The following is a 113914-nucleotide window of genomic DNA, read 5'->3' as shown; positions in this document are numbered from 1 at the left end:
CACTCGACGATGTTCGTGAGATCGCCGAAGTCCCCGATCCCCCAGTTTCTCGAAGAACGGAGTGCATAGAGTTGCAGCGCCACACCCCACATGCGCCGCGCCTCTTCAAAGAAAGGAGGCACATAGCAGTGTCGGGGGGCAAGGATGAGGAGAAACGATCGCTCCAAGCTGGGCTCGATTCCTTGGGCCCTCGCGGTCACGTCGTAATAGCCCATCGCCAGATCGCGCGGCAGCGGCACCTCGACCCGGATATACCGTCGGCCGTTTAGGAAACGAACCTCGCGCGGCACCAACCCGGGTCCTGATTCATCCTCACAGCGCACGCGACCGGTTTCATCGCAGATGCGCCACACAATCCGAAGATGCACTTGCTGCCGCTCTTCGACCGCTAGGCGACACGACCAGCACGCCGACTCGTCACCTTCTTGCACGACCACGACCGAATCGCAGGATTGTCGCCAGGATGCCTCGTCCCACCTGCGTAGTTCCTCCTCCAGATCGTGGACCGATTCGACACGGAACCCCATCGCCGACAGAATGGCGCGCTTGGTGTGTTCCGACGTCACGTGCCGTGCCCCATTGATGTCGTAGTACTCCGGGGCGATCCCAGCGCGTTCCGCCAGACGATCGAGCAACTCCCGATCTGTGGCATCAGACATCGCAGTGAGTCTGAGTGAAGACCCGGTTCAAGTCAAGGTGGGCTGTTTCCAAGACCACGCCTCATTGTAAAATCCGGCGCATGATCGGCCTTCTCCTGCGCGTGGGCCGGCGGCCATCGCCGGCCTCCCGCCGATCCGAGAGGCGGCGGCTCGGAATTCCGTGAGCGACGCTCGCGATCGAGTTCGGTTTGGCACCAGTTCCTGGGCCTATGAAGGCTGGCAAGGCCTGGTGTACACGCGATCTTATCCCAGAACCCGCTTCGCCAAGGATTGTCTGGCCGAATACGCGGCTTATGAATACGATGGCGCGCCGTTGTTCAAGACTGTCGGCCTGGATCACACATTTTATCGCCCGCCTGACATTCACCTCCTTATCCATTACGCCGCCCAGGTCCCGGCGGACTTTCATTTTTGCTCGAAGGTGTGGGAAGATATCACCGTGCCCACCTTCGCCAACCTACCTCGGTACGGCCTGCGCGCCGGCAAGCCGAATCCCCGATTTTTGGATCCTGCGCTGTGCGACGAGTTCGTACTTCGCCCTTGGCACGAAGGGCTCGGCGCCCGCGCCGGCCCGTTGATCTTCGAGTTCCAGCGATCCGGTCTGGACTCCGATGAGTTTCTTGCGGCGCTCGACCGGTTCTTCGCGAAGCTGCCGGTCGGTCCACAGTACGCGGTGGAAGTTCGCAACCCGGCGCATCTCGGCCCTCGTTACCGCGACCTCCTGAAAGCGTACGGGGTCGCCCATGTGTACAACCACTGGACCGCCATGCCGCCCCTGCTCGAACAGCATCGGCGACTCGGCCGTACGTTGACGGCCGGGTTCACGGTCCTCCGCCTTCTGACCCCGCTCGGCCTGGCCTATGCCAAGGCGGTCGAGCGGTACGAGCCGTATACCCGCATCGTCAAAGCCCAACCCCGGATGCGCCAGGACACCCTGGCGCTCATTCGTCAAGCCCTGACGGACGGCGTCACCCCGTACATCCTGGCTAACAACCGGGTGGAAGGGAACGCCCCCTTGACCGTTCAAGCGTTGGCTGACGCCCTCAGGGAAGACAGGGGACCCTCGATTGCCGACCTGTGAAATCACGTGGTAGCATGACATCACTCCCATACGAGAAAGGAGGAAGGCGGCCATGAGGTGTCCGAAACAGACATCCGGTGTTCGTTGGTTGCCCTTGCTCCTGACGGGCGGCATGCTCTTGCCGTTCACGCAACAGGCATGGGCTCAATCCGATCGTATCGAGATCGTAGGCGATTATCGCTATACTTATCACGATCCTGAAACGCCGACCGAGGCGAAAGCGACCGCCTGCCGGGAAGCGCTCAGACTCGCGATCAGCACCTGGCCTTCATTCCGGGAAGAAACGGCGGCGATCGTCGATTCGGCCTTGTTGAAAGACATCGTCCAGACGATCGCCTCAAACTACGTCAAGGACGTGCAGGTGATCGAGCAGGCGGAAAAAGGCCGGACGGTGTACTGCAAGGTGCGGGGTGTCGTGCAGTCGGGAGAAATCCGGAAAGTGATTCAAGCTCCGCTCGGCGGCGTGGAAAACGCGCCGACGGCCGTCGAGCAGAATCGCGCCTTGCGCGTGCTTAGCGTCCGCGAGGATACGGACGGCACGATCTCCGTGGTCTTCAAGGCGTTGAAGCGGCTGGACTGGCTCAACACCGCCTACGACGGCGGCTTGCGGGAACACGCCGACCTGATGGTCGACTTCTATGACGAGCAGGGAACGTTGATCAGGAGCGAGCGCTACCCGGCAAGGAAAACCGAGTCCGGCGACGATGTCATGAATCCGGGCGAGATCGGTGTGCGCAAGATTGCCAAGCCGCTCAACGCGAAGTCCTATCGCGTCTGGGTGGTCAAGTAACGATCGGCGCCCCGAAGCGGGACGCTTCGAGGTCGCCGACCTCGCGCTTGCCAAACCGCCTCATTTCTCCACGCCGAGCGGCGGGATGTTGATGCCCACCCGTTCGAGCCCCATGATGACCGTCAGCGCGGTCGGGGCGTGCTGGACGATCTCTTTCTGCACCTCGATCCGCCGCAGATCTACGAACTCCGGGGCCGTCAGCCCCAGCGACTCCCGATAGGCCCGGTCGGCGATGCCGCGTTGCCGTTCGGCCTTCTCCCGCGCCTCTTCCGCCTTCTGAAACTCCACCATCGTAATTCGACGTTGCTCCTGGATGATGGTCTGAGCCGTTTGTTCCAGCACCCCCTTGGGCGGCATAATGCTCCCGACCACGATACGCACAAGACGAATCGGCAGATTCTGCTTGTCGATGATCTTGGTTTGTACTTCCCGCCCGATCGCATCTTGGAGCTTCGTCCTCGTGGTCGGATCGGTGGTCAACTGAAACAACGGATACTTCTGCACCTCCTCACGCACGAAGGTACGGAAGGCTTCCTTGACGTTATTCTGGTACCAGTTTGGGCCGAACCGGCTGATCAACTCCGGCGAGCGACCTTCGATCACGCTGGCGATCATGAACGCGTCAAACGAGACCGGGGCGTTTTCCGCCGAGATGATGTCGAAATGCTCGGCGTACTGGATCGGCCGCACGTCCACGTCGATCACCTGGGTGGTCAACGCCACCGCGACACGGCCGGTGGTCGCTGGAACGGGATCCACGCCGCCGTGCCCGAAAAAAAACGGCTTCTCGACCAGGACGCCTTCATGTCCCGCATCGATCGCCACCAGCGCGCAACCCGACGTCATCAGGCAGAGACCGGCCGCGCCAAGCCACTTCGTGAACCAATTCCCTTGCCGTGCCATAGCTGCCTCCTTTTGGAACAGGTGGCTCAACACGGACTAGCCGCGAATACGGACTCACGATCGTCCGGAGCCACGATGACCTGTGTTTATGGATGGATGGATGGATGGATGTACCTTACGAATCGCTCGGCGAAAATGTCAAATCGCCGGATGCGGGCACGCGAGAACCCGATGCGCATGGATCCAACGAGGCAGGGACAATACCGAATCTTTAGTTGATGCCCGCCTGGCGCTGGAGCCAGCGGATATAGCGGGTGATCTGATCGACGTCTTCGGGCGTGACCCCATCGATCTTGGGCATATTGCCGAAGTTCCAGTGATGGGCGCGGACGCCGTTCGCGGCCGCTCGTTGAAAAGTGATATCCGGATGGTGATCGGGCTCGTAAATCCTGTGGACCAGCGGTGGACCGTGATCGGTGCCTGCACCCCGCTCGCCATGGCAGCGCGCGCAGTTGGCCTTGAACTTGGCCTCCCCGACCCGCAATTCTGGAGGGATGGCCGCCGCGTCCTGGGTGCCTGATCCGTCGGTGCACGCGGAAGGAAGACCGGCCACCAACAGCCACACGGCCAATCCCGCCCGAGCTGACGCCTTCCAAGCTCCGGAACTGCTCGCCGCGACTTCTCGCCTCGCCCGTTCGCTCATTCGGGTTTTCGCTCCGGCGCTTCAGCGCGGCCGAATTGCCGCCGCAACATCTCGGTCGTCCGCTTCATCGTCGCGCGCCGATAGAGACGCGCGGACACCGGAACCAGCACGATCAGCGCGATCGTCAAATACATGAAGAATTCTTCCGGAGACACGGACATCGGGCTCGACTAACCTATCGCATACTGCACGGGATCGGCAACTCCGGCCTGCCGGAATCCTTCCCGACGGATCTGGCAACTGTCGCAGCGCCCGCAAGCCAGACCGGGCGGCACCGGATCATAGCAACTGTGGGTGAGGTGGAACGGCACCTTCAACGACACGCCGGTTCGGATGATTTCGGCTTTGGACAGATAAAGCAACGGGGCCCGGATCGTGATCATTCGTCCTTCCACTCCGGCTTTGGTGCCGAGTCTCGCCACAGCTTCGAACGCGCGGATGAAGTCCGGCCGGCAATCGGGATAACCTGAGTAGTCCAGCACGTTGGCGCCAAAGTAAATATACGGCGCATCCAGCACTTCCGCATAGGCCAGGGCGAGGGACAGAAAAATGGTATTGCGGGCTGGCACATAAGTCGCCGGGATGCCCTTGGCCCGGTCGGCCTGCTTCCGATCCTTGGGCACCGCATCGGCGCCCGTGAGCGCGGAGCCGCCGAAGCGTCGCAGGTCCAACTCGAGCACGACGTGATCGGCGGCGCCCAAGGCCCTTGCAACCTCGCACGCCCGCTCGACCTCGATTTGATGGCGCTGTCCGTAGGAAACCGTTAAAAAATAGAGCGCGCAGCCGTCCTTCTTCGCGACGGCCGCCGTGACGGCGGAATCCAAGCCGCCGCTCGCGAGCACCACTGCTTTCATCACGAATCGACCCCTCTTGGCCCTTGCCGCGGCTCCGGCCGCAGACGGCATTGTACCCCATGCTCGGACGAGAGTCAGCCGGTGTCGGCGTCGGGGGCGTTCGTGGGGAAAAACGCTCAGGAGGGGACAGTGCGAACCGAGCTGACGCGAGGTGGAAACTTCTCAGCCAAGGAAGCCGATCGAAGCACGGACTATTCCCGCTCCTCCTCCTTTTCGATCTTCTCCAGCAATTCCTGTTTGGACTGGCATTCGACGCAGAGTTTCGCGAAGGGTACCGCGGCCAGTCGCTTTTCGCTGATCTCCACACCGCATTCGGCACACACGCCATAGGTGCCCTCGGCTAGCCGGGTCAACGCTTCGTCGATGAGCTGACGCCTGCGGTTCCGCATCTCCATCAACGAAATGCCTAACTCGCGCTCCAAATCCATAAGTGCCTGGTCGCCGACGTCGCGCGCCGACTCAAGCCGCCGTTGTTGATCCTCCGTCAAGGACTGACCGAGGTTGCCCTCGATCTCTTTCATGATTTCCTGCCGTTTATTCATCAGCATACGGTACAGCACTTCCCGTCGTCGCTCCTGCTCCTCTTTCCTGCGGGTAGGTTCCTTGTCCGACCCAAAAGACGGTTGCGATTCAGGTTCTTTGATCTCGACACTGTCGGTCGAGGTGCGGGGTTTCGCCGCGGACTTGCCGGGCGTCTTACTTTTGGACTGAGCTTTTTTCTTGGCCTGCACTTTATCTGCCATGTCGTTTCACCTTCGCCGGAATCGGCCGGTCGGCCGAAAAAGCTCGGCATTCATAGCACGGCGTCGATGATTGTGCAAGACCTTGCTCAGGCGGAAAAGCCGGACCAACCGAGGCATAAGGAAGTGGGGTTTGGAGCGAGCGCGGGGCGTTTCTCTTCAGGCAAACGCACCGAGCAAGCAGATTCGCTCGCACCCGGAAGAATCGGAAATCAAGGATAAACGATGGTCGAATGGACGTCGTAACCGCTGAGCTTGTCGCGCCCGTTCAAACTCTTCAGTTCCACCAGGAAATCCAGGCCGGCAATCTCGCCTCCCAGTTGGCGGACGAGATGGACGGTGGCGGCCGCCGTTCCACCGGTGGCCAACAGGTCGTCGACGATCAGCACCCGTTCTCCGATGGCAATCGCGTCGCGGTGGATTGCCAGCGAACTCGCGCCGTACTCCAGATTGTATTTGACTTCGAAGCTGTCGGCAGGCAACTTCCCCGGCTTCCTGACCGGCACGAACCCCGCGCCGAGTTGATTGGCGAGGGTCCCGCCCAGGATAAACCCTCGGGACTCGATACCGACCACTTTCGCGATGCGCCTACCGCTATAGCGCGCCGTCAGTTCCTCCACGATGTTCCTGAACGCGCGGGCGTCCTTAAGCAGCGTGGTGATGTCGTAAAACAGAATGCCCGGCTTGGGAAAGTTCGGCACTTCACGAATGAGCGCTTTGTAGTCCATCGATCGCCCAGTCCCTCTACAACAGATCGTCCTGCCTCATCATCCGCTTCTCGATCGAAGTCCGGAGCTTCACCAGAGCCGCGGTTTCGATTTGCCGGACCCGCTCCCTGGTGAGACCGAGATCCTTGCCGATTTCCTCAAGGGTCTGAGCTTCCCCACCGTCCAAACCGAAGCGAGAGATTACCACAGTTCGCTCCTTCTCTGGCAACTCCTTGACCCACGCCATCAACTCTTCACGTCGTATCACACCCTCGGCCGTCTCCTCGGGGGAAGCGCTCAGTGGGTCCTCGATAACGTCGCGGAGAAACGTGTCGCCTCGGTCGTTGATCGGGCTGTCGAGCGAACAGGTCGTACGGATCAGTTGCTTGAGATCGAGCACCTCCGCTTCCGAAATTTTCATCCGCCTGGCGATTTCGTGTGTCTTTGGCTCGCGCCCCAGCTCCTGGCCAAGCTGTTCGACCTTGGTCAAGTAGCGGTTGAGCCGCTCGACCACATGAACGGGGAGCCTGACCAACTTCCCCTGATTGATGATCGCCCGTTCAATATACTGCCGGATCCACCAGGACGCATAGGTGCTGAAGCGAAACCCCCGTTTGTAGTTGAACTTCTCGACCGCCTTGATCAGCCCGAGGTTGCCCTCTTCCACGATGTCGGCGAACGGGAACCCCCGGTTCATGTAGCGCTTGCCGATACTGATCACCAGGCGCAAGTTGGCTTCGATCATCTGTTCGCGGGCGCGCATGTCACCCGCCATGACGCGTTTGCCCAATTCCTGTTCCTGCCGGAAGGTCAGAAGGGAATTATGCCGGATTTCCCGCAGATAGGACTTAAGCGTATCGAGTCCTTCGGATTTCCCTTCTTTCCGCCCACGGACTTTGACACCTCGGCCGTTGAGCAGAGGCGCTTCCTGTAGTTCCCCGTCCTCTGCAATGTCCTCGTCCTGGGCGTCGACCGATTCGTTCTGGTCGTCGTCATCGCTCACGATCATCGTTTCCTTTCACCCGCTGCCGCCGCGTCTTCAGTGCCAAATCCGAAAATCCTGATACCGGCCCGTCGCTGCGCTCCATGTCACTTGAAGATCATCGACGCGCGCCAGTGGAGGGCCCTCCTTGAGCATCTCGAGGAGCGCCGCGATCGACTCTTGTTCGCCCTCGACCTCGACCTCGACGCGCCCATCGTCCAAATTTCTGACGCCTCCTGTGAGGTTCCGTCGAACGGCCTCTTGGTGAGCGAACGCCCGGTAGGCGACTCCCTGCACACGCCCACTCACGAGAATTCTGGCTCTGACGAGTGACTTGCCGCGCGGTTCGGTCATGACTGAACACGTGCGCCGCCAGATCTACCGGGAAAAGACCGTTCAAGAAAGGATATTCTCATACCTCCGCTCACGCGTCACGCTTTTCTTAAGAACATGCGGGGGAATCGGCGTGAAAGCGACAACATCACACCGAGGACGCATCGACGTTGCCGATCGCCGGCGGATGCATTCGCGGAAGAAAGCAGAACGGGTTGGAAGCGGTTATCCCGATCGCCACGATCGATCGCAGAGACTCAGGACGTCTGCTCTCGTGCAAGAACTGTTGGACGGCACTCGACCTTGCGAGCGCGGTCTGGTCGGGGCGAGAGGATTTGAACCTCCGACTCCCGCGTCCCGAACGCGGTGCGCTACCGGGCTGCGCTACGCCCCGATCCCATCATCCAAAGTCTGTCGGCACACTCAAGTCAGGGGCTCAAACTTCACGCCATGGGCATCGGCGACGCCTTTGCAGGTCACCTTGCCATCCATGAGATTGACGCCCTTCGCCAGGCCAGGGTCAGAGCGAATCGCGCGTTCAACCCCCTCCGAAGCCAGGCGGACTATAAAGGGTAGCGTCGCGTTGGTCAAGGCCAAAGTCGCCGTCCGAGGCACGACGCCCGGCATGTTAGGCACACAATAGTGCAGCACACCGTCCGCGACATAGACCGGATCAGAATGGGTCGTCGGTCGCGTCGTCTCGAAGCAGCCACCTTGATCGACTGCTACATCCACGACAACCGATCCCGGTGCCATTCTGGAGACCACCGCGCGCGACACCAGTTTGGGAGCGCGGGCGCCCGGCACCAGGACAGCGCCAATGACTAAATCAGCGGTTTCCACCGCACGGTCAATATCGGCCTGGTTGGCGGCCAACGTCACAACACGTCCCTGGTAGAGATCGTCCAGATAGCGCAAGCGTTCCACGTCTAAATTGATAACGATCACCTGTGCACCCATCCCGACCGCGATCCGAGTCGCGGCACTGCCTACCGTACCGGCTCCCAAGATCACGACCTTTGCCGGGGCAACGCCCGGTACACCCGCCAACAACACCCCGCGCCCGCCAGGCAAGCGTTCAAGGTAGCGGGCGCCGATCTGCACCGCCATGCGCCCGGCAATCTCGCTCATGGGCTTCAGCATCGGCAGGGTTCCATGCCTGTCCTCAGTCGTTTCATAAGCAATAGCGGTGACGCGCGCATCCAGCAGGGCCCTCGTCAGTTCCGGCGAAGATGCCAAATGTAGGTAGGTGAACAACACTTGCCCGGGGCGGAAGAACCGGCACTCGGACAACTGCGGCTCTTTCACTTTGACGATCAGGTCGGCCTTCTGAAAGACTTCCTCTTTCGAGGCCGCGATCTGAGCGCCGGCTCGCTGATATGCTTCATCCGGAAACCCGCTCCCCTCTCCGGCCGAAGCTTCCACCCATACCCCATGTCCGGCCTTGAGCAACGCCCGCACGCCGTCGGGAGTGACACTGACGCGATATTCGTGGTCCTTGATCTCTTTGGGAACGCCGATGATCATCTGCCCCTCCGCCGCCACGGACCGGTGTTCTTCGACATTATACTCCGACCCGCCTTGAACCGTCGCGCACGAGGTAGACACCCCGCGGAAGCCTGGTGTAAGATGGGGCCCGACTGGCGCGGTCGCGATCCGGTCGTTGAAACAGGAGGGTCTGGATTTGTCGTCCGGTGCCTGTCATGCCTGCGGTGCCACCAACAAGCCGTTGATGAAGCTCTCGCTCGGCAAGGACTTCTTCGGGCGGCCTTACGATCGCCTGTCGCCGTCTGCCGATCAAAGCCCGCGGTGGTATTGCGAAGTCTGTTCCTTGCACAAAAATTTGCAGCGGGATTTCCGCGACATTCGTTCAGAGTTCGAAAAGCTCGGCTCGGGACAACCCTCCGAATTGGCGCGCGCAGAAGAGCTGCAGCGGGCACAAACGCGGTTGCGGGAAATCGCAGCGCTTCTCGACGGACGGGAAAGCGGCTCTCCGTTGATCAACGTCGGGGAAGTCACCAGCCTCCTTCACCGTCTTCAGAATCAGCCCTCGGCCTTGACGACGTAATCGAGGACTCTCCATTGTCCACCTTCAAACATCACATTTTCGTCTGTGTAAACCAACGGCCGAAGGAGGACCCGCGCGGCTGTTGCGCTAACCACGGTTCGGAACGGCTGCAGGCGTTCTTTAAAAAGGAAGTGGAGCGGCTGGGGTTGAAAGGCGTCGTCCGGGCCAACAAAGCTGGTTGCCTCGACCATTGCGAATACGGTCCCAGCGTCGTGATTTATCCCGAAGGCGTGTGGTACTGGGTCGGCTCCGAAGCCGATGTCACGGAAATCATGGAACGACACATTGTGAAGGGCGAAATCGTGGAGCGACTGCTCATGCCCGATCATGAACCGCACCCCCAAAAAAGTTAAGGTCAAGCTTCAGGCTAAGGCAGAAGCCGGTTCCGTCAGTTCCCTATTCTCTCCTCGCACCACCTTGACCTCAATCTCAGCTTAGACCAGAGCGGAATGATCATGCCCATCGAGGAAAAATGGAAAGCCAATCAGGAGAAAGTCGCCTTCATGAAACGCTTCCCTGGGCTGACCCTGTCATGGGAACACGCGGCCGGCAAAACGATCGACACCGTGATACCGTTGACCGGTAAACCTGGCGCGGCGGTCCTGATCTTTCAGGACGGGTCGTTCATTGTAACCCCGCCACTCGCTCCGGAACCTTGGGAATTGGGCGAGGCTCTCCGCTGCGCCAGAAGTTATCTGGAGCCCCAGCATCCTGAAGCGTACGCCGAATACGACCGGCTGGTTCGCCGGGATAAAGAGGCGCTTCGATCGGCTCGGCTGGAAAAAATTATCGGCGCGATTGAAAATAATCTCGAACAGATCCCAGAGCTGAAGGAACGCCTCCGGCAACTCGTAGATCGGTGGAAGTGAGAAAAGCCGGTCATGAAGAACATGCTGGAAATCTTTTCCCAGGCTTTGTTTGAGGGAGTGAAACCTATGATGGTTGTCAGAGATCACCTCGTCCGGCACCCCGACCGTTGCACACATAACGCGATCTGCATCCCCGTCTGTCCGACCGGCGCCTGGCTCTCCACTCCACCCTTCAAGTTCGATGCGTCCCGCTGTCTGGAAAGTTGCCGTCTCTGCCTCGACGCCTGCCCGTCCCAGGCGATTTACGCGGTGTTCCGGAAAGGGGACAAGCTGCTGGAGCCGCAAAAGAAGTAGAAGACGGGCTGGATGATCCGGCTCTGCCCAAGCGCTTCGGCTTGACCGCATGAAGCCCTGTTTCACACCATCTGTTTCCGCAGCCACCCCCAATAGGCCGTGCCGATGTAGCCGCAGCCTGCTGTCAGAGTAGTCAAGGCCATGACACGGTAAACCGTGCCGCGGGAGGCTTTGACGGTGACAGCGGGATTCAACAGGTCTTCGGACGCGACAACCAATCGTAGCGTTTCGCCGGCGAGGAGGATCGGCCACATGCAGGCGAGGCGCAAACGCACCTCGTGCCGGGGAATCGCCATCGTGTAAACCCATCCCTGGTCGAGATGCCCGCGCGCAATCGCGACCAGCTTGCGCAAGACAGGCCTGAACGCAGGCAGCGTCTCCGTTCGAAGGAGATCGGACGGAACCAACCCCGCTTCCTTTAAAAGCGCAGCCGGCACATAGCAACGTCCACGCTGGAGGTCGCGAGCGAGGTCCTTGAGGATGTTCGTGATCTGAAGCCCTTTGCCGAACCGTACGCCGAGAGCCGACATCCTGGCCTCATCCCACTCGGCCAGCGATGACAGATGCGCACACATCATGCGGGTCCAGAATTCCCCGACGCAGCCGGCGACGCAATAGGTGTAGTGGTCCAACTCATCCATCGTCTGCAACGCGGTCAGGTTGCGCGCAGCATCGCCGGGAAAGCGCGTCAGATCCATTTCCATGCCGTTGGGCAGGGTTCCCATCAAGCCCCGGATACGGGCGCGGTCCTCGGACGCGAATTCTAGATACAACCGAAAGCAGTCTTCGAGCCTCTTGAGGAGGATGCGCTCGGCCAAATCGGTGTGATGCGGAATCAAGACCGCTTGAATCGCCCGAATTTCTTCCCAGTCGACATGGTCTTCGGCAAACTGAGCCCTGAACTGTTTGAGGAACAACAGACGCTGCCCCCGGTCGATCAAATCCGTGTCCGCGATCGTATCAGCCGCGCGGGCGAAGAGATAGGCCAGGCCCACCTGATTTCGCACCGCGGAAGGGAGGACGGCAAGGGTCAGGTAAAACGAACGGGAGACACCTTTGAGAATGTCGCGCAACAACGGCTGTCGGGAAAGATGTGGGTGCGTGGCTGACCTCTAGCGAACTTCGAGCTTGCCTTCCATCCCCTTTTCGCGATGGCTGGCAAAAAACAGCAGCTTTTTGTCGCAATAAAAAGCGTAGGTTCCCGGTTTCATCGGGGTGAAGCGGACCGTGACGGTCTTGCCGGCGCTCACATCTTGCTCCACCGCCAGTCCGGCCGCTGCGTCTTTCAGCACAAAGTTATGGGGTGTGAGCAGCGTAACGCTGGTGAGGTTCAGCTCGACCGGTTTTCCGGCTTCGACAATAAGATGGCTCGGCTCATACGAATAGCTGTCGAGCGTGAGGGATGCGCGCTGGATCCCGTCGGCGCCGAGCGCGGCGACGACCGGCTCGCTTGGCTTCTCTTGATCGGCGAGCGCGCCGTGGCCGCAGACTAGACCAACGGCCACAATCAGCACCCTCATCATAAGAAGAAGAGTCCGCGTGGTTCGCCGAGCGCATTCCACGGGAGGCGTTGTAGCAGAAGGAGTGTCGCGGGTCAACAAGTCTCGCGACCTCAACAACTTACAAGACACCCGGCACCGGTGCGCCGTGCCTTGACCGCTGCGCAAGGAGCCTTATCATACAATCCGATACGATCCTCTGAGGAGCCGGAGGATGCTATTCCCGTCGGGTCGTTGTATATTTTTAAGGAAACCATCAGCGGTTTCGCACCCGAACCTGCGAACCCGCACGGTCAAACAAGCAAGGACATGACCAAGGAGGAGATGCATGAAGTGGCTTAAGGGAATCACGCTGCTCCTGATCGCGAACGTCTTGATCTTCGTCACACTGTCGTTTTCGTTCAATCTGTTGGTGAACTTTATCCTGCCGGCTTTCGGCATCGATGTGCGAGGCGTCGTCGATCAGCAGGATCTGGTCTGGGCGATGGTCTTCGGATTCGGTGGCGCCTTCATCAGCTTGGCTTTCTCGAAACAATTGGCCCGCTCCATGCTGGATTGTTACCAGATCACGCAACCCCGATCTCATGCGGAGCAAGTCGTGTACGGCGCCGTGCAGGAGATCGCCCAACGCCTTCGGATTCAAATGCCGGAAGTTTGGGTCTACGACTCGCCGGACCCCAATGCCTTCGCAACCGGTCCGAGCAAGAACAACTCCATGGTGGCGGTCTCAACCGGCTTGTTGAACAATCTGAACGAGCAGGAAGTCCGGGCTGTTTTGGCGCACGAAATGGGCCATGTGTTCAACGGCGACATGTTCACGACGACGGTGTTAGCCGGATTGATGAACACCTTCGTCTATCTGATCAGCCGCTGGGTCTATCGGCACTTGGCCGAACGCAACGAAGCCCTGGCTCTGGGAGTCTATTTCTTCCTGCAATTCGTGTTGTCGATCCTCGCCATGATCCCGATCAGTTGGTTCTCTCGTCGTCGCGAGTTTGCGGCTGACGCCTTTTCGGCCAAGGTTTACGGCAAAGAGGCGATGATCTCGGCCCTCCGGGCAATCGATCGATGGATGTCTCGGACTCAATTCGAATATTCTGTTCAAGATCCCTTGGCCACCATGAAAATTTCCGGCAAAACCTCCGGTTTTCTGGGACTGTTTGCCACGCACCCGCCGATTGAGGAACGGATCGCCGCGCTCCAGAGGCTCTAGCAAAGGTGCGTTCTTTATATCATTGCTGAAACGCGGGCTTTCGTGGTTGGTCTTGGGATTCGGGATGGTCGGCGGATGCGGGTCCGGATACGTGTTTCCTCCGGGATCGGCTCAGGCCGCTGAAGAAAGGACGGGGGCGATGGACGCACAATTTTCAAGCGTCTATGATTCCACGCTCGACGACATCGACAGCAAGCCAGTATCGCTGAGCCAGTTTCGCGGCACGGTACTCCTGCTGGTCAACACCGCCAGCTTCTGCGGGAACACACCGTAGTATGCCGACCTGCAGAAGATATACGAAAAATACCGGGACCAAGGGTTGGAGATTCTGGCGTTCCCGACCAACAACTTCGGCCAGTAGGAACCGGGGACCAATAATGAGGAGTTCAAGAGCTTTTGCTCCACCACGTACAGTCTCACATTTCCCCTGTTCAACAAGATCAGCGTTAAGGGCCAGGACAAACACCCGCTCTACCGGTATCTCACAGAGCAAAGTCCGTTTCCCGGCGAGGTGGAGTGGAATTTTCAGAAATACCTGGTAGATCGATCAGGCCGGGTGATCGCGCGCTACCATCCTCGGACGAAACCGCTCTCGGACGACATCGTCAGGGGAATCGAGACGGCGCTGGCCGTGCAAGCGCGCTAACCTTTCTTGATAAAACTGATGTGGGAGCGATATTCCTGGATCGCCGCGGCGAGAGCTGGCCCTCCCAAAGGGATATTCGCTTCGAGCGCGGCTTCGACATCTTTATCATCGATCACCACCTCATAACGATCCTGGACATTCGTGCGCACAGGTCCGTGTTTGACCTCCCGCGGCAGAAACACCTCGGTCCAGATCTCTTTCTCAACTAAACACACATCCTTGAAGCGCTCGTACAAGAGCGCAAGCTTCTCCGGATCCGTCTCTTTCATCTCTCCTCATTCCCTTGTTTTCACCCTTCACAGGCGGTCTCCCGTGAGTGTCGCCACCGGCACCCTCAATGTTCGTGGCCCTTCCCCCCACCACACGGTCCTTCCTCCCCGCCGCCGGGCATTTGCGTCGGCGCCGGAATACCCGTGATGTTGAGCGGAGTTGGGTCAGGTCTGGAGACGCCGACCGGGCCTGACCGAGCGGCAAAGGAGGAGAAGACCCGGCGAATCGGCGCACCGCAATCCCGGCAGGCTGTGAGCGGAGCGGCCGTCACCGGTTGGAGGTACTCTTTTTTCAACGAACAACTGGGTTGTCGGTCGCATCGCTCGGCGAGATACTCATAAATCGGCATCGCCACCCTCGGAATTCAGTGATCTCCGGAGAAAGCAATGTCCGCGGCGGGCCGTCCTACTTCTGGGCGGCGGGAGCGGCTTGTGCGGGCTGATCCGAGATCGTAAACCGCATGGTGCCGACTTGATTGGCCGCGTGGAAGGGCTGTTGGCCGAGCGGGGTGACGTAAATTTTTACCAGGTAGTTGCCTTTGGGCCAGGCACCGTCGGGCCGTTTCAATTCCAGATATCCATACCGCGAGTGACCCGGCACCTCCAAGGCATCCTTGCCGATCGGGGTCTCGGAAAGTTTTCCGCCTTCCTCCTCCAGGAACCACTGGGCGCTGAACTGCGCAGGGTCTTCGAGAGGCGCCACTTCAAACACGATATAAATGGCCGGGGTGTCCGGTGTAAATACGGTCGTACCGGCCCCGATGGGCTTCAGCCGCGGGTCCTGCGTGTACCACCCCTTCCGACCAAAACTATCCCATTCCTCTTCAAACCCTTTGGCGAACTTGATCCACACAAAAATAGACTGTGGAACGCCTTTCTTCTGGGTGTCGAACAAGGGAGAAGACGTCGGGTCCACTTCCGTTTCAGACTGCTCCTTGGGCGTCATCAACTCTCTGGCGTGACTTATCGAAGGGAAACCGATTCCCACGAACGAAACCAGGGCCAGGATGAGCATCGTCATCGTGACGGCAGGCGGAGTCGGGCCATGATCGCTAACGCTCATGCCGCACCTCCTTTCCCGGATCAAACCGGGCAAACAATGGTGAGATGTTCCGTTCACCTTATCAGCCTACTGCATAGCCTCAGGCATTTCAATGGTTGGTCGGCTCTGAGGAGCGGTCTGCTATAATGGCGCGGAGACCGCGTTCCGTACTTCGTCGCTTGCACCGAGACGGATTCATTTGACTTCGTGACCTCATCGACATCTGGACAACCTGCCGAAGGGCTTTCCGGCACCGTCATGGATAAACCGGCCTCCTCGCACGAGCGCAACCGAAGGTACGGCATCCATGAAGGCGCCTTTCAAGCCGTCGCTCAAGGGTCAGGAGAGAACTACCTTTCGGCCTTCGCGCTCTTTTTGCACGCCACGCCTCTCCAGATCGGCATTCTGTCATCGCTCCCCCAGCTTATCGGAACCTTGGCTCAGCTGCTTTCCGTGAAAGCGCTGAGCCGCGTTCCTCGAAAGCCGTTGATCCTGCTGGGAGCGGCGGGACAGGCTGCTCTGTGGCTGCCGATCTTCTCCCTTCCGCTCCTCTTTCCCCGGGCAGCTCCCTGGCTGCTGATCGCCCTAGCGACCATCCATGTAGCAATGGGCCATTTTGCCATTCCCGCATGGAACAGTCTGATCACCGATTTCGTAGTCCCGAACGGCCGGGGCGTCTATTTCGCTCAGCGCGCGCGTTTCATGGCGATCGCCAGCTTCTGCGCGTTGTTCGCAGCCGGGCTCCTCCTCGACGCCGGACGATCTTCAGAGGCTCCATGGATCGGGTTTGCGCTGATTTTTCTGGTGGCCGCGGTGGCGCGCAGCCTGTCCACCTACTGTCTGACCAAAATCGACGATCCGGTTGAGCCGACATCCCAGGAATCCAGCGGGTGCTTATTCGATTTTCTCGGACAATCGTCGAGCCGTGACTTCAGACGCTTCCTGCTGTTTTCCGGACTTATGCACGTGTGCGTCCTCATCGCCGGTCCGTTTTTCGTCATCTATTTGCTTCGCGACCTCCACTTCAATTACCTGCAATACGCCGCTTGGCTGGCGGCCGGCACGTTCGGGCAATTCATTGCGCTCACACACTGGGGCCGCATCAGCGACCGATTCGGCAACAAGTGGGTGATCGAGGTGACTGGCTGGTCGGTGCCGTTTCTGCCGATGCTATATTTGCTCAGTACGAATCTGGCGTTTCTGTTGACCGTGAATTTCCTGGGCGGCGTGATCTGGGCGGGCATGACCCTTGGACTGCAGAACTATGTCTTCGACGCGGTTCCCTCCGAAAACAAAGCCAAAGGCGTCGCGGTGACCAATGCGATCAACGCGGCAGGATGGATCGTCGGGGCCCTGATCGGAAGCTGGCTGACGGTTGTGACGCCCTTAGCCGTCCCCGTCGCTTACTTGCCTTTGGAGGCTCATCCGGTCTCCAACCTTCCCATCGTCTTTCTCATTTCCGGCTTGCTCCGGCTGGTGGTGTCCGCAGGCTTGCTGGGCACCTTCCGCGAACCGCGAGCTGTCGAACCCGTTTCTCCCACTCGCCTGATTCGGGAACTGGCACGGACCACGTGGCTCGTTCAGCTCTTCAGCAGGAAACGTTCCCACGCCTGACGGCGGCCGGCTCTGCCGAACATGACGCCTATCGCGGCATCGCCTCACCGTTTCCAACTCGTATCTGTTCTTCCTGCTTCAGCTTTTCAAAGGCCCGATCGGCGTTGCCGCGAACCTGCTGAGGCGTCGGGTGCATGGACCCTTTCGGTTGCTCGCCCGCGCAGGCCGCCCACCACAGACACACGCCGAGCGATAGCCCCGTCGCCCCGATCTTCCGCACCCACCCTTGCGCGCCTCCTTTCATAAGCGATCCTCCTTCGTTTATTGTGCATGCTGGAATGAGCCGACCGAGCCGCCTACTGAAACGCCAGCCGAAGATTCGCCACCGTTTCGGCTATACCCCGCTCCAACGCGGCTCGACCCAACCGCTGGAAATCCTGTGAATCGGCCGACGCTACACTCCAACCATCCGACTGCTCCACCCGCGCCGTCACGACGTTGTGGAACACGACTTCGGCGCTCTCAACCCGGATGATCTTACTGGTCACCGTGTAGGGGGGCAGATCCTCATGATGTCTGGCCCAAAGCCGCTCTCTCAGCGTGGGGCCCTCGATGCGATAAATCAACACACTGTCCACGCCCAGCAACCGGCCAAGCCGGATGGCTGACTCTTCGGACACCGCTCCTCCTAATTGGAACCGTTGCTCGTCCAGCACCGTGGCGAGGTGGAACCGTTCGATGATCCTGAGAGACGGACGTTGCGCTTTGAGCTGAAACGCCGCGCCCTCCAGGCGTATGTAGGCATCCATCAACTCACGATTGGACGTCTTCGGATACAAGACAGCCAGTCGCTGCACATCGAGCGGGACAGTAAACGAAGGAGGCAAGAGCCTGTCGGTGGCGGAAACCGGAGCAGCCGGCGGCGTAGGCAAGTGGCATCCGATGAGCGCAGACAGGATCATTCCCGGAAACAAGCCTGCCAATGCGGGTGACCGAACCACGGCGTGCGCCCTTTCGTGGATCAACCTTCCCAGCCCGCCACGACCGCAAGGGAGGACGATATATATACATCTTACTCCCCTTCCGAACGGAAAGCCATTGTGCCTGGTACGACGCGCTCCGGAGCTACGCGCGAAGCCGGCACCCGGCGTCTCGAGCGTAGAACCAATGACCGAAGCGGCAGACCGATTGACGGAATCGGAACACCGGGCTATTCTGCTCTTGTCGACCACACCGGCGATTTCGGCGGATCGACAATCAACAAGTCAACAGGAGCCCCGTGTCGCTTCACGATCGTCTCGGCGAAGACCTGAAACACACCATGAAGGCCAAGGATCAGCTCCGTATGGATGTCATCCGCATGATCAAGGCAGCAGTCATGAACAAGGAACTGGAACTCAAGAAACATCTGGATGACGCGGAGATGACCCGCATCATGGCCTCATTGATCAAGCAACGCAAAGAAGCCGTCGAACACTACGGCAAGGCCGGGCGGGAAGACTTGGCCGACAAGGAACTCAAGAAAATCGCGATCATCCAAAGTTATCTGCCACGCGCATTGACCGCGGAGGAGGTCACCCAAATCATCGATGCCGTCGTTCAAGAAACAGGCGCGACCTCGCTGAAAGACATGGGGATCGTCATGAAAACCCTCATGGCTCGCTTGGCCGGCCAAGCCGTCGATGGAAAATTGATCAGCGACCTGGTCCGGTCGAGACTTCGCTAGCCCTGCTATACTTTCTGAAACTCGATCGAGTTCGGGCGATTCGGAGACCCGAACGCCCCGTGCGCCGTTCACCGTGCCCAGCGCCGCTCCACCGGCGTCTTCGGATTTCCCGGTCACGTTCAGAGAGCCGTGTACGCATGAGCATTCTGATCGTGGATGATTCCCAGGACCAACGTCTGTTGCTTCAGACCCTCCTCCACCAGGCCGGCTATCTCGACGTGGTGACGGCCGAATCGGCCGCGGTGGCGCTGGCGAGATTGTCCGAGCTGTCCGAACCGCAATCTCCGGCCATCGATTTGATTCTGATGGACTATCTCATGCCGGAGATCGACGGCGTGGCCGCCTGCCGTCTGATCAAATCCCGACCGCACCTGCGGGATATCCCGATTATCATGGTGACCGCCAAGAACGATCCGTCGAACCTCAAAGAGGCCTTCGATGCGGGCGCGACTGATTACATCAACAAACCGGTTAACCGCGTCGAGCTGCAGGCCAGGGTCTCATCGGCGCTCGCCCTGAAGCGCGAGATGGACTGCCGGAAGGCCAAGGAACAGGAACTCCGCGCCAGCAATGAAGAGTTGCAACGGGCGCTCCGGGAGGTGAAAACTCTGCGCGGCCTGATCCCGATCTGCGCGTCGTGCAAGAAAATCCGAAACGACCTCGGGGCATGGCAGCAATTGGAAGAATACCTGCGGGAACATTCGGAGGCGGAGTTTAGTCACGGGCTCTGCGCACCCTGCATCAAGAAGCTTTATCCTGGTGTTTATGAGCACTAACTGCTACCATCCGGCTCGGTGGACGTGCCTACGTAAGACGACCTCGCGAAACAGGGTGCCTCGATGGGCATTTTAATCGTTGACGATTCCCAGGACGACCGTCTTCTCCTGCAGTCGATCCTGAGCGCAGCCGGTTATGAAGACATCATCGTAGCCGATTCGGCCGCCGCAGCCTTCCGCCACCTCGGCTTGGACGGCGGGAGGCAGACCCTCGCCCGCGTCGATCTAATTCTGATGGATATCATGATGCCGCAGATGAACGGCATCGAGGCATGCCGCCAAATCAAGGCCGTCGAACGGCTGCGCGACATTCCCATCATCATGGTGACGGTCAAGACCGATCCGGTCGACCTCCAGTTGGCGTTCGCAGCCGGCGCAATGGATTACATCGGCAAGCCGATCAACAAGGTCGAACTCCTCACGCGCGTGCGGTCCGTCCTGCGGCTGGTCCATGAGATCGACCGCCGCCGCGCCAGGGAACAGGAATTGCTCGAAGTGATGCGCCAACTCCAGGAGGCCAACCAGATGCTGCTGCGCCTTTCCTGCCTGGACGGCCTCACCGGCATCACCAACCGGCGCCAGTTCGACGATTTTTTGGATCAGGAATGGCGGCGCGCTGTCCGCGACGCGACCCCGCTCTCTCTGATCATGCTCGATATCGATCGATTCAAATATTACAACGACAGCAATGGCCACCAGGCCGGAGATGAATGCTTGAAGCAGATTGCTAGCGTCATCTCCAGCGCGGTCAACCGGCCAGGTGACCTGGTCGCCCGCTACGGCGGAGACGAATTCGTCGTTGTGCTCCCGGGTACCAATGCGGACGGAGCGGCCCAGGTGGCTGAAACGCTGCGGCGGAAGGTGGAAACGGCGGGGATTTCTCATTCGACCGGAGAGCAGGTCACCATCAGTCTGGGCGTCGCGAGCGCGATCCCCACTCGTGCGGCATCGCCGACCGACCTGATCAGAGCAGCCGACCAAGCGTTGTATCAGGCCAAGCAGGAAGGCCGGAACCGCACCAAACAGGCAAGCCTTTTCTCGCTGGTCGAGGACTCGCACAAAGACTGACCTGACAGAAACCGGAGCCATCAGGTTTGTGCCGATCACGACTTTCTGCCGCTTCTCACCTCCCGCTGCGACGATACCCCCTCGCCTCTTCCCGACGGCTGGCGCGGCTTTGAAGACATGAGGCGGGCGGCGTCCTGCGCGGTGCGGTTGCCCCCTGAGCGAGGTCCCGGGGAAACACGCTTAAGCCGGAACGGGCCATGGGAAGACACCGCTCGGCTGATAGGAACGAGAACCCCGAAATCGGAACGATGGCCAGAAAAGTCATCTCCGCCCGCTCTAAACGAACAGTGACACGCGCGACGCGCTCCGATCGTCTCAGAGAAGCGTTGCGACTCGAACGGGCCGCCCGCAAGCGAGCCGAAGAAGCCTTGCGCAGGATATCGGCCAAATTCGCCTCGCTCGTCCGGGCACGCCCGCCGGAGCCGAATCGGTCCGGTGCGACGCCGGACCGGGAACGTCACAAGCGATCGCGAAAGAAGAACGAACCGAGCGCCTCCGAGAAAGAATGGAGGGCGCGCGTGCAACGAGCGGTGGTGGAAGGAACCGCTTCCGTGACAGGGAGCGAGTTTTTGGCCGCGCTCGTCCGGCATCTCGCGCGCGCGCTCGGCGTGAAATACGTGTTTGTGACGGAACTGGTGGGCGGCGACTCGTCATGCATGCGTATCCTGGCTTCCTGGATGGGAAACAAGCCGGGTTCGCCCGACGAATACGATACGACCGGAACCCCCTGCAAGAACGTGGTCAAACACGGCAAGGCCTATTATCGACATTCGGTGCAAGAGTTGTTTCCCAACGACAAGTTCCTGGCCGATCTCGGAGCGGTCAGCTATCTGGGAATCGCAATGCTTGACCGGTCCGGCCATACGATCGGGCACCTCTGCATCATGGACGACAAGCCCCTCAACGGCGGACGCCGCATCACCCCGATCCTGAAGGTCTTGGCTTCCCGAGCCGCGGCAGAAATCGAACGGATGCGGAGCGAGGAGAATCTGCATCTCTACCGGGAAATCATCACGCACGCGGAAGATGCGATCGCGATTCTCAACCTGCAAGGGCGCTTTACGTACCAGAACGCTGCGCATGCCGCATTGACCGGCTACGCCGACCGCGAATTGGTCGGCAAGACCCCCGAGGTCATCCTGGGGTCGGACACCTTTGCCGCCATCCTGCGGCGATTGGAGACGGCGGGAGGTTACCGCGGCGAAGTCAACGGGTGCACGAAAGACGGAACCGAGAAAACCTTTGAGGTATCGCTGTTCGCCATCCGGAACCCCGCCGGTTCGCCGGTCTGCTACGTCGAAATAGCCCGCGACATCTCAGAGCGCAAACGATCCGAACTGATCGAGCAACGACGGGCGGGCAGCTTGCAGCGATACCAACACGCGCTCCTCGAGTTGGCCAAGAGCGAGGCCGTCAGCGGCGGGGACCTCGCGCAGGCCTTTCAGGCCGTGACCAAGACCGGATGCCGGGCATTGGAAGTCGAGCGGTCCGGCATCTGGCTGTACAACGAGGACCGCTCGATCATCCGGCTGTGCGATCTCTACGAGCTGTCCTGCGATCGCCATTCCTCCGGCGCAACCCTGTCCGCCCGCGAGTATCCGGCATATTTTTCGGCGTTGGACCACGAAGACCGAGCCCTCGCCGCCCACGACGCGCACCGGGACCCCCGGACCCAGGAATTCGCCCAATCCTACCTGCAACCGCTCGGCATCGGCGCCATGCTGGACGCGCCGATCCGCCGAAAGGGGCAGGTCGTCGGAGTGCTCTGCCATGAACATGTCGGCGGCCCCCGCCAGTGGACCGCGGAAGAAGAACAGTTCGCCAGTTCCCTGGCGACCATCGTCGCCCTTGCCATGGAGGCGAGCGAGCGGCGGGAAGCGGAACAGGCGTTGCGAATCGCCAAGGAAACCGCCGAGGTGGCGAATCGGGCCAAGAGCGAGTTTTTGGCCAGCATGAGCCATGAGATCAGGACCCCGATGAATGCCATCATCGGCATGGCCGATTTGCTGTGGGAAACGGAGTTGAGCCCGGATCAACGAAAATTCGTCCGCATTTTCAGGCGGGCCGGCGGCAATCTCCTGTCGCTCATCAATGACATCCTCGATCTCTCGAAGATCGAGGCCGGACATCTTGAACTGGAGATGATCGAGTTCGACCTTGTCGAGCTGATCGATAAAGTCCTCGAGATTCTAGCGATGCGCGCCAACGAGAAAGGGTTGGAACTCGCCTGCCACGTCGCCTCCGACGTACCCACTCACCTGCTCGGCGATCCGAATCGTCTGCATCAGATCCTCGTCAACCTGATCGGCAACGCCATCAAGTTTACGGATCGCGGCTCCGTCGTCGTCCGCGTTCTCAATGACCCGGACAGCAACCAACCCGGCACCATTCGTTTCTCCGTCACCGACACCGGCATCGGCATCCCGAAGGACAAACTCGAGGCCATCTTTGAAAGTTTTACCCAAGCCCATGCATCCACCGCGCGCAAGTACGGGGGGACCGGATTGGGCCTTTTCATCTCCAGGCATTTGGCCGAACGGATGGGCGGGAAAATCTGGGCCGAGAGCACCGAGGGCCAAGGCAGCACGTTCCATTGCGTGGTCCGGCTCTCCATTCCACCGCAGCCGCCGAGACCCAAACCGCCCCTCACCCACGATCTGGCCGGTCTCCGAACACTGGTGGTCGACGACCATCCAACCAATCTGCTGATCCTGCGCGAAACCCTGACGGCGTGGGGCGCCGTCGTGACGGAAGCTGGGAACGGGCAGCAGGCCTTGACCGAACTCCAGCGGGCCGCGGACGCCGGCAGGCCGTACCAGCTCCTGTTGCTGGACTGCCGGATGCCCGACATGAACGGATTCGAGGTCGTCGAACGAGTCAAAAACATGCCACCGCTCCAAGGCTTGACGACCATCATGTTGACCTCCGATCGGTGGGCCGACGATATCGCACGCACGTACGAACTGGAACTCGGCGGCTATTTGGTGAAACCGATCCGGCGGTCGGACCTGCTGCAAATCATCAGCATCGCGCTCGGCCGAACTAAAGGTCTGTCGCCCGCGCCTCCCGACCCGCCTCCCGCCGCACCTGCAAGCCCCGCCGACTCGCTGCGCATCCTGCTCGTCGAAGATTCGCCTGACAACCAGCTTCTGATTCAATCCTACTTGAAGTCCACCCCGCACACGCTGGATGTGGCGGAGAACGGGCAAATCGGAGTCGATCTATTCAAGGCGGGTCGCTACGACCTGGTGTTGATGGACATGCAGATGCCCGTGCTGGACGGCTATGCCGCCACCCGCGCGATCCGCCGGTGGGAACGGGATCAGCGCCTTCCCGGGACGCCGATCGTCGCGCTCACGGCGTTGGCGCTCAAAGAGGAAGCGGTGAAAATCTTCGAGGCGGGCTGCACCGCGCACATGACCAAACCGATCAAAAAAGCGACGCTGCTCAACATGCTGGCGACGTACAAAGGACGCAACGCAACATGAGCCGACCCAACACGCCTCCTCACGAGAAAATCGTGGTCCGGCTGGATCCTGACCTGAAACCCCTGATCCCGCGGTTTCTGGAAAACCGGCGCAAAGACCTCGCCGCCATTCAAGCCGCCCTCCAACGGGAAGATTTTGAAGAGATCCGGCTTTTAGGCCACCGGATGCGAGGAGACGGCGGAGGCTACGGCTTCCACACCATCAGCGAGATCGGAACGGCGCTGGAACGCGCGTCGGCGCACCGTGATGCGGGAGAGATTAGCCGGCACGCTGACGCCCTGCTGGCGTTTCTCGACCGCGTCGAAGTGGTGTATTGAAGATTCAGTAAAGTGGCCCGCCCCTTCGCAGCCTCCGGTCCGCGGTTTCAAATTCCGGTCGAATCACAAGTATATAAATGTGACGGGGGGATTATCCGGCACCAACGAACTCGATTAAGCAATGAAAAGCTGCCGGATCGCGCAAAGCGAGGTGGATCTGACACAGCGAGGTTGACGATCCTATCCGGTCGTGACAGTTATGATAAACCGCAGGGGAGCAACCGGCACGAGGTAAGCCCGGTTTGATGGCCTCTCTTCGAAACTCCCTGTCGTGGATTCATCTCGGGAATGCAGGACGTGAGCCTTGAGAAGGAACAGATCCTGAAAGGTTTGATCCGGCGGCGTCACATTCAATCAATAAACCGCAAACGAACCGCTGGCCCAACCAAAGGTTGGTTTGGTGGAGGGCACGGGAGTCGAACCCGCGACCCCGACGTTGCGAACGTCGTGCTCTCCCAACTGAGCTAGCCCCCCACCTTGCTGTCAGCGAATAGCCGAACTTTGTGCTGTTAGCTGCTCGCTGTGAGCTGTTAGCTAACAAAGAAAGCGAGCGCCGGCTTCTTGACCGCAGGTGCTGCCAGGACGGAATTGCCCGGGCTGCTTGGCTGCGGAGGAGACGGGGAGGAAGAACGGCGCCCGCCGCTTGAAATCGCCGAGATTATACACAACCGCTGCCGGCGACTCTACCGAAACTTCGCGCTAATTGAGCGAGTCGGCGACGCCCCACTCCGCCCAAGCTCGTTCCTGCAGGATGCGTTCGAATCGGGGCCGCAGCACCAATTCGAACACCTGCTCTTTCTCCGGAAAGAGATCGAGAATCTCCTGTTTCGTGCGCTCGATCAACGCCGCTGCCTCCTCCCGGCTCAGTCGCGCAACACGCAATCGGTAACACGTGAGATCCACGCGCAGGCGGAGCCGCAGCATCCGAATCTGTTCCTCGCGAATCTCATCCAGAGTCGCCATGCTACGCGGGATTCCGTATCGCCCTCGCCGCGTCCGATGCGGCATCGGCCACACGGACACAACGTCCTTCCACTTGCAGACGGCCTTCGGCATAGAGCTGGACTGCTCGGGGGTAGATCCGGTGTTCCTGCTCCAAAATCCGCAAGGCCAGGGTTTCAGGCGTATCCTCATCCAGCACCGGCACTGCGGCCTGGATGATGATGGGTCCCTCATCCACCCCCTCCGTGACGAAATGGACCGTGCAGCCGGCGAGCTTGACTCCCCACTCCAAGGCTTGCTTTTGCGCGTCCAAGCCAGGAAAGGCCGGCAGCAGCGACGGATGGATGTTCATCATGCGGTTCTGGTATGCATTGATCAGGACGGGAGTGACGATTTTCATATACCCAGCGAGGAGAACCAATTCCACATCGTATTTTTGCAGCACCTCCAGGATGGCACGGTCGTAGGTCTCCCGGCTGTCCGGTCGGCCGGCACAGGGTTTGGGATCGAGAAATACAGCGGGCACCCCGTGCTTTCTCGCCCGTTCGAGCGCCTGGGCGTTCTGCTTGTTGCTGACCACCACCACGATCTGAGCCGCCAGCGACCCGGCTTCGATTGCGTCGATGATCGCTTGAAGATTCGATCCCCGTCCGGAGGCCAAGACCCCGAGGCGGAGCGGCGTCGCGCGCTTACCCGACATATTCAACCCGTGGCACATCCGACTCGGCGGCCAGGATTTCACCGATCTGGTACGCGGGATCTCCCAGTTGCGCAGCACGGGCGATCACTCCTTCGGCGGCCGCTTGCGGCAGGATCAGCATCACCCCGATCCCCATGTTGAACACGCGATACATCTCGTCCCGATCGATGCGCCCGCGCTCCTGAATCGCTCCAAAAATCGCCGGCACCGGCCAAGCCCCGCGCTGGATTCTTGCCCGGCATCCTTTGGGCAACACCCGCGGCAGGTTCTCGGTGATCCCGCCCCCGGTGATGTGCGCCATGCCCTTGATGGGAAACTCGCGCGCGAGCGTCAGGAGCTGCCTCGCATAGATGCGCGTCGGCGTCAGCAGCGCCTCGCCGAGCGGTTGCGTCAATTCGGGTAAACGGCTGTCCACCTTCAACCCGCATTCTTCCAGCAAGACACGCCGCACCAGTGCATACCCATTGCTGTGCAGCCCCGTGGACGCCAACCCGACCAGCACGTCGCCGGGAACGATGTCTCTTCCGTCGATCAATTTCGATCGATCGACCACCCCGACCGCAAAGCCGGCCAGATCGTACTCCCCTTCGGCGTAGAAGGACGGCATTTCGGCGGTCTCCCCCCCGATCAACGCACAGCCTGCCTGCCGGCAACCCTCCGCAATGCCGCGCACGATCGCTTCGGCCTTCGCCACGCTGAGTTTTCCGGTCGCCAGATAATCGAGAAAAAAAAGTGGCTCGGCGCCGCTGACCGCGACGTCGTTCACGCACATGGCGACCAGATCGATGCCAACTGTATCGTGGCGGTCCATCAAAAACGCGATCTTGAGCTTGGTCCCGACACCGTCGGTCCCCGAAACCAACACCGGGTCGGTATATCTCTCGGCCTGAAAGCGGAACAGCCCCCCGAACCCGCCCAGATCGGTCAGCACTTCCGGCCGAAAGGTGGAACGCACAAGCGGCGTGATCCGGCGTACGAACTCGTTGCCGGCTTCGATATCCACTCCGGCTTGGCGGTAGGTCGTCATAAGGAAGGGCATCTTAGCGGAGGGACGCCGAGACGGTCAACGCACGAGAACCGTCGTCCTCCGACTTTCACTCGCCGTTCGCAACCGCCCCGTTCATTCCGCCGTTTCCCCGGTAACAACGACGGTTGCGCTAGGATGCGCCCCATGCGCCAACTCCACCAACGTTTCCAAGTGGGCGGTCTGGGGAAACATGTCGAAGGGCTGGACCCGGACGATCCGATAGCCGCCGGCGCAGAGGCGGGCCAGGTCGCGGGCCAGGGTGGGCGGATCACAGGAGAGATACAGTAGCCGGGCGGCGCCGAGACGCACCAGTCCTTGCACGCAGGTTTCGCTTAATCCGGCGCGTGGCGGATCGACCAGCGCCACGTCATACTCAGCGAAATGCACCGTCTTCAAAAACGCTTCAGCCGACTCAGCCCGGAACCGGCACCGGCCGACGTGGTTGATTCTCGCCGCACGTCGCGCATCGGCCATCGCCCGGTGGTTCCCTTCCACCAGCGTCACCAGGGCTCCACGCCTCGCGATCGACAACCCGAGCGTGCCGATTCCGGCGAACAATTCGAGCACGCGCAGCCCCGGCGATGGGGCCGCCCACTCGGCAACCGTCCGCGCAAGCGCCTCGTTCAGCGCCCAGTTGGCCTGCATAAACGACCGATCGCCGATCCGGAACGTCAGACCGTCGAGTCGATCGGCAATCCAATCCTGACCGGTCACCCATCGCGCTCCATTCCGGCTGACGACGACCTGGCCAACCACGTTCAGGCCGTCGCCCCACAGATCCCAGAGTTCGCGAGCCTGTTCCCGTGTTGCCGAGCCGGTATGCCAAACCAGCAGAATCGAACCGAATGCGACCGAATATTTCACCTCCAGCGCTTCCAGCCGCACCGCCAAACTCCGCTGAGCGGCCAACCCCTCACTCACCTGAGCGACAAGGCGACGGACCGGATCCGGCACCAGCAGGCAACAAGACGCCTCAACCGGCTTATGCGAGCCTTCCTGGTAGAAGCCGAGCGCAAACCCGTTTTGCTGACGAAACACGGTGAAGCGAACCAAACTGCGGTACCCGTACGTGTTCGGCGAAGGCACGACCGGCGCGATGTCCTCGACCTTCACCTTGCCTACCCGAGCCAAGGTCTCAGCCAACATGTCGCGCTTGAGCTTGAGTTGTGCTTCATACTGGATATGCTGCAGCTGGCACCCCCCGCACGTGTCATAGACCGGGCACGGCGGCACGACTCGATCCGGCGACGCCCGGAGAATCTCGTTGATCACCGCCTCCCGATAGCCCCTCCTCAATGCCCCTTCGGTGACCGCCACGATCTCCGTTGGAATCGCCCCGCGTACGAACAATACCTGTCCATCGTGCCACGCCAGTCCCTTTCCGCCTTGCACCAATTTTTCAATGGTGACAGTCACCGATTCGCCGCTCATGGTTTCATCGCTGACTCGCTAGTGGTGAGCACGCGCGCTGTAACAAACACCGCGGCAGACGGGTAGCCCGCGTCACGTTTGCGCACGCCGTCGAGTCGGTGAGGCAGGGGGCCGTCCAACAGCGACGGAACCCGCGAGCCCCCCTATCCCTCCGGCCGCATCTCTACTTCGAGTAGCTTAATTTTTCGATGCAGGTGACTGCGTTCGATTTTGAGGTCGTCGGCGGTTCGCGAGATGTTCCAATTGTGCTCGCGCAGTTTCCGAGTGATGTACTCTTTCTCGAACGCATTCCGCGCGTCGCGGAGTGAGTCATACTGTTTGGTAAGCAACGATGCGGCGGGAGCGGCGGCTAAAGCCGCGGCGGCGGGGCGGGGGTGTAGGGACATCGCGACGTGTGACGCCTCGATCACGTGGCCGGGCACCATGATCAGCAGGCGCTCGATCAAATTGCGGAGCTCCCGGATATTGCCGGGCCATTCGTATTGCATGAGCAGGTCCATCGCCTCGGGCGAGACCTGCTTCGCTTTGAGCCCCTGTTCCTCCGCATTCAGGTGCATGAAATGCCGTACCAGCAACGGAATATCTTCCCGGCGCTCGCGGAGCGGCGGCACCTCAATGGGGACAACGTTCAGCCGGTAGAACAGGTCCTCCCGGAACGTTCCCTTTTCGATTTCTTTGGGCAGATCCTTGTTGGACGCGGCCAAGACCCGCACATCGACCTTCAGCACCCGCGTCCCGCCCACACGGGTGAACTGCTGTTCTTGCAGGACGCGCAACACTTTCGCCTGCGTGCTGAGACTCATGTCGCCGATCTCGTCGAGGAACAAGGTGCCACCGTCGGCCTGTTCGAACTGCCCGCGTTTCATCGAAATGGCCCCGCTGAACGCCCCCTTTTCATGGCCGAACAGCTCGCTTTCGATCAACGTTTCAGGAATCGCCGCACAATTCACGGCGACGAAGGGCCGGTCCGCGCGCGGACTCTGTTGATGGATGGCGCGGGCCACCAACTCCTTCCCCGTCCCGTTTTCGCCGGAAATCAAGACACGGCTGTTGGTCGGCCCCGCGGTCGCGATCAATTGGCGGAGCCGCTGCATGGCCGGCGACGCGCCGACCAGCTCAAACCGCTTCTCGACTTTGATTCGGAGGTTGAGGTTTTCTTGTTCAAGCCGGTACTGATCCAACGCATGCCTGACACGGAGCGTCACGTTCTCCAGCGACAGCGGCTTCTCGATGTAATCGTAGGCGCCCAGCTTGATCGCCTTGACCGCGGTCTCGATAGACCCGTGTCCGGACATCATCATGACCATCGCCTGGGGCGCCAACTCGCGGATCCGGCGCAGGGTTTCCAGGCCGTCCATCTCGGGCATCCAAATATCCAGCAGCACAAGATCCGGCGGATCCGTGGCGAAGATCTTGAGCGCCTCGGGGCCGCTCTTCGCCACGACCACCTCGTAGCCTTCGTCTTCCAGGATGCTGCTCAGCGAATTCAGGATGGAGATTTCATCATCCACGATTAGAATCGTCGCCGACATTCCCCCCCTCATTACGCGTCACGCGTGACCCGCGACACGTCGCGGCCGAGAACGGCGGGCCCTTCTCGGCCGATTAGCCTATCGCCCGTCCATTCTACGCCGCATGTCACGGTTTCTACACCGGCAATTCGAACGTAAACACCGCCCCTTTAGGTTGGTTGTGGCTCGCCTGAATCTGCCCTTCGTGATCCGTGATGATGCGGCGCACGATGGCCAGGCCCAACCCCGTTCCGGTTTTTTTACGCGAAAAGTACGGCACAAACAATTTGTCCTGATCCTCGGGCGCGATTCCCACGCCCTCGTCGGCCACGCTCACAATCGCCCGGCGTCGCTTGATATCGTAGCGCGTCGAGACCCAGAGCCGGCCCTTCTGATTCATGGCCTGCACGGCGTTATCGAACAGGTTCACAAACACCCGCTTGATCTGCTCGTAATCGAAATTGAGCGTCGGAAGATCGTCGTCCAGGCTCAGCACGAATTCCACGTCGCGATGGGCTCCCTGATAGAGGGTGACCACTTCTCTGATCACGTCATGGAGCGAACCCGGCGCCAGGCGCGGCGCCGGCATCCGGGCGAACTTGGAAAATTCGTCCACCATCTGCTTGAGACTGGCGACCTCATTGACGATCACTTGGGTGGACTCGTCGAAGATTCGATCGAAGTCCGGCGCCTTGTCGAAGAATTTTTTCCGCAGCCGCTGGGCCGACAGTTGGATCGGCGTCAGTGGATTCTTGATTTCGTGGGCAACCCGTTGCGCGACTTCCTGCCAGGCGGCCGCCTTTTGGGCCTTGATCAATTCGGTCAGGTCCTCGAACACCAACACGAAGCCCAGGTCCTTGTTGGCCTCGTCCCGCATCCGCGAGCAGCTCAGTCCGATGGTGAGAAATTTGCCCTGCACCTCCACCTGTCCTTCGATTGCCAGGTTGTCCCGTTGATCGGCCAGCATCCGGTCGTACACCGTTTGGAACAGGTCCAGCCCGAATTCCTTGAAGGCTTCATTAGCCGGCCGGCCGCGGAACCGATCTCCCCACAGGCCGAGAATGCGCTCGGCCGACGGATTGAAGGTCGTGATGGTCCCGTGGCGGTCGATCGACAGCAGGCCGGCCGCGATCGTATCCACCACGGTCTCGATGTAGGCACGCCGGCGATCGAGCTCAAGGTTGGACTGGCGGAGCGAAACGTTGGCCTCTTCGAGTTTCGATTTGCTGAACCGCAGATCCTCGGTCATCCGGTTGAACGACTCCACCAGTGTTCCGATTTCATCGGCGGCCTTGACCTGGATGTTCACGTTCAAGTCCCCCTGCGCGATGGCCTCGGTCGCTTCGGCCAGCCGCTGGATCGGCACCGTGATGCCGCGCGCGACGTAGAAGCCGAACCAGGTCGCGCCGAACAGAATCAGGACCGTGATGACGGCGACGAAGAGGTACGCGCCCGCTTTGATGGGATTTTTCATCGCCTTGAGCTGTTTGTACTCGGCGTACTGTCGGCCGATGCCTTCCATCTTGGCCAACAGCGATTCCGGCACGTAGGCGTCCACCACGACCACGCCGTCGATCTCGCCGCGTCGGGCGTTCGAGGCGATGGGCACCCCCGCGCGAATCAGCCGCCCGTTCTGCGCTTCCTGCACAGACGTGAGCTCCTGTTTTTCGTTCAACACCTGCAGGACCAGTTGGCCGATCGGCAGATCCAGCACCATCGCGGGCACATCCGGGCTGAGCGCCTTGGTGAGGGTCTCCATCTTGGCGGAGAAGACCTCGACGCCAGCGACGTTGTATTCCACCCGCTTGCGCGCCATCGTCGCCACCAGCAGATCACGCTGCTCATGCGTCAGCAGATCTTCCCGGTAAATTTCGTGGCTGATGGCCCGCGCGCTGTTCACCGCCAAGGCGATGTGGCCCGCGTGATGCATTCTGGCCACTTCGTAGGAATCCTTCATCACGCGCTCGATCTGATCGCTGAACCACACGTCCACCGCCTTGTTCACCAACCCGCTCGCCACGAACGCCAAGAGCACGGTCGGGATCAGCGAAAAGCCGATGAACGCCGCGACCAGTTTGGCGCGGAAGCCCGATCCTGCCAGCCGGTGCCGGCGTTCGAAATAGGCTTTGATCAGGTTGCGCGAGAGCAACAGAACCAGCACAACCAGACCGATCAGATCAAGATTGATCAACAACAGCACGAAGGCGTACCCGGTGCTGGGGAGGAACGAACCGGAGTCGGCGGGCCCCGGCACGTACTGGGAGTAGTAGACCGTAAGGACCAGGCAGGGAATGAGAAGAATCAAGACAATCCATACCGGCCGCAAGTGCCTTATGCGGCGATCCGACTCGGTAGAAGTTGCTGGCGCCTGGCCGATTGGACGAATGGCCGCCTTTGCACCGCTCACCGACGGCGCGGTATCGCCCGGCTGATCGCCAGAACGCTTCAGCGCCGCGACCGGCGTTTCGAACTTGCCGACTTCAAACGGTTCCGACATCTGACCCTCGGAACGGCCCCTGCACACGGCCACGTCACTATAGCGAATCCACAGGGGCGTCTCAAAAGCTCTTCGCCAAACCGCGACAACACAGGAACCGCGTCGGGCACGACGATGACAAAGGGCAAAACCCCGGCGGAAGGAGCCGGCAACCGGGGTACCGCGGCGTTTACGGCGTGTGGATCGCGTGTTTGCCCGTCGCCAACTCGACGTACTTCATGCGCAGAGCGTAGAGCATCTCGCTCAGCACCCCCTGCTCCTCCGCAGTCAGGTTGCCCTTTGTTTTGACTTCCAGAACGGATAGGAGATCGATGATCTCTTTGGCTTGCGGAAGGTTGACCGGAATCTTTTGCTGCTGAGGATCCACCTGTTCGCCCATCAGCATAAAGGCGGACGTACCGAGGGAGATGACGAAGGACGAAAACGTGACGGGAACATTCGACCCGGGCGATTGTCCCGCAGCCGGCGCGGAAGCGCCCGTTGAACGGACTTCCGACGCGGTATCGGCCTGACTGGCGGGCGAGGATTCTTCCGAACTCCCCCTTCCCCGGCGATCTCGGATGACAAAGCCTCTCTCCTCCGCTCCGCTCATCGTCGCCACCGTCATCCAGGCAGAGAAAGCGAGACGTAAGCTATCACACGTTGAATTGGGGGCGCAAGCCGCGGACGGGCATTGAAGCGGCAGCGGAAGTCGGTATAATGGGGTCCGCATTGCCGCGCTTCCGCTGGCGGATCAGGATCCCTCGCATGTCGTACAGTTTCAGCAAGCTCGTGGAATTGATGGCCGCGCTCCGGGCGCCGGACGGCTGTCCCTGGGACCGCAAGCAAACGCATGAGTCGTTGAAGCCCTATCTCCTGGAAGAAGCGTACGAGGTCCTGGAAACCATCGATCGGCAGGACACGGTCAAGCTCAAAGAGGAGTTGGGTGACCTGTTGCTGCAGGTTCTGTTTCACGCCCAAATCGCGGCGGAAGCCGGCGCCTTCACGATCGAGGAGGTCATGCGGACGCTGGCCGACAAGCTCGTCCGCCGCCATCCGCATGTCTTTGCCCAAAACCATCAGGGCGAATCAGCGGTCGACGTCGATCAGGTGTTGAGCCGCTGGGAAGACATCAAGCGGGCCGAGCGCGAACAATCCGGAGAGGCGCGCTCCGTCCTCGACGGCGTACCCATCACCTTGCCAGCTCTGCTGCGGGCGTACCAGGTCCAGGCTAGAACATCGCGTCTCGGCTTCGATTGGCCGCACACCGCGCGGGGGATCGAGCAGGTGCTCGATAAGATCGAAGAAGAAATCCGTGAACTGCGGGCCGAGCTGGCTTCTCCGCCCTCCGGCGACGCTTCGTCCTCGCCCGAGGGTGCCGGGTCAGCACCGTCTGAGGCCGTGGCGATGGAGTTCGGGGACATCCTGTTCGCGCTGGTGAACCTGGCCCGCCTGCTTAACGTCAATCCGGAAGACGCGCTGCGGCGAGCCACGAACCGGTTTTCGGAGAGATTTCGGCACATCGAGGCGGAGGCGATACGCCGGGGCCGGCCGCTCGGTGACCTGTCACTCGCCGAAATGGACGCGCTGTGGGAAGAAGCCAAACATCACGAAGCGAAGGCGGCCGTCCGACCGGATGCCGAATCGTGACGCCGCATCAGAATGCACAGTGACCTATGGAGCGCGAGGAGAACTCCTACCAGGAAGGAAAACGTGCCGGCGTGCACCCACTCATCGTCGTCTTCGGCGTGATCTTCGGATTGTGGATGTTCATCGCCCTCATTGTCCCGAGTTCCAAGCACAAACAGGCCGCGAACCCCGAACCGGTGCCCACCGCGATTCCCGACGACGCCGACGCTGCGCCGGTCATCTTCAAAGTTCACGCCACGATTCCGGACGTGAACGCTATCAGCATCGTGGTTCCCGCGCAGGCAACCACCAGCCAGATCGTCGGCTTGTTGAAGCGGTTCCGCGATGCACGGCTCTCCAACACCCTGTCGAACCTGTTGCCGCCGACAACGCCCGGCCACCAACTCGGCGATCACGCCGTGGCGGACATTTACATCTTTTCCGACCCGAAATACGCTCAGCCCGACGCGGTGCGCGTGCTCGCCCGAGGCGCCCATGCCCCCGGCGAGCTGTACCCGCGGGCGATCCCGTTCGAAGACGCGATGGAGCAGGTCCGCGGCCACTATCGCATCAATCTGCACGACACCGGGCAGCCCGACATCGCCTCGCTCGGCTTTGCCGATGAGTCGGGAGTCCATTCCAAGCACTACCGCCGCATCTTCTGATCCCTGAGCGCAGGCCCGCTCCCAGCGGAAAATCCAGCCTCTAACGCGCATTCTATCCCCAGCATGTTTTGTCGTTTCTCGCTAACCTAGTGAATTCCCTAGCTGAAAGATTTGAGCCACAAGATCTTGTAGGCCGAGCGTCAATTAGCCCAATGCCTAAAAGTTGAGCAGGATGCTCGCGGGCTCGCCGTTGCTGCGGATCATCGCGCGGAAACTTGGTTGTCCACATGGTTGTCCACAGATTCTGTGGGTTGATCCTCGATGCGGGAGTCGCCTCTTCCGAAGCGCGAATTTCGTTGTTACAGACGGACCCGCTGCCGGATTTCCGCTCTGAGCGCCCCCTGCTCATCGTTCAGCCAGGTCTCCAGCCGCGGAAACAGATGGCTCAGCGGACCGGTGAAGGGGCCGATCAATACGTCCTGGCGCTCCGACAACATGCCTTCCTGATCGGCGATCCGCAATTTCTGATCGGCGATGCGGCGGGTGAGCACCTGATTGAGCAGCAGTTGTTGTCCGGGACTGCCCGTGACCTGCCCCAGCAATTTGCCCTTCACATAGTCCAGTTCATCGGTGATCGAGATCTTCACCCGGACGCCGAACGGGGTGGCCCAGGTCGGGCGCTGGATCGCATAGTCATAAGAAAAGACCGGTTCGCGAGGTTCCCGGTAGGGACCGCTCACATTCAGGATGGTCAGCGTGTTATCCATGGAGAGACCGCGCTATACCAATAATCCGGATTCGCCTCCGGTCAAGTAACGGACGGCCGTCTCCGCGACGGTGAACCCATCTTTGATGCAATCCGGAATGCCGACCCCCCGATAAGCGGCTCCGGTCAGGAACAAGCCGGGAAATCGACTCAGCGCCATCTCGATGTCCTTCAATCGATCAAGATGCCCCAACGTATACTGGGGCATGGCGCGGTTCCAGCGATGCACCTCGACATAACGCGGCGGTGCCGCAAGGCCAGTGACGGCCAACAGTTCCTCGCACGCCGTCCGCACGATCGTTTCGTCGTCCGCCTGCATGATCGCTTCTCGTCCGACGCCGCCGAGATAGCACCTGACGAGCAGCGTGTCCGGCGGCGCGCGATGAGCCCACTTCAGGGACGTCCACGTCGCGGCGATCAGGTTGCGTCCTTCGACGCGCGGCACGACGAACCCGAACCCTTTCGCGCAACCTTTGGACTGGCCGGCGTCGTAGGCCAAGGAGACCGTCGCTGTGGAGGCGTAGGGGATCCTCTCCAATAGTCCCGCCGCCGACGGACTGAGCGGCCTGACCAATTCGGCCGACGCATAGGCGGGCGTGGCCAAGACCACGACGTCGGCCGTCAGCACGGTTCCGTCGTCGAACAGCACGTCATACACCCACTTGCCGACTTCCCGGGAGCGGACCCGCAGCGCAACCGCCCGGGCGCCGACCCGGAGGCTCACCCCATCCTTCTGCAAGCGGTTCGACAGCGCCGTGACCAGATCGCCCAATCCGTTCCGCAGCGCGACAAACATCGTGCGGCGATGCTTCGGCTCCGGCGATCCCATCTGAACGGTCTTGCGGGCGGCCAGCATCCCGCGAATGAGACTCCCGTATTGTTGTTCCAGTTCGGGAAACCGCGGGAACGTGGCGCGGACGCTCATCTGCTCCGCATCGCCCGCATAAATGCCGGCCGTGAGCGGTTCAAACACCCGCTCGAACGCTTCACGCCCAAAACGGCGGCGGAAGAAATCCGCCAGAGATTCGTCACCCGCGGCGCGGCGGGGCGGCAGCACCACATCCAGCGCCATCCGCGCAAGCCCCTTCCAGCTCAGCAACCCGCTTCTGACGAACGATCCGATCTGGCCGGGGGCGATCACGACCAAGCCCTCGGGCAGCTCGCGCAGACGTCCCCGCGAATACACGCAAGCCTTCGCGCCGGTCTCGTTCATGTTGATGAGCTGATCGGCCAATCCGAGTTTTTCGCATACCCGGACGCCCCATGGCTTGTGGGAGAGGAAGGAATCGGGGCCCGCCTCGATCACGAGGTCGTTCGCACGACTCGTCCGGATTTTGCCGCCCAAAATCCGGTCCGCATCGGCGACGGTGCAGACGAGCGACAGGCCAGACGCCCTCGTCTGTTCCTGAAGGGCGAAGGCCGTCGCAAGTCCTGCGATCCCTCCGCCAACTACAACGACTGTTCGGGGCGTTCCGGTCACGGAGGCCGCATCAACGGACCGGCGCAGCTTCGTGCGCCCGGACCACAGAGGCGAGGGTCTCGATCAACGCCGCGGATGCGTTCAGCATCGGAATGCGTTCCAAGTGCACGCCTTTGGCCTGCGCGGATCGTTTGAGTTCGATATCGATGTCGTAGAGCACTTCAAGATGATCCGAGACGAACCCGATCGGAGCGACGAGGACATGCTTGTGGCCCTCGCGATGCAACTCATCCAGCATGATTCCGACGTCCGGCCCCAGCCATTTTTCATCTGATCGCCCCCGACTCTGGAACGCCAAGCGCGCGGTCACCGGCCGGACCCGTTCGCAGACCGCCTCCATCGTGCCCCTCACTTCGTGGGGGTAGGGATCCTTCATCTCCACAATCCGCTCCGGCAGGCTGTGTGCCGTGAACAGGATCGGCACTTGAGCGCGCACGTCGGAAGGAAATTGCTGGAGGCCAAGCTGAATATTGTCGGCGATGGCTTGGATGAGCCTGGGATGTCGATGCCAGCTTTCGACATAACTGACCGGACACACGCTGCGGAGTGCCCGCCGCGCCTCTTCGACCTTGCCGATATAGGCTCCGATGCTCATCGAAGAGTACTGCGGCGCCATGCACAACCCGATCACCTGCTCCGGTCTCTCACCCATCAACTCCTCGTATGCCTCCCTGATGGAGGGACGCCAGTGCCGCAGACCGACGGCGACGCGGTACCGCTCGCCGCCGGGGCCGTTCAGCTTCTGCTCCAACTTGCGCGCGACCTCGCGCGTGATCTCCAGGACCGGCGACTTTCCGCCGGTAAGCCGGTAGCGCTCCTTGATCTCTTCCACCAGATCCAGCGGTGCGGGCCGACCGCCGCGCACATCGCGGAGATAGGGCTCCACGTTCTCCACGTTGTCCGGTCCCCCCATGGCCATGAGCAGCACGGCGATGGGCCTCTGCGGTCCAGACATACTTCTCTCCTGCACGAGTAACGAACAGCACCAGAGGCTCGGCAATCAACCTCTTTTTCCGTTCGCTACTCGCTGTTCGCTATGAGCTATTCGCCCTTCGCTTCAAATTCATCGCTGGCTGAGCTTGTGCACCATCTCGATCGTCGCTTCCACCGATTCTATCGGCGTGTTAGGCAGAATCCCATGGCCAAGATTGAAGATATGTCCCGGCCGTCCATCGGCACGCCGTAAAATGTCCTCCACCCGCCGCTCAATCTCGTGCAGCGGCGCGAACAACGCGACGGGGTCCAGATTGCCCTGTACCGCCACGTCATATCCGACCATCGCCCAGGCCTCATCCAGATGGACGCGCCAATCGACGCCGATGACGTCGCTGCCCGCTTCCCGCATCAGACGCAGGAGCGACGCGGTGCCGGTGCCGAAGTGGATCATCGGCACGCCTTCGCGCTTGAGCCCGTCGAAGATCAGTTGCACATGCGGGAGGACGTACTCGGCGTAATCGCCGGGCGACAGACAGCCGACCCAACTGTCAAACAGTTGCACGGCCTGCGCGCCGGCGCGGATCTGGCGTCGAAGGTAACCGGTCACCACGCGCGCCAGCTTGTCCATCAACCGGTGCCACGCCTCCGGCTCTCGATACATCAACTGCTTGGTCAACACGTAATTTCTCGACCCCCCACCTTCGACGGCATAGCTGGCCAACGTAAACGGAGCGCCAGCGAACCCGATCAACGGCACCCGGCCGTTCAGCGCGCGGCGTGCGTGGCGGATCGCCTCGGCGACGTACTCCAATTCGTCCCCGTCCACCATCCGCAGCCGTTCCACGTCCGCCCGGTCTCTGACCGGATTGCGAATGACCGGCCCCTCTCCCTCCGCAAATTCCAACTGAATGCCCATGGCCTCCAGCGGTAGCAGGATGTCGGCGAAAATGATGGCGGCGTCCAGCGGGAACCGCTCGATCGGCTGCAGCGTCACCTCGGCGGCCAGCTCCGGCGTCTTGCACACGTCGAGGATTGAGTATTTAGCCCGCACCTTTTGATATTCGGACATGTAGCGGCCAGCCTGGCGCATGAACCAGACAGGCGTACAATCGACCGGCTGCCGACGGCAGGCCTTGAGGAAACGATCGTTCATGGGATCGGCATTCTAGAGGGCAACGCGAAAGGGTGTCAAACGCGGCTATATCCATTCGGAGTCGTCGCGATCGCTGGTCGAACGAACCTGATCGCGCAAGTGCTCACGGATGGAGCGGCTGTCGGCGTCGAGCTCGACGGCTTCCCGATCGCTCAGCACCCACGCATCTTCCGGAGCCAGTTCGATGCGGTAATGGTTTTTCCGGAGCGAAAACCATTCGATGTAGGGATGGGGTGTGAGCAGCGGATGGGGATCGAACGAAATCAGACTCACTTCGCCGACCTGGGGCACTTCAAAGTCCGCCAACACCTGCGCGGCCAACTCCTCATCCGCGAATCGACCGTTCCGGAAACGGATGGCCTTGCCATAAATCTCGCCTTTGAAGTTCCCAACCAAATAGAATGGAACCGCTCCCACCGCGGCAAACGTGATCCGTCCGACCACACACCCTGCCACCCGGTTATCCAGATACCCCTCTCGGACCCAGCGACCGTTGCCGAATTTCTGCGCCATCGCAATCCGCTTATCTCACCTTACCCTGCCTCACCCCTCGCGAATGGCTGACACCCCCGGAGGTTCATTCACCTTGGCTACCTTTGGATCCATGCTGCCGAGCAGGACCGCTCCCAGGATCATCCCGCTCCCAAGCCAGCCTGCAGCATCCAGGTGCTCGTCCAAGAAATGCCAGGCCAACCATGAGGCATAGACAGGTTCCAGAGCGAACAACAGCGCCACCTGTTGAGCCGGCAGAAACCGTTGCGCCCAGATTTGCACCGCAAAGGCGCCCGTCGCAAGCAGGCCTGTCACCAGCAACCCCACCAGCAACACCCTGCTCGGCGTCAGAACAGAAAGCGTCGGCGCCTCCCATAGCATCGCGGGCAACATCGCCACTGTGACAAACAGCAATTGCCACATGAAGAACGAGGCCGAATCGCCGACCCGCGTAAACCGCTCCACGCAAGCGATGTGCGCCGCAAAGGCGGCGGCGCAGCCTACTGTCAGAACGTCGCCCTGATTGGCAGTGAGGGTCGGTCGGACGAGAAACCAAAGGCCGATCGTCGCCCAGGCGGCCGAAAGCCACACGCGCCACCCGCGCCGGCGCAGAAAGAGCGGAACAAAGACCACATAGAGCGCGGTGATGAAGGCGGAATTAGAAGCCGTCGTGTAGCGCAGGCCGATGGTTTGAAGGAGATAGCCCAGAAACAACCATACGGCGGCGATCACGCTGATGTGCAGCATGTCCCGGTCGAACCGGAGCCGTCTGCCGAGCAACGCAAACAGACCGACAACCGCCAGCGTCCCCAGTAGGAAGCGGAGGAACAGAAAGGAGAGGGGTGGAACTTGATCGAGAACGGCCTTGGTCGCCGGAAAAGTCGCCCCCCAGATCATGGTGCTCAGCAGGAGGGCGAGTCTGGGCATACGACGTGAAAGCGAGTGCTGAGTTCTAAGCTTTAGAGTTCTGCGTGTTCAATTCCGAGTTTGACCACTCAGAATTCAGAACCCAACACTACAAGCCTACGGCTTGCACAGCGGGCACTTCCGCTGTTCAGTCGTTCCCGCCTGCTCCATCGCCTGGAGCGCCCGCTGCTTATCGGGATAGTCGAACCATCCACCTTCCCAGAAATCGCTGCTGGTCACATTCGACGGCACTTCCGAACAGCGTTCACGATGCAACGTAGCCCGATCGATACCGCGCGCGATATGAACCCAGTAGATCATGGTACCGAACTCCCTCATTCAAGCCGCCCACCCACGTCGCCCTGCACGGGCTTGACCGGCGGAACAACGCGATTTCCACGGTCACCACGCGAAAGGCCAACGTTCGTCGACTTAGGCTTCGAGGGAACGGGAAGACGTGCACAAAAGGGAGGAGTTACGGCAGAAGTTGCCACTCATCCTTTTCGATAAACACCTTGGCTCCGGATTCCAGTTTTTTCAAATCTTCTTTGTCGAAGATACGCATATAGCGCTCGATGCGGTCTGGGTCGTCGATGCGCTCTTCCTGCATCAGCCCACTCGACATCTTGTACTTACGAATCAACACCGGCATGCACGCCTCCCTCCCTTCTCTCCTTGCAGCCCCTTGAACTGTGTTACAATAGTGCAAACTTGAGCGGCCGGTCAAGTCCCGGAGGCTGATGTACGACTTCGCGGCAAGCGATTCTGTCCGGCGCTCCGAATGATCGCCCGCGTTCACCGGGAGTATCCCCATGCCGATGTATGAATACCGCTGCGAAGGCTGCGGCGAACGGTTCGAGATCGTCCAATCCGTACACGCGAGACCGGAAGACACCGTTTGCCCGCACTGCAAAGCCCAGAAGGCGACCCGTCTGCTCTCCTCTTTCGCCTCGAAAGTCGTCGGCGACCATAAGCCGACGTATTCGGAGATGAAGGCGTACAGCATGCTCAATGAACGAATGCACAAGTTTTCGAAGCTGCCGCCGATGTTCGGCAAGCGAACCGATCCTCCGCCCATGGGAACGTATATCGGGCAGCAGGACCCGTCTCCGACAACCGACCGCGGTTCGGAGAATGCCTGACCACGGTTGTGACGGCCGCCTTCGCCCCTTCTCTTTTATGACCGCCCGGTGCAGCCAACGTTCTCTTCGGTCAACCATGAGACACGCTGAGAAAGGAGGGATCATGCACGCGAGAAGCCTGCTCGCGGTCCTTTGCGGGCTTACCCTGGTCGGTGTACCGCTTTCGGCCAGCGGCGACGAGATCTCGGGTTCCCTTGTCATCGCCGGCAACGGCCCGGAACTGCAAACCATCGAAGCCCTTGCCAGAGCCTTCGAAAAAGTCCATCCGCGCGCCTACGTTGATATTCTTTGGGATGAGAATTCCAAACCCGTTGAACTGGTGAAATCGGGCCGCGCGCATCTCGCCGTGACCGGAACCGAGGATCCGGAACTCGCGGCTACCCAAATTGCCTGGGACGGTATCGCCATCATCGTCAATCTTTCCAATTTCACCAAAGAAGTGACAAAACAGCAGGTTGCCGATATCTTTTCAGGCAAGGTCAGGATGTGGTCTGACCTGGGCGGACCGGAAACCAAAATTCTGGTGATCGACCGGCCCCGCAACCAGAACATCCGGGATGCCTTCGAAGCGCAATTGGGCATTGAGGGCAAGATCCACAATTCGGCTAAAGTGATCGGGCGCGACGACAAGGTCATCAAGACGGTCGTCGGCACTCTCCCGCCCTTGTCGGCCGTGGCCTATGTGTCGTTGGGACAGGCTTTGGCGGCCGTCACAACGGGCGTCGCGGTGCGGTTGCTTCCCGTCGACAAAGTTGAACCAGAAATGCCGACGGTGAAAGACGGGCGCTATCCTCTTCGCCGGCCTGTGCTGCTCCTCTCGAAGAAGGAACCCAACCCAGTGGTCGATGCGTTCCGGGAGTTCGCCCTGTCCGACGCGGGTCAGAAAATCGTGTCCGAAGCCTACACGCCGCTCGCGAAAAAACAATCCTAGCAAGGAGGTTCGTATGTGGAAGCGAGTCTCTCCGGTTCTCGTACTGCTGCTCATCACGGGATTCGTCGCCGTGCCCGTCGGCGTCGCCCGGGGCGAGGGCGCTAATGTCGAGGGGTCCGGGTTCTCTCTGTTCGATATGGAGTCTATCAAGGGCTTTGACGCCCAAAAGGTGGAAAAGGATCCCGTCTGCGACCGAACCAAGCGCCCGAAGATCCTGAAGGTCGAACCGGACGAAGCGAAGCCCGGCGAGAAGGTCGTCATTAAGGGCGAGAACTTCGGCACAAAAGAATGTTTCCATGGCGTGGCCTTCAGCGCCGCCGGATCCGCACAGATCGAATATAAGTTCGTTAACGAGACCACCATCGAAGCGGTCGTTCCGGATGCGAAGGCCGGCATGTCGTTTATCGATGTGGTGACTGGCGGCGGAAACGCCCGTTCCAAGGCATTTCTGATCAAATCGAAGTAGACCGTTCTGCTTACCGGTGCAGAACGAGCGGCACGACCGGGAAGGCGGATCGCCTTCCCGGCTGCGCCATCGCACGACCCTGCTGCATGAATCCCTTTCCGGTTCTTCCCTCCACGTCTCGACAAGACTCTTGATGCTGTGCTAGGTTACGCGATCTTTCGACTCCTCGGCGGCCGCGCCGCCGAGGGTGTCGCCGCATCAGCGAGCGAGAGCATGTTCAAGAAAATCCTGGTCGCCAACCGGGGCGAAATCGCTATGCGGATCATCCGTGCGTGCCGCGAACTGAATATCGCAACAGCCGCCATCTATTCCGAAGCGGACACCGCCGGCATCTATGTCAAGAAGGCCGACGAGGCTTATCTGGTCGGTCCCGGCCCGGTGAAGGGCTTCCTGGATATGGAGCAGATCGTCAGCCTGGCCAAACGCATCGGAGCCGACGCCATCCATCCCGGCTATGGATTTCTCTCGGAAAACGCCCAGTTCGCCCATCTCTGCCGGGCTTACGGCATCACTTTCATCGGCCCGAGCCCCCAAGCCATTCATTTGATGGGCAACAAGGTCAAGGCACGGGAATTGGCCAAGGAAGTCGGGGTGCCGATCGTGCCCGGAACCGACGGCGGCGTGACCAGCGTGGAGGATGCACTGGCCTTTGCCCGGACGGTGGGCTACCCGGTCATGATCAAAGCCAGCGCCGGTGGAGGGGGGCGCGGGCTGCGCGTCGTCCAGTCGGACGCCGAACTTCGAGAAAGCATGGAAGCCGCCGGCCGAGAAGCCGAGGCTGCGTTCGGCGACGGGAGCCTGTTCATCGAGAAATACATCGACCGACCGCACCACATCGAATTTCAGATCCTGGCCGACCAGCACGGCAATATCATCCATCTGGGGGAGCGGGACTGCTCGATCCAGCGCCGCCACCAGAAGCTGATCGAGATCGCGCCTTCGCTGATCCTGACGCCGAGACTCCGGGCGGAGATGGGCGAAGCCGCGATCGCCATCGCCCGCGCGGTCGACTATGACAACGCCGGCACGGTGGAGTTTCTGCTGGATCAGGAAGGTCGCTACTACTTCATCGAGATGAACCCGCGCATCCAGGTCGAACATACGGTCACCGAGCAGATCACCGCAATCGACATCGTGCGGAACCAGATTTCGATCGCCGCGGGCAAGCCGCTCGACATCCGGCAGGAAGACGTCACCTTGCAGGGCCACGCCATCCAATGCCGCATCAACGCCGAGGACCCCCGCAACAATTTCCGGCCCTGCACCGGCACCGTCACGGCGTACCTCTCTCCGGGCGGGATCGGCGTCCGGATCGACGGCGCCGTGTACAAGGACTACACGATTCCTCCCTATTACGACGCTCTCCTGGCGAAGCTGACGGTCCGGGGCCGCACGTGGGAAGAGGCAGTCAGCCGAATGCATCGTTCGCTGGAGGAGTACGTGCTCCGCGGGGTCAAGACCACGATCCCCTTTATGAAAGCGATCATGGAAGAGCCGGATTTTCGGGCCGGCCGTTTCGACACGTCCTATCTGGACACACACCCGGAGTTGTTCAATTACGACGAACGGACCGAACCCGAGGACCTGGTCCTGGCCATTTCCGCGGCGATCGCGGCGTATGAAGGGCTGTAGTGCAGCATGGTTCAGCGCCGAACCAAGACAGCGGTACCGAAGAAAGCCGCCAAAGGCGCCCACCGCTCCCGACCCGTCGAGCTGGCGCCTCGCGAGGCGCCGGCCCTTGACCTCAAGCCGGCGCCGGGCAAGAAGCTCCTGATCACGGACGTCGCCCTGCGCGACGGCCATCAGTCTCTGCTCGCGACGCGGATGCGGACGGAGGACATGCTGCCGATCGCTCAGAAACTCGACGCCGTCGGTTTTTGGTCGCTGGAAGTCTGGGGCGGTGCCACCTTCGATACCTGCCTGCGATTTCTGAAGGAAGATCCCTGGGAACGACTCCGCGCCCTCCGCACAGCGATGCCCAACACCAAGCTGCAGATGTTGCTGCGCGGCCAGAATCTCGTCGGGTACCGCCATTACGCCGACGACGTGCTGGAAAAATTCATCGAGCGTTCGGCGGCTAACGGAATCGACGTCTTCCGGATCTTCGACGCGTTGAACGACGTTCGCAATCTCGAGCGGGCCATCCGAGAAGTGAAGATCTGCGGCAAGCACGTCGAGGGCACGATCTGCTACACCGTCAGTCCGGTCCATAGCTTGGATCGTTTCGTCGATCTCGCCCGTCAGTTGGAAGACCTGGGAACCGACACGCTCTGCATCAAAGACATGGCCGGCCTGCTGGCGCCGTTCGACGCGTATGCGCTCATCCGCAAGCTGAAAGCCGCCGTCCGGGTGCCCATCCATCTGCACACGCATTACACGTCCGGGATGGCGTCGATGTCGTCGCTGATGGCGATCCTCGCCGGGCTCGACATGCTGGACACTGCGATTTCGCCGCTGGCCGGGGGCACATCCCATCCGCCGACGGAGAGTCTGGTTGCCGCCTTGCGCGGTACACCGTACGACACCGGTCTGGAATTGCGGTCGCTGGAACCGATCGCCGAGCATTTTCGGACCGTCCGCAAGAAATACCGCCAGTTCGAAAGCGACTTCACCGGCGTGGACGCGGAGATCCTCACGTCCCAGATCCCTGGTGGGATGCTCTCAAATCTGGCCGCGCAATTGGCCGAACAGAACGCGCTCGACCGGATGAAGGAAGTCCTGGAGGAAGTGCCGCGCGTCAGGAAGGACATGGGCTATCCGCCGCTTGTCACGCCGACCAGCCAGATCGTCGGTACCCAGGCCACACTCAACGTGCTGACCGGCGAGCGGTACAAAGTCATCACCACGGAAACAAAAAACTATTTTCTGGGCCTATACGGGCGCGCGCCGGGTCCGGTGGACCGGGATGTGATGGCCCGGGCGATCGGTGATGAAGAGCCGATTAAGGGGCGGCCGGCGGACCGTCTCGACCCAGAACTGGACGCGATCAAGAGCGAACTGCCCGCCACGGCCAGATCCATTGAGGATCAGCTTTCTTACGCGCTCTTTCCGGCCATCGCGCGGGAATTCTTCGAGGCGCGCGAGCGCGGCGAACTCACACCGGAGCCACTGGAGCCGCCTGCGGCGAGCGGGCCGGCCGTTGCGCACGAACTGCACCTGGCGCCGGTGGAGTTCAATGTGACCGTGCACGGCGAGACCTATCACATTCGGGTCTCCGGCTCGGGGCGCAAGATCGACGGACGCAAGCCGTACTACATCCGCGTCAACGATAAACTGGAAGAAGTGCACCTGGAACCCATTCAGGAGGTGCTGGCTGGGGTGCCGGAACTCCCGGAGGCGAAAACCGGTGGGAAGCCCAAACGGCCGAAACCGGCGAAGCCGGGCGACGTGGCGCCGCCGATGCCGGGGCGGGTGGTAAAGCTCTTGGTGGCTCCAGGCGATGCGGTGAAAGCCGGAGACCCACTGCTGATCATCGAGGCCATGAAGATGGAAAGCCGCGTGCCCGCGCCCGTCGATGGGACCGTCACCGCCGTGTATGTCGCGGAAGGAGACCACGTGAAGACGGATGAGACCCTGATCCAACTGGAGTGATTCCTGTGCGTCCCGCGGCGTCGCTTGCGCCTCCGACGGGTCCGCCTCCCTCCATCGCCGTGCTGCTGGTTCTCATGACCGCCATCCTCGGCGGGTGCACCGCCGTTCCCGAAATTCCCCGCTGGTTCGACGCGATCGAACGGATGCCGATCCACACAATCCTGGTAAGCGGTCATCGCATCGCCTACCTGGATACGGGCGAAGGCCCGCCGGTCATTCTGATCCATGGATTCGGAGGGTCTCTGTGGCAGTGGGAATACCAGCAACGTGCTCTTTCGGCGGAGCATCGCTTGATCACGCTCGACGTGCTCGGTTCGGGATACTCTGACAAGCCTGATCTCGAATACCGACCGGAACAGTTGGTCGAGTTCTTCCGCGGCTTCATGGACGCGCTGAATCTGCCGCGCGCGTCACTGATTGGGAACTCGATGGGGGCCGGGCTGGCGATCGGCATGGCGCTGACGTATCCCGAGCGCGTGGACCGACTGGTCCTGATCGGAGGGCTGCCGGACCGGATTGAACAGAAGTTGGCGAGCCCATTGATCCGGCAGGCAATCGAGACGCGGGTGCCGATTTGGCTCGCCTCTTTGGGAAATTGGCTGCTCGGCCGAAGCCTTACAGAAACGGTGCTGCGGGAGATCGTGCACGATTCCTCGCTGCTGACCCCTGCGGTGATCGACCGTTCGCACCGAAACCGACGCCAGGCTAGCTTGATCGGTCCCTTGCTGACCATCGCCCGGAATTTACCGCTCTGGGAGGACGGATTCGCCAAACGCCTGGGCGAGATCCGTCATCCGACGCTCATCCTCTGGGGTTCGCAAGACCGGGTGTTTCCCCCGCAAGTCGGCCATGAGCTGCACCGGACCATTCCCGGCTCGACCTTGGCGGTGATCCCGAACGCCGGCCACATCCCGCAGTGGGAGCAACCACAGGCGGTGAATCCGGTGCTCATTAAGTTTCTGCAACCTTGACTTGGTCAGAACCTGCCCCCTATATAAGCGGAGGACGCTCGGCTTCTCGCCGTCGCCTCGATTTTCAACGCATGGAGGAAATGATGAATGGGCTTCGATTTTCCGCTCTCGTCGGTGGGACGCTGCTGATGTCGATTGCGACCGTAAGCTGTGCAGGCATGGGTCGATCCGTTGAATCCGGCTTCATGTACAAGAACCTGCCGATAGCGACTGGAACTGTGGCCGCCGGCGAGGGCAACAGCGTGCTATTCCAGGGCAACCCCCTCGCCCTGTCCGGATCAGGCGTCAAAGTCGGCGACCCCCTTCGAGACGTGAAGCTGACGCAAACGGACTTGTCGCAGGTCAGCATCATTGACACCAAGGGGAAGGGCAAGGTCAGGATCATCAGCATCGTGCCCTCCCTCGACACGAAGGTCTGCGAGCAACAGACGCACCACCTCAGCGAGAAAAACCACGGACTTGACAAAATGGTCGAACTGATTACCGTCAGCGTGGATACGCCGTTCGCGCAAAAGCGGTTCGCCGAGGAGGCCAACATCAACAATGTGACGTTCCTTTCCGATTATCGCGGGGCGGAATTCGGCAAAGCCCACGGTCTGTTTCTGAAAGACCTGCACATCCTGGCGCGCGCGATCATGGTGGTGGACAAACACAACACGATCCGCTATCTCCAGGTCACGCCAGAACTGGGGCAATTACCGGATATGGACGCCGCATTCCGGTTCGCCCGATCGCTGGTGACGGCTAGCTAGACAGCAACCAGGTTAAGGTTCAGGGTCCAGGTCTAGGTTAAGACCCATCTCCACCCTTTAACTCAACCTCAGCCTTAACCTTGACCTCCCTTATGGGCAAGCGATGGCGCACTACGACATGTTGGTGATCGGCACCGGTCCGGCTGGACAGAAGGCCGCCGTCCAGGCGGCCAAGCTCGGCAAAAAAGTCGCCATCGTCGAGCGCAGAGAAGTTGTCGGCGGGGTCTGCATCAACACCGGCACCATTCCCAGCAAATCGTTGCGCGAGGCCGTCCTGTACTTGTCCGGCTTTCACCAGCGCAGCCTGTACGGAACCAGCTATCGGGTCAAACAGGACATCACGATGGAAGATCTGATCTTCCGCGCCAACCACGTCATCAAACGCGAAATCGAAGTCATCCGCAACCAAATGGCGCGAAACCGTGTCGAAATGATCTTCGGCACCGCCAGCTTCGTCGATCCGCATCGGATCCGCATCGCCCAGACCCATGAGATTCTGGAACACACGGCCGATTACATCGTCATTGCCGTTGGCACAGTGCCGGCCAGGCCCGGTCATATTCCGTTCGACGGCCAGACGATCATCGACACGGACGGGCTTCTGAACCTCAAGCGCCTACCCAAGTCCATGACGATCGTCGGCGGCGGGGTGATCGGAACGGAATACGCTTCGATTCTCGCCACCATGGGTATGCACGTCGTGCTGATCGAACGGCGTCCGCGCCTGCTGGAATTCGTGGACACGGAAATCATCGAGGCGCTCCAGTACCAGATGCGCAACATCGGCGTCACGCTCCGTTTCAACGAGGAAGTGGTGGCGATCGAGAAAGCCGACGATCAAGTGATCGTGCGACTGAGGAGCGGAAAAGAAATCGCCGCGACCACGGTCATGTATTCGGTGGGACGTCTGGGCGCCACCGACGGGCTGAATCTCGAGGCGGTCGGCATCAAACCGGATGAGCGAGGTCGCCTACGCGTGAATGAGCATTTCCAAACCTCCGTCCCGCATATCTATGCCGCCGGCGATGTGATCGGGTTTCCCTCCCTGGCCTCCACGTCCATGCAACAGGGGCGCCTGGCAGCCTGCCACGCCTTCGGCCTGCCCGCTAAGATCCAAACGGAGTTGCTGCCCTATGGAATCTACTCCATTCCGGAGATTTCCATGGTCGGCCGCAACGAGGACGAGCTGACGCAGACGGGCGTGCCCTATGCTGTCGGGGTCGCGAGATATCGGGAAATTGCGCGGGGCCAGTTGATCGGCGACGAAATCGGCATGCTGAAACTGCTGTTCCACCCGAAAACGCACGAGTTGCTGGGCGTACACGCGATCGGCGAGGGAGCGACCGAGTTGATCCACATCGGCCAGGCCGTCATGGCCTTTCACGGCCGGATCGAGTACTTCATCGACACCGTCTTCAATTACCCCACGCTCGCGGAATGCTACAAAGTCGCCGCGCTGGACGGCATCAATCGCCTGCCGCGACCGTGGGCCCCGGTCAAGCCGACCGGCTCGGCTTGACCGCTCCTGACCGGGAGGAGTTCCGCTTGGCTCGACCCTTCGGTAACCGCCCGCGGCGTCCGGTGCTGATCACCCTGGTTCTCGAATGGTTTTTGAACCCTGATCATCTGCCGCTCGTCGTGGCCAAGGAGCACGGCTTCTTTCGCGACGAGGGTCTCGACCTCGCCATCCTCGTACCGACCGTTCCGGAAGAATCGCTGGACCTCGTCGCGCGAGGCAAGGCCGATTTCGGCGTCGGCGAACAGACCAACGCGATCAAAGCGCGAGGCCAGGGCCAACCGCTGATCTCGATCGCGCCGGTGCTCGACCACACCGTCGTCTGTTTGATGTACCTCAAGGACGGCCCGATCAAACGCCTGGAGAACCTGCGGCACCGGCGCGTGGGCTGGCCGGGGCTGGAGATTGATCTGCCGATCCTTGGCACCATGCTCGAGGCGGCCGGGCTTGCCTACGACGAGATCCTGCCCGTCGATGTCGGATTCGCGTTGACCGATGCGTTGCTCACCGGCAAAGCCGACGCGGTGTTCGGAGCCTTTATCAACTACGAGCAGGTGGAGGCGCAATTGCGGGGCGCCGACATCGAGTTCGTCAGTCCCGCGCAATACGGCGTGCCGGATCTGTATCAGCTTGTCGTGTTGACATCCGACCGGATGGCCCAACGCCATCCCCAAATCGTCCGCGGCTTCTGCCAGGCCTACGCGCGCGGGCTGGCCTTCACCCATGACTACCCGGACGAAGCACTCGGACTCTACTTAAAAGCGAACTCGATGGCCGACCCGACGCTGTCCGCCAAGACGTTTCACGCCACCCTGCCCTATTTCCCCAAAACCCTGCGGCAGGAATCCGCTCGGTGGCAGGCGGTCCACGATTGGCTGCTGAGCCGACGGGTCATCGAGAAAAAGCTGCCGCTGAACCGGTTGTTCACGAATCAATTCGCACCGAGATCATAAGCTGCCGGCTATAAGCCATAAGCAGGCTTGCTGTAAGCTTTCGAGGAGTCTTCCATGTCGTTTTCCGACCACCTTCGTCGACTGGCCAAACCAATCTGGGACGCGCAGTTCACGCATCCCTTCGTCGTCGCGCTGGGCAAGGGCACGTTGCCGGAGCGGAAGTTCAAATATTACATCCTCCAAGACGCGCGGTTTCTGGGAGATCTGTCCCGTGTGTTCGCCGCGGGTGCGCAGAAAGCGCCGGATTCCGAATCCGCCCTCCGCTTCGCCAAGTTGGCCGAGGAAACCCTTACCGTCGAACGGAGCCTGCACGAGAGTTACGGCAAACGTTGGCGAATGACGCCGCAACAGATGACGGCGGTCCCGATGGCTCCGACCAACTATGCCTACACGCGGCACCTGCTGGCGGTGGCCCAATCAGGTACCGCCGCCGAGATCACCGTGGTCGCGCTCCCTTGCGCCTGGATCTACTGCGTGGTTGGACGGCATCTTCTACAAGACGGCCCGCCGCGCGCCGGGCATCCGTATCGCGACTGGCTTCTCCTCTACGCTTCTCCGGAGTTCGCCAAGGTTCAGAAATGGATGCGGAAGAAAGTGGATGAATGGGCGAAGCGCGCGGGACGGGACGAAAGGCAGCGCATGGAGGAGGCGTTCGTGATCAGCTCGCGGTATGAATGGATGTTTTGGGAGATGGCGTGGAACGAGGAGCAGTGGCCGGTGTAACCTCGGCGGGTCCTGGCGCCGAGGCAATGAAAAGGGGAGGCAATGAAAAGGAGTCGGGAGTGTTTTCATTCCTTAGAGAGTTCACTCCAGAAGGCTAACTGCTAGCCCGGCGTCTCGCTTCGGAGACGCTCAGAAGTGCACCAATCGCAGAGAACAATCGACGTGGCGAGACACGGGAAAGCTACTGTGTGATCACGGTGCCGAAGGCGGCGAAGAGTTGGCCGGTGAGGTAGGGGATCCCATCTGAGTCGCCGAATCCTTTCCGGCGCAGATAGTCGTTGAGCACGCGCCCGTCGCTGGCGCGGTGCCTGTCCGGGCTCCTCAGGTTCATCCGGTATCGCTCAATCCCCGCTGAGACCTGGCTGACGAAAAGCACGGTGCCGTCCGGCTCGACCGTCTCCACCACGCCTACATGGGTGAGCGGATCGTTGAAGGAACCATCCCGGTTGAAATCCCAGGTGTTATGGAAGAAGACCAGGTCGCCGGGATGGACGGTCGGGCCGTAGTGGATCCGCCCGAGCCGCAGGACATGCCCATAAATGCGCCCGACGCCGTTCCCGGCGTCCAACTCCCCCAGACCGTCGTATAGATCGATCCCTTGCGCGGCATACACAGCGCGGGCCAGACCGGAGCAGTCGAACGGGAAAAGCCGGCCGTTCACTTCGATCCGCGATCTTCCAAGGAATCCAACGGCCACCTGCGCCAGCGCTTGCTGTCTGACGGTCGCCGGGCCCTTTTCGCAACAGGGTTGTCCACGCATCCGATTCATGAGGACGGCGCCGTCGCGTATCCCACCCGATCTTGTGTCCGGCCGAGGCCCCATTGCGCGATCATCCATGGCGCAGCCTTGGAGCAAAGCTGCAAGGAGAATGGCCAGGAGATAGGGCATCGGTGCCGAGGACTCGCCTGGGAAAGTCATCCCACGAAGTATAGCTCCGGACATCTGCAACAGAACACCCACCTTGCGTTTCCAGAGCACCGGCTTTCTGATAGAGTGGTTGCCGGCACACGTAGCCGATCCAGCGGGCCGACGCGTTCCTTGCATCCGGTCTTGCCGTAACTTATATTGCTCCGTCTTTGACTTTGAGATATTGCTCGCACGATCGTCCGGACTCGACGTCCCCAGCAAACAGGAAGGTGACCGTGCTTGAACATTCGTTTCGGCTGCTTGTCGTTTTGCTCGTCTACAGTGCCGCGGTGTCTTGTAGTCATCTCGGAAGCCCATACTTTCGGGACAAGATCAATGATGTGACGCAGGAGAGAGTGCTGGAACGGCATGGAGTCCCACATGACCAGCGATCACTCGCAAACGGCGGCGCGGTCTGGACCTACTATGAACGCAGCAGAGCGTCGACCGGTGACGCGAGTCCTGCAAGCGCCGACTCCTGCCGCGCGCATGTGCTGACCTTCGACGCGCAAAATGTGTTGCGAGAGTGGAAACAAGAGACCTGCCGGTGACCGTGAACGCTATCTTCCTTTCCTGATTGCCTCTCCGCGAAGTCGACTGCCGCTAGACAGTTTTCCCAGGCCGAGTATAATGAGCCCGCGCGGAGCATGGTAATGATCAAACAAGTGTTGACGATCGCCGGGTCGGACTCCGGCGGCGGAGCGGGGATTCAAGCCGACATCAAGGCCATGTCGGCGAACGGCGTGTTTGCCCTGTCGGTGATCACGGCGATCACCGCGCAGAACACCGAGGAAGTCACCGACGTGTTCGAGCTGCCCGCTTCGATCATCGCGGCTCAACTGGACGCCGTGTTCGACGACTTCGACATCGCCGCCGTGAAGACCGGGATGCTGTCGTCGGCCGAGATCATCAAGGTCGTGGTCAAGATGCTGAAACCGCAGAACGTGACGAACCTGGTCGTCGATCCGGTCATGGTGTCCAAGACCGGTCACCTGCTGCTCAAGTCCGATGCGATCGATGCGCTGAAGAATGAGCTGCTCCCGCTAGCGCTGGTCGTTACCCCCAACGTCCACGAAGCGCAACAGCTTTCCGGCATCGAAATCAGCACGCTGGCCGACGCCAGGCGCGCGGCAAAAGTGATCCACCAGTTCGGCTGCAAGCACGTGCTCATCAAAGGCGGCCACCTGCTTGCCGAACGGGCGACGGACCTCCTGTATGACGGGCGATTCTTCAATGTTTTCAAAGGAGAATACATCGACACCCCCCACACCCACGGCACCGGTTGCACCTTCGCCTCGGCAATTGCCGCGCAACTGGCGCGAGGCAAGTCCGTGCCGGACGCGGTTCAGACCGCAAAAGCCTATCTGACGGAAGCGATCCGGCACGCGCTGGCGATTGGTCACGGCAGGGGACCGACCAATCCTTTCTACTTTCTGGAGGGATGACGCTCGACAATGGCACGACCGCAGATCCGCCCGTTGGTTTTTCTGCTGACCGGTTTCGGCTGGCTGGTGCTGTCTTCGCTCTTGGGTCTGGCGATTTTTATCGGAATCGTCCGTGGAACGCCGCTCCCCTCCTGGCTCCGCCTGCTGCACGTCCACGGCGCCTTGGTCGGCGGCGTCGCCCAGATGATTTTGGGCGCAATGCTGGCGTTCATCCCACCGCTCCTCATGACGGGGCGTGAACGCCCCGGTTCGCATCCGTTTCTGTACCTCGCCGTCAACGGCGGGGCCGTCGGGATGCTGGCCGGTTTCGCGCTGCAACACTACCTGATCGTCGGCGTCGCCGGGCTGTTGGTCTTCGCAGCCTTTGTCTCATTGGCGAGCGACGCGCTCAGACAAGCGCGTCGCAGCCTGAACTCGCCTTCTCTGAATCTCCTCTTCTACGGGTTGGCGCTGCTGGCGTTATTCGCCGGACTGGCGGTGGGAGAAGGGATGGCGTTTCAACTTTTCGCTCCGACTTCCGTCGCCCACGCTCGATTGGCCCATATTCACCTTAACTTGTTGGGCTTCGTCGTGCTGACTATTGTGGGCACCATGCACAATCTGCTGCCGACGGTGCTGCAGGCTTCGCTCTACAGCGCTGTTCTCGCCCGCGCGGTCTTCCTGCTGTTGCCCGCGGGCATCGCCACACTGGTCACGGGGTTTTTCCTCTCCTCGCTCTGGACGGAGATCGCCGGGGGCGGCGTGTTGGTCGTCGGAGCCTCGCTCTATGCCTACAACATGCTGCGGACCTGGCTTGCAGCCGGCAAACCAGGCGGCGCCGCTTCGGATCATCTGCTCGTCGCCACGTTTTTTCTCCTTCTCGCCGTCATCATGGGCGTCCTTGTGACGGTGAACTACCTGTGGGACCCGCCGGCGGCTCCTTTCGGCACCTTGCATCTGGTCGCCTATACCCATATGGCGCTCGTCGGGTTCGTCCTCCAAACCATCTTCGGCGCGCTGTCGCACCTGTTGCCGGTGAGTTTGGCAGTGACACGGGTGGCGAGCAACAAAAAGCGCGGTCCCTACCTGGAACGGCTCACACAGATCGTCGATCGTTGGCGCGCGATCCAGATCGGCGCTCTGAGTCTGGGAACGCTGGGCTTGGCCGTGGTGGCCTCTCTCACCTGGAGCCTCCCGCTCGGTTCGCTCGCCGTTCAAGCCGCCGCATGGGCCAGCTTTAGTTTGCTGTTGCTGAGTTTTTTCCTGTTCGCGGTGAAGATCGGCCACCTGCTGGGCGCGCGCCCGGCAGTGTAACGGAGCGGACTTTCCCGAACGTCCTTCGCTTGAACTTCGCCATGATCCTGGTCACTGCGCGCCCGGTGTTCAATATTCCGTTCAAGAGCCTGCAGGAAGTCATCGCAACAAGAGAACTTTTGCCCACCGTCCGGTGATCACTGAAAAAATGACGCCATGAGAAGCCTGCACCGAATCGTCAGGACCGCATTCGTGGTCGCCGTCGTCATGGCGCGACCTTGTTCGGCTGCGCCGCCCAATTCGATAAACCACGGAAGCCCAAGTCCACACTGTTCATCGGCGTAGACGCCAACGGTTCATTCGGACAGTCGGGCCACTACGACAGCGCCTTGTTGTTCCTCGCCCATTACATTTACGGCCACCTCAACGAGTTGGGCGAGTTGGATAGGCCGCAGGCGTTGTTCGTCGCCGGCGTCGGGGGCAAGAATCTCAACGAGCCGAAAGCCTTTCACCCGATCCACGACTTCGAAGGCAAGGATGTGACCGGCATCGAAGCGGATCTCCGCACCTGGCTTCCTCCCACGGACACCGTCACGGACTTCAAGCCTTTTTTCCGGGAAGTCGCTCGCATCACCAAAGCAAGGAAAAACTGCAGCCAGGCGCGGACCTGCATGAACAGAAGCAGTTCTGGAAGTGGCGGCGCAATACTGTCGATTTCCGCGTCCACTCCGGAACGGTCTAATTCCAGAGCGGTCCCCTCGCACGCCGGCCGGACAAGCCTATTCCAGGTCTGGTACAATACCTTCGTGGAACAGGCTCTTTTCTTTTCCGACCCTTACCGCCGCAAGGTTGCCGCGATCCTTGCGATACCCGAGCAACCGACCGACCGCATCGTCGTGCTGTGCCACGGGTTTCTCTCTCACAAGAACAGCACAACCAACACGACACTCACCCGCCTCCTGACGGACAAGGGCATCGCGACGTTCCGGTTCGATTTTTGCGGCATGGGCGAAAGCGCCGGCCCGTTCGAAGACATCACGGTTGCGGCGGCTGTCGGCCAGGCGCTTGCCGCCCTCGAGTGCGTGGCCAATCGAGGGTTCCGCCGCATCGGACTGGTCGGCTCCAGTTTCGGAGGGTTGGTATCCATCCTCGCTGCATCGCGCTGGCCAGGGACAGCCGGGTCGCGTTTGGCTTGCCTGGCGCTGAAGTGTCCGGTCGTGGATTTCGCGGAGGAATTACGGCTGGAATTCGGCGACGACGAGATGGCGAAGTGGAAAACGACCGACACCATCCCCAACATCCTGGGCGGGTCCGGTCGAATCCCACTGCGTTACGCTTTTTACGAAGACTGCTTGCGGCACATCGTCTATGATCCGGCTGCCTCCATTACGGCACCGACTCTGATCGTCCAGGGGGACCAGGACGAACATGTGCCGCCGCATCAAAGCCGCCGTCTGTACGCGGCGCTGCGGATCGAAAAGTGTTTGGAGATTGTGCCCGGCGCCGATCACCAGTTCACCAAGGCGGAAGACTTCCGTACTATGACGCAGTTGATTTCGGAATGGCTGATCCGTTACCTGTCGCGAGTTGAAGAGTAGCCTCATCAGCCTTCGGCCACACGCGCAGCAGGAAACGAGCCGATAGCCAGCAGCGAAGAATCCAAAGCTATTGGCTGTTTGCTGCCGGCTACTCGCATTTTCGCAGCAAAGGACGCCTGATATGCCGGCTCTAGGGGAAGGACAACTGGAGGTGCTGAAAATCCTGTACCCGTGGTACAAGGAGGAAGTGTTTCGCCGGAGAGAACAGATGATGCGTCTGACCGCCTTTGCCAGCGCCTTCCTCGTGCTGCTGCTCGTGACCATGTTGGCCGTCCCGGACGGGCCTCGCCGAGACGGGACCGGGATGTTGTTCGCCGTGACCGGCGTGACGCTGTTCTCGGGCGTCTTCGGCTATTTGATCCTCCAGCAGTGCGACCGTCACCGGATGGCCAAACAAGCGCTCATCGAGATCGAGCGGGCGCTCGGCCTCTACGAAGAAGGCCTCTACCTGCCGGACAAATCCCTCTATCCGGAAGGCTGGCAGACGGCCTGGTTGGGTGATCGCAGCGTCACCGTCTACCTTTCGGTACTGACTGCGCTGACCGTGCTGGTCATCGCGGCCGTCCTTCTTCGTACCTGATCTTCATCCACTTGCTCGCGCTCACAAATTCTCTGCTTCACCCAACTCCGTACCAGCCGGTCCCCAACCGCAGGGATATTCCTCCAGTCAGACACGGCACTTTGCCCGGCGGATGGTCGACGGCAGGCGCGGCTAAACAAATCAGCCGCTTGAATTCCGAAGAAAACAACGGCATGACGATAACGATCTTTTTCCGGCTTAAGTCGGGCATGCGTGTTGCTCAGTGTGATGCGGATTTTTCAATGCCGTTCTCGAAGGGAAGTCGGGTGCTGGGCAGGAAGACACGGAGAAGTTGTCGCCTGATATTGATTGCGATGACTCTTGCCTACTCGCACAGCGGTTGGGCCGGCGAGCGGCCCTTGTCATTGATCAGGCCCGCCGCCTTGCCGCCACAGCCGGCCGTTTCCACCCTGCTGCTGCCGGTAGGAGACGGGGGCGGAACCCGCAGTTTGATTCACCGGCCGCCGATCGTCCAGACGCAGGAATTGCGGCCGGCAGCGCCTAGGAGAACCACGCCACATCAGCCGCATCGCCTCATCCTGCAGCCGCCGATTTTACCGCTGCCGGACCCGCCGAGCCTAACCGGCCCTTCGAAGCCGCTCAGCCGGAAATTGATTGATACAATGGCCTCCCACAAGCGGGCTCTTCTGACACCCATCCATCCCTTTCAGCCCTTTAAGGAAGAAATGGGAGGGAGGGTAGCGATGTTAAGCCCCCGGGGTAGCCCCCGAAAGGCCAGACAGGACAAGAAATTAGGAAGGTGAACCGGATTTCACGCAACGAAAGCCGGTAAAGCTGTTCTGCGTGGTCGGAGGCAGTTTGAACCGACCGTAGGTCAGAAGATACTTGGGCAAATCGGACCACGAACCGCCGCGCAGGACTTTGAATTGTCCCTGCTCGGGCCCCTGCGGGTTGCGTTCGGGGCTGACTTCGTAATAGTTCGCTCCGTACCAGTCCTGCACCCATTCCCAGACGTTGCCCGCCATGTCATAGAGCCCGTACGGGCTTACACCCTGCTTGTAGTGGCCCACCGGCATAAGGACCTGGCTGTAGCTGAACCGCGCGCCCAGCGCGAAATTGGCCAAGGACGCCGTCGGCGTCTGGTTCCCCCAGGGATAGAGGCGCTCGTCCGTCCCCCGCGCCGCTTTTTCCCATTCCGCTTCCGTCGGCAGCCGCTTGCCGGCCCAGCGGCAATACGCTTCGGCATCTTCCCAATCCACGCCGATCACCGGCCGGTCACCGTGGACGGACAGGTCCACGGTCTCCCACTGCCAGGGCGGCTGGCGCTTGGTTGCAGCCAAAAACCGCGCGTACTGGGCGGTGCTGACTTCGAACAGATCCATCGAATAGGTATCCAGCCAGACACGATGGCGAGGACGCTCGTCCTCCAAAGCCTCGGTCCCATCGCGCCCCATCCAGAACGGTCCCTCCGGGATCAATGCCATAGGCGTCTCTTCAACGGCCGGCGCAGCGGCGTCTTTTTTCAGCTTGCGGAGCCGGTCGAGCTGAGCCTCGCCCAAACCCCACCAGCACATCACGACCAGCAGCGCAAGGCACAAAGCAACCGGGAGAATCTTCCTGATCCCCAACCGTGCATTCATCATTCAAAATCCAGAACTTATAAAATTGTTTTCAGATCCTCCCTCTCACCACCCAGTGCCGGTCATCGATCACATCGACCAGCAGACGGGTCAGATTCAATTCGGCTAATTGTGCGGCGACCTCATCCTCAGTGAACGCCGCCCGCAGCGAGTTATAAAAGTCCCGCCGCAGGATCGCCGACTCACCCGCGGCGTACCGATCGACGATGGCCTGGGCCGCCTCCGGCGACTCGGGCCGGAACAGATCCATCACCAGCACGCAGCCGCCGGGTTTGACCACTTGCTTGAGCTTGTACCAGAACTGCAGGGGATTCGGGAGATGGTGCAGCAAGCTGTTGGAGACAGCAGCCTCGGCCGGCTCCGGCAACGTCACCTGTTGAATGCGTTCACACCGCAGCGTAATGCGATCCGCCAAACCGGCCGCCTGCACGGCTTCGCGGGCCAGACAGATCATGGGAGGCGACGCGTCCACACCGGTCACGCGGCACCGCGGCAAGGCGCGGGCCAGGCGAATGGGAATATCGGCCGGCCCGCACCCCAAGTCCAGTATATGGCCTTCTGTCAGATCAGAGAAATATTCCCGGAACAGCGCGACGAAGGTTTGATTCTCCTTCTCGAAATTCGCCCGTGCATAGGCTGCCGCCTGCTCGGGATCGTCCATGATTTCGGGTTCGAGAATCCGATCCATGCTCTCCCAGCCATCGGTTATCAGCTATCGGCTTTCAACCACCAGCTCGGAATCGGACTCGCTGACCTCCGGCTGAACGCTGATGGCTGACAGCTCATTCGATGGAAACAGGGTCCCCGGTCCGCACCGTTCCTTCAGCCAGCACCTTCGCATATAACCGGCTCCAGCCCGGATGGCGCTTGTGCGAGATCCGTTTGTAGTCCCCGTTCAGAAACCAGCGGGCGTTCTGTTCACAGGGCACCGTATAGCCAGTGATCTCCAGCCTTACCTGCTCACCGACCCTCAACCGGTCGCCCGGTTTCAGTTGAGCCCAGTCCAACCCGGCCAATGTGAGATTTTCGCCGGCCGAGCCGGGTGCGATCGAATGCCCCTCCGCCCGCAGCGCTTCGATGACTTCCAGCGAGTACAGACAAACCGCCCGCTCCGGCCCTCCATGAATTTTCGGACTGCGCTGACGGTCGCCGCTCACCCCGCGGACACTGATGCGCGCCTCGGACACCGGATGTTTCGGCACCCCGCCGTCGGAGACGTTGATTTGATGAAGGTGCGGAACAACCGGCTGCACCGGACGGTCCATTCAGTCATTCCCCGCGCACGCATCCGGAGCTAGCATTTCCAGCGCCAGCCAACCGTCCCGCTCGCGCACGCACGCGACATACCCGCCCACAGCGGTGAAGGCGTCGACGACCTCCGCCTGCTGATCGACCAAGACCCCGGAAAGCAACACCCTGGCGCCACGGCGCAGGTACGGACCGAACGCCGGGGCCGAGTCGACCAGCGTGCCTCGATCGAGATTTGCGAGAACCCAGTCATACCCCGGATGTCGCCGCGGATCCAACTCCTCCAGCGCGGTGGTCTTCAGCTCCAACTCCGAACCGAAGCCGTTCACGACCGCGTACTCGCGCGCGCAGTCCACGGCAATCGGGTCGGTATCGATCCCCAGGGCCCGGCTGGCGCCGAGCCGGAGGGCAACCATCGCCAGGACGCCGCTTCCTGTCCCCACATCCAACACGGACTCGCCGCCACGAATGACCTCCTCCAACCTTTCGATCAACATCCGGGTGGTGGCGTGATGCCCGGTGCCGAAGGCCTGTTTCGGATCGATGATCAGTTCGATGTCGTCGGACTGAAGCTCCGTGCGCCGCCAGCTCGGCCGGATCACGACGCGCCGACCAACGCGGATCGCCTCGACGGACTGCGCCCAGAGCCGGTTCCAATCCCGATCCGGCAGCCGATCGATCGTCATTCGCTCTTCCACTTCCCGCTCGCCGAGATCCTTCAATACCGCCCGCAGGTTCTGCAAGATATCAGGATTCCAGCGTGCGACCGGCCAATACAAATGGATCACGTCGGGCTCCTGCCACGCGCCTTGAACGGCCGGATCGTTCAACAACGAGACCAATTCCCCCGCATCGACCGACGACCGGATCCGCACTTCAACCCATTCGTTCGTCATCGGGTTCACCTACCCACTATCGCCCAGTACCTCTCATCTGGTCGCCCATACCCTCGGCTGCGGTTTCGATCGCTCGCGATCGGCTCGGCTTCGCTGTTGACCTGATGCCCTGCAACCAGTATCGTCGCCGGCATGCCATTAGCGACGAATCGGGATCCAACCAACCCCAATCGCGAGCGCCTGCTGCAACGGCTGGTAGGTAGGCTCGACCGCCTGCACCAACGGGGTACGGTCGCCAGCAACTTCGTGACCCGGTGGCGGCTCGCAATCTTCGTGGCCGGGGCACTCTGCACGATCATTTCTTACAAACTCGGCTGGTACCATATTGGCAACACGGCGCTGGCGGTATTCATCGCCGTGTTCGCCGCAGTGGCGCGGTATCATAACAGGCTCGAAGAGCGCTTGCATCGCCTGCGGCTGTGGCGAGAGATCAAACGGACCCATCTGGCCCGCGTGACCCTTGATTGGGATAAGATTCCGGCCCGGCCGACACCGCCGATCGACCAACATCCCTATGCCCTCGACTTGGATCTCATCGGTCCGCACTCGCTTTTGCATTTGCTTGACACGACGGTGTCGTCGAACGGCCGCGAGCGACTCTCGGCTTGGTTGCTGTCCCAGCCGTTCGATCCCGCCGGGTTAGTCACCCGGCAGCGGCTCGTCGGAGAACTCGCCTCGCTGTCATTGTTCCGGGACCGGGTGGTTCTCGAAGCGAAACTGGTCGGGGACGACAAGGAAATCAACGGCCGACGACTGCACGCCGGCCTGTGCGCCCCCGTCCATTTTCCCGCTCTCAGCACTCTGCTGGGTATTCAGACCGGGCTGGCGGCGACCACCCTGCTGCTGGCGTTGGGATCCGTTTTGCACTGGCTGCCGAATTATTGGATGCTATCGTTCGGCACTTATGCGCTAGTGCACATGCTGTTCGCGGGGCGCGGCAAGGAAATCTTCGAGAAAGCCGTCGGCATCCATCTCCAATTGGAGAAACTGGGCAGAGTCTTCGCCTCTCTCGAACACCGATCCTATCGCGCCGCGCCCGCGCTGGGTCGTTTGTGCGAACCGCTCTTGGGCGGGGATTTGAAGCCCTCCGACGCGATCCGCCGCGCCGCCGCGATCATGCACAGACTCAGCGTGCGCGCCAATCCGGTGATTCATCTGGTCATCAACGCCATCGGCCCCTGGGATTTGTTTTACGCGCAGAAACTCCGACGCTTGCAACGTCTCATCCAGTCTCGCCTGCCTCTTTGGCTCGAGACGCTGGCGGAACTGGAGGCCGCCTCAGCCCTCGCCACCTTCGCGTATCTGCACCCGGAGCATTCATGGCCCGTTCCGGCTTTTTCGCCCGAGGCGGCGGAGCACAACGGCTATCCGGCGACGTTGGTCGCCCGCGGACTCGGCCACCCCTTGCTCCGACCGGACCGGCGTATCGCAAATGATCTGGATTTGCGCGGAGCCGGGCGGATCGTCCTGATCACCGGTTCCAACATGTCCGGCAAGAGCACCTTCTTGCGGACCGTCGGGGTCAATGTGTGTTTAGCACAGGCCGGCGCTCCGGTCTGCGCCGACTGGTTCGAATGGAGTTGGGTGCGGCTGGCCTGTTGCATTCGGGTGGATGATTCGTTGGAAGCGGGCCTTTCTTTCTTTTACGCGGAGGTGAAGCGCCTCAAAACCATCCTCGACGAGACGCACACCCGGTCGGCGCCGCCGGTGCTCTTTCTGATCGATGAAATCTTTAAAGGCACCAACAACCGGGAACGATTGATCGGCAGTCGCGCCTATATCAATGCGTTGGCCCGCGGCAACGGCTTCGGATTGGTGACCACCCACGATTTGGAGTTGACCGAGTTGGAACAGCAGATCCCCCGTCTGACCAATGCGCACTTTCAGGAAACCGTCGCGGCCGGCACCCTCAAGTTCGACTACCAGCTCCGCCCCGGCCCCTGCCCTACCACCAACGCGCTCCGCATCATGGCGCTCGAAGGGTTGCCGGTAGAGGACACGCGGTTGCCGTCATGAGGCAAGCTGGTTGCTGCGTGCGCGGGGCGATGCCTCTCCTTTGATCTTTCCGCAAAGTTCCTCCATAGTAATGGCATGCATTGTACGGACAGGCCCGCTGCGCACCGCCATCCCCTTCGCGGCCTGTTGATCGCCCAATTCTGCGGCGCGTTTAACGACAACGCGTGGAAGCTGATCGTGGCGCTGCTGGGGATCAAGGCCGTCGCAGCGAAGATCGGCTCGTCGGGACCGGCGTTTGAGGCCGCCGCCCAGACGCACACCACAGTAGCCTTTGTCGCGATCACCCTCCCGTTGATGCTCGTCTCCCTGATCGCCGGCGTGGTGGCCGACCGTCTCAGCAAACGCACCGTCATTATCGCCATGAAGGCCGCCGAAGTGTTGCTCATGGCGGCAGGCGCAGTCGTGCTGTTGATCAATCCTTCCACAATCGTCTGGCCTCTCTTCATTCTGGGGCTCATGGGCGTCCACAGCGCGCTCTTCAGCCCGGCCAAGTATGGGATTCTGCCGGAGGTGCTGCCGCACGAACGCCTGTCGGCTGGCAACGGCGCCCTGGAACTCTGCACGTTCCTAGCTATCATCCTGGGCACGGCGGCGGGCGGCGTGTTGCTGGATCTCGTTGATCCTTCGCCCTGGAAAGCCGGACTGCTCCTTGCGGTGTGCGCCGGAGTGGGCTTTGTCGCCTCCTGGACGGTTCCTCGCGTTCCTCCGGCGCGATCAGAAGGCGGGCTCGCCGCGACGATCCAAGGAGCCTGGTCCGCTCTCCGGGCGGATTGCATGCTGAAACTCGCCGTCGCAGGCGCCGTCTTCTTCTGGACAGTTGCCAGCCTGGCCGGCCAGGACATGCTGGTCTACGCCAAGGCCGCGCTCGGCCTCTCCGACAGCTTCTCAGGCGCGCCGTTGGCGGTGTTTGCCGTCGGCGTCGGAGGCGGCGCCTTCCTCGCGGGACGGTTGTCGGCCGCAAAGGTGGAGTACGGTCTGATTCCGCTGGGTGCTGGCGGCTTGGCCCTGTTCCTGGGCCTGCTCGGATCGATCACGCCGAGCCTGCTGCGGACGCTCGTCCTCATGGCGCTGCTCGGCGTGTCGAGCGGATTGCTCATCGTGCCGATCAACGCGCTGATCCAGTGGCGGTCGCCAGGGGATCGGCGCGGAGCCGTGATCGCGCTCAGCAACAGCTTCATCTTCGGCGGCATTCTCATCGGCTCGCTGGCCGCGGAAGCCTTGTCTCGAACCGGATTTTCACCCGGCAGCATCCTCCTCGTCGCGTCGCTGGCGACCGTCGCAGGAACGGCCTGGGCCCTGCGGCTCTTGCCGGACGCCTTCCTTCGGCTCATCCTGGTGTTGCTCACCCACAGCCTGTACCGGCTGCGCGTCGTCGGACGGGAGCACGTTCCTCAGGAAGGCGGGGCGTTGCTCGTTCCCAACCATATCTCGTTCGTGGACGGATTCCTCCTCATGGCCAGCCTGGACCGGCCGATCCGCTTTGTGATCGACGCCGCCTATGTCAACCATCCGCTGCTCAAGCCCTTCATGCGGGCCATGCGGGTGATTCCGATTTCCTCCTCCGGCGGGCCGCGCATGATCCTCCATGCGTTCCGCGAAGCGGGCCGGTCGCTGGACGAGGGCGACCTCGTCTGCCTGTTCCCCGAGGGCCAGATCACACGCACCGGCGTGATGTTGCCGTTCCGCCGGGGATTCGAACGGGTCGTGAAAGGCCGCATGATCCCGATCATCCCGGTCCATCTCGACCGCCTTTGGGGCAGCATCTTCAGTTACGTTGGCGGCCGTTTCCTGACCAAATGGCCGGAACGGATACCCTATCCGGTTACCGTTTCCTTCGGCCAGCCTCTGTCGCCTGACACTCCGGCGTATCAGGTGCGGCAGGCCGTCCAAGAGCTGGGCGAAACCGCCTGGAGGCTGCGCAAGCCGGATTGCCAGCCGTTGCACCGGCGCTTCATTCGCGCAATGCGCCGGCACCCGTTCCGCTTCGCCATGGCCGACGCCACGCGGCCCCGCGTCACGTGCCTTCAGGCGTTGATCGGCGCCATCGCCCTCGCGCGGGCGTTGCGCCCGCATTGGGACAACCAACCGCACGTCGGGCTACTGCTCCCACCGTCGGTCGGGGGCGCGCTCGCGAACGCGGCCGCCACGCTCTGTGGGAAAGCCAGCGTGAATCTCAACTATACGGTCGGCCGAGCCGGATTGGAGTCCGCCTGCCGGCAGGCCGGCCTGCGCACCGTCGTCACCAGCCGTCGTTTCGTGGAGAAAGCCAAACTGGACGTGCCGGAGGGCGTGACCCTCATCTGGCTGGAAGATCTCGTCAAGACAATCGGACGAGGTCGGCGGCTTGCGGCGTTGTTGCTCGCAATCCTCGCACCCGCTCGCATCATCGAGCTCGCCTGCGGCCAGTCGCAAACAGTCAGCATGGACGATCTCGCGACGATCATCTTCAGCAGCGGCAGCACCGGTGAGCCGAAAGGCGTCATGCTCTCCCACTTCAGCATCGACTCCAACGTGGACGGGGCAGCCCAGGTTCTGCACGTGGATCGAAACGACGTGGCCTTGGGTATCCTCCCGTTTTTTCACTCGTTCGGCTATCTGATCTTTTGGTTCGTCGTCACCCGCGGCGTGGGCATCGTGTTTCACCCTTCCCCGCTCGACGCCGCCGCGATCGGCGACCTGATCGCCCGCTACCGCGTCACCTTGCTCGTTACCACGCCCACTTTCCTCCAACTGTATTACCGTCGGTGCACGCCGGAGCAGTTGAGCACACTGCGCGTCATTATCACCGGGGCGGAGAAGCTGCCCGAGAAATTCGCCCGGGCGTTCTACGACCGGTTCGGCATCATGCCGGTGGAGGGCTACGGGGTCACCGAATGCGCGCCGGTCATTTCGACGAACGTGCCCGATTTTCGAGCCTCGGGCTTTTTCCAACCAGGGTCGCGCCGAGGCACCGTCGGACAGCCGCTCCCCGGAGTCTGCGTCCGCATCGTGGATCCCGATACGTTCCAGCCGTTGCCTCCCAATACCCCCGGTATGCTCCTGGTCAAGGGAGCCAATGTCATGAGCGGATATCTCGGCCGTGATGACCTCACAGCCAAAGCCATGCGGGACGGATGGTACGTCACAGGCGACATCGCCCAAGTGGACGAAGACGGCTTCATCACCATCACCGACCGGCTCTCCCGTTTCTCGAAGATCGGCGGCGAAATGGTGCCTCACGGACGGGTGGAGGAAGCCTTGCACGAGGCGGCTGGTGTCGACGGCCAAGTCTTCGCCGTCACGAGCATCCCGGACGAACGCAAGGGCGAGCAGTTGGCGGTGCTGCACACGCTGGACGAAAGGATGATTCCAGAAATTCTGGACAAGGTCGCGGCGACCGGCCTCTCCAACTTGTTCATCCCGCGTCGGGATCACTTCATCAAAGTGGACGCGCTGCCCGTGTTGGGCACCGGCAAACTGGACCTGCGCGCGCTCAAGCGTATCGCAATGGAACGGCTCGGTTCGAAGACCTCGGTCTAGCCGTTCGACCAAGAGGCAGGTTCCCATGGCCGGACCGCTGCATGATTCGCTTCCTATCCGTCCAAAGACGCCGGAGGCTCTATGCCGAGGAGAAGAAAAGGGTCGGGAGTCTTTTCATGTGCCCCGGTGGCTCTTGCTCATCTACGCCATGCTGATCATTCACGAGGTCGCTTAGGCAAGAACACTGTAAGGGGCCCGTAACACTGAGCGTAGTCGCACTTGCTTTAAAGACTCCCGACCCCTTTTCTTATGCCAGAGATGATCAGAAATTGATCCGCAGGGTCAGGCTTCCGGCATTCGTTGTCGTCCGATAAGTCCCATTGACGCCGGAATGGGGGTGGCCGGTCACGGTGCGGGGCTCAAAGAGCAGAAGTTGATAGGCCAGGTCGAGTCCGATCGCCTTTCGGGTCAACCAGCCGCCGTCGGCGCCGCCACAGTCCACCACTCCGAGAAGCCGCCCTCCTTCCCGACAGAAAAGGCCGAGCCCGATCGACCACACATGCACGTCGGCGTCGGGGATGACCGGATTGTAATTCGCGTCGGGGATGGGCGTGTGCGAACGGTTGTAGCCTGCTCGGAGCGCCAGTTGCCAGGCTTCATGGTCCGGCAGACGGAGCCACGTGTATTCCGTCCCCACGGCGATCGACACGCTGTTGTTCCAGTGTTGCGGGTTGGTGATGACGGCGCCGGTGGAAAGGGCGACATCCACATTTCTCACCGATCGCCACCGGGTGTAGTCCACGTCCACCTCGACCTTCCACGCGCGCTCGGCGTCCCGAAGAGGCCAGAGCGCCAGTCCCAGCGTCCAGACCTCGGGCAACAGGAACTTCGCGGAGGCGTCGGCGACCGGCGCTCCGTCGACGAGCAGTTGTCCGCGCACCGGCAAAACCGCTTGGCTGCGCCACACGCCGGCGAGATTCGCCCGCGGCCGGTCCGCCGTGCCGATGAGCGTGTAGAGCACGCTGGCGTTCAGGCCGGCGGTGGTGCCCTTGCCGTTCAACTCCACACGGCTGCCCGCCGGGATGCCGCCCACGCCGGATGAAATGGACAGGCTTTCCGTTTGCCCCTCGCCGATAAAACTCGCGAACGTGAAGATGTCTGCGCCGAGCCCGAGCGAGAGGCGATCCGAAACCTTGTAGGCCACGGTGGGCTTGATGTCGAGCAGCGGGAGGCTGCCTTGGTAGCTGGCGGAAGAGAACGGCGCGCGTTCCGGGTACTTGTTGCCGAACCCGTAGAGCGACAGCAGGCCCAATCCCAGACTGAGATCCCGCAGGACCGGCAGGCCGGAGCGTTCCAGGTTGGCCGTGAGATACAGTTGGCCGGGCGGAGGCCAGCCGACCGGCCCGCCGAGATCGTTGGTCGTCTGCGCCCCGCTCGGACTCGTGAACCGGGTGTGGGGGCTGACGAATTGGACGCCGACGGTGTGCTGGATCCCCTGCAACCTCGTCATGGCGGCAGGATTGTAGAAGACCGCGGTCGGATCGTCGGCCTGAGCCGCAAACGCATTGCCCTGCCCGATGGCCGCCGAGCCTTGAAAAGGATTGCGAAAGCCGTCGGCACAGGCCGGAGACGCGCCTACGCCCCACACCAGCGGGACCCAGATCCAGCCTACCAGACTTAGGAGACACCTTGCGTCGGGATCGCGCATAGGGCGCGCATCCTACGGGAGCAATTTTCGGGGAGTCAAGGACTTGCCCTTAAGAGCGAAGTGTGAGACCATCGCCGCCACCGCGGTCCAGAGGCCGATGCCCGCACGCAACCTTACGCTGGCCAAGCTCGCGCGCCCGACCCTGCCCATCGTGCACGAGCGGAAGCGGCTGTTCCGCCTCCTTGATGCGGCCCGCAGGAGACCGGTCGTCTGGCTCACCGCTCCGGCCGGGTCCGGGAAGACGACGCTGGCGGCGAGCTACCTCGGCGCACGGAGACTGCCTCACATCTGGTACAGCGTCGACGCCGGCGACGGAGACCCCGCCTCGTTCTTTTACTATTTGGGGCTCGCCGGCAGGCAGGGCGCTTCCCGCCGGGCACGGCCGCTGCCCCTGCTGACGCCAGAATATCTGCCGGGCCTCCAGGCCTTTACCCGCAACTTCTTCCGTCTGTTCTTCGCCCGGATCAAACGGCCGGGCGTCGCCGTGTTCGATAATTTCGAGCGCCTGCCGGAGGACTCGCCGCTGCATGACCTTCTGTCGATCGGGCTGGCCGAGACCCCGCCCGGCGTTACCGTGATCGTCGTCAGCCGCGCCGATCCTCCGGCCTCCTTCGCTCACCTGCTTGCATCCGGTTCGCTTGCCCTCGTGGGCTGGGAGGATCTGCGTCTGACCCAACGCGAGAGTCTCGCGATCGGCCGGCTGCGGTCCCGGCTGACCACGGAACAACTTCGCGCCCTGCATGAAGAGACACGGGGCTGGGTCGCCGGCTTGGTGTTGCTGGTCGAAGAAGGGTCGCCGCGCGGCAGACGGCGGACGCCCGACCTCTCCTCCGGTCACTCGATGCTGTTCGACTATTTTGCGGAGGAATTGGTCAAGCGCACGGACGCCTCGACGCGCGCGCTGCTGCTTCGGACGTCTCTCCTCTCCAAGATCACGGCTGAGACGGCCCGACAATTGACCGGGATCGAACAGGCCGAGGCCTTGTTGAACGGACTGGTGCGTCGCAATTACTTCACCTTCAAGCTTGCCGGCCCGATCCCGACCTATGAATACCATCCGCTGTTTCGGGCCTTCCTGCAGTCCCGCGCCCGCGCCGCTTATTCTCAACCGGAGCTGAACCGCCTGCAGCGCCAGGCGGCAGCGCTGCTCGAAGCCGACGGGTTCGTCGAAGACGCCGCCGCATTATTGATCGAAACCGGCGAGTGGGACGGGCTGATCCGACTGATCCTGTCACAGGCGCCGGTGATGGCCGCCCAGGGCCGCGGCCCGGCGCTGGCGCATTGGATTCGGGCCGTCCCTGGCGAGATGCTTGAGAAGACACCATGGCTCCGCTATTGGCTGGGAGCTTGCCGGTTGCCGTTCGATCCGGTCGAGGCACGGACGTACTTCAATGCGGCGTTCGCGCTGTTCGAGAAGGTGAACGACCCGACCGGTTCATATCTCGCCTGGCTGGGTCTCGTCGAGAGCGTCTTCTTCGAATGGCGGGATTTCGTCCAGTTCGACCGGTGCCGGGAGCTGTTCGACGACCTCCGCCGCCGGTATCCGGACTATCCGTCACCCGAAATCGAGGCGCGCGTCACCTTTGCGATCTTTACGATACTCATCAACCGCTGGCCCGATCACCCGGATCTTCCTTCATGGGTCGAAAAAGCCGAAGCGCTGCTGAGGTCGGACGCCGAGATCAACACCCGCCTGATGCTGGCCAATCATCTGCTCTATTACTGCACATGGCGGGGAGACCTGGCCAAAGCGAAGCGCCTCATCGCCGAGACACACCCCGAATGGGCGAGGCAGGAGGTCACCTCGATGACCCGCCTGTGGCGGCACGCCTCGCTGGCGATCGTGTACTGGCACACCGGAGACATCGAACAGGGTTTGCGCGAAGTCGACGAAGGCCGCCGGTTGGCCGACGCCACCGGCATCCGTATGGTCGAGATTCAACGTTTGGGCGCGGAAATTTTTCTGCTCCTCATCCAGGGCGACGTCGAGGCGGCCGAGCGCCGGCTTCACCAGACATCCTTCGCCCTCCGGCCCCACAGCCTGCTCGACGGCTCATACTATCATCACCTGGCCTCAACGATCGCTCTGCACAAAGGCCAACTGACGCACGCCGAAGAATGCGCGCAGTCGGCCCTGGCGAGGGTCAGAGCCAGCGGCATGCGGTTCGGCGAAGCGATCTGTCTGATCGGTTCCGCGCGCATTGCGTTGGAGGCAGGCCAGACGACCCACGCGCGGGAAGCACTGAACGGCGCACGTCGGATAGCCTGCGCCATCGGCGGCCGATCCCTCGAATGCATGTGCGACCTCACGGAAGCGGAGATTGAATTCTCGTTGCGGCGAGAGCAGGAAGGATTGGCCTTGCTCCGGCAAGCCTTGCGCCTCGGCAAAGCCATCGGCCTCGCCGTTCTTCCATGGTGGACGCGCGATCGTATCGCCCGACTGTATGCGCACGCGCTCGATGCGGGTATCGAGCCCGCCTATGTCCAGGAAGTGGTCCGGCGGCATGCCCTCGCGCCGCCGGCCGACAGACCGGTTGACGACTGGCCCTGGCCGATTAAGGTCTATACCTTGGGACGTTTCGCCGTGGTGAAAGGCGGCACGCCCCTTCGATTCAAAGGCAAGATCCAGCGCCGCCCGCTTGAGCTGCTCATGGCGCTGATCGCCCTGGGCGGGCGCGGGGTCCCGCTCGAGAAATTGACCGACGCGCTCTGGCCGGACGCCGACGCCGACGCCGCCTATCGGGCGTTCACCGTCGCGCTGCATCGGTTGCGCCATCTGCTCGGGTCGGACACCGCTCTCAGGCTCACTCACAACCGCCTCACCCTCGAGCCGCGCGACGTCTGGGTTGACGCCTGGGCGTTCGAACGCCTGCTCAATGTGGCTGAACGCGACAGCGATGAGGCGGACACCGTTGCGTCGGCCGGCAAGGTGCTGAGCCTGTACCATGGCCGGTTCCTTGACGGAGTGGACGCCCCGTGGGCCCTCTCGCCGCGTGCGCGGTTGCAGACCCGATTCCTTCGCTTCGCGATCGCGCATGCCCGGCGCTTGATACGGATGGGCCTTTACGACCAGTCCGTGACCCTGCTCGAACAAGGTCTGGCCGCCGACGATCTCGCCGAGGACCTGTATCTGGAGCTGATGCGCAGTTATCATGCCCAGGATCGTCACGCCGAAGCGCTCTCGGTTTACCATCGTTGTCGCCAGGCGCTCAGGGCCGGGCTTGGCCTCGCGCCGAACCCGGAGATCGAACGGCTCCGCCAGACGTTGCAACAGCCGAGTGTCGCCCGCGGCGACCACCGGACCGGCGCCACGCCCGACGTTCCCTCTCCTTCCGCCTGAATCGACCGCCACACCCTCCGAGCGCAGGGTGGAATTCCGCCCGTTCCCTCCCTGCCGCCGCACAACTCACGTCGTCCTCATGTCTTTCCGTCCAGCGGGATCGGTAAGTCATCGGTAAGGGCTTCTCCGATAGGATGTGCGCGTTTTTCATCACGCCGCCGTCCATCGACCGTTGCGATCCGGGGTTCGGATGGAGTCGTACATCGTGCGCATCTACCGCCGCGGCCGCAAGGACGGTCCCGCCACGAAAAGCCGGGCAAGACAACTGGTGGGAACGGTCGAGGACGGCGAGGGCCGACGCCGGGCGTTTCACAGCAGCGCCGAGCTGTGGGAGGCATTGTGGTCGAAGCTCAGCGGGCAGCGCGCCTCTGGAGACCGGCGGGGGAAAGGCCGGTAAGAACCCGTGTCCAGTGTGTGGAAGAGGAGGCCATTATGCCTCGCCGCATGTGTCATCCCGTCGTACCCGTGATCGTCGCATGCTCGCTTCTCGCCTTGGCCGGTTGCGAAGACTTGATGAAACAACTGCCGGCCGGCACGGATCGATACCTTCAGACCGGGATATCGGTCGGCAGCGCCGTCATGAATCGGCCGACATTCACCGAGGCCGATGAAGAGCGGATGGCGCAGGAGAACGCGAAGAAGTATGAGAGCAGCCACCAGTTGTGGGACGATCCGCTGCTCGACACCTATCTGAACGACGTCGTCCAGCGACTCGTCGCGCAAGCCCGTCCCCGTCCGTTTGTATACAGCATTCGCGTCGTCAACGATGCGAGCATCAACGCCTTCACGTTCGGCGGCGGGCTCCTCTACGTCAACGCCGGCTTGCTCGCCCGCATGGAAAACGAAGCCCAATTGGCGATGGTCCTGGCGCACGAGATCGCGCACGTGACGGAAAGCCATGTCACCAAGGGCATCGAGGGTAGCTACGGCATTCAGGTGCTGGGCCAACTGGCCGCGCAGGCAGCCGAGACCAGCGGCAAGGTCACGCTCCCGCCTGCGTTGTTGCAAAAAACCTACGAGTACTCGATGAAGGCCGCCATCAGCGGCCACGGCCGCGCCAGCGAAACCGAAGCCGACGTGGTGGGGCTTGAGTACATGGTCAAGGCCGGCTACGACCCGCGGGAGGCGCCGAAGACGTTGGAGCAACTCCTGAAAGAATACGGCGACCAGGGCGCCCTCGAAAACTTCTTCTACGGCGACCACCCGACTAACAAGTCGCGGATTGCCAAGCTCACCGGCTTGGTCCAATCGAAATACAGCCAGGAGTTGGCAAGCCGGAAGCTTCTGGTGAATACCGACGAGTTCAACCGGCGGACGCGCGAGCTGGTGGTGAATGTCGGCAAGCTGGACTACGAACGCAAGCGGTTTAAGACAGCCGCCGCGATGTTTGAAAAAGCGCTGGCGGCTAAGGACAACGACCCCGTGCTGCACTACTACCTTGGAAAGATCGCACTGGAAACGGAAAGCGGTCCCGAGGCGTCCAACCGGGCCATCGGGCATTTCGTCGCCGCGATCAAAGCCAATGAGGCATTCGCCGACGCCTACAGAGAGATGGGACTGGCGTACTTCAAGCTTGGAGACCGAAAGACGGCCGCGATGGCGTTGGAAAAGTATCTCTCTCTCAGTCCCGGGGCTAAAGACGCCGACCGTATACGGAGGGCACTGGCTGATCTTCAGGGGTCCTGATGGTCGCCAGCACGCACAGGTCCGGGTTGTCTTCGACGTGAACAGTTTTCCGTCGCGGTTCGCGTGTTGCTCCGGTCATCTCACGAAGGAGGTCACTCTTATGAACGCATACCAAACGTTTACCGTCCTACGCAGGGCATTATGTGTGGGAAGCGCGGCGCTCCTTCTTGGAACAAGCGGGGGGGCTTTCGCCGCGGAATTGGCGGATGACCCGTCCAAGGAGGAAGGCGATCAACAAATCCGACAACTTCTTCCTGGACAGTCCAAGAAAAAGTCCAGGAAGGAGGGGAGCGCTGAAGGGACTCAATCATCGTCGAATGACACGTATACCCTGCAGCTCCACGATCTACGCTGTAAGGAATCAATGACCGATAAGGGCGGGGAGAAGGATGCGGTCACGATTGTCTTGCGGCTTGCCGAGCAGGGAAATCCCGAGGTACAGCCGGTCACAACTCTCGCAGTGGTGTGCCGGGAGGGCTCGGTGATTCCGCTTGAAGACGCCGAAACAAGAAAGCCGATTGTCCTCTACAAAGGCCCGTTACGCTCGGATCTCGAGCTCACGGCCAACATTTACGTGGCCCTTCCGAAAGGGTTCAGTAACGTGCGCGATGCGCTCAGGAAATACGCAGCCGCGACCGGCACAACGCTCCAGACGGTCGGAGCCGCTACGGCGGAACCGGGTCTTGCTCTGGCCGGCACGGCGTTGAAACAGGATGAGGTCAAGGGCGTCATCGCCGATGCCTTGACCGAAGTCTGGAAGGGGGCGGCTGAAACCGTCTGCAAGGATCGCGTCAAATGGGTCAAAGGGTACAACAAAAAGAAAAAGCGCGAGAAGTTGCTCGCCCATGCGAACCAAGGCAGCTTCAAGCTCAAGACGTTCAAGAAAAAACAATGGTGCTTTGGAATTGAGTCCGGAAAGATCAAGTACACCCTCACCGCCCGCCTCGTCAGAGAGTCTGCGGGATAGGCTGCGGGGGCATGCCGGCGCGCATTCGGACAGCAGACGGCCGACCGGCACCAGAGGTTGAAGACGAAGGAGGTTTCACATGAACATCGGTCTCGAGGTTTTCAGCAAGGCCCCAGAGAACGGAATGACACGCCGGCTCACGGGTCTCGTTCCTCTGGGCTGTTTGCTTCTCACCTGCTGCATGGGGGAAACCGTCGCGGTGGCGCGGCAAGACGCGGAGTCGGGTGCGCGGCCGGCGGCGCTTGCCACGGCAGCTACCCAACAGATCCAGCCTCAACCGGCCGCTCAGTCGGCAGGCTCGACGCGAGCGCCGAGTCAGGTGAATCAGGATGTCGGCGACATCGCGCAGGAAGGCCGACTCTTCCTCGCCGAAAAATCATCCAAACTGGACGCCAAGAAGTCCAAGAGCGCCCCCGCGGCCAAACAGCTCGATGCCTCCCAAGAAGCGGAGGAAGAAGAGGAGGACGAGGAAGCCGATGAAGAAGAAACCACGGGTAAAGGCTCATCGAAAGCTGGGACGGGCGTGGGCTTAAGAGGAAAGAGCATTACCAGCGACTTCGACCCTGTGCTTCGGGCGGATCTGATAGAGGCCACCGTGCGCGGTTCAGTCCTGACGGTGGCGGTTTCGCTCACTTTCCGAGGCACGAAGGATCGGAATGAAATCGCTGTCAAAGAACTGGGTTATTGCGGGAGCAGCTATAGCTGGGTCACGGATTACGAGAGTGGTAACAGATTCGGATGTGCATCGGCGAGTGGATTTAGTCACGGCCAGATCAAGAGCGGCGAAACCAAGACCCTCCGACTCACTTTCCCAGCGCCAAAGGGCGCCAAGACGGTTGGTATTACGCTGTACAATCTGGGCACCTTTGATGATGTCAGGCTAGGGGCACCCGGTGGTGGTCTTTCTGGCCAACGAACAGGCTCCTCCAAAACTGAGGGGGTCGAAGAGGAGGAAGCGGAAGAGGAAAAAGACATAGAAGAAGACAGCAAAGGGTTGGCCGGCAAGAAGCGAGCCAAGAAGGGAGCCAAATGAAAGATAATCAGGAGGCCTTCATGAACCCGAAAGCGTGCGTGCTTGGTGCCGGTCTCGCTCTTTACAACTTCATCGTGCTCGCCTGCATGCCGACCTTCGGCTACGCGCAGGACTTTCACCAACCCGAAAACATCTGGAGCCTCTCGTCAATAGAGCAGCCAACTGGGCAGGCGCTGTTTCAATTGACTCCGATGAGTCCGATCGCCACGTTGCTTGCTACGGATGCGCTCCCAGACGGCTCGACGCGTCTTGCACAGAGGGAGTCCACATCTGAAGCAAAAACATCAAAGGCGGCAGGGAAGACCGGAGACAAAGGTTTTGACGCCTCCAAGAAAGATGACGACGGGGATGAAGACGAAGAGGAAGAAGCTGAGGACGCCGATAAGGAAGACAAAGGCAAGGCCCCCGCTACCAAAGGAGACAAGGCCTCGGAGAAAAGTTAAGTGAGCGGACTGGAAGTCGGAGAGACGCCCTGCAAGGCGCTCTGAAGCGACACCTTTTGCTCGCCAGGAAGAGCTCCCACGGCGGAAGCGAAGAAGACACAGCTTTGACAGCTTGACAATGACGGAAAACCCGACGCTGAACTTAAGAGGCCCTCCATGGATCGTCCTTTAAAAAATCAAATGACAGTGTATATCTTAGCCTGTCTTCTGCTGTTACCCGCACTTCCAGCTTCTGCCGATCAGGCGCTGGATACAGCCATTGACCATGCCGGCAAGTACACCGCGTTTGTGTTTCTGGTCAACGGGTTCACCGGCTGCTGCATCCCCGGCGAGAAATTCCAAAAGTTCCTGCGCGAGCAAGGGGCCTATGTCCACATCTCGAACTGGAACGAGATCGACCGGAAAGGGAACCCCGGCGTGCCGGCGGCGGACCCGGACGACTTCGCCTGGAAGGTCACGCCTTCTCCGCCCACCGACGAGACCTTCGTCAAACAAATGCAGGACGTCATCAAGAGGATCGACGCCAAGAACCCGTCCATCCCGATCGTCCTGATCGGTCATAGCTACGGCGGGGACGCCGTGCTGCAGGTGGCCAAACGAATCAACGACAGGAAGATCGCCTTTGTCGGCATCCTGGATGGCGTGGGGAAAGGAGGATTGCGGAAGAATGTCACCAAGCCGGTTCCCGACAATGTCGAATATTTTTTCAATCGCTGGCAGCAAAACCCGCCCTTCGCCGGGGATCATTTCATTCCGTTCGATCGGCTGCTCTCCGGCAAGATCGAGAGCCGCGCGGGGGAAAGCAATCAGAAAAAGCAGAACACGGAAAAGACCGGCACGTGCAAGCGGAAGTATCGGGACCCGGTCAACGCGATTCCTCAGTTGTTGTCGCATGGAGAAGTTCCCAAGGACAAGTGCGTCCAAAAGAAGATGAAGAAGATCCTCGCTCAGCGGGTCTTTTTCTAAAGTCACCGGAGAAGGCCGAAGCCTGAATCCCGGGGAGCAGGGCACCGTGGACCGCCGCGGGTCAAGGTCCTTACGGGAGGCGTGCCGCAGTACATCGCGGCGTACCTGGTCCGGGAGTTCCGGCGGACTTGATTCGCCCTCCCATACGCCTTACTCTGGGCGGGACGCGTAGCGCTCCAAACAACTCTGAAGGGAGGAGGAACCACGATGCGTACACTCACCCGCGCTCTGCTGCTCCCGATTGCGCTTGGAACCCTGACCATTTCCCTGCCGGCCTGCACCCTGAAGGCGACTCTGGATACGACATCGGACGGAATTACAAATTTCCTATCCTCCACGTCCGGCAAGACCTGGTTCACGGAGGACGGGCTGGTGCGGGAGGACCTGAAAGTCGACGCGTTTGCCTGGATGAACGCTGAGAACCTGAAACAGGATATGGCGCGAGGCGGCGGAGAATACCTCTCGTCGCTCGGCAGCTTGATGAACGTGCCTCCCGACCGGCAGACGGAGTTCCTGGCCTTCGTTCAGGAACGCTACCCGATCCTCGCAGGCACAGATCAGACAAATCCTACGGCAATGTTGGCGGCTTTGAAACAAGGATGGGCGGCGCGGTCAGCGGCTCAATGACCGGGCCGCGTTGATAGAGACCACTGCCGGAGCCGCACCAGCCGTGACAACCATGCCGTCTCGGAACACGACGAAGTTGGACGGCTGGGCCGGCACGCGCGGCCCCGGCAGGATGATGCCGACCAGGTTCAACGGATCGGCGGCGGATAGCTTGATCTCCTGACCGGCCGCGCCGCTGTCGCCGCTCTTCCGTAACGCGCGCAGCGACTCCACCGCTTCCGGCAAGGCGAATTGTTCGCCGGTAAACCCGCTGACAAACCGCCCGCCGCGCACTTCGCCCCGCAATTCGAGCCGCCGATACTGGACCACCAAATCCCGCCACGGGAGGCTAAGCGATTCCCGCCCAAGCAGGTCACGAAAGACGATGCCATAACGATGGAGCAACTGGCGGGCGACCCGTTCGGCCGGGGACTGTCCCACTTCTTGGCACCCGTCGCTCTTTCCTAGACAACGGGTGCTGGGACTGTCCACGGGAACGGGACAGGCACCAGCTTCGCTGGAGCCAGCCCCTGTCCGCAGCAACGACCACCGTCCCGCCGCGTGGCGCGGACGACGAGTCCGCTCGCGCCCTTCCGCCCGCCGGCGACGCGGGTCCAGGAGGGCCCGCAGGTTGTCGAATCCATCCCCCGTCGCCAGTCCAGCCGCGACCAACTCCCACAGGCCGTCTTCGACCTCCGAAGGCAAATGCCCGGTACCCCGGACCAGATCGGCGAAGAAACTTGCGCCGCGCTTCCGCAGGTGCGTGTAGAGATCCTGTGCCACCGCGCTGAGGCCCGAGGTGTCGTCCGGCCGGCGGCGTTCCTCGCCGAACGCCGCCAGAAGCCAGGCCGCTTCGTCGCGCGGGAACAGGCTGATCGGGGCCACACTGGTGGGAACGATGCGCTGCCCGCGTCGGCTGGGCTCCGTTTCCCCTCCATCGGCCAAACGAGGATGCGGCGAGAGTCGCCCCCAACTCACGGCTCCGCTGAGACAGAGTCGGTCCAACAGTTCCGCTTCATACTTGGCCATCCGGACCCGCAGAATCTGCGATTCCCAGGCCGACGCGGCCGCTTCGAACCCGGCCAGTTGCTCGATGACCTTCAACAAGCCCGGTTCCCCATGTTGGCGAGAGCCCGGCGCCACATGCTGCCATTGCAACAGGAATCGCATGAATTCGGCGGCGGTCACCGGTTCGATCTCTTTCCTGAGCCGCCCGACCGTGAGCCGATGGATGCGGGCCAGAAGGCGGCGATGGCACCACTCGACCGGCGCGGCGGCGCCGGAATGTGAAATGGGGAATGGGGAATGTGAAATTGGCCGGAACTGGCCGCGGAGGATTTGACCGGTGGCTTCCAGCCGAAGAAGCGAACCCTGAATCCAATCGGAGGAGACATGCAGCCGTGTCGCCAATTCCGGCGCCGTCGTCGGGCCGATGCTTTCCATCCACCCCAATACGATGGCGTCCAGCGCCGCGTCATCGCCGCCGAACGCCCGTTCGACCGCTGCACGATGCTCGGTTGCCACCCACCCCCTTACCTCATGAGAGGCGAGGGGTGAGGAGCGAGGGAAAAAGGAAACGGCGCGACCTGTTTCAACAAGCGCCGGCAGATCATGCGCCCATGCGGGCGCAATCGGTTCAGGCACCCAGATCAGCGTCAGCAGCGCATCGTGCAGCTCGTCGGCGTCGCGGACGACGGGCCAGGCTTCCTCGACCACCTCGGCAATGGCCGCAGGATCTAACGCGCCCACATTCCCCGCCAGTTCCGGCGGCAAGGTCCGGCGCATTTCGACCGCGCGGGCACGCCGCTCTTCTAACGGCGCATCATCCAGGTAGGCGTAGGGATTGGCGTTCAGGATCTCGTGACAGAAGGGCGACGGCACCGGCGTGTCCACCGCGACGCAGCGAATCTCGCCCCGCTCGATCCGCTGCAGGACCGCGATGAGCCCGTCGGTGTCCATCGCCTCGGTAAGACAGTCCCGGATGGTTTCCTTGACCAAGGGATGATCGGGCAGGTCCCTCGGGGCATGCGGGTCCCGCATATTGTCCTGGCAGGCCAGCGCGGCCGGAAACACGGCGGCCAACAAATCTTCCGCGCGCATCCGCTGGATCTGCGGCGGCACGCGTTTGCCGCCGGCGAACCGGGGCAGCGCCAGCGCGCGGGTGGTGTTCCAGCGCCACCGGCTGGCGAACATGGGCGCCGCGAGCATCGCCTGTGTGAGCACCTCGCGCACGGATTCCGATCGCACAAAGCCGAAGACGCTCTCCAGCGGAAAACTGTGCTGTTCGCCCAGCGAGATCACAATGCCCTCGTCCGTCGCGGCGGCCTGGAGCTCAAAATCGAAGGTCACGCAGAACCGCTTGCGCAGCGCCAAGCCCCAGGCGCGGTTCAGCCGCCCGCCGAACGGCGCATGAATGACCAATTGCATCCCGCCGCCCTCGTCGAAAAACCGCTCGGCGATAACGGTCTTCTGAGTCGGCACCGCGCCGAGAATTTGCCGGCCGGCGAGGATATAGGCGACCGCCTGTTCCGCGCCACGGCGGTCGAGACCGCACTCTTCCCGCAGCCAGCGGACAGCCGAGAGCTGACAGCGCAGCGCCGAATCCGAATCGCCGATCGCCGACGCATCCAGCAGCTCCGCGATCGCTTGCCGCAGCACCGCGACTTCGGCCGACAGCTCCACGGTGCGCGACGGAGCTTCGCCTCGCCAGAACGGAATAGTCGGCGGGGCGCCGTGCGCATCCTCCACCCGCATCTTGCCCATCTCCACGCTGCGAATGCGCCAGGAAACATTCCCCAGCAGAATGATGTCCCCGGCGAGGCTTTCCACCGCGAAGTCCTCATCGACCGAACCGACCACCGTTCCGTCCGGCTCGGCGATCACCGTGTAATTGGCCGTGTCCGGGATGGCGCCTCCCGACGTGATCGCCGCCAAGCGCGCGCCTCGCCGCGCTTTGATGCGCCGGTTGATCCGGTCGTGATACAGATAGGCACGGCCGCGGCCACGATCAGTCGGGATTCCATCGGACAACATCCTCAGCACCGCGTCAAAGTCCCGGCGGTCCAGCTCGCGGTACGGATACGCTCGCCGGCACAGGGCGAACAGCTCATCCTCGCGCCATTCCTGGGTCGCGGCGGCCGCCACAATCTGCTGCGCCAGAATATCCAGCGGCGCGGTCGGCACGTCGAGGCGATCCAGCGCGCCGCTCCGGATCGCCCGCACCAGGGAGGCGCATTCGATCAGCTCATCCCGGGTCGTGGCGAACAGCCGGCCTTTCGGGACGGCGTTGATCCAGTGTCCGGACCGACCGATCCGCTGCAAGGCCGTCGCGATGGCGCGGGGCGAGCCGATCTGACAGACCAGATCGACGGTGCCCACGTCGATCCCCAGTTCGAGCGACGCGGTCGCCACCACCACGCGAGTCCGCCCTGTTTTCAGCCGTTCCTCGGCGGACAGCCGGATCTGTCGAGACAAACTGCCGTGATGCGCCGCCACCACCTGCGCGCCCAGATGCTGCAAGCGCTCTTCCAAGTGGTGAGCCACCCGCTCGGCCAGCCGTCGTGTGTTCACGAAGACCAGGGTAGACCGGTGCTGCTGCACTAGTTCGGCCACCCGATCGTAGACATCGCGCCAGATCGCGTTGGTGGCCACGGCGCCCAACTCATCCTTGGGGACCTCGACCGCCACATCCATGTCGCGCCGGTGCCCGACGTCGACGACGATCACGTCGCTCGTCGTTCGTCGCTCGTCGTTCGTACCCTCTGGTCCGAGAGACACTTCACGCTTCACGAGGGACGCGGCTCTCGCCCCCACCAGAAACCTCGCCACGGTCTCGATCGGGCGCTGAGTCGCGGATAGCCCGATGCGGACAGGCGGCGAAGCGGTCAGGGCCTCGAGCCGCTCAAGCGACAGGGCCAGATGGGCACCGCGCTTGTTCGGCGCGAGGGCGTGAATTTCATCGACGATCACCGTCCGCACGTCGCGCAGCATGAGCCGACTCTTTTCGGCGGTCAGCAACAGATACAGCGACTCCGGTGTCGTGATCAAAATGTGGGGCGGACGGCGGAGCATCCGCTGGCGGTCCAAAGCCGGCGTATCGCCGGTCCGGACCAGCACACGGATCCCCGGCATGAGCAAACCCGCCGCCAGGGCGGCCTGCCCGATCTCCGTCAAAGGCTGCTGCAGATTTTTTTGGACGTCATTGCTCAGCGCTTTGAGCGGCGAGACATACAGCACCTGGGTGCGGTCGTCCAACTCACAGGCGAGGGCTTGCTTGAAGAGCGCATCAATGCAGGAGAGAAAGGCGGCGAGCGTTTTGCCCGATCCGGTTGGCGCGGCGATCAGGACGTTTGACCCGGAGGCGATCGCCGGCCAACTACGCACCTGCACGTCCGTCGGCTCGCCGAATCGCGTCCGGAACCAGTCGGCAATAACGGGATGGAAGCGGGAGAGCGGCATGCGCCCAGATGTTACCATGCGAAGCGCACGGCGCTCCACCTGAGCCGTCCAGCCCGGTTTGCACCAACGTTGAATGTCAGATCAGGACGCTGAAGACGGAGGGCCCGATTCGCTGACCGTCAGGACCCCGCGCATGATCGGATGCAGCTTGCAGTAGTATCCATAATGCCCGGGCGGCAACCCGGGGAGCTCATAGCTGCCGTCCGGCGGAACAACGCCGGAATCGAAAAGACAAGGCCCGCCTGCCTCGCAACTCTCGTGGGTGATCGTGTGATAGGTGCCGGTCGTGTTATACCATTTGACCGGCGCGTGCGCAGACACTGTCGCCGCTTTTGGGAGGAAGTACGGCGCCCCTCCGTCGATCGTGATGAAATACGGAGCGGAGGGAGCGGCCACCACCGCCACCGCGATCAGCAGCCACACCCCCGCGCCGACGAAAGCGAAAGGAAACGCCAACAGCCTTCCGGCAAGATTCTTGTTCTTAGGCAGCCTTCTTAACATGACCACCCGCTTCAGCCTCCCCCGCCTTGCCGAAGAACCGCTCCCACGTGCTGCGGACAAAAGCCCCAAACGCCATAATAAGCAAGAGCCACATCAAACCTTCCATCCAATTGGTATTGAAGATCGACATGGCCTTGTCCAAGGTTGAAAGGAAATCCATAGAGCACCTCCTCCCATACTAGGTCATGGCAACTGCAAGATAATCACGGTTCACGAACTGTAAAGAGGTGGCGGGTGATCGGACAAAAACGGCTGCCAGTACAATGACTTCTAGCTGCCGGGCTGAAAACAGGCCCGAGGTCGGAGAAGAGGAGCAGAACCTAGAAGCGCAGCAACGCGATGACGCTCAGACAGACGAAAAGGTTGTTGGCCGCATGGGCGATCATCCCGGGCAGCAGACTGCCGGTCCTTTCATAGGCCCAGGCCCACACCACGCCGCTCCAAAATACGCTCAGAAATCCGACCAGACCGTAGCCGTGCGCGACGGCGAAAATGCCCGCGCTGATAAGGGCCGACCGTTCCCATCCGTACCGCCGCCGCAAGATCGCGAAGAGCAGGCCGCGAAAGGCGAGCTCCTCGAAAACGGGCGCGAAGATCACATATTCTAGCAAGCTGATGCTCATGACCGACGGAGGGGCCCAGACCAAGTCGGCGTCGAACCACTCTGTCCAGTGACTGGAGAGGCTGAGCGATTCGATCACCTTGCCCAACACCCATTCACCTAGCAACCCCGCTGCCATAATGGCCGGAACGACTGTTGCGAACCGAGGCAGGTCCCGTCGGGCAGGTTTCAAGCCGAAACCTTCGGCGAACCCAAGTCCGGCCGGTTTCAGCAAGTGCCGGCGGGCCAGCAGCAGCAACGGAAGATTCGTCAGCGGGATGGCCAACACCCGAAGCGAAGAGTAATCGATCGCGGCGAACAGAAAGGCGACCGTCAGCACCGCGCCGATCGCGCCGCCGCGCAACAAGACCGCCGCACCCACCCCGCCCGGCCACCGCGGCGGCAACGAAGCCGGCCCCACCCGCAGCACATCTGTCCGACACCGACGAAGCCAAGCCGACACCAACACCGTGCCGCCAACCAGCATGACGGCCAACTCCGTGGCCGCCAGCGCACGCGAGCGCCACAACAGCGCCTCCGCCCGCTCCGTCGAGGCCGCCTCCACCGACGCGAGCAGGGCATGATCGCCGGCCTGCCTCGCCAGCCTGATTGCCAACCGATCGTAGAACCATCCGGCGGGAAGCAGTTCCGCCAATTCCGCTTGCAGTCCTTGTTCCTCCTCGATGCTGATCCGCTCGCCCTGATACGCCCCCCGTAACAGCCGAGCGAACAGGGGGAAAGGCGCCTCCGCGTCCATCCAACTACCAGCCTTGTTCATCACCTCGGAGAGCCGGCCTGATTCCGCCTCCAGGACAGCCAAGTTCAGATGGACTGCCGGGTCCTCAGAGTAAGACGAAAGCTCTTCATACCAGGCGATTGCCTGGTCGCGCTCATTGGCGTCGCTACCGACGGCGATTTCGTAAAAAACGCGCTCCCACTCCGGAGCCCGACGCAGGGCTTCCTCGACGTCCATCATCCGACTCACCATCAGATGAAGCGCGCGCTCAGGCGAAGCTACCCGGTCCAAGCGGGGCAGCGAGAGCATGAACCACGCGAACAGGCCGATCGACGCGCACAGCACGATCGCCGAAAGGACCGTCACCACGCGCGAGAAACGAGGGTCGTAGGGAAGAGGGGCCGTGGGCGAGTCGCCTGTGACGGAAGTGAACGTGTCGGTAAGGGAAGAATCAGAACGCACAGTTGTCTCGCATGCGGGGCAGTATACCATGCGCTCTGAGAGCCAGAAAACGCAAGGCGCGTCCGCGGTGGCGAACGCCATCGCCGGCCTCCTCGTTTTACTGTCGGCGCACAGCCCGCTCTTGGCGGATCGATCAGGAGTTGGCTATACTGCATCTTCCTTGCGTAAATCTCGAGGAAGAGAGCGGGGACCGTCTGCTGGAGAGATCGTCCGCTTGGCCTTTCGGGAACGTCCAGGTCATGACTTCTGAACCCATCGGCGAGTTTGTGCCGCCGCCGCGGTTGCTTCTGGGACCTGGCCCGAGTATGGTCCATCCGCGCGTGCTGCGCGCCATGTCGGCGCCGCTGCTGGGCCATTTGGATCCGGCGTTCCTGGCGCTCATGAACGATGTCCAGCGTCTCCTCCGGCACGTGTTCCGCACCGCGAATCCCTTCACGATCGCCGTTTCCGGCACGGGTTCGGCCGGCATGGAGGCCGCGTTCGTCAACCTGGTCGAGCCGGGAGAGACGGTCGTCGTCGGAGTCAACGGCGTCTTCGGCGCGCGCATGGCGACGATGGTGGAACGAGCCGGCGGCAAGGCGCTTCGGATCGAGACGCCGTGGGGACGCATCATCGAGCCCGAGGATGTCCGCGCCGCACTCGCCCGATCGGAACCGGTGAAAGCCGTCGCGCTCGTCCACGCCGAAACGTCCACCGGCGTTTGGCAACCGCTCGAAGAGATCGGGCGGCTCTGCCGCGAGTACGATGCGTTGTTCATCGTCGATGCCGTGACGTCACTGGGCGGCGTTCCCCTTGAGGTCGACGCCTGGAACATCGACCTGTGTTACAGCGGCACGCAGAAGTGTCTGAGTTGTCCGCCCGGCTTAGCCCCGCTGACGGCGAGTGAACGGGCGCTCAACGCGATCCGCCGGCGGCGGACGCCGTGCCGGAGTTGGTACCTGGACTTGGCATTGGTGGCGGAGTACTGGGCCGAAAACACAAGAGCGTATCACCACACGGCGCCAATCTCGATGCTCTACGCCTTGCGGGAAGCGTTACGCCTGGTTGAAGAAGAAGGGCTGTCGGCGCGATTCGAACGGCACCGGGTGAACAGCGCGGCGCTTTTGGCCGGCCTCGCCGAACTCTCGCTGACCCCGCTGGCGGCGGAAGGCCGGCGCCTGCCCACCTTGAACTGCGTCACGCTCCCGCCGCACCTCGACGATGCCGCGGCGCGGGCGGCGCTCCTGCGCGAATACGGCATCGAGATTGGCGGCGGCCTCGGCCCGCTCAAGGGCGCGGTCTGGCGCATCGGCCTGATGGGTGAATCGTCCACGCGCTGTCATGTAGAGACGCTGCTCAACGCGTTGGAGGAGATCGTCGCGCGCTCCGGCCGGCTTTCGCAACCGGGAGTGGCGGTGCAGGCGGCCTCTCGCGTGTACAGCGCATCTTCTCCCTCATCACCAAGGAGGATCGAAGCATGAGTCGGCCCGCTGCATGGATTCTCGCCGGCGCCGCGTTCGCGTTCGTCGCCGTCGTGACCTATTGGACGATCGCCCTGGTCGTCGCGGAAGCCAGAAAACCCGACATGGTCCCGCCGGAGAAGGTCATCGAGTACCTTCACGCCGTTATCGAAGCCAACCGGACGAATTACACGAAGAACGTCGTGGAGAAGCTGCAGGAGCAGGGCGTTGTGGAAGCGGTGGAACATTGGAAGGATGAGAAGGGTCTTCCCTTGCCCGCCCAATTCTTGATGGAGTCTGGTCGCTTGGTGTCCGAAAAAGGGCACAAGCTCAGTTATCGGCTGGCCAGCTTGACCCCTATTTACGTCTGGAACGGCCCCACCAGCGACTTCGAACGCCGGGGCCTGGAAGCCGTGATGAAAGAGCCGGACAAGCCGTTCATGGGATTCGTCAGGATCAGCAACGCCCGCTACTTCCAAGGAGTGTACGCGGACCGGGCGGTCTCCCAAACCTGCGTCACCTGTCACAACACCCACCCCAACAGCCCACGTCGCGACTACAAGCTGAACGACGTCATGGGCGGGATCGTGATCACGATCCCGATCGGTGAGTGAGCGCCGTGGTGCTGGTCCTGCGAAATGTGCGGCTGATCGACGGGCTCGGCCGGTCCCGCGAGCGAGCGACCCTCGTCGTGCGCGGCGACCGCATCGCAGCGGTCGGCGACAACCGAGACATCAGCACCCCCCGCGGGGCGCGGGTGATCGACGGGCGGGGGTGGACCGTCATGCCCGGCTTAATCGACTGTCACGTGCACCTGTGCCTCGGCGGCGAACCGGATGTCGTGGCGACGATCGCCCGGGACGCGTCGGCTTTGACCGTGCTCAAGGCCGCGCAGTTTGCCCGCCGGACGTTGGAGGCCGGCTTCACGACCGTCCGCGATCTCGGGTTTCGCGATCACTCCGTGTTCTCATTGAAACGCGCCATCGAGTCGGGCTTGACGCCGGGACCTCGTATCCTGGCCGCCGGACTCGCCATCTGTATGACCGGCGGCCATGCGCGGTTCATCGGCCGCGAAGCCGATGGACCGATCGCCGTCATGGCGGCGGTGCGCGAGCAATTGGCTGCCGGGGCCGACGTCATCAAGGTCATCGCGTCAGGCGGGGTGCTCACGCCGGGCACGTCGCCCGAGTCAGCGCAGTTCACTCCGGAAGAGCTGAGCGCGGCCGTTGCAGAAGCCGCAAGAGCCGGGCGGCGCGTCGCGGCGCACGCGCACGGGGCGAGCGGGATCAAGAACGCCGTTCGGGCCGGCGTTCATTCGATCGAGCACGCGACGCTGATGGACGAGGAAGCCGCCTCGCTGATGAAAGAACGCGACGTGTTCATGGTGCCCACACTGTCGGCGCTGGCCACGACCGCGGAGCACGGCTCGGCCTGCGGCGTGCCGGAACACGCGGTTACCAAAGCAAAGACGATGCGCGCGCGCCATGAGGCCGCGTTCAAGCGGGCCCATCGCGGCGGGATTCCCATCGCCCTGGGCACCGATGCCGGAACACCGTTCAATGACCACGGCGACAATGCGCAGGAACTGGAACGAATGGTTGCGCTCGGCATGAGTCCAATGGAAGCGCTGCAGGCTGCAACCGCCTGGGCGGCTCGACTTCTGGGAATCGACGACGCGGTCGGAACGATCGAGGCCGGCAAGTTGGCCGACCTGGTCGTCGTCGCTGGCGATCCTTTGAAACGCATCGCCCTACTCCGCGACAAGGAGAAGATCGCGGGGGTTATGCAAGCGGGGCAGTTTGTTTCGGGGCCGCTCTCCAAGTAAACGACAACTGCGAAAATGAGAGATGACGAATGAGGAACGGCACGCGCACAATCCTGGACATTCCTCAACCCACATTGCAGCGTCATCGCCGCTGGTAGAACAATTCCAGCGCGGCGGTGAAGCCGCTCACCCTACCTCGGCGGATCATGTCTTCAAAGCGTCCCTGCAGCTCCCTGACCTGTCCTTCGTCGCCTTTCTGGATCACGCCCTGCGTCGCCATCATCTGCACCGCGACATCCACCAATCGCTTCTTGCGGGTCTCCATTTCCGGACTCAGAAACTCCTCCATGATTTCCGCCGCCCGATCTGCCACGAGATCCTCGCGGAACGTGTCGTACCCCTGTGCCGCCACCGTGCGTTCGCGGATGAGCGCCAGTTCGGTCTTGATCCGTCGGATATCCTTGATGAGGACGGCGAACAGTTCCTTGCGCCCCTCCTCGAACAGTTTGTTTTCCATCTCTTCGCGGAGGACCGACGGATCGACGGCCTCCTCACGCGGCTCCGCACCCCAACGGAGCCGATCGTAGGTCCGGCGGCTCTCCGGATCGCCGATGACTTCATAGGCCTCGTTGATCTCTCGGATCTTCGCTTCGGCGTCGGCCTTTCCGGGATTCCGGTCCGGATGATGCTGGAAGACGAGTCGGCGGTACGCTTTTTTGATGTCCTCGTCGGAGGCCTCGCGCGGGACGCCTAGGACTCTGTAGTAATCGATGCGCGGCATGACAGCGCGGAGACTATAACACCCGCTCGCAGCGGCAATCGAGCCCCTTGGCGCCGATTCTCGCCTTGACTCCCGGCGTCGACTCGGCTTATAGCCGGTAGCCGGCAGTCGAAAGCCATGCGGACAAGAACGTAGGAGCGCGCGGATTTGCGGCTGTCCACTGTTCGCTATTCGCCGCTCGCCGGCATGCGCAAGGAAGATGGAATGACCGCGACAGCGTGGCGAGAAGGAGTGAGCCGCTACCAATGGCTTGTGCTGTTCGTGGCCTGGCTCGGATGGGTGTTCGACTCGATGGACGCCACGATCTACGCCATCGTCCTCCATCCGGCGCTCGAAGAATTGCTCCGATCGCCGGCTGGCACGGTCGATGCGGAACAGATTGGCTGGTACGGCGGCATCATCTTTTCAATTTTCCTGATCGGCTGGGCGATCGGCGGCGTGTTGTTCGGGATCGTCGCCGACTTCGTCGGCCGGACGAAAACGCTCATCGCGACGATCCTCATCTATGCGCTCTTCACCGGCGCGGCGGCGCTGTCGCAGGAGTGGTGGCACCTGGCGCTCTACCGGTTCCTGACCGCACTCGGCATTGGCGGCGAGTGGGCGGCGGGCGCGGCGATCGTCGCGGAATCATGGCCGGAGGACAAACGCGCCAAGGCGGCCGGCATCCTTCAATCCGCCTGGGCGGTGGGCTTCTTCCTGGCTGCCGCGTTCAATCTGTGGCTGGGTGAGTACGGTTGGCGGGCGCTCTTCGTGGTCGGCGTTCTCCCGGCATTCGTCAGCATCGCGATCTTTCTTTGGGTCAAGGAGCCGGACCGGTGGGTACAAGCACGCACGCTGGAGCGACGCTCGGGGACGGTCTCGACGATCAAGTTGCCGGAACTCTTTCATCCCCACCTGCGGAGATCCACGCTGGTCGGATCCGTCCTGGCGTTTGTCGCGGTGTTCGGCCTCTGGGGCGCCACCAATTGGACTCCCACCCTGATCCGAACCTTGCCCGATATGCAGGGGCTGGATCACGCGGCGCTCGCCAAATACGTCAGTTACGCCATCATGGCGCTGAATGTCGGAGCCTTGGGAGGATATCTGAGCTTCGGCCCGCTGGCCGAGCGGTTCGGACGCCGCCCGGTCTTTGCGCTGATGTGCGCCGGCAGCCTGTTGATGTTACCGGTGGCGTTCCTCACGCCACACGCGTACCCCCACGTCTTGGCCCTACTGCCAGTCCTCGGATTCTTCAACAATGGCATCTTCACCGGCTTTCCTATTTATCTTCCCGAACTCTACCCGACCCGCCTGCGGGCGACGGGCGCGGGGTTTTGTTTCAACGCCGGTCGCGTGTTGGCTTCGGTCGCGCCGTTCCTCACCGGTTTTCTGGTGACCGCCATGGGGACCTTCGGCAAAGCCGCGAGCACCGTGGCGCTGATCTATCTGGTGGGTCTGCTGGTGCTGCCATTGGCGCCGGAAACCAGGGGGAAACCATTGCCGGAGTGAGCGCGATGCCGCACGATCCGCGCATTCTGCCGCTGGGAGACGTTGGACTTCTCGTCGAGTTCGGCGACTCCATTGACCCCACTGTCAACGACCGGGTGGTGAGTTTCGCCCGGGCCGTCGAGCGCGCGCGTCTTCCCGGCGTCGTCGAAGTCGTGCCGACTTACCGGTCGACTGCGGTCTATATTGATCCGGTGGAAACGGACCTCGCATCGCTCCGGAAGGCGCTGAGAGTTCTCACTAGCGACCTCCCGACAGAGCCGGCCGGCGGGCGGCGCACCGTCACGATCCCGGTCTTCTACGGCGGCGAGGCGGGACCAGACCTGCCCGCGTTGGCGGAGCGAGCCGGCCTTTCGGTCGAACAAGTGATCGCCCTGCATGCTTCCATCGAGTACCGCGTGTACATGTTGGGGTTCAGTCCCGGCTTTCCTTACCTCGGTCCGGTCCCTGAGGCGATCGCTGCGCCGCGTCTGCCCGAACCTCGTATCCGCGTCCCGGCCGGATCGGTCGGCATCGCAGGCCGGCAGACTGGCATCTATCCGCAGGACAGCCCGGGCGGCTGGCGGGTGATCGGGCGGACGCCGCTGACACTGTACAACCCGGCGCGGACCAATCCCTTCCTGTTGGAACCGGGCGATCGGGTCCGGTTCGTCCCCATCGATCAACGAGAGTTCGAGCGGCTGAAGGAGGAATTGAACCGTTGACAAGAACGATCGATCTGAACTGCGATCTGGGTGAAGCGGCCGAGCCGGCTCGATGGGACGTTGAGGCCCGTGTGTTGGCGCACGTCACCTCGGTGAATATCGCCTGCGGCGTTCACGCCGGCGATCCGGACCTCATGCGGCGAACCGTGCACCTGGCGCTGGCCCATGAGGTCGCGATCGGCGCCCATCCCGGCCTGCGCGATCGGGACGGACAGGGGCGCCGCGAGCGCACCCTCACCGAGGCCGACGTGGAAAATTTGATCGCCTACCAGATCGGCGCGCTGGCGGGCATCTGCGCGTTGGCAGGCGCGCGTCTGGTGCATGTGAAGCCGCATGGCGCGCTCTATACGATGGCGGCCCGCGATCGCCGGTTGGCCGATGCCGTCGCTCGGGCGGTCGCGGCGGCCGACCGGCGCCTAATCCTGGTGGGACTCGCCGGCTCGCAGTTGATCGCCGCCGGCCAAGCGGCCGGCCTCGCCACAGCGGAAGAGGCCTTCATCGATCGCGCCTACTGGGCGGACGGCTCGCTCGTGCCGCGGGATCGACCCGGAGCGCTCATCCACGACGAAGCGACGGTCGTCGCCCGCGCGGTGAGCCTCGCGCGGGACGGCACCGTGCCGAGTCTGGACGGTCCTCCAGTTCGCCTGCGCGCCGACACCCTTTGCCTGCATGGAGATACGCCCGGCGCGGACCGGCTGGCCCGCGCGGTCCGAAACGCGCTCACCGACGCCGGCATCTGCATAGCCCGCCTGACCGATGTCCATGCCTGAACGGGCCGCCTTGCGCGTCATTCGACCCGGTCTCCTGACGACGGTGCAGGACCTGGGTCGCTACGGTTTCAGACGCTACGGTATGCCCGTTGCCGGTGCGATGGATCACCTTGCACTCCGGGTCGCCAACCGGCTCGTCGGCAATCCCGATCACGCCGCCGGCCTGGAAATTACGATCCTGGGCCCCGAGCTGCGTTTCGAAACCGACGCGCTGATCGCCGTCACCGGAGCGGACCTGTCGCCAGTAATGGACGGTGCGGTTTTGCCTCTTTGGACCGCCGTCGCCGTGCGGGCCGGGAATGTCCTGACCTTCGGCCAGCGCCGGACCGGCGCGAGGGCCTATCTCGCCATAGCCGGCGGTCTCGACATCCCGTTGGTGCTCGGTAGCCGCTCCACCCATCTCCGCAGCCGGACCGGCGGAGTGGAAGGACGCGCACTGGCGAAGGGCGACGTGTTGACCTGGGGAGAGCCGTCGGCCGGTTGGCGCGATCTCGCCGGCCGCTCGATTCCCGACTCCATGCGTCCGCCCTACAGCACCGCTCCCACTGTCCGCGTCCTCTTCGGCCCTCAGCAGGACGCGTTCACCACCCGAGCCCTCGAAACGCTGAGCAGCCGGCGTTACACCGTCTCGCCCGAGTCGGACCGCATGGGCTACCGACTGGCTGGCCCAGCGCTTCCCCACTCTGGTCTGCCAGAGATGGTGTCCGACGCGACGGCGCCCGGGGCGATCCAGGTGCTGCCGAATCAGCAGCCCATCCTCCTGATGGTCGACTGCCAGACGACCGGCGGCTATCCGCAGATCGCTGTCGTCATCTCGGCCGACCTGCCCTTGGCCGCGCAGCTCATCCCCGGTGATACGATCGGGTTCTCTCCGGTAGAGGCCGCCGATGCGCAGGCGATCGCCCGTATCCGGCGTGCCGATCTGAATCGGCTACTCCCTCCGGTTGGGGACCGGACCTGAGGCAAGGGACCTTGACTTCCTCGGCTCCTGCGCTATCTGGCCGACATGCAGGAGCGCCCGACAGAACGGCTGCTGACGCCCGACGAACGAGCGGCGGCCGAGGCGGCGTTCAGCGGCCGACCATTCAACCCTCGCTGGTCCGCCTCAGCCCGCGCCGTCTATGAGGGCCTGCTCAAGGTGCTGCCGCGGCCAGCCGAGTTGGACGAAATCGAGCGGATCGAGCGCGCCGCTGCAGAGGGTCGGCGCCATGCGGTGCGTCCGAAGCCGCACGAATCTCCGTCTGCGCCTCTTTCCCAGCCGTCGCCAGGCGCAGCCACGCCGTATCATGAGCCGCCTCCCGCCACTCAGTTGACCAGAGAAGAAGCGTTGAAATCCGGCGCTTTGATCGATGTGACGCCGATTGCGCGGCGGCTCGGGTTCTCCTATCCTGTCGCGCTTACCCGGACGCTGTGGCAGGTGGCCATTACCGCCTCGCAACAGGTTCCCGAACCCCTGATCGAAGGTCGCGTCCGCGATGTCCTGATGGCCCTTCGTCTCCGCTTCGAGACGATCCAGGTGGTCTCGCCGTTGATCGGTTTTCCGGCGTTGCTGGCGATTCCACCGCAGGAGATTCCCCAACTCTATCCGTTGTACGCTCTGATTCAGCCGGACCACGAGAGCCAGGCGGCCATCACGCTGCTTCACCCCGGCGAAGTGTCAGCGTCTTCGTCCCGGCCTAACGAGAAGGACAAGCCAGACCATAAAGAAAAAGAATGAATGATTCACCGCCCGCACCGCCCGCACCGACGCCTATCTTGAAGCCGGCCTCCGCAGGTGTGTAAGGTAATGACAAGAACAACCTCGACACCGGCGAGGAGGATGAACATGGCGGCTCGAATCCCGCGTTTCAACGTGACCCTCCCCCTTCTTCTGGCGCCGTTGCTGATCGGCCCGCTCGGCGGCTGCGCGACGATTCCGTTCGATCCCGCTCCCGTCGTGGCGACTCCCCACCAACTCCCCTATTCGGTCAAACTCAAACTCGGACCCCTGGGCGCATTCATCGTCGAGCCAGGCGCGACAATGATCGCCGATCCCGGGTTGCAGAACCATGTCCTCAGTCCGGTCGATTCGTTGGTTTCGCCTCGGGAGCAGTGGGAAACGGCAATCCTCCAGTACGTGGCTGCCCGACAGACGTTCCGCCGGGTTGTCAAGGAGGGCACGGCGGACCTCGACCTGGAGCTATGGGGTACCATTTACATCGATCCCAGCCAAGCCTTCGACTTCAACTACATCTACGCCGCCCGAGTCGACGCCTTTTTCAAAGATCCGCGGAACGGCCGTCTCCTGAAGAGCTATAGCGGGTTCGGCAAAGCGGTCGGCGAAGTGGCGCGAGGCGGCAAAGACGACGACAAACGGCCGGTAAACCGGGCCATGCACGCTGCGTTGAACGACCTGTTTGGCAAGATGGAACAGGATCGGCGGCTGGCCTCGTTGTAGCCTATCGTCATTCGCGCTTCAAAAGAACACTCTCCACCGCAAACGTTTCGGTTCACGCTTCACGAGCAACCGGCCAGCCGTTTCGCCAGTTCCCGCTCTTCCGCCTCCGTGTTGACTTCGCCGTTCAGGCGGGCGTCCAGCAGCGCATCGAGAATTTTCCGGTAGAGCGGGCCGGGTTTCAGGCCCATCGCCTGGAGATCGCGGCCGGTGAGCGACGGTTTCACGTGTCGGTACGTCGTGAGATAGGCGGAGACCTGACGCTTCACCGATTCCGACTTGTCCTTGGCCATGATGAAAATCAGCGTTTCGTCGGCGAGCCCCGTCAGCAAGCGCATGGTCTCGGCCGGGCGCGGAGGCGGCTGCTTCGCCAACCGTCTCAGCAACCCGCGCAAGGCGAACCGCGCCGCCTTGAGTTTCTCGGCTTCCTGCTCCGTGAACGGGAAACGTTTGAGCAGATCCGAGACCGCGCGACCCGGCAGCACGTCCAGAAGCGCCATCATACACACCAGCCAGGAGTGCATCGGTCGATCCAGGTAGAGCAGGCGGTACCAATCGAGCGCTTCCTCCACGCCGGCGAGCAATTCATCCAGCCGCGGTGACCAGGAAAGCTTGGGGTGAATGAAGCGCAGCAGATCCAATTCGGCCATCCGGCTCACCGCGCGGCGCGGCTCCCGCTCGGAAAACAAGAGCTTGAGTTCGTCGAGCAGCCGATGGCCGGAGAGCCGGTGAAAGAGGTCCATCTTCACCGCGCCCTTGATGAGCGCCAGCGTCTCCTTGCCGATATGAAACCCGAACCGCACCTCGAAGCGGATCGCGCGGAAGACGCGCGTCGGATCCTCGACGAAACTCAAGCCATGCAGGACCCGGATCGTCTTCTCTTTGAGGTCCCGTTGGCCGCCGTAGAAGTCGATTAACTGGCCGAACGAACGGGAATTGAGCCGGATCGCCAGCGTGTTGATCGTGAAGTCCCGCCGATAGAGGTCCTTTTTGATCGAGCTCCGCTCTACCGTGGGCAAGGCCGTCGGGTACTCGTAATATTCCGTGCGGGCCGTTGCGACGTCGACTTTGAATCCGTCCGGCCAGATCACCACGGCGGTGCCGAATCGCTCATGGGCCTTGACCCTTCCGCTATTCTCCCGCGCCAGCGCGCGAGCGAACGCAATGCCGTCGCCTTCGATGACCAGGTCCACGTCCAGGTTTTCGATGCCGAGTAACAGGTCCCGGACGAACCCGCCTACCACGTAGGCCGACACATCCAACCGATCGGCGAGTTCTCCCGCTTGCTTGAGTAACGCCACCAGGCGGGAGGGCAGCTTGGCTTCCAACATCCCGGCGACGTTTCGCCGGAGCGTCGCCCCGGGACCGGCCGTCTCCGCATCCTTGGCTTTGGGTCGGGCGCCGGCGAGGATGTCCTCATGCAGCGCGCGCAGCAGATCGGTTCTGGTGATCACCCCGACCACCTTGCCACCGGAGAGGATCGGCACGAACCGTTGGTTCTGCTCGATCATGCGGGTCTGAATCTCGTGGAACGGCGTGTCCGGCGCGGCGGTATAGGCGTCGGGTTGCATGAACTGTTCGACCGGCGCATCCGCCAATCCGTGGAACAGCGCTTTCTGCACGATCTCGCGGCTGATCAGCCCCCGATAGCGTTCCTTCCCGTCCAGCACGGGCAGCACATTGACGCCGTACTTGGTCAGGCGCGTCTCGGTTTCGGCGATCGTGGCGTCCATGCCGATCGACTGGACCGGCTTGGTCATCACGTCTTTTGCCAACAGGGTGGGGCGATACCGTTCGGTGAGCAACTGGACGATCCGCTCCCTCACCTCGACCAAGGTCTTCCCTTTGACGCTCGCCGCGGCCGCGACCGCGTGCCCGCCGCCGCCGAATTCCCGGGCGATCCAACTCACGTCGATCTCCGGACGGCGGCTGCGTCCGATCACCTGCACCTTGTCCTCCATCGCGAACGCCGCCACCACCGCGTCCAATCCCTCCAACTCCGCCAGCTTGTGCACCAGTCCGGCCAGATCGCCCCGGTACCGGTCGTAGGCGCTGGACGCGACGAGGACCTTGCGGCCTTCCAGATAATACGTTTCGCTCGACCGCAACAGATCGTTGAGCAGCGCGACCTCGTCCGGGTCCAACGGGCGCCGCAGCGTGTCCGACACCACGTTCAGGTCCGCGCCGGCCCGCAAGACAGAGGCCGCCGCGTCCAGATCGCGCGGTGTCGTGGAGATGAACATCAGCGAGCCGGTCTCTTCATACAAGCCCAACGCCAGCACGGTCGCCTCGAACGGGGTGAGCGGAAGATGGCGGGCTTGGAGTTGCTCGATCAGGAGGGTCGTCGTCGCGCCGACCGGCTCTACGACCCGCAGCCCGACCCGGGCCTGGAACGCCTTGCCCATGTCCGATGCCTCGTCGGCTCGGGCTTCGTGATGGTCGTAGCAATGCACTTCGATCTCCGACTTCGCACAGAGATCCTTCAACGGACCGATCCGCTCCGGGTCCTGCGTATCGACCAGGATCAGTCTCGTGACCTGAGCGAGATCGAGATCTTTCAGGCGGGTTACGCCGAGGTCATGCACCGCGAGGAAACTGCGGACCGTTTCCTGCGCGCCGCCGGGCAGAACCAGTGCCGCACCGGGATAGAGCTTACGCGCGGCGACCATGGAGGCCAGGCCGTCGAAGTCGGCGTTAAGATGGGTGGTAATGACATCCACGTGGGGATTCTAACAGTATCGGCAGGAGACAGGAAGCGACGCGGGAAGCATGTGAAGCCTTTCGGCGCCTCTGCGCCAACATCACAGGCGCCGATGGGAGCGGGGATTATTCTGAATTCTGAATTTAGCGATGCCGGGCGCCTTGACGATCGTGCTTCTCGCGAAAGATGTCGCGGGAGGCGCGGTCCTGCGCGGCGTTGATCCTGGCTCGCTCCTTTTTGGTCACGACCCCGTCGGACTTGGCCCGGTCCTCCATCCGTTTGATGCGACTCTGCTGCCGTTCCAGCCTGGCTGCTTCCCGCTCGGTCAGTTGCCCGCTGGCGACGCCTTGATCGATCCGCTGCTCCTGATTGGCCTGCCGCCGGTCGATCCCCGGCGTCTCGTTCTGCGCAAAGGCCACCGACCCGACCAGCACCAACCCCGCCGACACGCCCACGATCAGCCTCTTCATGCCCGCCTCCCATGAATAGGGCCTCTGTCAACAGGGAACACAAGGCCCTGACTAATAATATGATGGACCGTTAACCTCCCATGCGGGCTCGGGTCGCCCAACCTTCCGGTTCAAAGACAGCCGCCCAATCTCCAGAACGAGGTGCGTGCCTCAAGGCACATGCGGGCTCACTGTCCTTGCTTGTCCATCAGGGTGCGCCAACCTGATCCGACGGTCTCTCGCATGCTACGCGGTCGCGGGCTCGAGCCTGCGCGGATCATCGCGCTCGCCGGACTTCAGCACGCCGTAGGCCGTGGTCAGCAGCTTCCGCGCTAAGGCCACGACCGCGATCTTCTTCCCTCGTCGGCGGGCGATGCGGGCGAAGAATCGTTGCAAGGGCTTGGCCCCGTGGCTCTTCATCCGCGCCACCGTATGCGCGCACTGCAGGAGCACGCGTCGCACCTCGCCCCGGCCATCCCGATTGATCCGTCCTCATGGCCGGACTGCCCCACTCTGATAGATGGTCGGGGCCAGCGCCCCATAGTTCGCCACGGCCTTGCTATCCTCAAACCGCTGGGCCTCGTCCAATGCGCTCACCAACACCCGGGCCGACAGTGGCCCAATGGCCGGGATGCTCTCCAGCAGGGGACAGCGCGGATCCTCGATCGCCTCGAGCCGAGCCGTGAGCTGCCGCTCCGCCGCACTCAACGCCTCGATGCTCGCCATGAACGTCTGCATGATCAGCTTCAGCGGCGCACTCACCGGCAGCCGCGCCAGCTTCGCCTGCCAGGTCGTGCCAGCAAAGAACTTCTCTGGGAGCCGATACCCTTCTTGGTACACATCGCCCCGGATCGTGTTGATCAGCGCGATGCGCTTGCTCTGCAGTTGCTGCCGCGCACTCACCAACTCGCGCAGCTCCCGGACAGGCCCCTCTACCACATGCACGGCTCGCGGCAACATCCCCGCTCGGGCCAGCTCCGCCAGCTTCTTCGCATCCACCCGATCCGTCTTGCCCCGACTCTCGGTGATCCACTTCACCTCGTTCGGATGCCCCACATGCACCTGGACCTCCGGCAGCGTCTGCAAGGTCTCCGCGATCCACTTCATCTGATTGCCCGCCTTGAAGGCGACCAGTTTGGCCCCGAGGCCCACCTGTCGCAGCAGCGCGCGCAGTCCCGCCCGGGAGGCCGGCTGCTCCCCCGCGAACACGCGCTGTTTCCGTTCATTGACCGCATAGACCACCAGGCTCTTGCCACTGACATCCAATCCGACGTACACCATACGCTGCCCCTTTCATTGGTGGTGATCGCTCACCGCAGACAGTCGGGCCTTCGTGCCTCGCCTGTCAACCAATTGAAAGGGGGCCCTATTCATAGAATCTCCTGGTTAAGTGGTGAACCGCTCAGACGACCGCCCCGTCAACCGCGCAGCCGCACGATCGATTTGGCAGCGAGTGGGCAGACTGTGTAGCACCTTGAACCTCCGCAGGCAAGCAAATTCGAGCAAGGGAATCTCCCTTCGTAGACTCTTCCGACAAATAGCGCAGCAGCACCAATCAAGGAACAGCGGTCCACCCGCGAGCATCCGAGATACTCCGCCGTGGCATCGGCTAAGCAGAAGGCCGACCTCGTCGACACAATATGGACTCGGATACCCGGCTTGTCTACACTATGGTTTCTCTCCGACATCCATAAAAAAGGTTAAGATTGAGTTGATGGAAGAAACCTGGTCGCCTCTCCCAATCGGACAACGATGATCGAGTCTTCATGAAATCCGTCCTGCTCCGCGGGTCCCGGTGGCTGGTTCGACACAATGCGACGCTCGGGGGCCGTATCGCCCTCCGCCTGGAAGACCCCGTGACCGGCGAGACCCTCGAGGCACTCTGCCCGCCGGACGAATTCGAGCCGCTCGTCGAACCGGAGCCGGCGCTCGATCGCCGCTCGCTCACGCCGTTCAGCCACTGGCGCCTGCTGCATGACGCGCTGCGGCTCCAGACGCCGCCGGAAGGGCAGTACGCAGCCTTCGTGGCGGGCCGGATCTCGCCGGAACCCTACCAGTTCGCGCCGCTCGCCCGGCTGCTCGCGGGTCCACGGCAGGGGTTGCTGATCGCCGACGATGTCGGCTTGGGCAAGACGATCGAGGCCGGCATCTGCCTGCTGGAACTGATCGCGCGCGGCGTCGGCAAACGCATCCTCCTCGTGGTCCCGCCTGGGTTGATTCCCCAGTGGGTGGATGAAATGTGGGAGAAGTTCGGGCTCGAGTTCCAGCCCATCGAGAATTCGGCGGCGCTGGATCGCGCGCAGACGGCGGTGTCGGAGGGCTTGCAGCCCTGGGCCTATTTCAATCGCGTCATCACCTCCACCGAATATCTGAAGCGTCGCGATGTCCACGCCGCAGCGTTGGCCCATCCGTGGGACGTGATTGTGGTGGACGAGGCCCATTATCTGGCCGAGTCCGGCACCCCGGCGAATCCCTATGCGACGGCGCGGACGCGGCTGGGCCCCAAACTCCGTGCCGCCGCGCGCACGTTGATCTTGCTCACGGCCACGCCCCACAACGGCTATCGGCACAGTTTCCGCTCGCTCTTGGAACTCGTCGAGCCGGCCGAGGCCACCCTCCACGGTCACATCGAGGACGTGCAGCGGCGGGTCGGGCGCACCATGATCCGCCGGCTCAAGCCGCAAATCGTCAAAACCGGTCCGGACGGCAGGGTCATACCCGCCTTTCCCGTGCGGCAGCCGGTGGGCCGCATCGAGGTGAGCAATCTGACAGACGAGGAACGAGAGATCTTCCGCCTCGTCACGGAGTACTGCGCAAAAACGATCAAGTCCGCCGAGGGATCGGACGAAGCCGATCTCGTGTCCTTCGCGATGCAGATCGTGAAGAAACGGATGTTGTCCAGCCGCGCCGCCCTCACACAGACGATCGAAAACCGGCTTAAGGCGCTCGCGGCCCGGCAACCGGAAGAGCCGCCCAAACGGTCGGAGCTGCGCGAATTACAGAGTGACCTGCCGCTGACCGAGAGCCAGGCCGAGCGCACAGCCCTACGGGTCCTGCGGACAGCGCTCTCGCGGGATGCGCGCCGGCGCAACGCAGAGAAGCGGCAACTCAAGACTATTCAGAAGCTGCTCGACCGTGTGGCCGACCGCCCGGACCCCAAGATCACGGCGCTCATTGCCGACCTGGAGCGCGACGTGCTCTCGGTTCCCGGCGAAAAGGCCATCGTCTTCACCGAGTACCGGGACACCCTGCACGCCATTCAGAAGGCTTTCGACACGCACCCACACTTGAAGAACGCCTACGCGGTCCTGGTCGGCGATCTGAGCGCCAGGCAGCGCCGGCAGCGGATTGCCCGGTTTCACGAGGCGACTTGCCGCGTCCTGCTAGCGACCGATGCAGCCAGCGAAGGGTTGAACCTCCACGAACACTGTCGCCGGCTCTACCATGTCGAACTGCCGTGGAATCCCAACCGACTGGAGCAACGAAACGGTCGGATTGACCGCCATGGCCAGACCAGATCGCCGATCATTCGGTATCTCTTCTACCCCGACTCGCCGGAAGACCGGGTGCTGGATCGGCTCATCCAACGCATTGCCACCATGCACGACGATCACGTCTCCACGCCAGACATCCTGGGGATTCTGGAAGGCAGCCGTCTCGAAGACGTGCTGGGGAGCATCGAATCCGCGCAAGACGGCGACCAGAAGGGCGAGCGCTTGATGCGCCTCTTCGAGACGAGGCAGGAAGAATTCCGGGCCCAGATCGCGCCGCTCTTGCTGGGAAAGGCGCCCGACGCATCCGGTCTGCCACATGCAGACGCCGTCTCGGCTGATCCTCTGATCGAAGACGACCGATTTTTCGAACGAGTGATGTGCGAGGCGCTTCGCCCCCATCTCCGTCCCGGCTCGATTCCCGACACGTGGAAACTTGATGTGCCGCGGCACTGGCAAGGACCGGGAGTGGCACCCCGCTACGACTGCGTCACCTTCCGTCGCTCCGTCGCCGTGAGGTATCCAGCCGATCAGGTCGAGTTCATCCATCGACTGCATCCGCTGGCGCAAGCCATCGCCTACCATGCCTGGCAGGAGCTGACTCTCGAACCAGCACGCAACCGATTTGCCGTGCGGATCGCAGTCCGGCGTCATCCGATTGCGACAGAGCCTCTGGTCCTGTTCACCTTTCATGAACGGCAGCGTCACCCCAAAGGATCGGTCTTCGGCATTCCTATCACGGCCTCAGGCCACGTGCTCGATCAGGCTGTTGCCCGGACCCTGCTGGACAACCACGACGACTCGCCGGCCGGCGAGGTGCCCTGGAGCGACTGCGAACGGGTCTTCGCCCCGACCTTCGCCGCGCTTCAAGCCCAAGCGACCGAGGAGGCCCGGACCCATCTCCGCCACCTTCTGGATCAGGAGCAAGCCAGACGGGTAACACTCGCAGAGGCGCTGCGGGAGGAAGCCGAGCGGTACAAAACTGACCGGCTCGCCGAGATCGACGAACAGGAGCAGGCCGAGCGAGCCGGGGCGCGTCAACAGACGGAGTTATTCCGCGAGACCGCGACCAATTGGCAAGCCCGCCGCGCAGCGGTCGAGACCCATTATCGGCAGCGGCTCAAAGAAATCGATGACTTTGCAACAGTCCCCGAGCCGGCCGAACCCCAGGCGCTCGGCGTGCTGTTGGTGTTTCCGCCGGTATAGCCATGGCGCTTAAGTCCATCCACAATCGGCGCGGCTTCTTTTCCGACTACTGGCTCGGCACCTTGGCCGCCGCCCGCAGCCGGGACGGTGCCCGACTCACGGCAGCCCAGGCTCGAAAACTGCTCGATCGTCTGCGTCGACTCACGGAAGGGATCAACGGCGCGGACCCGCCCGACCTCACGCGTTTTCGGGAACGGTTTGCCAGACCGTTGCTCGAAGACCTGCTGGGCTTCGCCCTGCGCGAGCACGCCGACGAGCCACGGCTGCGCCCGCTTGCAACCACACACGAACCGGATGCCGGCCCCGTCGCAGCCGTTCATCTGCTCCCGGAAGCCGACGCGCTCGACACCCCCGCGGCGCGGCGCAACCTCGAATCGGCCCTGGATCACTGGAAGCTGGACTATGGCTTCCTGCTCACGCCGGAGGTCTTGCGGCTCATTCGGCGCCCCGGATCGGGCGCACGCGGGGCGGCCCTCGATGTGCGTTTAGACACACTCGTTGAGCAGGACGATCTCGACTCGCTGCACATGCTGCATCGGCTCCTGGCGGCGCAGCAGTTCGTGCGCGGCGACGACGGCGCACGGCCGATCGACCGGCTCGAAGCCGACAGCCGCCGTCACAGTGCCAAGGTCTCGGGCGACCTCAAACAGGCGGTCTTCGACGCGGCCGAGCGGATTGTCGGTGGCCTTCTCGCCGACGTCCGATCGCGGCCGGACACCGTCACCGTCCAGCCCTCGCTCCAAGCCCTGCGGGACGCCGGATTTCTTGCGCTCTACCGGCTCCTCTTCATCCTCTACGCCGAGGCGCGCGATGAACGGCTGATCCAACATCGGTTCTACCAACACCACTATTCGCTCGACACCCTCGTCACCAAGCTCCTGCGCGCGCCGGTGGACACGTGGCCTGCCAACCGCTCAGGCCTGTGGGCCCACCTGCTCGCCCTCTTTCGCATCTTCAACGAAGGCATCGCCCCGCACCTGCCGGAGCTGGAGAACATCCCGCCGCGCGGGGGCTATCTGTTCAGCGACGAGACGCCTGAGGGCCGCCTGCTGCGCCGGCTCCGGCTCGATGACCGCTCGACCGCCCATGTGCTGTTGGCCCTGGCCACCACCAAGCCACGCCGGGGCGTGGGCCGCGAACGGGTGTCCTTCCGCGAGCTCGACATCGAACAGCTCGGCAATGTGTACCAAGGACTGTTGGAATACGAGCCGGCCGAAGCCGGCGGCACGATGATCGAGTGCCGGACGCAAGGGCGGGAGTTCGTGCTCGCACCGGCCGACCTCATTCGGCTGGTGGACACCAAATCGCTGATCGTGAAGGGCGACGTGGCCATCGTCGAAGGCACGGAGGCCGCACGGCTCCATCCGGAAACCCCCGACGCGGCGGCAGCAGACGATGAGAACGAGACCGAGGACGAGGCGGACATCGAAGAAGAGACCGGCGAGGAAGAAGCCGAGGACACGGAAGAAGAGACCGACACCGGCATCACGCGCGGAGCGACGCTCAGGCTCCTGCGCCGGCTCGAAGCCGGGGACTTCTTCTTTAAGCCCGGCTCGGCGCGGAAGGCGAGCGGGTCCTACTACACGCCGACCCCGATCGTGGACGATCTTGTCCGCGAAGCACTGACGCCGCTGGTAGCCGGCAAATCGGCGGCGGAGATCGAACGGCTCCGCGTGATGGATCTCGCCTGCGGCTCAGCCCACTTCTTGGTCGGGGCCGCGCGATTCCTCGGCGCGCGGCTCTTCGAGGCCTACCGGCGCGAGGGTCAGGGCGATCCCCCACCGGCCTTCTATCCGGACCGCACACTTTCTACAGAGGTGCGCCGCCGGTGGGAGGACGAAGGCCCGGCCTGGTGCAAGCGACGCATCGTCGAACACTGTCTCTACGGGGTGGACCTCAACCCCGCCGCGGTGCAACTGGCGCAGGTGGCCCTCTGGATCGAATCACTCGCCGGGGACCGGCCCCTTTCGTTCTTCGCCCACCACATCCGTTGCGGCAACTCGCTGCTCGGCAGTTCCCTGGTCAATTTCGACCAGCCTCCGCATCCAAAGCTCGGCAAGCCATCCGACCGTCGCACGCTCGGCCTTTTTGAAGCCGAACTCAAGAGGCGGCTCGCCGACGCGCTCGAAGAGCGCAAACTGATCGACGCGCCGCTGCCGCCCGAGGTCCGAGCCGACACGCCGGAGGAGTTCGCCTACAAAGAAGACCGGCTGCGGCGGGCCGAGGAGGCCACGAAGGCGGCGCGGCTGTTGCTCGATCTCCGCTCGGCGGCGGCCTTCGTGCCGGCCATTTGGGCCTCGTTTCCCACCCTCATGTCGTCCGCCGACCTGGAGGCCGACGCGAAAGCCTGTGACTGGTGGGACGACTTCCAGCGCGTCCGCGAGCGTGAACGGTTCTTCCATTGGGAGCTGGAGTTCCCCGAAGTGTTCGCCGCGGGGGAGGGCCAGGGAGGGGGTGGCTTCGACTGTGTGCTGGGCAATCCGCCGTGGGAAAAGGTGCTGCCGGATCGGAAAGAATTCTATGGCCGGGCCGATGTGCTGATCCGGGCCTACACCGGCGGTGAACTCGATGCCCGTATCCGGGAACTTCACCGCGTGCAGCCGTATCTCGCAGCCGAATTCGACCGCTACGCGGAGCGACTAAAAACACTTGCCCAATGTCTCAAGGCAGGCGGTGACTACCGTTGTGCGGAATGGGACATTAATGGACGTACTACAGGAGGTCACCAAGACCTCTTCAAGTTTTTCCTTGAACGCGCCTATCAAGTCCTCAAGCCCGGCGGGCGGCTGGGCTATCTGGTGCCGAGCGCCCTCTATAACAACGAAGGCTGTACCGGCTTGCGGCATCTCCTGCTTGATGAGATGCAGGTTGAACGGTTCTACGGCTTTGAGAACCGGAAGAAGATTTTCAACATCCATTCGAGCTACAAATTCGTCTGCCTGGTGGCGAAGAAACAGGCGCCAACCGGTGACGCCGAGTTCCGCGCCACCTTCATGCGGCACGAGCTGGACGAGCTGGAGTCCGGTCCGCCGGCCGGTGTGGAGGTGCTGATCCGCCGCTCGGAACTCGAGCGACTTTCCCCCGGCACCCTAGCCTTTCTCGAATACCGTGCCGAGCGCGACCGAGACCTCGTCCTCACGATGTACGGACTCTTGCCCGGCCAGACGCCACGCCCCCTGCTCGGCGACAAGGGACCCGGCGCGTGGAACGTGCGATTCTATCAAGAATTCAACATGACCAACGACCGCGACCTGTGGACCAAGCGCGACGGCAGGCTCTACTCGCCGCGCGAGGTCTGCGGCCTCGACTGGCCGACGGATCGGTCCATCCCCTTCGCCGAGGTGCGGGCCGCCATGGCGGCCAAAGGCTTCTGGCCGCTGTATGAAGGCAAGCACATCGAACAGTTCCTGGTGGATATCAAGCCGATTGAACGGTGGGTGAGCCTCGAAGCCGCCGAGAAGAAAGGTAACCCGCCGAGCGCCGAGCCCAAGCTCGTCTTCCGCGACATCGCTCGCAACACCGACTTGCGCACCTGCATCGCGGCAGTGCTGCCGGAGCGGTCGTGCGCGGGTCATACGCTTACGACTTTGGAAATTGGAGCGGGAGAAACAGGCATGGCGACCTCAGTTCTGAACAGCTTCGCTTTCGACTTTCTCACCCGTCTACGCACAGCGGGTACGCACTTGAGCGCAGCTTTCCTATCTCGCGTTGCTGTCCCGCCGGTGGCCGACTGCCAGGCGATCCCCGTCATCGAGACTGTCTCGGCGGGCGGGACTGAGCCGCCTGAGCGGGATGACCGGTATTTCGCCGCCGTCTGGAAGGCCAACCGGGCCGTGGCCCAGGCCTATGGCCTCACCGCCGAGGATCTTGAACACATCCTCTCGACCTTCCCCGTCTTCGCCCGCAAACGCCCGGCGTTCTATGCCTATCTGCTCGCACGCGTAAAGGAGTGGAAAGAGGAGTCGGGTCCCAGCGGCCGTCGGCGCTATGCCAGCCAAGGCGCCGAGATTTCATTCCCCCAGGCGGCGGAAGACGTGACCCCCTATGGGAAGGGGCCGGAGACTGCTCAGAACTCGTAGAGGAGGCTTTCCACACAAGGACAGGAAGCGATGGCCCGCATCACTCGGTTAACAATCGAAGGGTATCGTTCGATCGGCAGCCCGGTCACATCGCGTTTCCACAAGACCAGCCGGTGGTGCTCGTCGGCGAAAACAACGCGGGCAAGTCCAACATCGTGAAGGCCCTGCAGTTGGTGCAGACCTGATCTTATCCCTTTAGCAAAGACCGGGGCTGACATGAGCGACCCCATCAAGGACCGGGCAGGGCGAAAGCAAGAGGGCGCGGAAGCATGACGTCCACTGTCACCTCGAAGAACAACAAGGCGATCCGGCTGACCGATGAGCGGTGGGTGCACATCACTGAAGAGCATGCCGAGCTCGCAGGGATGCGGCTGGAGGTGCTTGAAGCTGTCGCCGAGCCTGGTCGTATCCTTCAAGGCGGTGAAGGGGAACTCCTGGCTGTCCGAGAGCTTGCGGTTGGCAAATTTCTGGTTGTGGTGTATCGTGAATTGGAGACCGATGGCTTCATCATTACGGCGTTTGTCACCCGAAGGGCTGCCTCGTTGAACAGGAGGAAACAGCTATGGCCCTAGCTGAAGTCCAGGAATATTTAAAGCTTGTGCCGATGGTGAAAAAGGCTCCCCAAGGCTATATGTGGGTCTCCTATGACGACGAGGCCGACACGCTGTACATCAACTTCAAAAAGCCGAGCCACGCCACCGACAGCGAGTTAACCGACGAGGATGTGATCATCCGCTACGAAGGCGACGAGGTGGTCGGGCTGACCGTCCTTCATGCAAGCAAACGCTGAAGACCCGGCTCGCCGTTTCCTGAGCTTTAGAAAAACTTTTTCCCTCCCCGCAGAAGACACGAGATGTGATGTCTCTCCTCCTGTGGCTGCCATCCACCCGGCCAGTGTCCACGCTCACGGCCTCACCGCCGACGACTTGGCCCGCATCCTCGCCACCTTCCCCATCTTCGCCCGCAAACGCCCGGGGTTTTACGCCTACCTGAAGGAGCGGGTCGACGAGTGGAAGCAAGAGTCATCGCGCGCGGAGACATCCTCAACCCTCCACGCCGTTTCAGTTCCTCATGTTCAACTGGCAATGGCGAAGTCGGTCGAACAAAGCCGATCAACCACGGTTTCCAAACCCGGCCCGCGAAAGGCGCCGTCTCAATTCCAGCAGGCAGCCATTCTCGCCTGGGTCGTCCAGCAGCTTTACGGTCAGGGCCGTCCAGTCAGCCGCTTCCGAGCCGGCAAGATCATTTATCTCATCGAGCGGGCCGTGCAACTCGGGCTGTTCCATAACTATCTCAAACAGGCGGCTGGCCCCTATGATCCCAGCCTGCGATACAAAGGGCCTGAGGACATTGCTGTCCGTCAGCAGCGGTGGCTCACGGCTGTGGATGAAAGCCACTTCGAGCCGGGACCGAAGATCAATGTGGCGTTGCGGTACGCCCGGCGATATCTGAACTTCGCTCAGGCGTCGGCTGTGATCGAGCAGTTCAGGACCTACCAGGATGGAACGCTGAGTCGTTGGACCACGGTGGACATGGCTGCGCGAGAGCTTGAGCGACTCGGCCAGGCAGTCACCCCCGAACATGTGTGGGGATACCTCGCGGATGTTTCAGAGTGGCAGCACAAACTCCAACGCGAGGAGTTCAGCGTGGACTTGATTGCAAGCACACTCGTAGGACTGCGGAAGATTGGGTTTCTGGGCAAAGGTTCGTAACATGTCTCAGGCGGGAATGAGTGCTCAATTCATCGCGATACCGGTGGGACAAGGGGATGCGTTCTTTCTGGAAACACCTGAAGGGACGGTGCTGGTAGATGGCGGAAGGTCCATTGACGGTTTCGCAGACCTGTTTCAGCGGACCACAAGCCGTGACGAGGTTGATATCCTCATTTGCACACACAACGATGCGGACCACGCAAACGGAATCCTGGGTTTTTTGCAAAGTGGCTTGGGTTGCCGGGAGTTATGGTTGCCCGGACGATGGATTAGCGTATTGCGGTATGCGTTGAATCCCTCGCCCGAAGTGATTGACGCTCTGATTACCCAAGTCCGAGAAGCTGGTAGTTTTGTTGGAGAGCTGCGCCACAGTGAAGGTGATTCACCCGAACATCGGCCGCTGATCGAGGTATATGGAGATTCCCTTACACAGGAGCAACCAGGTTCCGAGGAGGGGCGGAACTCAAGACGTACCGAACCTGCCAGTGACGTACCAGGAAATGGCTGGCCGCAGGATGTGGTTGATGAAATAGAGCGCGTGATAGAGGAGCCGTCGTCTCTTGGGGGGCTCTTGCTCCTGTGCTGGAAAGACCCGAGAGGGATCATCTGCCGGCATTGTTGGCTTGATTTGGATGAGAAGGCGGCGGTTTTGCTGGCTGGCGCTCTGGACGCGGCAGACCGCATTCGAAAGATCGCGCTGGCCGCCTTTCACCGGGGCATCGCGGTGAGGTGGTTCGAATATGGCGAGGCATGTTCATTAAGTGGCTCGAGATGGCTTCGTCCTTTGAACGCAAGAGAAGTGGCCTATGTACAGCCGGTTCCGATCAACCAAGTTCTTGCGTTTCTTGCGCTGACCACCTCGAACCGTGAGAGCCTCGTATTCTGGGCTTGTCCGGCTGGTTCTCTCCCTGGTGTGCTGTTCACCGCCGATTCCGATCTCAAGGGTGTACAGTTGCCTGTGCTGACTGGATCGATCATAACGGCTCCTCACCACGGGTCAGAAGCGAACAAGGACGCCTACGCACACATTCAAAACACTGCTGGGTCGATGGCAAAGACTCTTACTTGGGTGCGCAGCGACGGGCGCTTCCGTGGACGTCCTGGGCCATCCTACTTGGCTACCCCGGGGCAGCGGATCTGTACCTTGTGTCGCGCCGTCCCCCAAAGCAAGTCAAAGCAAGCGGTTTGTCTGCATGGACAACCAAAGAAATGGGTTCGCACAAGAGGTGTAGTATCCTGCTGTTGCGTGTGAGCGTGTGCCGCTCCTGCTTCCCTGGACAGGGAACCGATGGTAATCACGCGACAGCCTTCATCACGATAGGTCGCGCCGCACGCGTCCCGGACCGCGCGCTCCAGGGCCTCTCCGGTCGGTACGCCATCCAACCCGGAGAAATCCAGATCCTCCGAGAAGCGATAGTCGCCGAAGTAGCACTTTCTGAGCGCCGTCCCGCCCTTAAAGACGAGGGTGTCCCGGAGCGAGTCCACCTGGGCGAGTCCGGCCAGCACCCAGGACAAGAGATAGTCGCGTTCGAGCACCTCCCACGGCAGGCCGAGACGGTGGCGGGCGTCTTCCAGGCGTGTGCGGAGGGGCTTCATGCCTGGACCGTTCCGGAAAGATTCTCTTGGATCATCCAGCGCCGATTGCAGGGTCCCTTGCGCGGACCGGTCGGATCGAGCACGCGGTACCCCTTGATCGGCAGGAGAGCCAGACGCTCGAGCTTGGCCGGCTCGACGCCTTGGCGCTCGAGCACCCAGCCCAGGCGCTTGGCTGTCGCCGCATCCAGCTTGAGCGCATACTCGATGATCCGTTCGAGGTTCAGATCCACGCCACGCACTTGGAACGCGTGCAGCACTTCGGCAACGTCGCCGCAGTAGTGCGGCATGGACAGTCCATCGAGCAGCGTCCGTTCGGGATCGGTGATCGTCACGCGAGCTTCGCCGATCCACACGCGTTCTGTTCCGAAGAACCGCTCAGGCTTGACTTGGATGAACTGATAGGTGGTGCCGCCGATAGGATAGCCCTGGGAACCCTTCGCCGCCATGCTGCCACGAACACGGGGGACCGAAGCTGCGGTGGTCGTAAGGACGAACACCTTCCTCGGCACTTGCTCCGTTAGGCCATGGTGGTGCAGGGCGGACCAGTGCGAGATCGCAGCCGGCTCGGCCAGGGCCATGGCAATCTCGAACTCATGAGCCGGTGAGACGCCGGGGACCGAGGAGGAGATGGCATAGAGCCCCTTGCGCAGGCGGACGATCCAGCCCATCTTGGTTAGATGGTGCAAGGCCTGGCGCAGGTAACCGTTTGACAGGCGGACACCCGGAGCCAGCTCGCGCGCCCTTGCGAAGGTGAAGATCCGGTCGCCCTCGACGGCCAATCTTCTAACGAGTTCGACTCCGGAGCCGGAGTGAATTGGATTGCCTCGCGACACTCTTAACCTCTAGATTCCTGTAGCACCCCGACAGAGCGTAGAAATCATATGGCGATTGTTCGACATAATCAAACAATCTCCATGTTTTATCTATTTCAAATCACATTATGATTTATAAATTATTACTAGTGCAATATAGTCTTGCATTCTATTCTATGCAACGCTAGACTAAGAAGTGTTTGAAGAATGCCCGTGGGTACCGATGACTGAACTCATTGCGAAACGACTGAAATACGCCCGTGAAAAGCTTGGCCTCACGCAGGCCCAGCTTTCCCAGAAGCTCGGCTTCAAGGACCGCCAGACGGTGGCGGCGATCGAGGCCGGACAGCGCAAGCTCAGCGCTGAGGAACTGGTCCGCGCGATGCAGGTGTTGGGGGTGGATGTGGACTACTTCACCGACCCCCTGCGACTCGTCGGTGAAGGACGTTTCAACTGGCGAGTACGGAAGGACTCTGATCCGTCGTTCTTACAGGCGTTCGAGGACAAGGCCGGGCGATGGATTGCGACCTACCGGTACTTCTGCAAGCGAGAAACCGCCAGTGCCTTAAAGCCGCGTCTGCCGCTGACAGAACAGAGCACCTATGAGGAGGCACGCACCGCGGCTGAGGCGCTTGGGCGAGAGTGGGACTTGGGCGAGATCCCGGCTCTCCATCTTGAAACCCGTCTGCGGGAACGGATCGGTACCCTTGTCCTGTACGTGGAGGCCCCGGACGCCGTCTCCGGCGCCGCATGCCTGTTGCCGGAGATCTCCACCATTCTCATTAATCGCCGCGAACCGGAAGGCCGCCGGCATTACGATCTCGCCCATGAGGTCTTTCACTTGCTCACCTGGGAACAAATGCCGCCGGAGCACTATGAAGGGGAGATCCCGCGCGGTGGCAAGGGCCGGCGCGTCGAGCAACTGGCCGATAACTTCGCCTCCGCGCTGCTGATGCCGGAACGCACGCTTGCGCCACGCTGGCAGGCGCGAGGGCAGGACGACATTCACAACTGGCTCAATGCCACAGCGACCGAATTGCTCGTGACGGCTGTGGCGTTGAAGTGGCGATTGGTCCAGCTCGGCTGGCTCGCGAAAGCCGACCTCCACGACATTCACGACATCAGACTCGTTGCCAATGGGCGCCCGAGGAGCGAGCAGCCCGTTCCCAAGCTCTTCTCCGTTGAGTTTATCCAGTGTCTGCACGACGCTGTTCTGAGAGGGGCCATTTCGGTTCGGCGTTCGGCTTCGTTGCTCGACATGACTCTTCACGATCTCGCTGATCTCTTCCAGGCTTACGGCTATCCTGTCCCCTTCGACCTGTAGGGGGACTCAGCCGTGGAGCGTAACCAGGTCGTTCTCGTGGATACCAACATCATCATCGAGGCGATACGGATCCACTGCTGGGCAACGCTCACCGGCTTTTTTCGCCTGGAAACGGTGGAGAAGTGCCGGGAAGAGACACAAACCGGATATGCCTACCGACCAGGCTATATCAGCGTTCAGGAGAAGGATCTGCAAAACCGCCTGGTCGTGCATCTTGTGAGCGATGAAGCCTTGGCCCGCCTTACCCTGGCTGATCCGGATTCCGCGTTGCTCGATCCTGGCGAACGTCATTTATGGGCTCACGCCCTCGGCAGAGCCGATACGTGGCTCGCCTGCAGTGCCGATGCCGCTGCCGTACGCATCGCCGTGCGGCTGGGGTGGGAAGACCGACTGGTCTCCCTCGAACAGCTCTTGGAGGCCTGTGCCGCCCGCTCCTCTGCCAAGAATCTCAACAGACAGTTCCGTTCAAAGCAACTTTCCAAATGGCGAACGGCCGCCCTGCTCGACCGAGGCTTGGCATGACCCGCTTCTCCGTCATCGAGAGTGTCCGGCATCTGATCGACCAGTACCGGAGCTTCATCAAAAGCTCGTACCGGCTCGCCGATCCGCACCTGCGCAGTCAGTTCGAAGAGCATGTGAACCGCGCCGAGGTCTTGGTCAAAGGACCGTATGTCACCCTCGCTCGTGACTTCGCGGAAGGCCGTTGGTTGAAAGACCTGCTCGATGCCGGTTGCGGCCATCCCGACTTGGCCCGCTTCCACTGGCCGTTCGGTCCGTCGCCGTTGTACGCCCATCAGGAAGATGCCTTCCGCGCGGTCGAGGCGGGACGAAACGTCGTCGTCAAGACCAGTACCGGGAGTGGAAAGACAGAGGCCTTTCTGCTGTCCGTGCTATCCGGTGTGCTCCGTCTCAAGGACAAGGGCCTTCGAGGCACGAAGGCGATCCTGCTCTATCCCATGAACGCGCTGGCGAACGATCAATTGCTGCGCCTGCGCAACTTGCTTCGCGATTCACACACGGGCATCACCTTTGCCCTCTATACCGGTGACAGCGAGACTGTGACCTCGGCGCTCGGCGAACCGCTTGCTGGGCATGAACTCACGCGGCGCGAGGAGATCAGGCGCAATCCCCCGGACATCCTGCTGACGAACTATAAGCAGCTCGAATTTCTACTCGTTCGCAAGGCTGACCGGTCGCTGTTCACGCCGTCACTGCGCTATGTGGTGCTCGATGAGATTCACAGCTACCGAGGGGCACTGGCAACGGAAATTGCCTGTCTGTTGCGCCGGCTCAAGGCGCGCTGTGGCCTCAAACGAGGGGACCTGCGCGCGATCGGCACCTCGGCCACGGTTTCGCAGGATGCGGGGGGCGATGCGGCGCTGGCCCGGTTTGCCACCGACCTCTTCGATGAGCCCTTCGAGCGTCGCGACATCATCGGCGAACGCTATCGCGACATCCCAGTATTTGGACAGCCATACGAGCCACCGGCTGTCGAATTATCTGACGAGGAGGTGCGAGGGCTGTCTCAGGCCGACGAAACGGAGTTGCTCAGGCTTGCGGAACGGCTCTGCGGACGCCAGGCACCGGCCTCTGGTTCGACCCACGAGCAACTCCAGGCACTCTTGGCCGGCAACCGTGTGGTCTCGACCCTCCTGTCGGCAGCCGCAGTCCCACGAACGGTCGATGAACTGGCCGATGCCCTCCGTGAGGCATGGCCTCAGCTCGGCCAGCTTTCGCGGGAGGCGCTGATGCGCCTGATCGAAGCCTATCTCCTGCTTGGCAGTTACGGGGACGATGATCACCCGCCACTCCTCCGCCCCAAGCTTCATACCTTCTTTCATGGTGTGTACGATGTCGGGCTCTGCATGAATCCGGCCTGTCGCACGTTGGCCACCGAGGGGTCTGATCGCTGTCGCTCTTGTGGCAGCGCGGTCCGGCCGGCCGTGCTGTGCCGGACCTGCGGGCAGGACTTCGTGAAGGTCCGGTTCGACCCCGATCACCCAGAACAGACGATCGCCAATGACGAGTTCTTGAGTGACGAGGAGACGGCCTTCATTACCCCCTTCCTCGTCGGCGAACGGACTGATTCGGAGGATGATGCGAAGGGTGACGAGCCGGAAGATGAGGCGCCCCGCCCGCGCCACCGCCAACAGACCGCGGCCGAGAAGAGGCTCAACCAATTCTTTGTGGACCATGTGCACGGGACCGTCTTTCCGACCGAGCCCGCTGGTGTGCCCAAGGAGAATCTGAGCACACAATATGTCCTGCGCGGACGGGGTTCGACCTGTCCGGTGTGCAACAGCCGCTATTCCCGCGGCGATGTGCTGACCCTGTTACGCACCGGCGTGGCTTCCAGCGTGTCGGTGCTGGGCACCCATCATCTCGACAAGGTTCCGAACGACGAGCGGAAACTTCTGATCTTTGCCGACAACCGGCAGGATGCAGCGCACCAGGCCGGGTACATGAGCGACCGGCACCGCCAGTTTGCGTTACGGCATGCGATCGAGGCGGCGGTACGGGAAGCCGGGCCCGCCGGCATCGCCCTCCAAGATTTGCCAAACCGCGTGCGCGAAATGTTCCAGGCCATCGGCTTGGTGAAGCGGACCCTGACCCGCGACGAAGAAGCCAATTGGCGCCGCACGCTGGAATATGAGATCGCCGGAGAATTCTGCCGCGCGTCCCATCAGCGCATCACACTGGAGAATCTGGCGCTGGTCGAGGTGCAGTATGAATTTCTGGACAGGCTCATTGCGGACTCGCGTTTCGCCGACTGTTGCCGACGCGCCGGCCTCGATCCTGCCAAGGGAGCGATACTCGTGCGTGCGATGCTCGATTTCGTGCGCCGGAAACGCGCGGTGTCCTTCGATTTCTATCAATCGTTTCTCGATCCGAAGAAAACACCCTGGAGCTGGCTGACGGCCGATCCCTACAGCCTGTCGGTCGCCGAGCACGAACGCGGAGCCGTGTTCTTCATGCTGGACCGGCCCGAGGCGCTGCGTAGCCGATCGGTCTCCGGCATCAAACTCGAACCGCTGGTCAAAGATACAGAACGTGGC

Annotated in this window: 107 protein-coding genes, 2 tRNA genes and 3 pseudogenes (2 of these 112 running past the window's edge); 60 read left to right on the top strand and 52 right to left on the bottom strand. The window is 62.0% G+C overall.

What is annotated here, in order from left to right; genetic code table 11:
• Positions 1–659: the 5' end (the start) of a 4-alpha-glucanotransferase gene (malQ, locus tag ACWHTU_RS06465; protein WP_447862576.1), read on the bottom strand. The gene continues 1618 nt to the left of window position 1, outside the view; the window shows 659 of its 2277 coding nt (coding positions 1–659); the start codon lies at positions 657–659; its stop codon lies beyond the left edge, outside the window.
• 160 nt (positions 660–819) lie between these two features.
• On the opposite strand from malQ, the gene ACWHTU_RS06460 reads away from it, so the two are divergent.
• Together ACWHTU_RS06460 and ACWHTU_RS06455 are read left to right on the top strand one after the other, a co-directional pair.
• The gene (locus tag ACWHTU_RS06460) at positions 820–1740 is read left to right on the top strand and encodes a DUF72 domain-containing protein (protein ID WP_447862574.1); all 921 of its coding nucleotides are present in this window, start codon (positions 820–822) and stop codon (positions 1738–1740) included.
• A 52-nt stretch (positions 1741–1792) separates the two neighbouring features.
• The gene (locus ACWHTU_RS06455) at positions 1793–2530 is read left to right on the top strand and encodes a hypothetical protein (protein WP_447862572.1); all 738 of its coding nucleotides are present in this window, start codon (positions 1793–1795) and stop codon (positions 2528–2530) included.
• Between the two features lie 60 nt (positions 2531–2590).
• Here the strand turns inward: ACWHTU_RS06455 and ACWHTU_RS06450 are convergent, their stop codons facing one another.
• The 10 genes from ACWHTU_RS06450 to ald all read right to left on the bottom strand — a co-directional run bounded on the left by ACWHTU_RS06450 (position 2591) and on the right by ald (position 9219).
• Positions 2591–3433 carry an SPFH domain-containing protein gene (locus tag ACWHTU_RS06450; RefSeq protein ID WP_447862570.1) on the bottom strand — a complete coding sequence of 281 codons (843 nt, stop codon included), beginning with the start codon at positions 3431–3433 and terminating at the stop codon, positions 2591–2593.
• A 211-nt stretch (positions 3434–3644) separates the two neighbouring features.
• A complete protein-coding gene (locus ACWHTU_RS06445; RefSeq protein WP_447862568.1) occupies positions 3645–4076 on the bottom strand; it encodes a c-type cytochrome in 432 nt (143 codons plus the stop codon).
• A complete protein-coding gene (locus ACWHTU_RS06440) occupies positions 4073–4237 on the bottom strand; it encodes a hypothetical protein (RefSeq protein WP_447862566.1) in 165 nt (54 codons plus the stop codon). Before ACWHTU_RS06440 ends, ACWHTU_RS06445 begins: the two co-directional genes overlap by 4 nt.
• A gap of 9 nt (positions 4238–4246) precedes the next feature.
• Positions 4247–4930, bottom strand: coding sequence for a 7-cyano-7-deazaguanine synthase QueC (queC, locus tag ACWHTU_RS06435; protein ID WP_447863318.1), 684 nt, complete (start codon positions 4928–4930; stop codon positions 4247–4249).
• Between the two features lie 191 nt (positions 4931–5121).
• Positions 5122–5673: a TraR/DksA family transcriptional regulator gene (locus ACWHTU_RS06430; protein ID WP_447862564.1), complete on the bottom strand. Its 552-nt coding sequence runs from the start codon at positions 5671–5673 to the stop codon at positions 5122–5124.
• A 209-nt stretch (positions 5674–5882) separates the two neighbouring features.
• Positions 5883–6398 carry an adenine phosphoribosyltransferase gene (locus ACWHTU_RS06425; RefSeq protein ID WP_447862563.1) on the bottom strand — a complete coding sequence of 172 codons (516 nt, stop codon included), beginning with the start codon at positions 6396–6398 and terminating at the stop codon, positions 5883–5885.
• A 16-nt stretch (positions 6399–6414) separates the two neighbouring features.
• Positions 6415–7380 (bottom strand): sigma-70 family RNA polymerase sigma factor, encoded by a 966-nt coding sequence (locus tag ACWHTU_RS06420; RefSeq protein ID WP_447862562.1) that lies wholly within the window; start codon positions 7378–7380, stop codon positions 6415–6417.
• Between the two features lie 36 nt (positions 7381–7416).
• Positions 7417–7713, bottom strand: a complete 297-nt coding sequence (locus tag ACWHTU_RS06415; RefSeq protein ID WP_447862560.1) for an acylphosphatase — start codon at positions 7711–7713, stop codon at positions 7417–7419.
• Positions 7714–8009: 296 nt separating this feature from the next.
• Positions 8010–8086 (bottom strand) — tRNA-Pro (locus tag ACWHTU_RS06410).
• A gap of 29 nt (positions 8087–8115) precedes the next feature.
• Positions 8116–9219 (bottom strand): alanine dehydrogenase, encoded by a 1104-nt coding sequence (ald, locus tag ACWHTU_RS06405; RefSeq protein ID WP_447863317.1) that lies wholly within the window; start codon positions 9217–9219, stop codon positions 8116–8118.
• A gap of 136 nt (positions 9220–9355) precedes the next feature.
• On the opposite strand from ald, the gene ACWHTU_RS06400 reads away from it, so the two are divergent.
• The 4 genes from ACWHTU_RS06400 (at position 9356) to ACWHTU_RS06385 (ending at position 10923) form a co-directional block, all read left to right on the top strand.
• Positions 9356–9760: a hypothetical protein gene (locus ACWHTU_RS06400; RefSeq protein ID WP_447862559.1), complete on the top strand. Its 405-nt coding sequence runs from the start codon at positions 9356–9358 to the stop codon at positions 9758–9760.
• Between the two features lie 14 nt (positions 9761–9774).
• Positions 9775–10113: a (2Fe-2S) ferredoxin domain-containing protein gene (locus ACWHTU_RS06395; protein ID WP_447862557.1), complete on the top strand. Its 339-nt coding sequence runs from the start codon at positions 9775–9777 to the stop codon at positions 10111–10113.
• 102 nt (positions 10114–10215) lie between these two features.
• Complete coding sequence (locus ACWHTU_RS06390; RefSeq protein WP_447862555.1) at positions 10216–10629, top strand: hypothetical protein; 414 nt, start codon at positions 10216–10218, stop codon at positions 10627–10629.
• Between the two features lie 66 nt (positions 10630–10695).
• The gene (locus ACWHTU_RS06385; RefSeq protein WP_447862554.1) at positions 10696–10923 is read left to right on the top strand and encodes an ATP-binding protein; all 228 of its coding nucleotides are present in this window, start codon (positions 10696–10698) and stop codon (positions 10921–10923) included.
• 62 nt (positions 10924–10985) lie between these two features.
• Here ACWHTU_RS06385 and ACWHTU_RS06380 read toward each other — a convergent pair whose 3' ends face one another.
• The gene (locus ACWHTU_RS06380) at positions 10986–11996 is read right to left on the bottom strand and encodes a phytoene/squalene synthase family protein (RefSeq protein WP_447862552.1); all 1011 of its coding nucleotides are present in this window, start codon (positions 11994–11996) and stop codon (positions 10986–10988) included.
• 39 nt (positions 11997–12035) lie between these two features.
• Positions 12036–12437: a cupredoxin domain-containing protein gene (locus ACWHTU_RS06375; RefSeq protein WP_447862550.1), complete on the bottom strand. Its 402-nt coding sequence runs from the start codon at positions 12435–12437 to the stop codon at positions 12036–12038.
• Between the two features lie 313 nt (positions 12438–12750).
• Here ACWHTU_RS06375 and htpX point away from each other — a divergent pair, with 313 nt between their 5' ends.
• The 4 genes and pseudogenes from htpX to ACWHTU_RS06355 all read left to right on the top strand — a co-directional run bounded on the left by htpX (position 12751) and on the right by ACWHTU_RS06355 (position 14281).
• Positions 12751–13635, top strand: a complete 885-nt coding sequence (htpX, locus tag ACWHTU_RS06370; RefSeq protein WP_447862549.1) for a protease HtpX — start codon at positions 12751–12753, stop codon at positions 13633–13635.
• 139 nt (positions 13636–13774) lie between these two features.
• Positions 13775–13909, top strand: coding sequence for a hypothetical protein (locus ACWHTU_RS06365; RefSeq protein WP_447862548.1), 135 nt, complete (start codon positions 13775–13777; stop codon positions 13907–13909).
• 9 nt (positions 13910–13918) lie between these two features.
• Positions 13919–14107: pseudogene (locus ACWHTU_RS06360) on the top strand (glutathione peroxidase); the annotation flags it as partial.
• A gap of 39 nt (positions 14108–14146) precedes the next feature.
• Positions 14147–14281, top strand: a complete 135-nt coding sequence (locus tag ACWHTU_RS06355; protein WP_447863396.1) for a hypothetical protein — start codon at positions 14147–14149, stop codon at positions 14279–14281.
• Here the strand turns inward: ACWHTU_RS06355 and ACWHTU_RS06350 are convergent.
• The 3 genes from ACWHTU_RS06350 to ACWHTU_RS06340 form a co-directional block, all read right to left on the bottom strand.
• Positions 14278–14550 carry a hypothetical protein gene (locus tag ACWHTU_RS06350; protein ID WP_447862546.1) on the bottom strand — a complete coding sequence of 91 codons (273 nt, stop codon included), beginning with the start codon at positions 14548–14550 and terminating at the stop codon, positions 14278–14280. The two genes, ACWHTU_RS06355 and ACWHTU_RS06350, sit on opposite strands and share 4 nt — an antisense overlap.
• Positions 14551–14615: 65 nt before the next feature.
• Complete coding sequence (locus ACWHTU_RS06345) at positions 14616–14900, bottom strand: FmdB family zinc ribbon protein (RefSeq protein WP_447862544.1); 285 nt, start codon at positions 14898–14900, stop codon at positions 14616–14618.
• A gap of 56 nt (positions 14901–14956) precedes the next feature.
• Positions 14957–15613 carry a hypothetical protein gene (locus tag ACWHTU_RS06340; RefSeq protein WP_447862543.1) on the bottom strand — a complete coding sequence of 219 codons (657 nt, stop codon included), beginning with the start codon at positions 15611–15613 and terminating at the stop codon, positions 14957–14959.
• A 237-nt stretch (positions 15614–15850) separates the two neighbouring features.
• On the opposite strand from ACWHTU_RS06340, the gene ACWHTU_RS06335 reads away from it, so the two are divergent.
• Positions 15851–17206 carry an MFS transporter gene (locus ACWHTU_RS06335; RefSeq protein ID WP_447862541.1) on the top strand — a complete coding sequence of 452 codons (1356 nt, stop codon included), beginning with the start codon at positions 15851–15853 and terminating at the stop codon, positions 17204–17206.
• Positions 17207–17234: 28 nt separating this feature from the next.
• Here ACWHTU_RS06335 and ACWHTU_RS06330 read toward each other — a convergent pair whose 3' ends face one another.
• The gene (locus tag ACWHTU_RS06330; RefSeq protein WP_447862540.1) at positions 17235–17450 is read right to left on the bottom strand and encodes a hypothetical protein; all 216 of its coding nucleotides are present in this window, start codon (positions 17448–17450) and stop codon (positions 17235–17237) included.
• A 52-nt stretch (positions 17451–17502) separates the two neighbouring features.
• Positions 17503–18147 carry a hypothetical protein gene (locus ACWHTU_RS06325; RefSeq protein ID WP_447862538.1) on the bottom strand — a complete coding sequence of 215 codons (645 nt, stop codon included), beginning with the start codon at positions 18145–18147 and terminating at the stop codon, positions 17503–17505.
• Between the two features lie 278 nt (positions 18148–18425).
• On the opposite strand from ACWHTU_RS06325, the gene ACWHTU_RS06320 reads away from it, so the two are divergent.
• From ACWHTU_RS06320 to ACWHTU_RS06300, 5 genes are all read left to right on the top strand, one after another.
• The gene (locus ACWHTU_RS06320) at positions 18426–18872 is read left to right on the top strand and encodes a GatB/YqeY domain-containing protein (protein ID WP_447862537.1); all 447 of its coding nucleotides are present in this window, start codon (positions 18426–18428) and stop codon (positions 18870–18872) included.
• Between the two features lie 137 nt (positions 18873–19009).
• Entirely contained in the window at positions 19010–19648 is a 639-nt protein-coding gene (locus tag ACWHTU_RS06315; protein WP_447862535.1) for a response regulator, read from the top strand.
• A 63-nt stretch (positions 19649–19711) separates the two neighbouring features.
• Positions 19712–20716, top strand: a complete 1005-nt coding sequence (locus ACWHTU_RS06310; RefSeq protein WP_447862533.1) for a diguanylate cyclase domain-containing protein — start codon at positions 19712–19714, stop codon at positions 20714–20716.
• A gap of 197 nt (positions 20717–20913) precedes the next feature.
• Positions 20914–24204, top strand: a complete 3291-nt coding sequence (locus tag ACWHTU_RS06305; protein ID WP_447862532.1) for a response regulator — start codon at positions 20914–20916, stop codon at positions 24202–24204.
• The gene (locus ACWHTU_RS06300; protein ID WP_447862530.1) at positions 24201–24521 is read left to right on the top strand and encodes an Hpt domain-containing protein; all 321 of its coding nucleotides are present in this window, start codon (positions 24201–24203) and stop codon (positions 24519–24521) included. Before ACWHTU_RS06305 ends, ACWHTU_RS06300 begins: the two co-directional genes overlap by 4 nt.
• Positions 24522–24919: 398 nt before the next feature.
• Here ACWHTU_RS06300 and ACWHTU_RS06295 read toward each other — a convergent pair.
• The 8 genes from ACWHTU_RS06295 to ACWHTU_RS06260 form a co-directional block, all read right to left on the bottom strand.
• Positions 24920–24995, bottom strand: a tRNA-Ala gene (locus ACWHTU_RS06295).
• 225 nt (positions 24996–25220) lie between these two features.
• Positions 25221–25484, bottom strand: a complete 264-nt coding sequence (locus ACWHTU_RS06290; protein WP_447862528.1) for a hypothetical protein — start codon at positions 25482–25484, stop codon at positions 25221–25223.
• Position 25485: 1 nt separating this feature from the next.
• Positions 25486–26163 carry a phosphoribosylglycinamide formyltransferase gene (gene purN, locus ACWHTU_RS06285; RefSeq protein ID WP_447862526.1) on the bottom strand — a complete coding sequence of 226 codons (678 nt, stop codon included), beginning with the start codon at positions 26161–26163 and terminating at the stop codon, positions 25486–25488.
• Positions 26153–27190 (bottom strand): phosphoribosylformylglycinamidine cyclo-ligase, encoded by a 1038-nt coding sequence (gene purM / locus ACWHTU_RS06280; RefSeq protein WP_447862524.1) that lies wholly within the window; start codon positions 27188–27190, stop codon positions 26153–26155. Before purM ends, purN begins: the two co-directional genes overlap by 11 nt.
• A gap of 93 nt (positions 27191–27283) precedes the next feature.
• Entirely contained in the window at positions 27284–28621 is a 1338-nt protein-coding gene (rlmD, locus tag ACWHTU_RS06275) for a 23S rRNA (uracil(1939)-C(5))-methyltransferase RlmD (RefSeq protein ID WP_447862522.1), read from the bottom strand.
• A 143-nt stretch (positions 28622–28764) separates the two neighbouring features.
• Positions 28765–30153, bottom strand: coding sequence for a sigma-54-dependent transcriptional regulator (locus ACWHTU_RS06270; RefSeq protein ID WP_447862520.1), 1389 nt, complete (start codon positions 30151–30153; stop codon positions 28765–28767).
• 115 nt (positions 30154–30268) lie between these two features.
• On the bottom strand, positions 30269–32629 hold the full coding sequence (locus tag ACWHTU_RS06265; protein WP_447862518.1) for an ATP-binding protein: 2361 nt from the start codon (positions 32627–32629) through the stop codon (positions 30269–30271).
• A 169-nt stretch (positions 32630–32798) separates the two neighbouring features.
• A complete protein-coding gene (locus tag ACWHTU_RS06260; RefSeq protein ID WP_447862516.1) occupies positions 32799–33221 on the bottom strand; it encodes a DUF1844 domain-containing protein in 423 nt (140 codons plus the stop codon).
• A 155-nt stretch (positions 33222–33376) separates the two neighbouring features.
• Between ACWHTU_RS06260 and mazG the strand changes: the two genes are divergently transcribed.
• Complete coding sequence (gene mazG, locus ACWHTU_RS06255; protein ID WP_447862514.1) at positions 33377–34258, top strand: nucleoside triphosphate pyrophosphohydrolase; 882 nt, start codon at positions 33377–33379, stop codon at positions 34256–34258.
• A 26-nt stretch (positions 34259–34284) separates the two neighbouring features.
• Complete coding sequence (locus ACWHTU_RS06250; RefSeq protein WP_447862512.1) at positions 34285–34902, top strand: hypothetical protein; 618 nt, start codon at positions 34285–34287, stop codon at positions 34900–34902.
• A gap of 299 nt (positions 34903–35201) precedes the next feature.
• Here the strand turns inward: ACWHTU_RS06250 and ACWHTU_RS06245 are convergent, their stop codons facing one another.
• The 8 genes from ACWHTU_RS06245 to ACWHTU_RS06210 form a co-directional block, all read right to left on the bottom strand.
• Positions 35202–35609, bottom strand: coding sequence for a hypothetical protein (locus ACWHTU_RS06245; protein WP_447862510.1), 408 nt, complete (start codon positions 35607–35609; stop codon positions 35202–35204).
• A 12-nt stretch (positions 35610–35621) separates the two neighbouring features.
• On the bottom strand, positions 35622–37088 hold the full coding sequence (hemG, locus tag ACWHTU_RS06240; RefSeq protein WP_447862509.1) for a protoporphyrinogen oxidase: 1467 nt from the start codon (positions 37086–37088) through the stop codon (positions 35622–35624).
• 10 nt (positions 37089–37098) lie between these two features.
• Positions 37099–38043, bottom strand: a complete 945-nt coding sequence (gene hemH / locus ACWHTU_RS06235) for a ferrochelatase (protein WP_447862507.1) — start codon at positions 38041–38043, stop codon at positions 37099–37101.
• Between the two features lie 108 nt (positions 38044–38151).
• A complete protein-coding gene (gene hemE / locus ACWHTU_RS06230) occupies positions 38152–39177 on the bottom strand; it encodes a uroporphyrinogen decarboxylase (RefSeq protein WP_447862505.1) in 1026 nt (341 codons plus the stop codon).
• Positions 39178–39222: 45 nt separating this feature from the next.
• Entirely contained in the window at positions 39223–39690 is a 468-nt protein-coding gene (locus tag ACWHTU_RS06225) for a hypothetical protein (RefSeq protein ID WP_447862503.1), read from the bottom strand.
• Positions 39691–39720: 30 nt separating this feature from the next.
• Positions 39721–40596 (bottom strand): DMT family transporter, encoded by an 876-nt coding sequence (locus ACWHTU_RS06220; RefSeq protein ID WP_447862502.1) that lies wholly within the window; start codon positions 40594–40596, stop codon positions 39721–39723.
• 96 nt (positions 40597–40692) lie between these two features.
• Positions 40693–40896 carry a hypothetical protein gene (locus tag ACWHTU_RS06215; RefSeq protein WP_447862500.1) on the bottom strand — a complete coding sequence of 68 codons (204 nt, stop codon included), beginning with the start codon at positions 40894–40896 and terminating at the stop codon, positions 40693–40695.
• Positions 40897–41050: 154 nt separating this feature from the next.
• The gene (locus ACWHTU_RS06210; RefSeq protein ID WP_447862498.1) at positions 41051–41227 is read right to left on the bottom strand and encodes a hypothetical protein; all 177 of its coding nucleotides are present in this window, start codon (positions 41225–41227) and stop codon (positions 41051–41053) included.
• A gap of 160 nt (positions 41228–41387) precedes the next feature.
• Between ACWHTU_RS06210 and ACWHTU_RS06205 the strand changes: the two genes are divergently transcribed.
• From ACWHTU_RS06205 to tenA, 10 genes are all read left to right on the top strand, one after another.
• Positions 41388–41717, top strand: coding sequence for an FmdB family zinc ribbon protein (locus ACWHTU_RS06205; RefSeq protein WP_447862496.1), 330 nt, complete (start codon positions 41388–41390; stop codon positions 41715–41717).
• A 103-nt stretch (positions 41718–41820) separates the two neighbouring features.
• Positions 41821–42648 (top strand): substrate-binding domain-containing protein, encoded by an 828-nt coding sequence (locus ACWHTU_RS06200; protein WP_447862494.1) that lies wholly within the window; start codon positions 41821–41823, stop codon positions 42646–42648.
• Positions 42649–42661: 13 nt separating this feature from the next.
• Positions 42662–43114, top strand: a complete 453-nt coding sequence (locus ACWHTU_RS06195) for an IPT/TIG domain-containing protein (protein WP_447862492.1) — start codon at positions 42662–42664, stop codon at positions 43112–43114.
• 213 nt (positions 43115–43327) lie between these two features.
• Entirely contained in the window at positions 43328–44746 is a 1419-nt protein-coding gene (gene accC / locus ACWHTU_RS06190) for an acetyl-CoA carboxylase biotin carboxylase subunit (RefSeq protein WP_447862490.1), read from the top strand.
• A gap of 6 nt (positions 44747–44752) precedes the next feature.
• Complete coding sequence (gene oadA, locus ACWHTU_RS06185; protein ID WP_447862488.1) at positions 44753–46705, top strand: sodium-extruding oxaloacetate decarboxylase subunit alpha; 1953 nt, start codon at positions 44753–44755, stop codon at positions 46703–46705.
• Between the two features lie 5 nt (positions 46706–46710).
• Positions 46711–47676 carry an alpha/beta fold hydrolase gene (locus tag ACWHTU_RS06180; RefSeq protein WP_447862486.1) on the top strand — a complete coding sequence of 322 codons (966 nt, stop codon included), beginning with the start codon at positions 46711–46713 and terminating at the stop codon, positions 47674–47676.
• 158 nt (positions 47677–47834) lie between these two features.
• Positions 47835–48428 (top strand): thiol peroxidase, encoded by a 594-nt coding sequence (gene tpx / locus ACWHTU_RS06175; RefSeq protein WP_447862484.1) that lies wholly within the window; start codon positions 47835–47837, stop codon positions 48426–48428.
• A 103-nt stretch (positions 48429–48531) separates the two neighbouring features.
• The gene (gene sthA / locus ACWHTU_RS06170) at positions 48532–49947 is read left to right on the top strand and encodes a Si-specific NAD(P)(+) transhydrogenase (protein WP_447862483.1); all 1416 of its coding nucleotides are present in this window, start codon (positions 48532–48534) and stop codon (positions 49945–49947) included.
• A 26-nt stretch (positions 49948–49973) separates the two neighbouring features.
• The gene (locus tag ACWHTU_RS06165) at positions 49974–50897 is read left to right on the top strand and encodes an ABC transporter substrate-binding protein (protein WP_447862481.1); all 924 of its coding nucleotides are present in this window, start codon (positions 49974–49976) and stop codon (positions 50895–50897) included.
• A 54-nt stretch (positions 50898–50951) separates the two neighbouring features.
• On the top strand, positions 50952–51620 hold the full coding sequence (tenA, locus tag ACWHTU_RS06160) for a thiaminase II (protein ID WP_447862479.1): 669 nt from the start codon (positions 50952–50954) through the stop codon (positions 51618–51620).
• A gap of 181 nt (positions 51621–51801) precedes the next feature.
• On the opposite strand, the gene ACWHTU_RS06155 is transcribed toward tenA, so the two are convergent.
• Complete coding sequence (locus tag ACWHTU_RS06155; protein WP_447862478.1) at positions 51802–52389, bottom strand: CHAP domain-containing protein; 588 nt, start codon at positions 52387–52389, stop codon at positions 51802–51804.
• A gap of 791 nt (positions 52390–53180) precedes the next feature.
• Between ACWHTU_RS06155 and thiD the strand changes: the two genes are divergently transcribed.
• The 4 genes from thiD to ACWHTU_RS06135 all read left to right on the top strand — a co-directional run bounded on the left by thiD (position 53181) and on the right by ACWHTU_RS06135 (position 57383).
• Positions 53181–53972, top strand: coding sequence for a bifunctional hydroxymethylpyrimidine kinase/phosphomethylpyrimidine kinase (thiD, locus tag ACWHTU_RS06150; RefSeq protein WP_447862476.1), 792 nt, complete (start codon positions 53181–53183; stop codon positions 53970–53972).
• Between the two features lie 9 nt (positions 53973–53981).
• On the top strand, positions 53982–55265 hold the full coding sequence (locus ACWHTU_RS06145; protein ID WP_447862474.1) for a hypothetical protein: 1284 nt from the start codon (positions 53982–53984) through the stop codon (positions 55263–55265).
• Positions 55266–55483: 218 nt separating this feature from the next.
• Entirely contained in the window at positions 55484–56803 is a 1320-nt protein-coding gene (locus ACWHTU_RS06140) for an alpha/beta hydrolase family protein (protein ID WP_447862473.1), read from the top strand.
• A 121-nt stretch (positions 56804–56924) separates the two neighbouring features.
• Positions 56925–57383, top strand: coding sequence for a hypothetical protein (locus ACWHTU_RS06135; protein WP_447862471.1), 459 nt, complete (start codon positions 56925–56927; stop codon positions 57381–57383).
• A 37-nt stretch (positions 57384–57420) separates the two neighbouring features.
• Here ACWHTU_RS06135 and ACWHTU_RS06130 read toward each other — a convergent pair whose 3' ends face one another.
• The 5 genes from ACWHTU_RS06130 to ACWHTU_RS06110 form a co-directional block, all read right to left on the bottom strand.
• Positions 57421–57594, bottom strand: a complete 174-nt coding sequence (locus ACWHTU_RS06130; protein ID WP_447862469.1) for a hypothetical protein — start codon at positions 57592–57594, stop codon at positions 57421–57423.
• A gap of 541 nt (positions 57595–58135) precedes the next feature.
• A complete protein-coding gene (locus tag ACWHTU_RS06125) occupies positions 58136–58987 on the bottom strand; it encodes a formylglycine-generating enzyme family protein (RefSeq protein WP_447862468.1) in 852 nt (283 codons plus the stop codon).
• Positions 58988–59015: 28 nt separating this feature from the next.
• Positions 59016–59672: a class I SAM-dependent methyltransferase gene (locus ACWHTU_RS06120; protein ID WP_447862466.1), complete on the bottom strand. Its 657-nt coding sequence runs from the start codon at positions 59670–59672 to the stop codon at positions 59016–59018.
• 94 nt (positions 59673–59766) lie between these two features.
• Complete coding sequence (locus ACWHTU_RS06115; protein WP_447862464.1) at positions 59767–60249, bottom strand: MOSC domain-containing protein; 483 nt, start codon at positions 60247–60249, stop codon at positions 59767–59769.
• Positions 60250–61128: a 50S ribosomal protein L11 methyltransferase gene (locus tag ACWHTU_RS06110; protein ID WP_447862463.1), complete on the bottom strand. Its 879-nt coding sequence runs from the start codon at positions 61126–61128 to the stop codon at positions 60250–60252.
• A gap of 132 nt (positions 61129–61260) precedes the next feature.
• Between ACWHTU_RS06110 and ACWHTU_RS06105 the strand changes: the two genes are divergently transcribed.
• Together ACWHTU_RS06105 and ACWHTU_RS06100 are read left to right on the top strand one after the other, a co-directional pair.
• The gene (locus ACWHTU_RS06105; RefSeq protein WP_447862461.1) at positions 61261–63144 is read left to right on the top strand and encodes a MutS-related protein; all 1884 of its coding nucleotides are present in this window, start codon (positions 61261–61263) and stop codon (positions 63142–63144) included.
• Positions 63145–63219: 75 nt separating this feature from the next.
• Complete coding sequence (locus tag ACWHTU_RS06100; protein ID WP_447862459.1) at positions 63220–66663, top strand: acyl-[ACP]--phospholipid O-acyltransferase; 3444 nt, start codon at positions 63220–63222, stop codon at positions 66661–66663.
• Between the two features lie 262 nt (positions 66664–66925).
• On the opposite strand, the gene ACWHTU_RS06095 is transcribed toward ACWHTU_RS06100, so the two are convergent.
• Positions 66926–68311: an OmpP1/FadL family transporter gene (locus tag ACWHTU_RS06095; RefSeq protein ID WP_447862457.1), complete on the bottom strand. Its 1386-nt coding sequence runs from the start codon at positions 68309–68311 to the stop codon at positions 66926–66928.
• Between the two features lie 97 nt (positions 68312–68408).
• Here ACWHTU_RS06095 and ACWHTU_RS06090 point away from each other — a divergent pair, with 97 nt between their 5' ends.
• The 8 genes from ACWHTU_RS06090 (at position 68409) to ACWHTU_RS06055 (ending at position 77373) form a co-directional block, all read left to right on the top strand.
• Entirely contained in the window at positions 68409–71651 is a 3243-nt protein-coding gene (locus ACWHTU_RS06090) for a BTAD domain-containing putative transcriptional regulator (protein ID WP_447862455.1), read from the top strand.
• A 205-nt stretch (positions 71652–71856) separates the two neighbouring features.
• Positions 71857–72048, top strand: a complete 192-nt coding sequence (locus ACWHTU_RS06085; protein WP_447862453.1) for a hypothetical protein — start codon at positions 71857–71859, stop codon at positions 72046–72048.
• Positions 72049–72083: 35 nt separating this feature from the next.
• Positions 72084–73337 carry a M48 family metalloprotease gene (locus ACWHTU_RS06080; protein ID WP_447862452.1) on the top strand — a complete coding sequence of 418 codons (1254 nt, stop codon included), beginning with the start codon at positions 72084–72086 and terminating at the stop codon, positions 73335–73337.
• 364 nt (positions 73338–73701) lie between these two features.
• A complete protein-coding gene (locus ACWHTU_RS06075; protein ID WP_447862451.1) occupies positions 73702–74304 on the top strand; it encodes a hypothetical protein in 603 nt (200 codons plus the stop codon).
• A gap of 79 nt (positions 74305–74383) precedes the next feature.
• A complete protein-coding gene (locus ACWHTU_RS06070) occupies positions 74384–75337 on the top strand; it encodes a hypothetical protein (RefSeq protein WP_447862449.1) in 954 nt (317 codons plus the stop codon).
• Entirely contained in the window at positions 75334–75780 is a 447-nt protein-coding gene (locus ACWHTU_RS06065; RefSeq protein WP_447862447.1) for a hypothetical protein, read from the top strand. The genes ACWHTU_RS06070 and ACWHTU_RS06065 overlap by 4 nt, the downstream gene beginning before the upstream one ends.
• Positions 75781–75936: 156 nt before the next feature.
• Positions 75937–76746 carry a hypothetical protein gene (locus tag ACWHTU_RS06060; RefSeq protein WP_447862446.1) on the top strand — a complete coding sequence of 270 codons (810 nt, stop codon included), beginning with the start codon at positions 75937–75939 and terminating at the stop codon, positions 76744–76746.
• A 207-nt stretch (positions 76747–76953) separates the two neighbouring features.
• Positions 76954–77373: a DUF3015 family protein gene (locus tag ACWHTU_RS06055; protein WP_447862444.1), complete on the top strand. Its 420-nt coding sequence runs from the start codon at positions 76954–76956 to the stop codon at positions 77371–77373.
• On the opposite strand, the gene ACWHTU_RS06050 is transcribed toward ACWHTU_RS06055, so the two are convergent.
• From ACWHTU_RS06050 to ACWHTU_RS06035, 4 genes are all read right to left on the bottom strand, one after another.
• Positions 77359–81810, bottom strand: coding sequence for a DEAD/DEAH box helicase (locus tag ACWHTU_RS06050; RefSeq protein WP_447862442.1), 4452 nt, complete (start codon positions 81808–81810; stop codon positions 77359–77361). The two genes, ACWHTU_RS06055 and ACWHTU_RS06050, sit on opposite strands and share 15 nt — an antisense overlap.
• 81 nt (positions 81811–81891) lie before the next feature.
• Complete coding sequence (locus ACWHTU_RS06045; RefSeq protein WP_447862440.1) at positions 81892–82266, bottom strand: cupredoxin domain-containing protein; 375 nt, start codon at positions 82264–82266, stop codon at positions 81892–81894.
• A 25-nt stretch (positions 82267–82291) separates the two neighbouring features.
• On the bottom strand, positions 82292–82471 hold the full coding sequence (locus tag ACWHTU_RS06040; protein ID WP_447862438.1) for a hypothetical protein: 180 nt from the start codon (positions 82469–82471) through the stop codon (positions 82292–82294).
• A 160-nt stretch (positions 82472–82631) separates the two neighbouring features.
• Entirely contained in the window at positions 82632–84110 is a 1479-nt protein-coding gene (locus ACWHTU_RS06035) for a CPBP family intramembrane glutamic endopeptidase (protein ID WP_447862436.1), read from the bottom strand.
• Positions 84111–84349: 239 nt separating this feature from the next.
• Between ACWHTU_RS06035 and ACWHTU_RS06030 the strand changes: the two genes are divergently transcribed.
• The 3 genes from ACWHTU_RS06030 to ACWHTU_RS06020 are packed head-to-tail and all read left to right on the top strand — an operon-like array spanning position 84350 to position 87374.
• Positions 84350–85570 (top strand): pyridoxal-phosphate-dependent aminotransferase family protein, encoded by a 1221-nt coding sequence (locus tag ACWHTU_RS06030; protein WP_447862434.1) that lies wholly within the window; start codon positions 84350–84352, stop codon positions 85568–85570.
• A complete protein-coding gene (locus ACWHTU_RS06025; protein ID WP_447862433.1) occupies positions 85567–86163 on the top strand; it encodes a Tll0287-like domain-containing protein in 597 nt (198 codons plus the stop codon). The genes ACWHTU_RS06030 and ACWHTU_RS06025 overlap by 4 nt, the downstream gene beginning before the upstream one ends.
• Positions 86160–87374: an amidohydrolase family protein gene (locus ACWHTU_RS06020; RefSeq protein ID WP_447862431.1), complete on the top strand. Its 1215-nt coding sequence runs from the start codon at positions 86160–86162 to the stop codon at positions 87372–87374. Before ACWHTU_RS06025 ends, ACWHTU_RS06020 begins: the two co-directional genes overlap by 4 nt.
• 517 nt (positions 87375–87891) lie before the next feature.
• On the opposite strand, the pseudogene ACWHTU_RS06015 reads toward ACWHTU_RS06020, so the two are convergent.
• Positions 87892–88095 (bottom strand): annotated as a pseudogene (locus ACWHTU_RS06015) (DnaJ domain-containing protein); the annotation flags it as partial.
• Positions 88096–88299: 204 nt separating this feature from the next.
• On the opposite strand from ACWHTU_RS06015, the gene ACWHTU_RS06010 reads away from it, so the two are divergent.
• From ACWHTU_RS06010 to ACWHTU_RS05985, 6 genes are all read left to right on the top strand, one after another.
• Positions 88300–89583: an MFS transporter gene (locus ACWHTU_RS06010; RefSeq protein WP_447862429.1), complete on the top strand. Its 1284-nt coding sequence runs from the start codon at positions 88300–88302 to the stop codon at positions 89581–89583.
• A gap of 5 nt (positions 89584–89588) precedes the next feature.
• Positions 89589–90284, top strand: a complete 696-nt coding sequence (gene pxpB / locus ACWHTU_RS06005) for a 5-oxoprolinase subunit PxpB (protein ID WP_447862427.1) — start codon at positions 89589–89591, stop codon at positions 90282–90284.
• Positions 90281–91054, top strand: coding sequence for a LamB/YcsF family protein (locus tag ACWHTU_RS06000; protein ID WP_447862425.1), 774 nt, complete (start codon positions 90281–90283; stop codon positions 91052–91054). The genes pxpB and ACWHTU_RS06000 overlap by 4 nt, the downstream gene beginning before the upstream one ends.
• On the top strand, positions 91047–92015 hold the full coding sequence (locus tag ACWHTU_RS05995; protein WP_447862423.1) for a 5-oxoprolinase subunit C family protein: 969 nt from the start codon (positions 91047–91049) through the stop codon (positions 92013–92015). Before ACWHTU_RS06000 ends, ACWHTU_RS05995 begins: the two co-directional genes overlap by 8 nt.
• Positions 92016–92060: 45 nt before the next feature.
• Entirely contained in the window at positions 92061–92771 is a 711-nt protein-coding gene (locus tag ACWHTU_RS05990; RefSeq protein ID WP_447862421.1) for a hypothetical protein, read from the top strand.
• A 108-nt stretch (positions 92772–92879) separates the two neighbouring features.
• On the top strand, positions 92880–93491 hold the full coding sequence (locus ACWHTU_RS05985) for a hypothetical protein (RefSeq protein ID WP_447862420.1): 612 nt from the start codon (positions 92880–92882) through the stop codon (positions 93489–93491).
• A gap of 59 nt (positions 93492–93550) precedes the next feature.
• Here the strand turns inward: ACWHTU_RS05985 and ACWHTU_RS05980 are convergent, their stop codons facing one another.
• From ACWHTU_RS05980 to ACWHTU_RS05965, 4 genes are all read right to left on the bottom strand, one after another.
• Positions 93551–96208 carry a CBS domain-containing protein gene (locus ACWHTU_RS05980; protein ID WP_447862418.1) on the bottom strand — a complete coding sequence of 886 codons (2658 nt, stop codon included), beginning with the start codon at positions 96206–96208 and terminating at the stop codon, positions 93551–93553.
• 124 nt (positions 96209–96332) lie between these two features.
• On the bottom strand, positions 96333–96659 hold the full coding sequence (locus ACWHTU_RS05975; protein ID WP_447862417.1) for a hypothetical protein: 327 nt from the start codon (positions 96657–96659) through the stop codon (positions 96333–96335).
• A 225-nt stretch (positions 96660–96884) separates the two neighbouring features.
• A complete protein-coding gene (locus ACWHTU_RS05970) occupies positions 96885–97091 on the bottom strand; it encodes a hypothetical protein (RefSeq protein WP_447860278.1) in 207 nt (68 codons plus the stop codon).
• Positions 97092–97130: 39 nt separating this feature from the next.
• On the bottom strand, positions 97131–97919 hold the full coding sequence (locus ACWHTU_RS05965; protein WP_447860556.1) for an IS110 family transposase: 789 nt from the start codon (positions 97917–97919) through the stop codon (positions 97131–97133).
• A 485-nt stretch (positions 97920–98404) separates the two neighbouring features.
• Between ACWHTU_RS05965 and ACWHTU_RS05960 the strand changes: the two genes are divergently transcribed.
• The 6 genes from ACWHTU_RS05960 to ACWHTU_RS05935 all read left to right on the top strand — a co-directional run bounded on the left by ACWHTU_RS05960 (position 98405) and on the right by ACWHTU_RS05935 (position 108378).
• Positions 98405–101335 carry a helicase-related protein gene (locus ACWHTU_RS05960; protein WP_447862415.1) on the top strand — a complete coding sequence of 977 codons (2931 nt, stop codon included), beginning with the start codon at positions 98405–98407 and terminating at the stop codon, positions 101333–101335.
• Positions 101336–101337: 2 nt separating this feature from the next.
• Complete coding sequence (locus tag ACWHTU_RS05955; RefSeq protein WP_447862414.1) at positions 101338–105414, top strand: Eco57I restriction-modification methylase domain-containing protein; 4077 nt, start codon at positions 101338–101340, stop codon at positions 105412–105414.
• A gap of 269 nt (positions 105415–105683) precedes the next feature.
• A complete protein-coding gene (locus ACWHTU_RS05950) occupies positions 105684–105986 on the top strand; it encodes a hypothetical protein (RefSeq protein ID WP_447862412.1) in 303 nt (100 codons plus the stop codon).
• Entirely contained in the window at positions 105977–106204 is a 228-nt protein-coding gene (locus tag ACWHTU_RS05945; RefSeq protein ID WP_447862411.1) for a DUF2283 domain-containing protein, read from the top strand. The genes ACWHTU_RS05950 and ACWHTU_RS05945 overlap by 10 nt, the downstream gene beginning before the upstream one ends.
• A gap of 82 nt (positions 106205–106286) precedes the next feature.
• On the top strand, positions 106287–107126 hold the full coding sequence (locus ACWHTU_RS05940) for a hypothetical protein (protein WP_447862410.1): 840 nt from the start codon (positions 106287–106289) through the stop codon (positions 107124–107126).
• Position 107127: 1 nt separating this feature from the next.
• Positions 107128–108378: an MBL fold metallo-hydrolase gene (locus ACWHTU_RS05935; protein ID WP_447862408.1), complete on the top strand. Its 1251-nt coding sequence runs from the start codon at positions 107128–107130 to the stop codon at positions 108376–108378.
• Positions 108379–108422: 44 nt separating this feature from the next.
• On the opposite strand, the pseudogene ACWHTU_RS05930 reads toward ACWHTU_RS05935, so the two are convergent.
• A pseudogene (locus ACWHTU_RS05930) lies at positions 108423–108722 on the bottom strand (nucleotidyl transferase AbiEii/AbiGii toxin family protein); the annotation flags it as partial.
• Positions 108719–109555 carry a type IV toxin-antitoxin system AbiEi family antitoxin domain-containing protein gene (locus ACWHTU_RS05925; protein ID WP_447862406.1) on the bottom strand — a complete coding sequence of 279 codons (837 nt, stop codon included), beginning with the start codon at positions 109553–109555 and terminating at the stop codon, positions 108719–108721. The gene ACWHTU_RS05925 and the pseudogene ACWHTU_RS05930, both read right to left, overlap by 4 nt.
• A gap of 202 nt (positions 109556–109757) precedes the next feature.
• Between ACWHTU_RS05925 and ACWHTU_RS05920 the strand changes: the two genes are divergently transcribed.
• The 3 genes in view from ACWHTU_RS05920 to ACWHTU_RS05910 are tightly spaced (at most 12 nt apart) and all read left to right on the top strand, a layout consistent with a single transcriptional unit that may run on beyond the window.
• Complete coding sequence (locus ACWHTU_RS05920; RefSeq protein ID WP_447862405.1) at positions 109758–110858, top strand: helix-turn-helix domain-containing protein; 1101 nt, start codon at positions 109758–109760, stop codon at positions 110856–110858.
• 12 nt (positions 110859–110870) lie between these two features.
• Positions 110871–111380 carry a hypothetical protein gene (locus ACWHTU_RS05915; protein ID WP_447862403.1) on the top strand — a complete coding sequence of 170 codons (510 nt, stop codon included), beginning with the start codon at positions 110871–110873 and terminating at the stop codon, positions 111378–111380.
• Positions 111377–113914: the start of a DEAD/DEAH box helicase gene (locus tag ACWHTU_RS05910; RefSeq protein ID WP_447862401.1), read on the top strand. Its footprint extends 2628 nt past the window's final position; 2538 of the gene's 5166 nt are visible here — the first part of the coding sequence; its start codon is at positions 111377–111379; its stop codon lies off the right edge, out of view. Before ACWHTU_RS05915 ends, ACWHTU_RS05910 begins: the two co-directional genes overlap by 4 nt.

The sequence above is a fragment of the Nitrospira calida genome, assembly GCF_976986435.1.
The sequence above is the reverse complement of the archived record's forward strand: the minus strand, read 5'-3'. Positions and strand labels throughout refer to the sequence as shown.

What these genes read in the sequence shown, in the direction of transcription:
- ACWHTU_RS06455 (WP_447862572.1), top strand. Translation starts at nt 1,793, where the DNA reads ATGAGGTGTCCGAAACAGACATCCGGTGTTCGTTGGTTGCCCTTGCTC.
- ACWHTU_RS06450 (WP_447862570.1), bottom strand. Translation starts at nt 3,433, where the DNA reads ATGGCACGGCAAGGGAATTGGTTCACGAAGTGGCTTGGCGCGGCCGGT.
- ACWHTU_RS06445 (WP_447862568.1), bottom strand. Translation starts at nt 4,076, where the DNA reads ATGAGCGAACGGGCGAGGCGAGAAGTCGCGGCGAGCAGTTCCGGAGCT.
- ACWHTU_RS06440 (WP_447862566.1), bottom strand. Translation starts at nt 4,237, where the DNA reads ATGTCCGTGTCTCCGGAAGAATTCTTCATGTATTTGACGATCGCGCTG.
- queC (WP_447863318.1), bottom strand. Translation starts at nt 4,930, where the DNA reads ATGAAAGCAGTGGTGCTCGCGAGCGGCGGCTTGGATTCCGCCGTCACG.
- ACWHTU_RS06430 (WP_447862564.1), bottom strand. Translation starts at nt 5,673, where the DNA reads ATGGCAGATAAAGTGCAGGCCAAGAAAAAAGCTCAGTCCAAAAGTAAG.
- ACWHTU_RS06425 (WP_447862563.1), bottom strand. Translation starts at nt 6,398, where the DNA reads ATGGACTACAAAGCGCTCATTCGTGAAGTGCCGAACTTTCCCAAGCCG.
- ACWHTU_RS06415 (WP_447862560.1), bottom strand. Translation starts at nt 7,713, where the DNA reads ATGACCGAACCGCGCGGCAAGTCACTCGTCAGAGCCAGAATTCTCGTG.
- ald (WP_447863317.1), bottom strand. Translation starts at nt 9,219, where the DNA reads ATGATCATCGGCGTTCCCAAAGAGATCAAGGACCACGAATATCGCGTC.
- ACWHTU_RS06390 (WP_447862555.1), top strand. Translation starts at nt 10,216, where the DNA reads ATGCCCATCGAGGAAAAATGGAAAGCCAATCAGGAGAAAGTCGCCTTC.
- ACWHTU_RS06385 (WP_447862554.1), top strand. Translation starts at nt 10,696, where the DNA reads ATGATGGTTGTCAGAGATCACCTCGTCCGGCACCCCGACCGTTGCACA.
- htpX (WP_447862549.1), top strand. Translation starts at nt 12,751, where the DNA reads ATGAAGTGGCTTAAGGGAATCACGCTGCTCCTGATCGCGAACGTCTTG.
- ACWHTU_RS06365 (WP_447862548.1), top strand. Translation starts at nt 13,775, where the DNA reads ATGGACGCACAATTTTCAAGCGTCTATGATTCCACGCTCGACGACATC.
- ACWHTU_RS06350 (WP_447862546.1), bottom strand. Translation starts at nt 14,550, where the DNA reads ATGAAAGAGACGGATCCGGAGAAGCTTGCGCTCTTGTACGAGCGCTTC.
- ACWHTU_RS06345 (WP_447862544.1), bottom strand. Translation starts at nt 14,900, where the DNA reads ATGCCGATTTATGAGTATCTCGCCGAGCGATGCGACCGACAACCCAGT.
- ACWHTU_RS06340 (WP_447862543.1), bottom strand. Translation starts at nt 15,613, where the DNA reads ATGAGCGTTAGCGATCATGGCCCGACTCCGCCTGCCGTCACGATGACG.
- ACWHTU_RS06335 (WP_447862541.1), top strand. Translation starts at nt 15,851, where the DNA reads ATGGATAAACCGGCCTCCTCGCACGAGCGCAACCGAAGGTACGGCATC.
- ACWHTU_RS06330 (WP_447862540.1), bottom strand. Translation starts at nt 17,450, where the DNA reads ATGAAAGGAGGCGCGCAAGGGTGGGTGCGGAAGATCGGGGCGACGGGG.
- ACWHTU_RS06315 (WP_447862535.1), top strand. Translation starts at nt 19,010, where the DNA reads ATGAGCATTCTGATCGTGGATGATTCCCAGGACCAACGTCTGTTGCTT.
- ACWHTU_RS06310 (WP_447862533.1), top strand. Translation starts at nt 19,712, where the DNA reads ATGGGCATTTTAATCGTTGACGATTCCCAGGACGACCGTCTTCTCCTG.
- ACWHTU_RS06305 (WP_447862532.1), top strand. Translation starts at nt 20,914, where the DNA reads ATGGGAAGACACCGCTCGGCTGATAGGAACGAGAACCCCGAAATCGGA.
- ACWHTU_RS06300 (WP_447862530.1), top strand. Translation starts at nt 24,201, where the DNA reads ATGAGCCGACCCAACACGCCTCCTCACGAGAAAATCGTGGTCCGGCTG.
- ACWHTU_RS06290 (WP_447862528.1), bottom strand. Translation starts at nt 25,484, where the DNA reads ATGGCGACTCTGGATGAGATTCGCGAGGAACAGATTCGGATGCTGCGG.
- purN (WP_447862526.1), bottom strand. Translation starts at nt 26,163, where the DNA reads ATGTCGGGTAAGCGCGCGACGCCGCTCCGCCTCGGGGTCTTGGCCTCC.
- purM (WP_447862524.1), bottom strand. Translation starts at nt 27,190, where the DNA reads ATGACGACCTACCGCCAAGCCGGAGTGGATATCGAAGCCGGCAACGAG.
- rlmD (WP_447862522.1), bottom strand. Translation starts at nt 28,621, where the DNA reads ATGAGCGGCGAATCGGTGACTGTCACCATTGAAAAATTGGTGCAAGGC.
- ACWHTU_RS06270 (WP_447862520.1), bottom strand. Translation starts at nt 30,153, where the DNA reads ATGTCGGCGACGATTCTAATCGTGGATGATGAAATCTCCATCCTGAAT.
- ACWHTU_RS06265 (WP_447862518.1), bottom strand. Translation starts at nt 32,629, where the DNA reads ATGTCGGAACCGTTTGAAGTCGGCAAGTTCGAAACGCCGGTCGCGGCG.
- ACWHTU_RS06260 (WP_447862516.1), bottom strand. Translation starts at nt 33,221, where the DNA reads ATGAGCGGAGCGGAGGAGAGAGGCTTTGTCATCCGAGATCGCCGGGGA.
- mazG (WP_447862514.1), top strand. Translation starts at nt 33,377, where the DNA reads ATGTCGTACAGTTTCAGCAAGCTCGTGGAATTGATGGCCGCGCTCCGG.
- ACWHTU_RS06250 (WP_447862512.1), top strand. Translation starts at nt 34,285, where the DNA reads ATGGAGCGCGAGGAGAACTCCTACCAGGAAGGAAAACGTGCCGGCGTG.
- ACWHTU_RS06245 (WP_447862510.1), bottom strand. Translation starts at nt 35,609, where the DNA reads ATGGATAACACGCTGACCATCCTGAATGTGAGCGGTCCCTACCGGGAA.
- hemH (WP_447862507.1), bottom strand. Translation starts at nt 38,043, where the DNA reads ATGTCTGGACCGCAGAGGCCCATCGCCGTGCTGCTCATGGCCATGGGG.
- hemE (WP_447862505.1), bottom strand. Translation starts at nt 39,177, where the DNA reads ATGAACGATCGTTTCCTCAAGGCCTGCCGTCGGCAGCCGGTCGATTGT.
- ACWHTU_RS06225 (WP_447862503.1), bottom strand. Translation starts at nt 39,690, where the DNA reads ATGGCGCAGAAATTCGGCAACGGTCGCTGGGTCCGAGAGGGGTATCTG.
- ACWHTU_RS06220 (WP_447862502.1), bottom strand. Translation starts at nt 40,596, where the DNA reads ATGCCCAGACTCGCCCTCCTGCTGAGCACCATGATCTGGGGGGCGACT.
- ACWHTU_RS06215 (WP_447862500.1), bottom strand. Translation starts at nt 40,896, where the DNA reads ATGATCTACTGGGTTCATATCGCGCGCGGTATCGATCGGGCTACGTTG.
- ACWHTU_RS06210 (WP_447862498.1), bottom strand. Translation starts at nt 41,227, where the DNA reads ATGCCGGTGTTGATTCGTAAGTACAAGATGTCGAGTGGGCTGATGCAG.
- ACWHTU_RS06205 (WP_447862496.1), top strand. Translation starts at nt 41,388, where the DNA reads ATGCCGATGTATGAATACCGCTGCGAAGGCTGCGGCGAACGGTTCGAG.
- ACWHTU_RS06200 (WP_447862494.1), top strand. Translation starts at nt 41,821, where the DNA reads ATGCACGCGAGAAGCCTGCTCGCGGTCCTTTGCGGGCTTACCCTGGTC.
- ACWHTU_RS06195 (WP_447862492.1), top strand. Translation starts at nt 42,662, where the DNA reads ATGTGGAAGCGAGTCTCTCCGGTTCTCGTACTGCTGCTCATCACGGGA.
- accC (WP_447862490.1), top strand. Translation starts at nt 43,328, where the DNA reads ATGTTCAAGAAAATCCTGGTCGCCAACCGGGGCGAAATCGCTATGCGG.
- oadA (WP_447862488.1), top strand. Translation starts at nt 44,753, where the DNA reads ATGGTTCAGCGCCGAACCAAGACAGCGGTACCGAAGAAAGCCGCCAAA.
- tpx (WP_447862484.1), top strand. Translation starts at nt 47,835, where the DNA reads ATGGGTCGATCCGTTGAATCCGGCTTCATGTACAAGAACCTGCCGATA.
- sthA (WP_447862483.1), top strand. Translation starts at nt 48,532, where the DNA reads ATGGCGCACTACGACATGTTGGTGATCGGCACCGGTCCGGCTGGACAG.
- tenA (WP_447862479.1), top strand. Translation starts at nt 50,952, where the DNA reads ATGTCGTTTTCCGACCACCTTCGTCGACTGGCCAAACCAATCTGGGAC.
- ACWHTU_RS06155 (WP_447862478.1), bottom strand. Translation starts at nt 52,389, where the DNA reads ATGAATCGGATGCGTGGACAACCCTGTTGCGAAAAGGGCCCGGCGACC.
- thiD (WP_447862476.1), top strand. Translation starts at nt 53,181, where the DNA reads ATGATCAAACAAGTGTTGACGATCGCCGGGTCGGACTCCGGCGGCGGA.
- ACWHTU_RS06145 (WP_447862474.1), top strand. Translation starts at nt 53,982, where the DNA reads ATGGCACGACCGCAGATCCGCCCGTTGGTTTTTCTGCTGACCGGTTTC.
- ACWHTU_RS06135 (WP_447862471.1), top strand. Translation starts at nt 56,925, where the DNA reads ATGCCGGCTCTAGGGGAAGGACAACTGGAGGTGCTGAAAATCCTGTAC.
- ACWHTU_RS06130 (WP_447862469.1), bottom strand. Translation starts at nt 57,594, where the DNA reads ATGCCCGACTTAAGCCGGAAAAAGATCGTTATCGTCATGCCGTTGTTT.
- ACWHTU_RS06125 (WP_447862468.1), bottom strand. Translation starts at nt 58,987, where the DNA reads ATGATGAATGCACGGTTGGGGATCAGGAAGATTCTCCCGGTTGCTTTG.
- ACWHTU_RS06120 (WP_447862466.1), bottom strand. Translation starts at nt 59,672, where the DNA reads ATGGATCGGATTCTCGAACCCGAAATCATGGACGATCCCGAGCAGGCG.
- ACWHTU_RS06115 (WP_447862464.1), bottom strand. Translation starts at nt 60,249, where the DNA reads ATGGACCGTCCGGTGCAGCCGGTTGTTCCGCACCTTCATCAAATCAAC.
- ACWHTU_RS06110 (WP_447862463.1), bottom strand. Translation starts at nt 61,128, where the DNA reads ATGACGAACGAATGGGTTGAAGTGCGGATCCGGTCGTCGGTCGATGCG.
- ACWHTU_RS06105 (WP_447862461.1), top strand. Translation starts at nt 61,261, where the DNA reads ATGCCATTAGCGACGAATCGGGATCCAACCAACCCCAATCGCGAGCGC.
- ACWHTU_RS06100 (WP_447862459.1), top strand. Translation starts at nt 63,220, where the DNA reads ATGCATTGTACGGACAGGCCCGCTGCGCACCGCCATCCCCTTCGCGGC.
- ACWHTU_RS06095 (WP_447862457.1), bottom strand. Translation starts at nt 68,311, where the DNA reads ATGCGCGATCCCGACGCAAGGTGTCTCCTAAGTCTGGTAGGCTGGATC.
- ACWHTU_RS06090 (WP_447862455.1), top strand. Translation starts at nt 68,409, where the DNA reads ATGCCCGCACGCAACCTTACGCTGGCCAAGCTCGCGCGCCCGACCCTG.
- ACWHTU_RS06080 (WP_447862452.1), top strand. Translation starts at nt 72,084, where the DNA reads ATGCCTCGCCGCATGTGTCATCCCGTCGTACCCGTGATCGTCGCATGC.
- ACWHTU_RS06075 (WP_447862451.1), top strand. Translation starts at nt 73,702, where the DNA reads ATGACCGATAAGGGCGGGGAGAAGGATGCGGTCACGATTGTCTTGCGG.
- ACWHTU_RS06070 (WP_447862449.1), top strand. Translation starts at nt 74,384, where the DNA reads ATGAACATCGGTCTCGAGGTTTTCAGCAAGGCCCCAGAGAACGGAATG.
- ACWHTU_RS06065 (WP_447862447.1), top strand. Translation starts at nt 75,334, where the DNA reads ATGAAAGATAATCAGGAGGCCTTCATGAACCCGAAAGCGTGCGTGCTT.
- ACWHTU_RS06060 (WP_447862446.1), top strand. Translation starts at nt 75,937, where the DNA reads ATGGATCGTCCTTTAAAAAATCAAATGACAGTGTATATCTTAGCCTGT.
- ACWHTU_RS06055 (WP_447862444.1), top strand. Translation starts at nt 76,954, where the DNA reads ATGCGTACACTCACCCGCGCTCTGCTGCTCCCGATTGCGCTTGGAACC.
- ACWHTU_RS06050 (WP_447862442.1), bottom strand. Translation starts at nt 81,810, where the DNA reads ATGCCGCTCTCCCGCTTCCATCCCGTTATTGCCGACTGGTTCCGGACG.
- ACWHTU_RS06040 (WP_447862438.1), bottom strand. Translation starts at nt 82,471, where the DNA reads ATGGATTTCCTTTCAACCTTGGACAAGGCCATGTCGATCTTCAATACC.
- ACWHTU_RS06030 (WP_447862434.1), top strand. Translation starts at nt 84,350, where the DNA reads ATGACTTCTGAACCCATCGGCGAGTTTGTGCCGCCGCCGCGGTTGCTT.
- ACWHTU_RS06025 (WP_447862433.1), top strand. Translation starts at nt 85,567, where the DNA reads ATGAGTCGGCCCGCTGCATGGATTCTCGCCGGCGCCGCGTTCGCGTTC.
- ACWHTU_RS06010 (WP_447862429.1), top strand. Translation starts at nt 88,300, where the DNA reads ATGACCGCGACAGCGTGGCGAGAAGGAGTGAGCCGCTACCAATGGCTT.
- pxpB (WP_447862427.1), top strand. Translation starts at nt 89,589, where the DNA reads ATGCCGCACGATCCGCGCATTCTGCCGCTGGGAGACGTTGGACTTCTC.
- ACWHTU_RS05995 (WP_447862423.1), top strand. Translation starts at nt 91,047, where the DNA reads ATGCCTGAACGGGCCGCCTTGCGCGTCATTCGACCCGGTCTCCTGACG.
- ACWHTU_RS05990 (WP_447862421.1), top strand. Translation starts at nt 92,061, where the DNA reads ATGCAGGAGCGCCCGACAGAACGGCTGCTGACGCCCGACGAACGAGCG.
- ACWHTU_RS05985 (WP_447862420.1), top strand. Translation starts at nt 92,880, where the DNA reads ATGGCGGCTCGAATCCCGCGTTTCAACGTGACCCTCCCCCTTCTTCTG.
- ACWHTU_RS05975 (WP_447862417.1), bottom strand. Translation starts at nt 96,659, where the DNA reads ATGAAGAGGCTGATCGTGGGCGTGTCGGCGGGGTTGGTGCTGGTCGGG.
- ACWHTU_RS05965 (WP_447860556.1), bottom strand. Translation starts at nt 97,919, where the DNA reads ATGGTGTACGTCGGATTGGATGTCAGTGGCAAGAGCCTGGTGGTCTAT.
- ACWHTU_RS05960 (WP_447862415.1), top strand. Translation starts at nt 98,405, where the DNA reads ATGAAATCCGTCCTGCTCCGCGGGTCCCGGTGGCTGGTTCGACACAAT.
- ACWHTU_RS05955 (WP_447862414.1), top strand. Translation starts at nt 101,338, where the DNA reads ATGGCGCTTAAGTCCATCCACAATCGGCGCGGCTTCTTTTCCGACTAC.
- ACWHTU_RS05950 (WP_447862412.1), top strand. Translation starts at nt 105,684, where the DNA reads ATGACGTCCACTGTCACCTCGAAGAACAACAAGGCGATCCGGCTGACC.
- ACWHTU_RS05945 (WP_447862411.1), top strand. Translation starts at nt 105,977, where the DNA reads ATGGCCCTAGCTGAAGTCCAGGAATATTTAAAGCTTGTGCCGATGGTG.
- ACWHTU_RS05935 (WP_447862408.1), top strand. Translation starts at nt 107,128, where the DNA reads ATGTCTCAGGCGGGAATGAGTGCTCAATTCATCGCGATACCGGTGGGA.
- ACWHTU_RS05920 (WP_447862405.1), top strand. Translation starts at nt 109,758, where the DNA reads ATGACTGAACTCATTGCGAAACGACTGAAATACGCCCGTGAAAAGCTT.